This window comes from Halanaerobium sehlinense (assembly GCF_055379485.1).
Window position 1 is genome coordinate 2,018,500 of record NZ_AP042442.1, and the last position, 115,343, is coordinate 2,133,842.

Annotated in this window: 100 protein-coding genes (2 of these 100 only partly in view); 17 read left to right on the forward strand and 83 right to left on the reverse strand. The window is 33.7% G+C overall.

Translation table 11 applies throughout. The features are described from left to right. The 27 genes from ACZ446_RS09905 to ACZ446_RS10035 form a co-directional block, all read right to left on the reverse strand. Positions 1-446 carry the 5' portion of an HDIG domain-containing metalloprotein gene (locus ACZ446_RS09905; RefSeq protein ID WP_464392396.1) on the reverse strand. Its footprint begins 106 nt before the window's first position, so 446 of the gene's 552 nt are visible here — the first part of the coding sequence; it begins with the start codon at positions 444-446; its stop codon lies off the left edge, out of view. A gap of 63 nt (positions 447-509) precedes the next feature. Then, positions 510-914, reverse strand: coding sequence for a PaaI family thioesterase (locus ACZ446_RS09910; RefSeq protein ID WP_464392397.1), 405 nt, complete (start codon positions 912-914; stop codon positions 510-512). Positions 915-998: 84 nt separating this feature from the next. After that, positions 999-2,951, reverse strand: a complete 1,953-nt coding sequence (locus ACZ446_RS09915) for a sodium-translocating pyrophosphatase (protein WP_464392398.1) — start codon at positions 2,949-2,951, stop codon at positions 999-1,001. A 186-nt stretch (positions 2,952-3,137) separates the two neighbouring features. Further along, positions 3,138-3,359 carry a preprotein translocase subunit SecG gene (gene secG / locus ACZ446_RS09920; RefSeq protein WP_464392399.1) on the reverse strand — a complete coding sequence of 74 codons (222 nt, stop codon included), beginning with the start codon at positions 3,357-3,359 and terminating at the stop codon, positions 3,138-3,140. 176 nt (positions 3,360-3,535) lie between these two features. Beyond that, positions 3,536-6,595 (reverse strand): efflux RND transporter permease subunit, encoded by a 3,060-nt coding sequence (locus tag ACZ446_RS09925; RefSeq protein ID WP_464392400.1) that lies wholly within the window; start codon positions 6,593-6,595, stop codon positions 3,536-3,538. Between the two features lie 173 nt (positions 6,596-6,768). After that, positions 6,769-8,055: a phosphopyruvate hydratase gene (gene eno, locus ACZ446_RS09930; RefSeq protein WP_464392401.1), complete on the reverse strand. Its 1,287-nt coding sequence runs from the start codon at positions 8,053-8,055 to the stop codon at positions 6,769-6,771. Between the two features lie 130 nt (positions 8,056-8,185). Then, positions 8,186-9,730 (reverse strand): 2,3-bisphosphoglycerate-independent phosphoglycerate mutase, encoded by a 1,545-nt coding sequence (gene gpmI / locus ACZ446_RS09935; RefSeq protein ID WP_464392402.1) that lies wholly within the window; start codon positions 9,728-9,730, stop codon positions 8,186-8,188. Positions 9,731-9,765: 35 nt separating this feature from the next. Then, positions 9,766-10,530 (reverse strand): triose-phosphate isomerase, encoded by a 765-nt coding sequence (gene tpiA, locus ACZ446_RS09940; RefSeq protein WP_464392403.1) that lies wholly within the window; start codon positions 10,528-10,530, stop codon positions 9,766-9,768. 56 nt (positions 10,531-10,586) lie between these two features. After that, on the reverse strand, positions 10,587-11,771 hold the full coding sequence (locus tag ACZ446_RS09945) for a phosphoglycerate kinase (RefSeq protein WP_464392404.1): 1,185 nt from the start codon (positions 11,769-11,771) through the stop codon (positions 10,587-10,589). Between the two features lie 134 nt (positions 11,772-11,905). Next, positions 11,906-12,904, reverse strand: a complete 999-nt coding sequence (gap, locus tag ACZ446_RS09950) for a type I glyceraldehyde-3-phosphate dehydrogenase (RefSeq protein ID WP_464392405.1) — start codon at positions 12,902-12,904, stop codon at positions 11,906-11,908. Positions 12,905-13,010: 106 nt separating this feature from the next. Continuing rightward, the gene (locus ACZ446_RS09955; RefSeq protein WP_464392406.1) at positions 13,011-14,060 is read right to left on the reverse strand and encodes a sugar-binding transcriptional regulator; all 1,050 of its coding nucleotides are present in this window, start codon (positions 14,058-14,060) and stop codon (positions 13,011-13,013) included. A 145-nt stretch (positions 14,061-14,205) separates the two neighbouring features. Further along, positions 14,206-15,129 (reverse strand): DNA-binding protein WhiA, encoded by a 924-nt coding sequence (gene whiA / locus ACZ446_RS09960; protein ID WP_464392407.1) that lies wholly within the window; start codon positions 15,127-15,129, stop codon positions 14,206-14,208. Positions 15,130-15,190: 61 nt separating this feature from the next. Next, entirely contained in the window at positions 15,191-16,471 is a 1,281-nt protein-coding gene (locus ACZ446_RS09965; RefSeq protein ID WP_464392408.1) for a gluconeogenesis factor YvcK family protein, read from the reverse strand. A gap of 13 nt (positions 16,472-16,484) precedes the next feature. Next, complete coding sequence (gene rapZ / locus ACZ446_RS09970; RefSeq protein ID WP_464392409.1) at positions 16,485-17,333, reverse strand: RNase adapter RapZ; 849 nt, start codon at positions 17,331-17,333, stop codon at positions 16,485-16,487. A gap of 44 nt (positions 17,334-17,377) precedes the next feature. Next, positions 17,378-18,343, reverse strand: a complete 966-nt coding sequence (locus tag ACZ446_RS09975; protein ID WP_464392410.1) for a squalene/phytoene synthase family protein — start codon at positions 18,341-18,343, stop codon at positions 17,378-17,380. A gap of 24 nt (positions 18,344-18,367) precedes the next feature. Then, on the reverse strand, positions 18,368-19,291 hold the full coding sequence (locus ACZ446_RS09980; protein ID WP_464392411.1) for a glucodextranase DOMON-like domain-containing protein: 924 nt from the start codon (positions 19,289-19,291) through the stop codon (positions 18,368-18,370). A gap of 44 nt (positions 19,292-19,335) precedes the next feature. Further along, positions 19,336-20,253, reverse strand: coding sequence for an HPr(Ser) kinase/phosphatase (gene hprK, locus ACZ446_RS09985; protein ID WP_464392412.1), 918 nt, complete (start codon positions 20,251-20,253; stop codon positions 19,336-19,338). Beyond that, complete coding sequence (locus ACZ446_RS09990) at positions 20,246-21,220, reverse strand: ROK family protein (protein WP_464392413.1); 975 nt, start codon at positions 21,218-21,220, stop codon at positions 20,246-20,248. Before ACZ446_RS09990 ends, hprK begins: the two co-directional genes overlap by 8 nt. Before the next feature lie 33 nt (positions 21,221-21,253). Then, complete coding sequence (locus ACZ446_RS09995) at positions 21,254-21,916, reverse strand: YesL family protein (protein WP_464392414.1); 663 nt, start codon at positions 21,914-21,916, stop codon at positions 21,254-21,256. Positions 21,917-22,013: 97 nt separating this feature from the next. Further along, positions 22,014-22,838, reverse strand: a complete 825-nt coding sequence (locus ACZ446_RS10000; RefSeq protein ID WP_464392415.1) for a Cof-type HAD-IIB family hydrolase — start codon at positions 22,836-22,838, stop codon at positions 22,014-22,016. A 101-nt stretch (positions 22,839-22,939) separates the two neighbouring features. Next, entirely contained in the window at positions 22,940-24,169 is a 1,230-nt protein-coding gene (locus tag ACZ446_RS10005) for a serine hydroxymethyltransferase (RefSeq protein WP_464392416.1), read from the reverse strand. Positions 24,170-24,392: 223 nt separating this feature from the next. Further along, a complete protein-coding gene (locus ACZ446_RS10010) occupies positions 24,393-24,563 on the reverse strand; it encodes a DUF362 domain-containing protein (protein WP_073161013.1) in 171 nt (56 codons plus the stop codon). A gap of 102 nt (positions 24,564-24,665) precedes the next feature. Beyond that, positions 24,666-26,051 (reverse strand): DUF1302 family protein, encoded by a 1,386-nt coding sequence (locus ACZ446_RS10015; protein WP_464392417.1) that lies wholly within the window; start codon positions 26,049-26,051, stop codon positions 24,666-24,668. Between the two features lie 143 nt (positions 26,052-26,194). Beyond that, positions 26,195-27,010: an outer membrane lipoprotein-sorting protein gene (locus ACZ446_RS10020; protein ID WP_464392418.1), complete on the reverse strand. Its 816-nt coding sequence runs from the start codon at positions 27,008-27,010 to the stop codon at positions 26,195-26,197. A gap of 30 nt (positions 27,011-27,040) precedes the next feature. After that, positions 27,041-29,785: an efflux RND transporter permease subunit gene (locus ACZ446_RS10025; protein WP_464392419.1), complete on the reverse strand. Its 2,745-nt coding sequence runs from the start codon at positions 29,783-29,785 to the stop codon at positions 27,041-27,043. Between the two features lie 39 nt (positions 29,786-29,824). Next, the gene (locus tag ACZ446_RS10030) at positions 29,825-30,259 is read right to left on the reverse strand and encodes a MarR family winged helix-turn-helix transcriptional regulator (protein WP_464392420.1); all 435 of its coding nucleotides are present in this window, start codon (positions 30,257-30,259) and stop codon (positions 29,825-29,827) included. Between the two features lie 150 nt (positions 30,260-30,409). Then, positions 30,410-30,937: a tryptophan transporter gene (locus ACZ446_RS10035; protein WP_464392421.1), complete on the reverse strand. Its 528-nt coding sequence runs from the start codon at positions 30,935-30,937 to the stop codon at positions 30,410-30,412. 192 nt (positions 30,938-31,129) lie between these two features. Between ACZ446_RS10035 and ACZ446_RS10040 the strand changes: the two genes are divergently transcribed. Then, the gene (locus tag ACZ446_RS10040) at positions 31,130-31,906 is read left to right on the forward strand and encodes a glutaminyl-peptide cyclotransferase (RefSeq protein ID WP_464392422.1); all 777 of its coding nucleotides are present in this window, start codon (positions 31,130-31,132) and stop codon (positions 31,904-31,906) included. Positions 31,907-31,963: 57 nt separating this feature from the next. Here ACZ446_RS10040 and ACZ446_RS10045 read toward each other — a convergent pair whose 3' ends face one another. The 6 genes from ACZ446_RS10045 to ACZ446_RS10070 all read right to left on the reverse strand — a co-directional run bounded on the left by ACZ446_RS10045 (position 31,964) and on the right by ACZ446_RS10070 (position 39,921). Beyond that, positions 31,964-33,076: a sugar ABC transporter permease gene (locus ACZ446_RS10045; RefSeq protein WP_464392423.1), complete on the reverse strand. Its 1,113-nt coding sequence runs from the start codon at positions 33,074-33,076 to the stop codon at positions 31,964-31,966. A 2-nt stretch (positions 33,077-33,078) separates the two neighbouring features. After that, positions 33,079-34,611: a sugar ABC transporter ATP-binding protein gene (locus ACZ446_RS10050; RefSeq protein ID WP_464392424.1), complete on the reverse strand. Its 1,533-nt coding sequence runs from the start codon at positions 34,609-34,611 to the stop codon at positions 33,079-33,081. 90 nt (positions 34,612-34,701) lie between these two features. Continuing rightward, entirely contained in the window at positions 34,702-35,805 is a 1,104-nt protein-coding gene (locus tag ACZ446_RS10055) for a sugar ABC transporter substrate-binding protein (protein ID WP_464392425.1), read from the reverse strand. Between the two features lie 227 nt (positions 35,806-36,032). Beyond that, complete coding sequence (locus ACZ446_RS10060) at positions 36,033-37,181, reverse strand: response regulator (RefSeq protein WP_464392426.1); 1,149 nt, start codon at positions 37,179-37,181, stop codon at positions 36,033-36,035. 1 nt (position 37,182) lies between these two features. Continuing rightward, positions 37,183-38,934, reverse strand: a complete 1,752-nt coding sequence (locus ACZ446_RS10065; protein WP_464392427.1) for a sensor histidine kinase — start codon at positions 38,932-38,934, stop codon at positions 37,183-37,185. Positions 38,935-38,946: 12 nt separating this feature from the next. Further along, positions 38,947-39,921, reverse strand: coding sequence for a substrate-binding domain-containing protein (locus ACZ446_RS10070; protein WP_464392428.1), 975 nt, complete (start codon positions 39,919-39,921; stop codon positions 38,947-38,949). 291 nt (positions 39,922-40,212) lie between these two features. Between ACZ446_RS10070 and ACZ446_RS10075 the strand changes: the two genes are divergently transcribed. The 4 genes from ACZ446_RS10075 to gndA all read left to right on the forward strand — a co-directional run bounded on the left by ACZ446_RS10075 (position 40,213) and on the right by gndA (position 44,622). Beyond that, positions 40,213-40,848 (forward strand): lactate utilization protein, encoded by a 636-nt coding sequence (locus ACZ446_RS10075; RefSeq protein ID WP_464392429.1) that lies wholly within the window; start codon positions 40,213-40,215, stop codon positions 40,846-40,848. 68 nt (positions 40,849-40,916) lie between these two features. Beyond that, on the forward strand, positions 40,917-42,440 hold the full coding sequence (zwf, locus tag ACZ446_RS10080; RefSeq protein WP_464392430.1) for a glucose-6-phosphate dehydrogenase: 1,524 nt from the start codon (positions 40,917-40,919) through the stop codon (positions 42,438-42,440). Positions 42,441-42,511: 71 nt separating this feature from the next. Beyond that, entirely contained in the window at positions 42,512-43,168 is a 657-nt protein-coding gene (locus tag ACZ446_RS10085) for a cyclase family protein (protein ID WP_464392431.1), read from the forward strand. Positions 43,169-43,224: 56 nt separating this feature from the next. After that, the gene (gndA, locus tag ACZ446_RS10090) at positions 43,225-44,622 is read left to right on the forward strand and encodes an NADP-dependent phosphogluconate dehydrogenase (protein ID WP_464392432.1); all 1,398 of its coding nucleotides are present in this window, start codon (positions 43,225-43,227) and stop codon (positions 44,620-44,622) included. An 81-nt stretch (positions 44,623-44,703) separates the two neighbouring features. Here gndA and ACZ446_RS10095 read toward each other — a convergent pair whose 3' ends face one another. Genes ACZ446_RS10095 through ACZ446_RS10105 form a run of 3 tightly spaced genes read right to left on the reverse strand, consistent with a single transcriptional unit; the run spans position 44,704 to position 48,288 of the window. Beyond that, a complete protein-coding gene (locus tag ACZ446_RS10095; protein WP_464392433.1) occupies positions 44,704-45,678 on the reverse strand; it encodes a YbgA family protein in 975 nt (324 codons plus the stop codon). Between the two features lie 24 nt (positions 45,679-45,702). Further along, positions 45,703-46,479 carry a DUF1295 domain-containing protein gene (locus ACZ446_RS10100; RefSeq protein WP_464392434.1) on the reverse strand — a complete coding sequence of 259 codons (777 nt, stop codon included), beginning with the start codon at positions 46,477-46,479 and terminating at the stop codon, positions 45,703-45,705. A 12-nt stretch (positions 46,480-46,491) separates the two neighbouring features. Then, positions 46,492-48,288 (reverse strand): DAK2 domain-containing protein, encoded by a 1,797-nt coding sequence (locus ACZ446_RS10105; RefSeq protein ID WP_464392435.1) that lies wholly within the window; start codon positions 48,286-48,288, stop codon positions 46,492-46,494. Positions 48,289-48,457: 169 nt separating this feature from the next. On the opposite strand from ACZ446_RS10105, the gene ACZ446_RS10110 reads away from it, so the two are divergent. Continuing rightward, on the forward strand, positions 48,458-49,528 hold the full coding sequence (locus ACZ446_RS10110) for an ArsR/SmtB family transcription factor (protein WP_464392436.1): 1,071 nt from the start codon (positions 48,458-48,460) through the stop codon (positions 49,526-49,528). Between the two features lie 687 nt (positions 49,529-50,215). Here the strand turns inward: ACZ446_RS10110 and ACZ446_RS10115 are convergent. Genes ACZ446_RS10115 through ACZ446_RS10125 form a run of 3 tightly spaced genes read right to left on the reverse strand, consistent with a single transcriptional unit; the run spans position 50,216 to position 53,153 of the window. Beyond that, a complete protein-coding gene (locus ACZ446_RS10115) occupies positions 50,216-51,253 on the reverse strand; it encodes an ATP-binding cassette domain-containing protein (RefSeq protein ID WP_464392437.1) in 1,038 nt (345 codons plus the stop codon). Beyond that, positions 51,253-51,948, reverse strand: coding sequence for a GTP-binding protein (locus ACZ446_RS10120; RefSeq protein ID WP_464392438.1), 696 nt, complete (start codon positions 51,946-51,948; stop codon positions 51,253-51,255). The genes ACZ446_RS10115 and ACZ446_RS10120 overlap by 1 nt, the downstream gene beginning before the upstream one ends. Next, complete coding sequence (locus tag ACZ446_RS10125; RefSeq protein WP_464392439.1) at positions 51,945-53,153, reverse strand: ABC transporter substrate-binding protein; 1,209 nt, start codon at positions 53,151-53,153, stop codon at positions 51,945-51,947. The genes ACZ446_RS10120 and ACZ446_RS10125 overlap by 4 nt, the downstream gene beginning before the upstream one ends. A 376-nt stretch (positions 53,154-53,529) precedes the next feature. Here ACZ446_RS10125 and ACZ446_RS10130 point away from each other — a divergent pair, with 376 nt between their 5' ends. Then, entirely contained in the window at positions 53,530-54,198 is a 669-nt protein-coding gene (locus ACZ446_RS10130; protein WP_464392440.1) for a Crp/Fnr family transcriptional regulator, read from the forward strand. A 371-nt stretch (positions 54,199-54,569) separates the two neighbouring features. On the opposite strand, the gene ACZ446_RS10135 is transcribed toward ACZ446_RS10130, so the two are convergent. Continuing rightward, positions 54,570-55,061, reverse strand: a complete 492-nt coding sequence (locus tag ACZ446_RS10135) for an inorganic diphosphatase (protein ID WP_290768905.1) — start codon at positions 55,059-55,061, stop codon at positions 54,570-54,572. Between the two features lie 316 nt (positions 55,062-55,377). Between ACZ446_RS10135 and ACZ446_RS10140 the strand changes: the two genes are divergently transcribed. After that, entirely contained in the window at positions 55,378-57,150 is a 1,773-nt protein-coding gene (locus ACZ446_RS10140; RefSeq protein WP_464392441.1) for a methyl-accepting chemotaxis protein, read from the forward strand. A 104-nt stretch (positions 57,151-57,254) separates the two neighbouring features. On the opposite strand, the gene ric is transcribed toward ACZ446_RS10140, so the two are convergent. The 21 genes from ric to glgA all read right to left on the reverse strand — a co-directional run bounded on the left by ric (position 57,255) and on the right by glgA (position 78,962). Continuing rightward, positions 57,255-57,968 (reverse strand): iron-sulfur cluster repair di-iron protein, encoded by a 714-nt coding sequence (ric, locus tag ACZ446_RS10145; protein WP_464392442.1) that lies wholly within the window; start codon positions 57,966-57,968, stop codon positions 57,255-57,257. Positions 57,969-58,022: 54 nt separating this feature from the next. Continuing rightward, positions 58,023-58,793 (reverse strand): DUF438 domain-containing protein, encoded by a 771-nt coding sequence (locus ACZ446_RS10150; RefSeq protein ID WP_464392443.1) that lies wholly within the window; start codon positions 58,791-58,793, stop codon positions 58,023-58,025. Between the two features lie 243 nt (positions 58,794-59,036). Beyond that, a complete protein-coding gene (hcp, locus tag ACZ446_RS10155; RefSeq protein ID WP_464394393.1) occupies positions 59,037-60,701 on the reverse strand; it encodes a hydroxylamine reductase in 1,665 nt (554 codons plus the stop codon). A gap of 183 nt (positions 60,702-60,884) precedes the next feature. Further along, a complete protein-coding gene (locus tag ACZ446_RS10160; protein WP_464392444.1) occupies positions 60,885-61,409 on the reverse strand; it encodes a DUF2179 domain-containing protein in 525 nt (174 codons plus the stop codon). Between the two features lie 292 nt (positions 61,410-61,701). Next, positions 61,702-62,196: a ferritin-like domain-containing protein gene (locus ACZ446_RS10165; RefSeq protein WP_464392445.1), complete on the reverse strand. Its 495-nt coding sequence runs from the start codon at positions 62,194-62,196 to the stop codon at positions 61,702-61,704. 74 nt (positions 62,197-62,270) lie between these two features. Further along, positions 62,271-63,122, reverse strand: coding sequence for a thiamine pyrophosphate-dependent enzyme (locus ACZ446_RS10170; protein WP_464392446.1), 852 nt, complete (start codon positions 63,120-63,122; stop codon positions 62,271-62,273). Further along, on the reverse strand, positions 63,122-64,798 hold the full coding sequence (locus ACZ446_RS10175; protein WP_464392447.1) for a 2-oxoacid:acceptor oxidoreductase subunit alpha: 1,677 nt from the start codon (positions 64,796-64,798) through the stop codon (positions 63,122-63,124). The genes ACZ446_RS10170 and ACZ446_RS10175 overlap by 1 nt, the downstream gene beginning before the upstream one ends. Before the next feature lie 255 nt (positions 64,799-65,053). Continuing rightward, positions 65,054-66,199, reverse strand: coding sequence for a non-hydrolyzing UDP-N-acetylglucosamine 2-epimerase (wecB, locus tag ACZ446_RS10180; protein ID WP_464392448.1), 1,146 nt, complete (start codon positions 66,197-66,199; stop codon positions 65,054-65,056). A 10-nt stretch (positions 66,200-66,209) separates the two neighbouring features. Further along, positions 66,210-66,689, reverse strand: coding sequence for a DUF6530 family protein (locus ACZ446_RS10185; protein WP_464392449.1), 480 nt, complete (start codon positions 66,687-66,689; stop codon positions 66,210-66,212). A gap of 128 nt (positions 66,690-66,817) precedes the next feature. Then, positions 66,818-67,615, reverse strand: coding sequence for a TIGR03915 family putative DNA repair protein (locus tag ACZ446_RS10190; protein ID WP_464392450.1), 798 nt, complete (start codon positions 67,613-67,615; stop codon positions 66,818-66,820). A 14-nt stretch (positions 67,616-67,629) separates the two neighbouring features. Further along, entirely contained in the window at positions 67,630-68,910 is a 1,281-nt protein-coding gene (locus ACZ446_RS10195; RefSeq protein ID WP_464392451.1) for a putative DNA modification/repair radical SAM protein, read from the reverse strand. A 386-nt stretch (positions 68,911-69,296) separates the two neighbouring features. Then, complete coding sequence (locus ACZ446_RS10200) at positions 69,297-70,097, reverse strand: family 1 encapsulin nanocompartment shell protein (RefSeq protein WP_464392452.1); 801 nt, start codon at positions 70,095-70,097, stop codon at positions 69,297-69,299. Beyond that, a complete protein-coding gene (locus ACZ446_RS10205; RefSeq protein WP_464392453.1) occupies positions 70,098-70,469 on the reverse strand; it encodes an encapsulin-associated ferritin-like protein in 372 nt (123 codons plus the stop codon). A gap of 270 nt (positions 70,470-70,739) precedes the next feature. Beyond that, a complete protein-coding gene (locus ACZ446_RS10210; RefSeq protein WP_464392454.1) occupies positions 70,740-71,423 on the reverse strand; it encodes a patatin-like phospholipase family protein in 684 nt (227 codons plus the stop codon). A 133-nt stretch (positions 71,424-71,556) separates the two neighbouring features. After that, on the reverse strand, positions 71,557-72,327 hold the full coding sequence (locus ACZ446_RS10215; RefSeq protein WP_464392455.1) for an ABC transporter ATP-binding protein: 771 nt from the start codon (positions 72,325-72,327) through the stop codon (positions 71,557-71,559). Beyond that, positions 72,320-73,072, reverse strand: coding sequence for an ABC transporter permease (locus tag ACZ446_RS10220; RefSeq protein WP_464392456.1), 753 nt, complete (start codon positions 73,070-73,072; stop codon positions 72,320-72,322). Before ACZ446_RS10220 ends, ACZ446_RS10215 begins: the two co-directional genes overlap by 8 nt. Next, a complete protein-coding gene (locus ACZ446_RS10225) occupies positions 73,053-74,003 on the reverse strand; it encodes an ABC transporter substrate-binding protein (RefSeq protein WP_464392457.1) in 951 nt (316 codons plus the stop codon). The genes ACZ446_RS10220 and ACZ446_RS10225 overlap by 20 nt, the downstream gene beginning before the upstream one ends. Positions 74,004-74,112: 109 nt before the next feature. Further along, entirely contained in the window at positions 74,113-75,051 is a 939-nt protein-coding gene (locus tag ACZ446_RS10230; protein ID WP_464392458.1) for a SufB/SufD family protein, read from the reverse strand. Then, on the reverse strand, positions 75,051-75,800 hold the full coding sequence (locus tag ACZ446_RS10235) for an ATP-binding cassette domain-containing protein (RefSeq protein ID WP_464392459.1): 750 nt from the start codon (positions 75,798-75,800) through the stop codon (positions 75,051-75,053). The genes ACZ446_RS10230 and ACZ446_RS10235 overlap by 1 nt, the downstream gene beginning before the upstream one ends. A gap of 25 nt (positions 75,801-75,825) precedes the next feature. Then, on the reverse strand, positions 75,826-77,049 hold the full coding sequence (locus ACZ446_RS10240) for a fucose isomerase (protein ID WP_464392460.1): 1,224 nt from the start codon (positions 77,047-77,049) through the stop codon (positions 75,826-75,828). 164 nt (positions 77,050-77,213) lie between these two features. Then, positions 77,214-78,962, reverse strand: coding sequence for a glycogen synthase GlgA (gene glgA / locus ACZ446_RS10245; protein WP_464392461.1), 1,749 nt, complete (start codon positions 78,960-78,962; stop codon positions 77,214-77,216). 284 nt (positions 78,963-79,246) lie between these two features. Here glgA and glgB point away from each other — a divergent pair, with 284 nt between their 5' ends. From glgB to glgD, 3 genes are read left to right on the forward strand one after another with little or no spacing between them, the layout of a single operon-like run. After that, positions 79,247-81,208, forward strand: a complete 1,962-nt coding sequence (glgB, locus tag ACZ446_RS10250; RefSeq protein WP_464392462.1) for a 1,4-alpha-glucan branching protein GlgB — start codon at positions 79,247-79,249, stop codon at positions 81,206-81,208. Between the two features lie 52 nt (positions 81,209-81,260). Further along, positions 81,261-82,442: a glucose-1-phosphate adenylyltransferase gene (locus tag ACZ446_RS10255; RefSeq protein WP_464392463.1), complete on the forward strand. Its 1,182-nt coding sequence runs from the start codon at positions 81,261-81,263 to the stop codon at positions 82,440-82,442. A gap of 1 nt (position 82,443) precedes the next feature. Then, positions 82,444-83,595 carry a glucose-1-phosphate adenylyltransferase subunit GlgD gene (gene glgD, locus ACZ446_RS10260; protein WP_464392464.1) on the forward strand — a complete coding sequence of 384 codons (1,152 nt, stop codon included), beginning with the start codon at positions 82,444-82,446 and terminating at the stop codon, positions 83,593-83,595. 108 nt (positions 83,596-83,703) lie between these two features. Here the strand turns inward: glgD and ACZ446_RS10265 are convergent, their stop codons facing one another. The 3 genes from ACZ446_RS10265 to pulA form a co-directional block, all read right to left on the reverse strand. Next, positions 83,704-85,071, reverse strand: a complete 1,368-nt coding sequence (locus tag ACZ446_RS10265) for an alanine/glycine:cation symporter family protein (RefSeq protein WP_464392465.1) — start codon at positions 85,069-85,071, stop codon at positions 83,704-83,706. Positions 85,072-85,313: 242 nt separating this feature from the next. Further along, on the reverse strand, positions 85,314-87,233 hold the full coding sequence (locus ACZ446_RS10270) for a DUF4914 family protein (RefSeq protein WP_464392466.1): 1,920 nt from the start codon (positions 87,231-87,233) through the stop codon (positions 85,314-85,316). 135 nt (positions 87,234-87,368) lie between these two features. Then, positions 87,369-89,288: a type I pullulanase gene (gene pulA, locus ACZ446_RS10275; protein ID WP_464392467.1), complete on the reverse strand. Its 1,920-nt coding sequence runs from the start codon at positions 89,286-89,288 to the stop codon at positions 87,369-87,371. 212 nt (positions 89,289-89,500) lie between these two features. Between pulA and ACZ446_RS10280 the strand changes: the two genes are divergently transcribed. From ACZ446_RS10280 to glgP, 3 genes are all read left to right on the forward strand, one after another. Next, positions 89,501-90,502, forward strand: a complete 1,002-nt coding sequence (locus ACZ446_RS10280) for a carbohydrate kinase family protein (RefSeq protein WP_464392468.1) — start codon at positions 89,501-89,503, stop codon at positions 90,500-90,502. Then, positions 90,495-91,979, forward strand: a complete 1,485-nt coding sequence (locus tag ACZ446_RS10285; protein WP_464392469.1) for a glycosyltransferase — start codon at positions 90,495-90,497, stop codon at positions 91,977-91,979. Before ACZ446_RS10280 ends, ACZ446_RS10285 begins: the two co-directional genes overlap by 8 nt. Before the next feature lie 101 nt (positions 91,980-92,080). Continuing rightward, complete coding sequence (glgP, locus tag ACZ446_RS10290) at positions 92,081-93,691, forward strand: alpha-glucan family phosphorylase (protein ID WP_464392470.1); 1,611 nt, start codon at positions 92,081-92,083, stop codon at positions 93,689-93,691. A 165-nt stretch (positions 93,692-93,856) separates the two neighbouring features. Here glgP and ACZ446_RS10295 read toward each other — a convergent pair whose 3' ends face one another. The 12 genes from ACZ446_RS10295 to argC form a co-directional block, all read right to left on the reverse strand. Then, complete coding sequence (locus tag ACZ446_RS10295) at positions 93,857-94,405, reverse strand: DJ-1 family glyoxalase III (RefSeq protein ID WP_464392471.1); 549 nt, start codon at positions 94,403-94,405, stop codon at positions 93,857-93,859. A gap of 13 nt (positions 94,406-94,418) precedes the next feature. Beyond that, positions 94,419-95,789 (reverse strand): mechanosensitive ion channel family protein, encoded by a 1,371-nt coding sequence (locus ACZ446_RS10300; RefSeq protein WP_464392472.1) that lies wholly within the window; start codon positions 95,787-95,789, stop codon positions 94,419-94,421. An 86-nt stretch (positions 95,790-95,875) separates the two neighbouring features. Beyond that, positions 95,876-96,919: an inorganic phosphate transporter gene (locus ACZ446_RS10305; RefSeq protein ID WP_464392473.1), complete on the reverse strand. Its 1,044-nt coding sequence runs from the start codon at positions 96,917-96,919 to the stop codon at positions 95,876-95,878. A gap of 26 nt (positions 96,920-96,945) precedes the next feature. After that, positions 96,946-97,602, reverse strand: coding sequence for a DUF47 domain-containing protein (locus ACZ446_RS10310; protein WP_464392474.1), 657 nt, complete (start codon positions 97,600-97,602; stop codon positions 96,946-96,948). A gap of 5 nt (positions 97,603-97,607) precedes the next feature. Next, complete coding sequence (locus tag ACZ446_RS10315) at positions 97,608-98,210, reverse strand: HAD family hydrolase (RefSeq protein WP_464392475.1); 603 nt, start codon at positions 98,208-98,210, stop codon at positions 97,608-97,610. A gap of 264 nt (positions 98,211-98,474) precedes the next feature. Next, a complete protein-coding gene (locus tag ACZ446_RS10320) occupies positions 98,475-99,059 on the reverse strand; it encodes a hypothetical protein (protein WP_464392476.1) in 585 nt (194 codons plus the stop codon). A gap of 5 nt (positions 99,060-99,064) precedes the next feature. After that, complete coding sequence (locus tag ACZ446_RS10325) at positions 99,065-99,811, reverse strand: hypothetical protein (RefSeq protein WP_464392477.1); 747 nt, start codon at positions 99,809-99,811, stop codon at positions 99,065-99,067. A 189-nt stretch (positions 99,812-100,000) separates the two neighbouring features. Then, positions 100,001-100,486, reverse strand: a complete 486-nt coding sequence (locus ACZ446_RS10330) for an ECF transporter S component (RefSeq protein WP_464392478.1) — start codon at positions 100,484-100,486, stop codon at positions 100,001-100,003. A gap of 233 nt (positions 100,487-100,719) precedes the next feature. After that, positions 100,720-102,621, reverse strand: a complete 1,902-nt coding sequence (locus tag ACZ446_RS10335) for an SEC-C metal-binding domain-containing protein (RefSeq protein WP_464392479.1) — start codon at positions 102,619-102,621, stop codon at positions 100,720-100,722. Between the two features lie 158 nt (positions 102,622-102,779). Next, a complete protein-coding gene (locus tag ACZ446_RS10340) occupies positions 102,780-103,976 on the reverse strand; it encodes an acetylornithine/succinylornithine family transaminase (protein WP_464392480.1) in 1,197 nt (398 codons plus the stop codon). Positions 103,977-104,055: 79 nt separating this feature from the next. Beyond that, positions 104,056-104,925, reverse strand: coding sequence for an acetylglutamate kinase (gene argB / locus ACZ446_RS10345; RefSeq protein ID WP_464394394.1), 870 nt, complete (start codon positions 104,923-104,925; stop codon positions 104,056-104,058). A gap of 39 nt (positions 104,926-104,964) precedes the next feature. Next, complete coding sequence (argC, locus tag ACZ446_RS10350) at positions 104,965-106,068, reverse strand: N-acetyl-gamma-glutamyl-phosphate reductase (protein ID WP_464392481.1); 1,104 nt, start codon at positions 106,066-106,068, stop codon at positions 104,965-104,967. Positions 106,069-106,338: 270 nt separating this feature from the next. On the opposite strand from argC, the gene ACZ446_RS10355 reads away from it, so the two are divergent. The 3 genes from ACZ446_RS10355 to ACZ446_RS10365 all read left to right on the forward strand — a co-directional run bounded on the left by ACZ446_RS10355 (position 106,339) and on the right by ACZ446_RS10365 (position 108,769). Then, complete coding sequence (locus ACZ446_RS10355) at positions 106,339-107,538, forward strand: tetratricopeptide repeat protein (protein WP_464392482.1); 1,200 nt, start codon at positions 106,339-106,341, stop codon at positions 107,536-107,538. Between the two features lie 31 nt (positions 107,539-107,569). Then, complete coding sequence (locus ACZ446_RS10360; protein WP_464392483.1) at positions 107,570-107,851, forward strand: hypothetical protein; 282 nt, start codon at positions 107,570-107,572, stop codon at positions 107,849-107,851. A 102-nt stretch (positions 107,852-107,953) separates the two neighbouring features. Then, positions 107,954-108,769, forward strand: a complete 816-nt coding sequence (locus tag ACZ446_RS10365; RefSeq protein WP_464392484.1) for an aldo/keto reductase — start codon at positions 107,954-107,956, stop codon at positions 108,767-108,769. A 67-nt stretch (positions 108,770-108,836) separates the two neighbouring features. Here the strand turns inward: ACZ446_RS10365 and ACZ446_RS10370 are convergent, their stop codons facing one another. The 7 genes from ACZ446_RS10370 to ACZ446_RS10400 form a co-directional block, all read right to left on the reverse strand. Continuing rightward, positions 108,837-109,763 carry an ROK family protein gene (locus tag ACZ446_RS10370; RefSeq protein ID WP_464392485.1) on the reverse strand — a complete coding sequence of 309 codons (927 nt, stop codon included), beginning with the start codon at positions 109,761-109,763 and terminating at the stop codon, positions 108,837-108,839. A gap of 49 nt (positions 109,764-109,812) precedes the next feature. Then, entirely contained in the window at positions 109,813-110,514 is a 702-nt protein-coding gene (locus tag ACZ446_RS10375) for an N-acetylmannosamine-6-phosphate 2-epimerase (protein ID WP_464392486.1), read from the reverse strand. 92 nt (positions 110,515-110,606) lie between these two features. Then, the gene (locus ACZ446_RS10380; RefSeq protein WP_464392487.1) at positions 110,607-112,307 is read right to left on the reverse strand and encodes an FAD-binding protein; all 1,701 of its coding nucleotides are present in this window, start codon (positions 112,305-112,307) and stop codon (positions 110,607-110,609) included. Continuing rightward, on the reverse strand, positions 112,297-113,223 hold the full coding sequence (locus ACZ446_RS10385) for a dihydrodipicolinate synthase family protein (protein WP_464392488.1): 927 nt from the start codon (positions 113,221-113,223) through the stop codon (positions 112,297-112,299). The genes ACZ446_RS10380 and ACZ446_RS10385 overlap by 11 nt, the downstream gene beginning before the upstream one ends. A 75-nt stretch (positions 113,224-113,298) precedes the next feature. Further along, positions 113,299-114,294, reverse strand: a complete 996-nt coding sequence (locus tag ACZ446_RS10390) for an ABC transporter ATP-binding protein (RefSeq protein ID WP_464392489.1) — start codon at positions 114,292-114,294, stop codon at positions 113,299-113,301. Then, positions 114,284-115,294, reverse strand: a complete 1,011-nt coding sequence (locus tag ACZ446_RS10395) for an ABC transporter ATP-binding protein (protein WP_464392490.1) — start codon at positions 115,292-115,294, stop codon at positions 114,284-114,286. The genes ACZ446_RS10390 and ACZ446_RS10395 overlap by 11 nt, the downstream gene beginning before the upstream one ends. Before the next feature lie 10 nt (positions 115,295-115,304). Beyond that, positions 115,305-115,343, reverse strand: partial view of an ABC transporter permease gene (locus tag ACZ446_RS10400; RefSeq protein WP_464392491.1) — the 3' portion only. 885 nt of this gene lie beyond the right edge of the window; only the last 39 of its 924 coding nucleotides appear in the window; its start codon lies beyond the right edge, outside the window; the stop codon is at positions 115,305-115,307.

Sequence of the window (115,343 nt, forward strand, 5' to 3'; positions counted from 1 at the left end):
TCTGCACCTTTGGCAAAAGAGCTGTCTCCATAACGATTTAAAACAAATTCTGTATCAAGTGATTCAAGTTTTTTATCAGGATGGATTAAAGCTGAAGCAACAATTAATCCTGTTAAGGGATCGGCTGCATACAAAGCTTTAGCCATCATTGTCTTTCTGGGCAGCTCATGCATTCCATTATGTGCTCTAACAGCATCAACTATTTTAGCCTCCATTCCCATTTCAGCCAGCATATCTGCTCCAACTTGACTATGTTTTTCTGGCTGATCAGCAGTATCTTCATAATCAATGTCGTGTAACAATCCGGCTAATCTCCAGTTATGTTCATCTTTATCAAAATAATTTGCTAAATCGGCCATTACTGCTTCTACTGCCAAACAGTGTTTACGTAAATTCTTTTGTTTAATATTTTCCTGCATCAGCTCCAGCGCTTCATCTCTCTGCATAATAATTCCTCCTCGTAATATATTTAGTGATCTTATATAATTTAAAAAATATCGAAATCTACTTTAAGCCTCCATAAATTTTGCTTTTGCTTTTGCCTTTAAATTACCTTCCTCATCATAAATTTCTGCCTCAGTATAATAAACATTGGCAATAGAACTTTTTTTAGACCCTTTAAATTTTCCAATTATCTCTAATTGTTTTCCGATCTCAACTGCAGTTCTGAACCTAACATTTAGCTCTGCAGTAAATGCTTTAATTTCTTTAAAACCAATTACATAGGCCATTGCTTCATCCAGCAGTGTTGCAATCAGTCCTCCATGCATTATACCATCATATCCCTGATGATTTTTACCTGGAGTAAATTCTCCGCGAACACTATCTGAGTCAATTTCTTCAAATTTAAGCCCCAGTGATATTGGGTTTTCTTGGCCGCAGGCAAAACACATTTTATCATCGACTTCAGTCATTAAATCACTACCTTTCTATAGAAAAACCCTCCCAGCAGCATCAACTACAAGGAGGGTGGTTAATCCTTTACTACTATATTAATTTTACATGAATAAAGGAGCAAATACAAGTGAAACAATAGTCATTAATTTGATCAAAATATTTAAAGAAGGACCAGAGGTATCTTTAAATGGATCTCCTACTGTATCACCAACAACAGAAGCCGCATGGGTTTCTGTACCCTTGCCTCCAAATGCTCCTGATTCAATATATTTTTTAGCATTATCCCAGGCACCACCGGAGTTAGCCATCATAATAGCTAAAAGCACACCAGAAGAAAGAGCTCCACCTAAAAGACCACCAAGTGCCTGAACATCCCAAAGTCCTACTATAACTGGAACAACTACTGCCAAAAGACCTGGTAAGATCATTTCTTTTAAAGCAGCTGTTGTTGAGATATCAACACATTTTCTGTGATCAGGTTTCTGAGTTCCTTCCATAATACCCGGCATTTCTTTAAACTGTCTTCTCACCTCTTCGATCATTTCTCCTGCAGCCTTACCAACAGCTTCCATAGTAATTGCGGAAAATAGGAAAGGAAGCATAGCTCCCAGGAAGAGTCCAATAATTACCTGTGGATTAGTCAGTGAGATAGACTCTAAACCAACTGCCTGTGAGAAAGCTGCGAATAGTGATAATGCTGTTAAAGCAGCAGAACCAATTGCAAAACCTTTACCCATAGCAGCTGTTGTATTACCAACAGAGTCTAGTTTATCAGTAATATCTCTGACTGATGAATCAAGTTCTGCCATTTCAGCAATTCCTCCAGCATTATCAGCAATAGGGCCATATGCATCTACTGATAAAGTGATACCAGTTGTAGAGAGCATTCCTACAGCAGCCATTGCAATACCATAAAGACCGGCAAAATTATAAGCCAGATAAATAGCAATTGCAATAACTAAAATTGGAAGTGCTGTACTTCTCATACCAACAGATAATCCACTAATTATGTTAGTTGCTGTACCGGTCTGTGACTGACGAGCTATATGTTTTACCGGTCCATAGTGTTCAGAAGTATAGTATTCAGTAATTCTACCAATTAAGGTTCCTGCAATTAGACCAGCTATGATTGCTATAAAAATACCAATTTCTCCAGTTAATGCAGTAACTAAAAAGTAAGCTCCAACAATAGTAATTCCAGCTGCACTCATTGTTCCTCTTTCTAAAGCTTTTGCAGGATTTCCACCCTCTTTAGCTCTAACAAAACGAGTACCTATTATAGCAGCAATGATTCCTAAAGCAGCAATTAACATTGGTAGTAAAACATGATCCACACTTAAAGCAGCTCCTAAAGTCATAGCAGCTACAATTGAACCAACATATGATTCAAATAAATCAGCTCCCATACCTGCAACATCACCAACATTATCACCAACATTATCAGCAATAACAGCAGGGTTACGGGGATCATCTTCCGGAATTCCAGCCTCTACTTTACCAACTAAGTCAGCACCAACATCAGCAGCTTTGGTATAAATACCGCCACCAACACGGGCAAATAAAGCAATAGAACTGGCTCCAAAAGCAAAACCTCTAATAAATTCTACATTATGAGAAAAAAACATATATAAGATTCCAAGACCTAAAGTTCCTAAACCAACAACAGACATTCCCATTACAGTACCACCAGAAAACGCAACTTTTAAAGCAGCATTCAAACCAGACTGAGCTGCATTAGTTGTTCTAGCATTTGACTGAGTTGCAATCTGCATTCCAATAAATCCAGCTAAAGCAGAAAAAAGTGCACCTAAAATAAATGATGCAGCATACTGCCAACCTAGATTAGGAACAACTGCCATAATTACAGCTACTGCGGCTACAAATACAGTTAACATCTTGTATTCGCGTCCTAAAAAAGCCATAGCCCCCTCATTGATTGCATCTGATAACTCGGCCATTCTATCTGTTCCCATACTTTCTTTTTTTACTTTTCCAGCAAGTATAAAAGCAAAAATTAACGCAATTATTCCTGCTAGTGGTGTATAAAAATTCATGCACCAACCTCCTTATTAATTAATATTTTTAATTTCTTATAAATGCTGGCATTTGCCAGCATCATATTTTGGTTTACTAAATAAAATTTAAAAAATCCCCTATTATTATAATTAGATGATTTATTTTTTAATAAATCTTTAAGCTTATAAAGTAACTTTTTATTAATTATTACTTAAGTATGAAGTTTAAAATATAGCTAAGATTAAAGAATTAATCATAAATAAAATTGCAGCAACAGTTGTAGCCTTACTGATTTTATCCTCCATCTTTTTTCCTGATTTACCAAAAAAGGTTGTAGCACCACCATCTATGGCTCCAGATAAACCAGCACTTTTACCTGACTGCAGCAGAACACCTACAATTACTCCAATCGCTATAATAAAATGTAAAATTTTGAGTACAAACATTTTAATCTCACCTCCAAATAGTTAAGTAAAATATTGCTAAATATACATAATTCAACACAACTTTAATTTTAACACATAAACTACAAAAATACAATATTATATAGCCAAAAATCAGAATCAAAAGCTTTATCCTGCCTAAGATTTTAATAATTGAACAATTATATTTTTCTAGAAAACTATTTCCTGTTTGTTTTATTAATTTTTTCAATAATTATTTCTTTTAAATCTGTAATCAAAGAATAAAATATTGGAATAATAAACAAAGTTAAAAAAGTAGCAAAAGATAAACCACTAACAATTACCATTCCTATTGGCTGTGAGAGCTCTGAACCCTCTCCAATTCCTATAGTAATTGGAAGTAGAGCAAGAATTGTTGTTAAAGCGGTCATCATAATCGGTCTAAATCTGACAGTACCCGAACTAATAATTGCCTCTAGTTTACTGCTTCCCTCTCTTCTAAGGTGGTTAATATAATCAACCATTACAATCGCATTATTAACAACAATTCCGGCCAAAGTAATTAATCCGATTAAAGAAGCCACTGAAATAACATTAGAAGTTATATACATTGCGAATATCACACCAATAACTGCCAGTGGAATAGTAAACATAATAATAAACGGATGAATCAAAGATTCAAATTGTGAGGCCATCACCATATAAATCAAAATAACTGAAAGCAAAAAGGCATAGCCTAGAGCAGTAAATGATTCGTTTAAATCTTCGAATTGACCTTCATAGCTAATTTCATATCCCGCTGGAAGTTCAAAGTCTGATAGATTAGTTCTTATATCGGTCATCACACTACCTAAGTCTCTATTAAATAAATCTGCTGTAATTTCTGCATATCGCTGCTGGTTGATTCTTAAAATTTCAGCTGGGCCCTCTATCAACTCAAATTCTGCTAGACGCTGAAGTGGTATTTTTATACCCTGATTATTTATTATATTAAGATTAATCAGCTGATTTAATGAATTAAAATCTTTTTCATCAACTCTAACCCTAATATCATATTCTTCTCCTTCAACTTCATATTTGCTAACTGTGGTTCCACTAATTGCATTTCGCACAGTCGAAGCCAGCTGTCTCAAATTAACAGAAAACTCAGAAGCAATTGCCCGGTTGATTTTGACCTGCAGTTCTGGCCTTCCTGCTTCAAAACTATCTTCAATCTCCCTTAAACCCCTAACATCTTCAATTTCTTTAACAACTAAAGCACTATATTCTTTTAAAATTTCCAGATCATTTCCTTTAATTTTAATGTTCACAGGTTTTTCCTGACCGCCCATTCCACTTTGACTGGCTACAGTTAGTTGAAGATCTGGAATGTTAACTTTTTCTCTAATTTCTTCCATAACCTGGTCTATAGATCTATCGCGTTCAGATAAATCAATTAAATCAACATTAATTGAACCGCTATTACTGCTGCTTATTCCCTGCATCATATCTGGAGTACCTACAGTCGTCATAATAATACCAACTTCAGGAATTTCAGCTAATAAACTTTCTATTTCAACTGCTGCTTTATTAGATTCCGAAAGTGAAGTTCCAACTGGTAAAGTATAAGAAATAGCAAAAGACCCCTGATCAGCAGCTGGCATAAATTCAAAACCAATCTGCGGCAGCAGCAGGAAACTCCCGATTAAAGAAATAATTAAAATTAGAACTACTATCCAGCGGTGTTTTAAAGCCTTTCTTAAAAAAAATCTATATAAACTTATAATCCTGCCCTCTTTTTGCTGTCTTTTAAACTCTTTCTCGCTTATTTTTAAAATTTTTGAAGCAAGCATTGGGATCAAAGTTAAAGCAACAAGTAATGAAGCTAAAAGTGAAAAGGCAACTGTAAAAGCTAAATCTTTAAATAACCTGGCGGCAAGTCCTTCTACAAATAAAACTGGCATAAAAACTACTACTGTAGTCATCGTTGAAGCTGTTATTGCCATCCCAACTTCTGAACTTCCTTCTTTAGCAGATTCAATTCTGCCTTCTCCCATAGTTCTATAGCGGTAAATATTTTCTAAAACAACAATTGCATTATCTACAAGCATTCCAACCCCAAGAGCAAGCCCCCCCAGAGAAATAATATTCAAATTAATCTCTGCAAAATACATCAAAACAAAGGTAGCTATTATTGAAACTGGAATTGCTGTTGCTATTATAATTGTACTTCGAATATTCCTTAAAAATAGAAATAGAATAATTACAGCCAATAATCCACCTAATAAAGCATTTTGGCTTACGTTATCAATGGCATTTTGAATAAATTCAGATTGGTCCATACCAAGAAAAAAATTTAAACCAGGATAATCATTTCGAATATTTTCCATCTGATTTCTAACACTATTTGCAACTTCAACTGTGTTTGCATCAGCTTGTTTTTGAATATATAAGATAACACTGTCCTTTTGGTTAGAGCGAGAAATAGTTACTGGATCAGCAAAACCATCTCTAACTTCTCCAATTTCCCCTAACTTTAACTTACCACTGTTTCCAACCGGAATATTTATATTTCTAATATCTTCTAAACTCTCAAATTTACCAACAGCTCTTACCAATAAATCTTTATTTCCCTGTTTAATCTCTCCAGCAGAAATATTTAAATTCTCATTTAATAAAATATTATTAACTGTATTCAAATCTAAATTATAAAAATTAAGTTTTTCTCGACTGAGAGAAACAATAATTTCTCTTTCCAAACCTCCCTGAACATTAACCTGAGCAACTCCTGGAAGACGCTCTAATTCAGGTGCAATAGTATCTTCAACTTCTTTTTTGAGCTGATATAACTCCAGATTATCTGAACTTAAACCATAGATCATAATTGGAAACATTGCAGGATCAAATTTAAAAATAAGTGGACTGTCAGCAGCATCTGGTAAAACTGCACTATTTATTAAATCAGTTTGCTCTCTTAGATTTTGAACAGCAAAATCCATGTCAGTACCCCAATTAAATTCCGCAACAATTGTTGACTGCCCCATTGAGGAAACAGAATTAATGCTTTTTACACCTTCAACTGTAGCAATTGCACTTTCTAAAGGTCTTGTTAATAAATTCTCAATTTCTTCCGAACCTACTCCTTCATAAGTTGTTACAACAGCTGCTCCCGGAAATGTTATGTCTGGATAAAGATCAATTTTTAAATTTGAAAAAGCAACAAGCCCAATAATAACAATTAATAAAATTAACATTGTTGTGGTAACAGCACGTGAAATAGCAAAATTTGAAATTTTCATTTTTTTACCCTTTCAAATGACTTTACATTCCAGTATCTAAATTATAGTCCACAATTTAAATATATTCAAGCAAATATTTCAAATAATAGGTATAAAAAGTTTTTTTATCATTTAAAAAAAGACCAGGCAGAAATAAATCCACCCGGTCTTTCTATCTTTATTTAAAATTTAATCTACTTAATACTAAAGAATGCCTCTTTACCAGCATACTGTGCTGCATCGCCCAGGCTTTCTTCAATTCTAAGAAGCTGATTATACTTAGCAACACGCTCAGAACGAGCAGGTGCACCAGTTTTAATCTGACCAGTATTCATTGCCACTACAAGATCAGCAATTGTTACATCTTCTGTTTCACCAGAACGGTGAGATACAACAGAAGTAAACCCTGCTCTTGTGGCCATCTGAATTGTATCTAAAGTCTCAGTTAAAGAACCAATTTGATTAACTTTAATTAAGATTGAGTTAGCACTACCTTCTTCAATACCTCTGCTTAGTCTCTCTACATTAGTAACAAAGAGGTCATCTCCAACAATCTGCAGACGGTCACCTAAACGTTCTGTTAACTGAGCCCAACCTTCCCAGTCATCTTCATCAAGACCATCTTCAAGTGAAATAATTGGATACTTGTCAATTAACTCTGCATAGAAATCTACCATTTCTTCTGAAGTCTTTTTGACACCTTCTCCAGCTAGATCGTATTTACCATCTTTATAAATTTCAGATGCTGCTGCATCAATAGCAAGATAGAAGTCTTCTCCAGCTTCATAACCTGCTGCTTCGATAGCTTCTACAATAACCTGCAGTGCTTCTTCGTTAGAACCTAAGTCAGGTGCAAATCCACCTTCATCACCAACACCCGTTCCTAAACCCTTTTCCTGCAGTACTTTCTTTAAGTTGTGATAAACTTCTGCACCCATCTGCAGAGCTTCGCGGAAGCTTACTGCACCAACAGGCATAATCATAAACTCCTGTAAGTCAACATTGTTGTCAGCATGTTCTCCACCATTTAAAATATTCATCATTGGTACTGGAAGAGTTTTAGCATTCATTCCCCCAATATAATTATATAACTGGGTTCCTGTAGCATTAGCCGCTGCTTTAGCAACTGCCATTGATACACCTAAAATAGCATTGGCACCTAATTTACCTTTGTTAGGAGTACCATCTAATTCGCGCATTAAGTTGTCAATATCTACTTGATCGCGAACATCTAAACCAACTAACTCAGGTGCAATTACTTCATTTACATTATCAATAGCATCTAAAACACCCTTACCCATATAGCGGTCGCCACCATCTCTTAATTCTACAGCTTCGTATTCACCAGTTGAAGCTCCAGAAGGTACAGCTGCTCTACCATAAGTACCATCTTCTAATACTACTTCTACTTCTACAGTTGGGTTACCTCGTGAATCTAAAATTTCTCTTGCATAAACTTCTACTATTGTTGTGTTTAACATTATTAATTGACCTCCTTATAATTTTACAATAAAACTAATTTAGGTTTATTTTAGCAGGAACAGTAAGACTGTCCCCGCTGATTAATATTTAATATCTAGATAGATTAAACCGAAGTAATTTTATTATAAATTACTGGTTATCTATAATTAATGATTCTCCAGTCATTAATTCTGGTTTTTCAATTCCAAGAATTTCTAACATTGTTGGAGCAAGATCAGCTAATTTACCTGATGCAATACCCTTATCCCCTGGTCCACCTACATAATATAGTGGAACAATGTTTGCTGTATGGGCTGTAAATGGAGAACCATCTTTTTCCTGCATTTGTTCACCATTACCGTGATCAGAAGTTATTAAAGCCTGGCCGCCTTTTTCTAGAATAGCTGGTACCAATCTAGAAAGACATTCATCTACAGTTTCTACAGCTTTTATAGCTGCATCCATATAACCAGTATGTCCAACCATATCGATATTAGCATAGTTTAGGATTATCACATCATACTCTTCGGCTTCAATTTTTTCTAAGAGTTTATCTGTTACTTCATAAGCACTCATCTCCGGCTGCAGATCATAAGTTGCAACCTGTGGTGAAGGAATTAAAATTCTATCTTCACCTTCATTAGGCTCCTCAACTCCTCCATTAAAGAAGAAAGTTACATGAGCATATTTTTCTGTTTCAGCAATTCTGAGCTGTTTTAAACCTTCCCGACTTAAAACCTCACCCAGACCGTCTTCAATTTCTACCGGCTCAAAAGCAACTGGTAAATCAAATTCTTCATCATATTCTGTCATGGTAACATAATAAAGATCTTTTGGATGTTCTGGAGCTCGTTCAAAGCCATCAAAACCGTCAATAGTTAAGGCTTTAGTAATTTGACGCGCTCTATCAGCTCTAAAGTTAAAGAAGATTACAGAATCATGGTCCTCCATTGGACCAACTGGTTCACCATTTTCTGTGATTACTGTCGGCACAACAAACTCATCTTCTACATCTTCTGCATAAGATGCCTCTACTGCTTCTACAGCATCTTCAGCTTTATTTCCTTCACCCAGAACTAACATATCATATGATTTTTTAGTTCGCTCCCAGCGATTATCACGATCCATTGTATAATAACGGCCGCTGACAGTAGCTATCTTACCAATTCCAACTTCATCCAATTCTTCCTGAAGTTCCTTTAGATAACCGGTTCCACTGGCAGGTGGAGTATCTCTTCCATCCAGAATAGGATGAATATATACTTTTTCTAAACCAGCCCGATCAGCCATCTCAATTAAACCAAAAAGATGTTTGATATGGCTGTGCACACCTCCATCAGATAAAAGTCCGATTAAATGCAGAGCACCATCATTTTCTTTAGCATGGTCTACGGCTTTTTTCAGCACTTCATTTTCCAGTAAGTGTTTTTCTTCTACAGCTTTATTAATCCTTGTAAAATCCTGATAAACTATGCGGCCGGCACCAATATTTAGGTGTCCAACCTCAGAGTTACCCATCTGACCTTCCGGAAGGCCAACAGCCTCTCCGGATGGCTTTAAAATTGAGTGTGGATAATCTTTATCTAGTTTATCTAAGAAAGGAGTATCTGCCTGGTAGACAGCATTCCCTTCTGCATTTTCATTTATTCCCAGCCCATCAGCAATAATCAGGGCCAGTGGTTTAGGTCTTGCCATAATAATCCTCCTTATAATCTTACTTATTTACTTATTTACTTATAGATTTCGGCAGTTTTTAAGATAATCTCAGAAAAAGAGTCTGCTTCTAAGCTGGCTCCACCAACTAAAGCTCCATCAATCTCATCCTGAGCCATAATTTCTTCTACATTATGGGGCTTAACACTACCACCATACTGAATTCTAATCTTATCAGCAGCTTCAGGATATTCTTTTCTGATATTTTCTCTGATAATTCCAATTACACGGTTAGCTTCTTCAGCAGAAGCGGTCTCACCTGTACCAATTGCCCAGATTGGTTCATAAGCAATTACCACATCTTCAACTTCTTCTTCACTTAATCCTGCCAGAGCAGAATCTACCTGAAAATTAACCTTTGCTTCAATTTGATCAGCTTTTCTTTCTTCTAAAGTTTCTCCAACACAGACAATAGGCTTCACACCATGTGAAAGTGCAGATAAAACTTTTTTATTTACCTCATAGTCACTTTCACCAAAGATTTCTCGTCTTTCAGAGTGACCAACAATAGTATATTCGATATTACTGTCAGCCAGCATCTTAGCAGAGATTTCTCCGGTATAAGCTCCGGAATCTTTCCAGTAAATATTTTCAGCACCCGTAACAAGAGCACTACCCTCAGCAGCTTTTTTAACTGTAGTTAAACATAGAGCTGTAGGGCAAATACCCATTTCAACATTATCTACAGCTTTAACTTTATCTTTTAAAGCAGTTATCATTGCTTCTGCTTCTTCAACATTTTTATTCATTTTCCAATTTCCACAAATAAATGGTTTACGCATTTTAATATTCCTCCTCAAATTTTGCTTAAAAAGCAATTATCTTGATTCGACTATATTTACTCAACATCATCTAATGCAGCAACACCAGGAAGTTCTTTACCTTCAAAGAACATTAGTGAAGCTCCACCACCAGTAGAAATATGGCTCATTTTATCAGCTACACCAGCCTGATTAATAGCAGCAGCAGAATCTCCACCGCCAATTACTGAATGTGCGTTTGATTCAGCTAAAGCTTTTGCCAATTCTACAGTACCATGGGCAAACTTCTCCATCTCAAACACACCTAATGGTCCGTTCCAGATAACTGTTTTAGCATCTTTAATAATTTTCTTGTAATTTTCTAAACTCTTAGGGCCACCACAGTCAAGAACCTGCCAACCTGCAGGAATTTCGTCTGCATTTACAATCTGAGTATTTGCATCATTTGAGAAATCATCAGCAATTACGACATCAATCGGAAGTACAATTTCTACTCCTTTTTCTTCAGCTTCTTTCATTAATTCTTTAGCAAGATCAGCTTTATCAGCTTCAACTAAAGAATCTCCAACTTCATAACCTTTTGCCAGTAGGAATGTATTTGCAATTCCACCAGCAACAATTAATTTATCTACTTTGTTGATTAAGTTTTTAATTACATCAATTTTATCAGAAACCTTAGCTCCACCCATAATTGCCACAAAAGGACTTTCGGGATTTTCCATAACTTCTCCTAAGGCATTTAACTCTCTCTGCATTAAGAAACCTGCAGCAGCTGGCAAGTACTCAGTCACACCAACTGTTGTTGCATGTGCTCTATGAGCAGCACCAAAAGCATCATTTACATAAAGATCTGCAAGTGAAGCCAGTGCTTTTGCAAATTCTGGATCATTTTTCTTTTCACCAGCATGAAAACGGCTGTTTTCTAATAATAGAACTTCACCATTTTCTAAACTATCTGCTGCTTTTTTAACTTCTTCACCGATACAGTCATCAGCTTTTTTAACTTCTTTGTTTAATAAATTAGCCAGTTCTTTAGCAACTGGATCCATTCTTAAGTCATCTTTAGGCTCTCCACCTGGACGACCTAAGTGAGAAATAAGTAATACTTTTGCCTCTTCTTTAATTAGATACTCTATAGTAGGTAGGGCAGCTTTAATTCTAGTTTTATCTCCAACAACCCCATCTTTTAAAGGAACATTAAAATCCACTCTAACTAAAACTTTCTTTCCCTTAAAATTCATATCTTTCAATGTTTTTTTCATTTTTTATACCTCCGTTATGATTAGCAAAGACTAATTGAAGTTAATAAATATTGAAAAATTTAGCAAAAAAATTTATAAAGTTAAAAGTTCAGGGGCAGGCATAAGCCCGTCCCTGAATTTATTTTTTCTATTAATTATAGCTTTAATGTTAGGTCTACAACTCTATTTGTGTAACTTAACTCATTATCATACCAGGAGATAACTTTAACCATGTTGCCATTAACAACCATAGTTGACTGAGCATCAATTTTAGAAGATTCGAACTGTCCCATAATGTCTCTGGAAACTAATTCTTCTTCAGTGTATCCTAATACACCTTTCATTTCGCCTTCTGCTTTTTCTTTAAACATTGCATTTACTTCTTCAACAGTAACATCTTGACTTAAAGTGAATACTCCATCTACACATGAACCATTAGGTACTGGAACACGAATAGCCATACCATCAATCTTACCATCTAACTCAGGTAATACTTTAGTTGTTGCAATAGCAGCACCTGTAGTTGTAGGGATAATATTTTCAGCAGCTGTTCTACCTCTTCTTGTTTTGCTAGCTGGCATATCTAAGATTGCCTGACTTGTTGTATAACCGTGTACAGTTGTAATCAGACCTTTTTCGATTCCAAACTCGTCATTTAATGCTTTAGCTAAAGGAGCTAAACAGTTTGTTGTACAGGAAGCATTTGATACAATTAAGTCATCATCACTTAAGTCGTCATCATTAACACCTAATACAATAGTGTTATCAATTTCATCTTTAGCAGGTACTGTTAAAATAACTTTTTTAGCACCAGCTTCGATATGGTTCATTAACTGAGCTTTTTTACGGAATACACCTGTTGATTCGATTACAACATCGATATTGTTTTCTCCCCATGGTAATTCTGCAGGATCTTTAACAGCAGATACTTTGATCTTCTTGCCATTAACTACTAAGTCACCATCTTTAACTTCTACTGTACCATCAAAACGACCGTGTACAGAGTCATATTTAAGTAAGTAAGCTAAGTTTTCAACATTTACTAAATCATTAATTGCAACGATTTCGATTTCTTCTGTATCTCTACCTTCTACCAGTCTTAAGTATCCTCTACCAATACGTCCAAATCCATTAATTGCTACTCTTTTTGTCATTATTTTATTCCTCCTTATAATTATGTGAATCACTTACAAATTAATTTACTAAACAAAGATTTAAAAAGCTTTTGAAAGTTTAAACCTAAACTGCTGAATACTAACTTTAATCTTTCAGCCTATCTTCGGCCTCACCCCCCTTAAGAGAGATAATTTTTCGGGCTGTAATTTCATCAGTAATTAAAATATCCTGGTATTTAGAAGAAACTGCAGAAATAATAGCTTCTGCTTTGTTTTCTCCTCCTGCAACAACAATTACTTTGTTAATTGCTTCCAGATCATCTAAGTTTAAGCCAACACTTGTTGTAGAGTAGATTATCTCACCTTTTGAATTAAAATAAAAACCAAAGGCTTCTCCTACTGCACCAGCCTGAAGAAGATCTTTAATTTCTTTTTCTTCCATTCCTCTTCTAGCTGCCATATCAGCAGCTGTTCCTACTCCATGAATTAAAATATTAGCTTTTTTTAAAATTTCTAGAGTTCTTTTAATAGTTGGTTCCTTTGTAATATGATAAATATTTTCTTCAGCCACATTATCAGGAATATGCAGCAGGTGATAACTGCCTCCAAGTTTTTTAGCAATTTTAGCAGCAATAGTATTGGCCTGAATTTCAACATCTTCACTTAGACCACCTCTACCAGGGACTACAGTTACCTCTTTTGGTTCAGAACTGTATTTCATTTCAGAAGCCACCTGGGCCAGTGTAGTTCCTCCGGTTACAGCTAAAATATCACCATCTCTAATTTCCTGCTGTAAAAGCTGAGAAGCCATTCGACCAATTTCTGACCTTAAATCCCCTACTGGTACAGCTCCATTAACCAGTTTTACCGTTTCAATTCCCAGAATTTTTTCTAATTTATTTTCTAAATAACTAATGTTCCTTAGTTCCTTAATGTACTCATCTAATTCTACCAGAAATTCTTCTCCAATTCTAGTAATCTGAGTGCCGGCAGGACTGATAGTTATAAAGGATTTTTTTTCAAAAAATTCTAGATCATTACGAATTGTTCTTTCGCTTAATCCTAATATCCTGGCTAGAGCTCTTCTGCCAATCGGTTGATTATAATAAATACCACGTAAAATATTGTAACGCTGTTGAGCTGTCTTTACAATTTCAGGTACAATTTTTTGCTGAATTTTAAACAATTTATTCATGTTTAACCTCCGCGCTGGAACGTTTTTGTCCAAATGGAACAAAATTGTCCCGATGCAGCCAAAAACAAAGCTGATATTTAGTCAGCAGCAAGTTTATATTTGTTTTTTAACTTCCAAATATATTATATCATCTTTTTAGATAATTTCAAGTTAAATTTTGGGCAATTTTTTTGATTCTGCGTAAACGGTGATTAACCCCTGATTTGCTGAGATCAATTATTTCTCCCAATTCTTTTAAAGAAGCATAAGGATTTTCTCTTCTAAGTTGAGCCATTTCCCTCAATCCAGGACTTAATGAATCAAGACCTGCTTCTCGTTCAATAATATCTATATATTCAAGCTGGTCCATAGCAGCAGAGACAGATTTTTCTAGATTTGCTGTTTCAAAATTAACTCTGCGGTTGACATCATTTTTCAATTCCTTAACTATATGATCATTCTCCATTTTTAGCATTGCCTGATGAGCACCAATAATATTTAAAACTTTAACTACTTCAGCATAACTTTTAAAATAAATGACTTTATAGCCTTTATGCTCTGTTTGATGTGCTTCAAGATCAAATTTAGACAGTAATATCTTAAGATCATCAGCCAAACTTTCTCTTTCACAGCGAAATTCTAAATGATATTCACTCTGTGGACTATTAACAGATCCGCCACCTAAAAAGATACCACGAAGATATGCCTGGGCAAGTTTTCTGGAACTCAAATACTCTTGCTTAATATGAAAAACCAAGTTGTTTTCAGGAGTTAAAAAACCCAATTCTAATAAAAATTCTCGTACTCCAGGTTGAGGTGTAACAATAATATCATAGCTGTGGCTTAAATTAAATTTTCTATCCTGTCTAACTCTAATTTCCATACTGAAACCAAAGCGATCTTTTATTAAAGAGTAAATTCTTCTGGCTAAATTACCATGGTACAAAGTAACTTTAACCGCTAAATGTTTATTCGAAATTTGAATTGAGCCATCTATTCTAATTAAAGCAGATAACTCTGATAACTGTTCAGAATAACTATATTTATCTTTATGAGTTAATTCTTCTTTAACTTTATCTGTAAAAGACATTTAATCTCCTTTCAAAATAATTTTCTAATTTATAATATATTTTTGTAGTTTTTATTTAATCTTAGCTATATTTTCGATTCAGTTTATAAATAAGCTTAGCTAACTCATCGGGATCATGCCGCAAATAACTGTTCTTTTTTAAAAGATCAGCCTCAATAATTTTAATTCCCAAGTCTTTTAGACGCTGATAATCAATTTTTACTGGGTAAGCACCTTCAGCTTCATATTTTTTTTGTAATTCTTTTGTTCCCTGATTATTATTCACAATAATATAATCAAAAATTCCAGGACCACAGTGATCAACAATAGCCTTGGCATGATCTGCTGCAGTATAATTATCTGTCTCACCTGGCTGAGTCATCACATTACAGACATATAATTTTAAAGCATCTGTATTTTTAATTTCTTCAGCAATCCCTTTAACTAATAAATTAGGAAGAATGCTGGTATAAAGACTACCAGGGCCAATTATAATAACATCAGCTTTACGAATTGATTCTCTAACTTCAGGAGTTGTACTCGCATGTTCTGGGTATAAAAAGACTTTGTTGATTTCTTTATCGTAAACAGGAATAGCTGACTCTCCCATCCGTTTTTCCTGATCATGATAAACAGCTCCTAATTTAATATCTTCATTTGTTGCGGGAAGAACCTTACCTCTTATTGCCAAGATTTTACTAGAGGCTCTAACAGCTTCTTCAAAATCACCAAGAACTTCAGTCATAGCGGCAATATACAAATTACCAAAACTATGTCCTTCAAGTCCCCCTTCAGATTCAAAGCGATGTTGAAATAATTTTTCCATTAAAGGTTCTCTATCAGCCAGTGCTACCAGACAGTTTCGAATATCACCAGGAGGTAAAATCCCCATTTCATCTCTTAATCTACCGGAACTGCCTCCATCATCAGCAACTGTGACCACTGCTGTCAAATTATCACTATCTTTTTTGAGTCCTCGCAGAAGATTTGAAAGGCCTGTACCTCCTCCAAAAGCAACAATTTCAGGACCTTTATTAGACCTTCGTTTTTCATATAATAAATCTAAAATTTCAGCATGAGGTGTAATATGAGTATTTAGTTCTAACCTGATTTTCACAAGAGAATAATAAGTTAAAGAAATCCCACTTAAAATCATTAACAAAGCTGTTAATTTCAAAATCAGATCAGCCTGTTCACCAAAAAATATATTTAACATTGAAATTAGTTCATTTGTTATATAAACACTGAGATCAAAGCCAAACAAAGGGGTTATTCCTACACTAATTAATACAAAAGAAAAAATAATAACTAAAAACCATCTTTTAACTCCTAAGCCAGGGAAAAACCACTTTGGTAAATTCATAATTACACTTCCTCTATTTTTCAATATCCCTATGTTCTACATTGATACTAAAATCTTGATCAGCTAAAAATTCTGCCAGTTTAATTACAGTAGTTACTGAACGATGTTTTCCACCAGTGCAACCAATTGCTATCGAAAGATGACTTTTTCCTTCTCTTTTGTATTCTGGTAATAAAAAATTAATTAAGTCAAAAAATTTATTATAAAATTTTTCTGTAGAAGACCATTTCATTACATAATCTCTAACTTCCTTATCTTCACCTGTTTTTTCCTTTAGAGGTTCTACATAATAGGGGTTTGGCAGGAATCTAACATCCATAACTAAGTCAGCATCTCTTGGTATTCCATATTTAAATCCAAAAGAAATCAAGCTGAGATGAAGTGAATTTTTATCGCTTCCACTTAGAAAAAGCTTATTTAACTCTTCCTGCAGCTCAGAAATTTCCAATTCACCTGTATCAATAATTTTAGTGGCTCTACCTCTTAATTCTTCTAATAATGTTCTTTCCCTTTCAATTGCATCTATAATTCTACCTTCTTCATCCAGAGGATGACGCCTCCTAGTTTCCTTGTATCTTCTAATTAATACATCATCAGATGCTTCTAAAAACAAAATATTATAGTCTAGATTCATTTCTTCTATTTGTGATAATTCGTAATATAGCTCATTAAAAAATTCTCTTCCCCTTATGTCACTTACAAGAGCAATTTTTTCTAAATCAGATTGAAGACACAGTTCCGCAAATTTTGAAATTAATGCAGGGGGTAAGTTATCAACACAAAAGAAGCCTCTGTCTTCAAAATAATTTAAGGCTAAAGACTTACCTGCCCCTGACATACCTGTAATAAGTAAAAATTCCATCTAAATATTTGTCCCCTTTCAAAATGTATCTTAAAATTAAAGACTTATTTTTGGCTGCAGTAATCTAAAAATTTCTTCTCCGGTGCTCTCATAATATTTAAAAACTTTAATTTAGAAACCTTTACCGCCTTATTCCCGTAAAAAACATCTGAATTACCCTCTAATTTATCTATTGTTGCCAAACCTAAAGCATTATTAACCGCAAAAAATTTTCTGTAACCTTTAAGTTCCTGGGGCAAAGCCTGGTAATATTTCTTTAGCGCAGGAATATGGCTTTTTAAATCATTGATCATTTCTGACAAAGCTGTAAGTGCTTTTTCTTCTTTTTGAGGGTCAGCTAACTCTGTCTCACTTATTCTAAGATCTTTTAAAGGCCAAAAATGTTTGTCTCTGTTTTCTAAATCTTCCCTAATATCTCTAATTAAATTTACTTTTTGTAAGAATAAGCCTGCCTGATTAAAATTATCTAATAATATCTGTTGTTTTTTTGGGTCAATATCAAATTTATAAATAATAGTTTCAGTTAAAAAACCACCAACAGTTCCTGCTACATAATAGCAATATTCATCAAGGTCTGCAAAAGTTTTAACTTCTTTTCTTAAATATTTTTGCATCCCCTGGTTCATTTCCTGAAGCCACTTATGTGATATATTCTGAATTTCTAAATCTAGATCTTGATAACACTGGTATATCAAATCAATATTTTTAGTAAGTTCCTGCAGAGAATCAGTTTCAATCAATTCTGCCTTATCTTTAATAATCCTAAAGTCTAAACTGCGGTCATATTCATCAGTAGAAAAAATTCTGCTGACCTTGTCCATCAACTCCTGCTGCAGCTTCAGATCTGGAGGGTGAATCTCATCTTCAAAATTATCTAATATTCGGTCCTGCAGGTAAGCTAAAAGAACTTCTTCTTTTATTTCTTTGTCTAACATAGGAATTGTTAAAGCAAAACTTCTAGAGACCCTGCTTAAAATATCTTTAGCAAATTTTATGGGCTCTGTTTTCATTTTTCCACCTCATCACAATACAATTTATTTCTCATACTTAAACTTTAAAAAAACAAAAATTAATAATAACAAATATAACGTCAATATAGATAATGAAATTTTATTGATAGGCATCAAATAGTCCACAAGTGATGGTTCTATTTTAGGTTTTTCAAAATCAATCTCTAAGTAAGGAAGCTGCGGCAGCTCACCCTTTAAAATATTTTTTTGACTTGATCCACCGGGAACTAGTATATCGAGTACTCTGGTGCTCTTTAAATTAGAAGTCTTATTTTCTGAATATATCTGCCAATAACTTTTGCGGTTTGATAATGAACGAAAATGATCATAACCAAATGGATCAAAACTTCCAATTAAAATAATCAATTTGCTATTTTGAGTTAAATTTATCTTTGTTTTTGAAATTTTTAAAAAAATAGAATTACCCTCTCTATTTACTGATATGCCATCAGTTGAGCTGGGGATCATAAGAGATAGATCATTAATATTAAGTATAGTTTCTTTATGGCTGTCTGGATTAAATAATTTGACCCAGAAGCCGCTAACTTTCAAAAACTTATCCCAATAAAAATCATTATTAAAACTAACATTAGCACCATCATAAAAAAGCTGATTACTTCCTCCAGATTTAGTATCAAAATAAAGTTCTATCAAAGGCAAAGAAAAACCAAATTCTGCTCCCCAGGGATCAGTTAAGTTTGAAAAAGAAAGCCTAAACTTATAATCAGCTTTACCTTCAAAAATTGTAAGAGCTTTCAAATCAAATAAATGACCCCTGTTTTGAAAAATATGATTTTGAGGATACTGATAGTCACCCGGACCATAATCATCCCCAACTCCATCAATCTGATTAAAAATAACTTTATAGTCATCTGCATTTACAGCTGATGTTAAATAAAGAAGACACATAATTAAAATTATAATTAATTTAAAACTTTTATTTTTCATAATTTCAAGAGACATTTTTACACCTCGACTATAAATACAGAGTTTTATTTATTCATAATATTTTCTGTAAAATCAACTGCTGCATTATAACCCATGGTTTTCATTCTATAATTCATAGCAGCAACTTCCAGCACTAAAGCCAGATTCCTACCTGGTTTAACCGGAATTACAATTTCATCAATCTCTAATTCCATTATTTCCGTTGTGCGGCTGTCAATACCAAGTCTTTCATACTCTTCCCCTTCTTTCCATCTTTCTAATTTAATAGCAAGATTTATAGGAGAATCATGTTTCACAGCACCAGCTCCAAACAATGTTTTAACATTGATTATTCCAATTCCCCGCATCTCTAAAAAATAACGAGAATTATTTGGAGCAGATCCACTTAAGCGTAATTCACCAATTTTTTTAATTTCTATAATATCATCGGCAACTAACCGATGCCCTCTTTTCACAAGTTCAATAGCAGTTTCACTTTTTCCGATACCACTCTGCCCCTTGATTAAAACACCAATACCATAAATGTCAACTAATACTCCATGTATTACTTTAACCGGAGCAAGTTTTTCCTCTAGATAATTTAAAAGCATACTGCTAAATCTAGTCGTTGAGATTTTTGTTGAAAGAACTGGGATACCATTTTCATTTGCTTTATCAATTAAATAATTAGGTATAGTTTCTCCCCGAGCAACTATAATACAAACTGGATCATAACTTACATATTCATCAATTCTTTCTTTTAGAATTTCATTACCGAGACCTTTCAAAAAAGAAATTTCAGTTCTACCAATTAAATTCACTCTTTCAGGTACAAAATGTTTCCAAAAACCAGCCAGCTCTATTCCAGGTCTTTTAATATCACTAACCTGTACCTCACGTTTTATGCCAGAACGCCCGGCCTGAATTTCTAAATCAAAGCGATTAAATATATCAAGAACTAAAACCTTATCATCTTCATTCATTTTTTATCAACCTATCTTCCATTGCTACAGCAATAGCACCCATTAAACCAATATCTGATCCAAGCTCTGCTTCTGTAACAGTTACTATCTCTAAAGGGCCTGGTAAGGCTACTTCCTTCATTGTAGCTAAAGCCTGATCTAAAAAGAGATCAGAAGCCTTCATTACTCCCCCACCTAAAATTATCATTTCTGTATTAAAAATATTTACAACATTCCCCAGGCCAATTCCCAAATAATAAGCAGCCTTTTCAAAAATTTCACGAGCTGTTTGATCTCCCTGATAAGCTGCCTGAGCACATACAACTGCATCAATATCTTCAATAATATTATCTGCTAATTCAAGCATTTTTTTGCTTTTCCCAGCTGCTGCAGCTTCTCTTGCTTCTCTGCCAATTGCTGTTCCGGAAGCAAAAGATTCTAAACAACCATGATTTCCACAACCACAGAGTGGACCTTCTGGATCAATAACGGTATGTCCTATCTCACAGGCATTATCATTAACTCCCGTAAAAAGCTCTTTATTAATAACAGCACCACCACCAATACCAGTTGAAATAGTAAGATAAACCATATTATCTACTTTTCTTCCAGCTCCAAACCACTTTTCTCCCAAAGCAGCAGCATTAGCATCATTTTTTAAAATAGTTTTAATTCCCAGTGCAGACTCCAGCTTTTCCACAAGCGGTACATTTTTCCAGGGTAAATTAGAATTTTCAATAATAATACCTTTTTGAGCATCAAGAGGGCCTGGACTTCCAACCCCTAAAGTTTTAACCTGATCTTTTTTGATTCCTGCCTTCTGAATTACTGTTTCTATGGTCTCTATCATATTTGAAATTATTTTATCTTCACCAAGGTCAGCCTCTGTTTCTTTACGAGACCTTGTAATAATATTACCTTGAGCATCAGCAAGACCTGTTAAAATTTTGGTCCCACCCAGATCCAAACCTAAATAATATTCTTTCATTAATTATTCCCCTCTCAAATTACTAAATTCACTTTAATACTTAGCAAGCATTTCTCTAGTGCTCTGTATAACTAATAGTCCAATTATCCCAATGAAACCTGCCGGAAGTCCTATACCAATAACTGCTAAAATAGCGGTTAAAACAAATACTGCTAGAAATAATAGTAAAGAGAAAATTATGTTATCTAGACTTAAAAATAAAGCATTTTTTAGAATATCTTTAAATGATTTTTCTTTTTGAATAACCAGAAGACCCCAAAAATAAATTTGGTAAATAGTAAAATAAATTAAAAGGTAGGCAAACAAAAAAGCAAAGGCTAAAAACCAAATATTATCCTGACCTTTAATCAAGAAAAATCTTAAATCAACCACAAAAATTATATACAAAATCAATGAAAATAAAAAGGCGGAACAGGCACGCCAAAATTCACCTTTAAAGTAACTAAAAATTGATTTAAAAGCAATTTTTCCTTCTTCTATAATTTGATCAGCACTATAAAGTGAAGTTAAAAAAACTGGCCCTAAAAAACACAAAGGTATTAATATTAATAAATACCATCCACTATTTAGAGCAATTAAAACAAAAAATAGTAAAAAGAAACTGCTGATAAACCAGGCTGTGCTTAATAAAACAAACTTAAATAAATCTTCATAAAAACTTTTAAAAGTTGATTTTAATATTGAAAAAATTTCCAAGATTACCCCTCCAAGTTTAATCAGCACAAATCTTTGACCTACCTTTAATTATAACATAAATAGCTTAAAATTGCATAATTCTGAACGGTCAGTTTTGCTATTTCTCAGCTGGAATTTCCAAATCTAAATCAAAATGCTGTTTCAAATATCTTGCTATACCTAAATCATTATGATTAGGCGCAGTATCATCAGAGTGTTCATGCAGTTCTTCATGAGCATTCTGCATAGCAATACCTTTTCCAGCCCATTCAATCATTTTAAGGTCATTAAGCCCATCCCCAAAAGCCATAACTTCTTCCCTTTTAATATTATATTTTGCTGCAATTTCTTTTAAAGGAACTGCTTTAGAAATATCTTTTTTAGTAATTTCAATAAAAGAAGGATAGGAAGAAGAAATCTCTATTCTACCATCAAAGTTTTTTTCTAAAAAATTTCTGATTTCAACCTGGCGATCCTCGTCTTCTTCAATTATTAGCATCTTAGTTGGCTCAGCATTTAGAAACTTATCTAATCTCCCTACACAATTAGCTTCTATTCCTGAAATTTCATAATACCTATCTGTGAATTCGTTTTCTTCTGCAACATAAAGCTTATCATCAATATATAACTGTAAATGGTAATCATTTTGAACCACCATTTTTGTGATCTCATCAGCTATTTCAAAAGGGATTGGTGCATGGAAAAGTTGTTCTTCATTTTCGGGGTTTACAACTAAAGCTCCATTATATGTTATAATTGGATCAACCATTTCCAAACGGCTTGTATGTGGTTTAGCTGAACAGTACATTCTACCGGTGGCAACCATCGTTCTAATTCCTTTTTCTCTAACCTTTTTTACCGCTTCTACAGTTTTATCATGTAGTTGATGCTCAATATCTAATAAAGTTCCATCTAAATCAAACACTATTAATTTAATACTCATTTATTATCACCTTTTCTAAAATTGTTATTTTATTATTTCCTTATTCTTCTTAAAAAAATGGCCGGGTTTCCCCAGCCTATAAGTAATTAAATTGAAAAATACTACTTTATGAATTTAGCAGAAAATGCATGTACATCCTTTTTCATGTTTTTAAGTTTTTCTTCATCTTTAATATTTTTTAAAGCTTCAAAAATAAATTCTGCTATTTTCTTCATTTCTTTCTTTTTCATGCCTCTGGTTGTAACTGCAGGAGTTCCGATTCTAATTCCACTTGTAACAAAAGGACTTCTTGTTTCAAAAGGTATTGTATTTTTATTAACTGTAATCCCAACTTTATCCAAAGCTTCTTCTGCTTCTTTACCAGTTATTTTCATATTTGTTAGATCAACAAGCATCATATGATTTTCTGTTCCACCAGAAACAAGTCTCATTCCATAACTTTTTAGAGATTCTGCTAGAGTATTGGCATTATCAATAATCTGCTGTTGGTAATCCATAAATTCATCTGTTAAAGCTTCTTTGAAGCCAACTGCTTTAGCTGCAATTATATGCATCAGAGGCCCACCCTGTAAACCTGGAAAAATAGCCTTATCAATTTCTTTGGCATATTTTTCTTTACAAAGAATCATTCCACCTCTGGTTCCTCTTAAAGTTTTATGGGTTGTTGTTGTAACAAAATCAGCTGTTTCGACAGGATTAGGATGCAAGCCAGCTGCTACCAGTCCAGCTATATGAGCCATATCAACCATAAAAAGAGCTCCTACTGAATCAGCAATTTTCTTGAATGTTTTAAAATTAATTACTCTTGGATATGCACTGGCACCTGCCACAATTAAATCTGGTTTATGTTCTTCAGCTAAAGATCTAACCTGATCATAATCTATGATTTCTCTATCTCTTGTTACTCCATAATGAATAAAATTATAATACTTTCCGGACATATTGACCGGGCTGCCGTGGGTCAAGTGACCACCATGAGTTAAGTCCATTGCTAATATTGTTCCACCCTTTGGCACCTGAGAAAAATATACTGCTTGATTAGCCTGTGAACCAGAATGTGGTTGGACATTAGCATGTTCGGCTCCAAATAATTTTTTTGCTCTTGCTATTGCCAATTCTTCTGCTTTATCAATAACCTCACAACCCCCGTAATACCTTTTGCGGGGATAACCTTCAGCATATTTATTTGTCAGCACTGAACCAGCAGCCTCCATTACCGCAGAACTAACAAAGTTTTCTGATGCAATTAATTCTATATTTTGAGCCTGTCTTTTTTCTTCTTCTGCAATCACAGCTGCTATTTCCGGATCAATTTTTTTAAGTTCCTGCATTAAAAAGCTCATCTCCTTAATAATTTTTTAAGTTAAATTTTTTATTCAATTATTTTTTATTATTTCCTTGTATAAACTACTTCTCTAAAAGAGAAGTAAATCCTGCTTAAACTTCTGGCTGCTTATTTAAAATAAAATTCAAAAAATTGGATTAAAAATGAAAAAGACCGGAGTTAGCCCCCGGTTTTTTCAAAAATTTATAAATTTATAAATTTATGCCTGTTTATGCTTGACTGATAGCATCTACTGGACAAACTGCAACACAAGCTGCACAATCGATACATTCATCAGCATCAATTTCGTATTGTGTATCACCTTCACTGATACAGTCTACAGGACATTCTGGTGCACATGCACCGCACAAAATACAATCATCTGAAATTACATGAGCCATTTGTTGTTCACCTCCTGCTATTCAGCTTTATTAAATTATTTGTAAAAAGTTCACAAAACTATTATAACCATCCAGAACTAGATTGTCAACTACTTTACAAAATTAAAAGCTGTATTTTAAAGAAAAGGATGAAAAGTCATTATCTTCAAACTGACCAAAATCCGTATCTTGCTCCCCACTAAAGATTTTATGAGAAAATCCCAGTACTAAATTCTGCTTTAGCTCATATTCTACCGCTGCTTCTAAAGAATAGTCATGCTCTGTCAAATTATAAATCCAGGTTAGCTGTGGTATTATTTTCTTATTTTGATAACTATCTTCTAATTTAACTACTGCTCTATGTGTTGTATAATCGTTATCTGAATTATACTGCAGATCTAAATTACCATTGGCGTCAATCTGATCATCATCCAAAGTCTTTTCACCTGTAAATTGAATATTTAAATTTAAATTACTGATCGGTAAATCACGGTCTCCACCAATAATCCAGGCGATTTTATTATTTCTAACTGTTGGATCATCACCAGAGCTATCATCAGTATTATAATAAGCTAATTCAAAACGACTATTAATATCTGCAATCACTCGAGCCATCTCAAAACCGAAAACATCTACCTGATCATAATGTAAATCTGCAGCATCAAGCAATTCCTTAAATTCCTGCCTGTTTTCAGCAGTATTACCTGCAAAGAAATTTGATTTGGAACTAAAGACTGAGCGATCATAGCTGGGTTCTCTTAAATAACCATGGTAATAGCTGAAGCCGTAATCTGTTCCAGATCTAGTGTCAGTAAAGCGTAGACCAAACTGCTGCTCTTCTTCTTTGACTGCAGCTTCTACCTGATTAATGATTTCGGTTTCACTATAATTGGTGGCCGACTTAAGCTCAGACATTGAGATTTTATCAGCAAAGGGATTAATTATCCAGTTGCCGAGCGGGCTATCAGGATCTTCTGCCATGCGGTGCCCTTCAAAATCTGGGGTGTAGATAAACTCAAGGTTGGCATTTCCATTCCTAAAATACCTGTCTATTTTTATCATCTCTTCCCCGATTTGACGGTCCTTATAATCAGGATTATAAAAATCACTTAAATCTTCGGGATTTATATTATCTAATACATGGAGCTGATCGCCCTTACCCCAGATAACTCTGTGTTTTCCAATTAAGAAGTTATAATTTTCTCCAAAATATTGATAATTTAGTTCATTAAACTCAATTTCTTCAGCTGCACCAATCTGAAAATCAGTTATCAGCTGGAAACTGTGTCTGCTGCCTGGATAGCTGATATCCAGCTGACCACTTAAATTTTCTTCTATGTCACCATCATCAAAAACCCTAATTTCAGGCTTCGTTTCACCAATTACTGTTGCTGCTGTTTCCTCCTCTTCACCATAAAAACTGCCGCCATCAAAAGCTGCTGCTGCAGCTGTAAAAGTAAATATCATTATAAAACAGATTAATGTAATTTTTTTGATATTTTTTAGCATAATTCCACCTCTTCATTATTAAAATTGCTGTTAAAATTATTACTCATTTAGAAGCTTTTCCTCACTTCCCTCCCCCGGGATAAATTAATATATCAAATCAAAGATGAGGAAAAGCTAAAATATAAAAGGCATAGGCCTTCTTTTTATCTTCCTGTTTTTAAGAACTGCTGGGTAAACATATTGTCAGAAATATCTTTATTGTATTCTAAGAGATAATTGTTATCTCTGCTTTTTATATATAATTTTGTGCTGTGTCCGCTTTCTAAATTTTTCATTGTTGTTGAAAAAATTGTCCAGATTCCATTTACCTTTTCTATATTCTGTTCAACAGTCATTCTTTTATAAAGCTTACCAGTTTTTTTATCATACATTTCTACTTTAACTGGTATAAAATGTTCTTTGGTCACCCAAGAAACTGACTTTTGATACTGTTCATCTTCTGGATTTTTAGGTGTAGCTTCTACAACATAAGTCTCATATTTACCCAATTTTTCTTCTCTTAAGACTTGATAAGTGAAATCATCAATCTCTCTTGATTTCATATCATCATAACTGAAATCTGACCCCATAAAAGAGTCCCCACCCTGAGAGGCAGAAATACGTCTTACTCTGCCCAGTGCAGGTAGATAAATCCACTGGTCATCATCAGCTTCAGCATTCTGCACCTGTAGAAAACGGGTATTTTTTACAGATGAGGGTTCGTGAAAAACCATTACAGTTTTATCAAGATCATCAGCAGGATCACCGTATTTTTCTGACCAGACCTCAATCACTCTTGGACTGACTTCACCATTTTTATCGATTAAGTCCATTCCCATTAGTGCGTGTCTGCTCTGACCAGTATTTCTCTGATCTACCTTTTCCATTACCTCTTTACCACTCATCGCCATCACACTGACACTCAGTATAAATACAAGTATGAGAACGGTTATTAATATTTTGCTTTTAAACTTTCTCATTTTAAATTCCTCCTTTAAATTTCAGTTAAATTATAATTCTTTTGCTATAAATTTAGGCTTAAATATTTTTAACATTAGCGGTAAAATTGTCATTGCTGCAAGTGAAGATGTAAACATTGTCACAGCAATTAACAAGCCTAAATATACTAGCGGATAGAAATTTGAAAAAAGTAACACTAAAAATCCAGCAGCAACTGATAAAGCATTAAAAATTATTGCTTTACCGGTACTGATTAAAGTGTTTCTTGTTACAAGATGCAAATCATCAGTCTTTAATCTATTTTCATGATATTTATCTAGAAAATGAATTGTATAATCGACTCCAATACCTATTGCCACTGAAGCCACCATTGCTGTTCCAATATCAAGCTTAATACCTGTATATCCCATTAAAGCAAAGTTGATCAAAAGTGAAAATGCCAAAGGAATAACTCCATAAACCCCAGCAATTATTGATTTATAAGCTACAGCAACAATAATAAAGACAATTATAAAAGAAACTATAATACTGTTTATCTGACTCCCGATAATTAATTCATTGGCTGCCAGAGACATATTAGCATGACCTGCAATTGAAAGATCATATTCTTCTGGAAAGTTTTTACTGCCGTAATCCAAAATATCTTCCTTAATTCTGGCAGTTACTATATTGCTTGGATTATTTAACTGGACCAGCATTCTTGCTTTATCAGGCTCTAACTGATCATTGATCATATCATCTAAACTACCTGAATATAAGAGCAGATACTGAGAAACAAGATTTCTTAAACCCTGCCTGTCCTGAGCCGGATATTTGCTTAAGTCGTAGGGGATCTCATTATATCTGGCTCCTTTATAATTTAATTTTTTGTTTATCAATTCAACAAATTCTTCTGAACTTAAATCTAAACTTTCAGCTTCTGCTAGAGCACTGTTCAAGAGTGCCACCAGCTGATATTCACTTAATTTTTCTTCTGTATCAGGACCTTTATTTTCAATCAAAATCTGATTTTCACTTTTTGCAGACTGATTATCCTGATCCTGGCTGTAAAAACTGGAACTGGAGTTTTCAGAAGCGCTTTCTGAGCTGCTGTAAAAACTGGATGTGCCGTCTGAATTATCAGCTTCTGAATCGCTGTAAAAGCTTGAGCTGGCAGTTTCCGAATTATTATCAGTTTCATTATAAAAACTGGAGTTTGCTTCTTCTGAATCCTGACTGTTCTCTTTTTTTGATTCTACAGCTTCCTGTTTGTTTTCTTCTGTTTCAGGATAATGCATAACTCTATTCATTCTTTTGATAAATGTACTGATTGAAGAAGCCTTACCAACTTCCTGATTATTATCGACTAAATAATTCTGCATTTCTTCCATTGACTTTAAAATTTCCGGATCAGTAAGGCTCCCTTTCTCATTTCCTTCTATAAGTAATGTTAAAATTGAGGAACCAGCAAAATTGTTATTTATAAAATTATCTGCCTGACGAATTTCTGTATCCTCTTTAAACATATTTATCAAAGGACTGTCAATTATTATTCTATCCATTCCTACTAGTGAAATAATTACTACCAAAAAAATCACTAAAATAAGACTGATACTTTTTTGAGAGTAAAAATTATGAAGTTTTACAATCAGTTTTTCAAAATGATTGACTCCAGAAAAGTTCTGATCATCAAAACTTTTTCTTTTTCTATTAATTATTAATAATAACGAGGGAATCATTAAAATTGCTATCATAAAAGCCACAAATATTCCAAGAGCAGTAAATAGACCAAAATTTTTGATTGGGACTATTTTGCTTGTAGCAAGAGATCCAAAACCAGCAACAGTTGTTAAACCTGCCAGAAAGACGGGTTTACCCATACTTTCTACAGTTTTATAAACCAGTTCCTGCTTTCTTTTTAGATCAGGTTTTTCTTCTGCTGATAGATAATCATAATAGTGGCTTAAAATATGAATACCATAAGCACTACCAACTGCAAGCAGTAAAACTGGTATTACAGTAGAAACAAGTGTCATTTTAATTCCCAGCATCGCCATAAGTCCAACTGACCAGATAGTACTGATACTAACCGTCAGCATTATCAAAATAACCGGCAGTATTTTTCTAAAAAATAAAAATAAAGCAAGAAACAAAATTAGTATGATAAAAGGAATTAAATATTTAACATCTTCAATCATCTTATCTCCCAGGAGTACATTAATTGCAGTTGTACCAGCTGTATGGATTTCTAAATTATCCTTTTCATATCTTTCTGTAATCTCCTTTATATTATAATAAAGTTCAGACTCCTGCTCTGCAGAAACATCATCTTCTAAACTGACTAAAAGCTGTGTTGCCTTAAAATCCTCTGAATACAGATTTTTTTTATAAAAATTCCAGGATAACAGTTTAGATTTAAGATTTTTTATTTCAGATTCTGTTTCTGGAACTTTTTTAACCAGTTCTTCTACAATCATCCCCTCAGAAGTTCCCTCAATATAGTCAGAATTGGTAAAAGAAGTTACTTCATCTACATTTTCTACTGCCTCTAATTCTTCCGTCATTCGAGCAATTAATTTAATATTTTCTGATCTGAAAATATTGCCCTTCTTAGCTTTAACAGCTACTATCATATTATCACTTGAGCCAAAAATAGATTCCATTTTATTATTGACGACAACTGACTTATTATCATCAGGTAAAAAAGTCATTATATCATTGTCAATCTCTATTTTAGGCATTTGAAAAGCAAAAAATAAGGTTATGATTGCAATTATTATAATTATTACTCTGTCATATTTTAATATTTTTTTCATTCTCTAACCTCCTGTACAGATAGTAGAAATAATTTTTTATTAATTATTTCTACTTTTAATAATTTGGTACATTTTTTTTATAGTCTTCAAAACTCGATTAGCCTCCTCTTCTCCGATTTCTTTAATAAATATCTGAAACCACTGCTGATAAATATCAGTTATTTCTTTCTGAATATTTTTAGCTTTATCAGTTAAATAGATTAAATTAACTCGACCATCTCTAGGAGATTTTCTCTTCGTTAAATAGTCTTTATCAATTAAAGAATATATTGCTCTAGAAATTGTTGCTTTGTCTACTGCCAAATTTTCTTTAAGCTTATTTTGACTGATTCCATCTCCATCCTTGTATAAATAAACGAGCAAATTCGCTTCACTGTGATTTAGGTTGTAATCTTCTAGTAAATTATCAACAAATTGATCATGATCTTTATATAACTTTGCTATCCATTTCCCTATTGGAGCATCTACTCTCATATCTTCACCTCTTTTAAATTTAGTTGCAATCTCAACTATCTTTAAAATGTATTATATCAGAATTTAGTTGCAGGTGCAACTTTTATGCAAAAAAATAACCTCTCAAATAAATGAGAGGTTTAATAAAAATTAAATTTTTAAACTTTAAAGCTATAAGGCTTCTTTTTTGGCACCCTCTACTTCTACATCCATTGCAAAATCAACTACACTGAATACTATTACTGCAGTAATAGTATTAACAACTGCTGCTGGAATTACTACTGTAGAAAATAAAACAGCAAATGGACCTGGTAAACCAACTAATAAAGCAGCTGTACCAAGGAAAATCCCCCCACTTAGCATTGTTCCAAATGCAGTTATAATTCCTGTAGATAATTTTCTCGACGGCAGTTTAACTATAATTGGAATTAAAGGATAAACTACTAAAAAAGTTAATAATTTATCTACCATATTTGCCACCTGTCCTCCAGGGAAGCCTGTAGTTAAGGCTGTAAAAATCCCAGTAGATACTGCAACTAAAAAGCCTAGTTTAAAATCCTGCTTGATAATCAATAAAATAAACATCATTGCTAAAGCAAAATCAGGTTTCATCCCCATTACAATTGGAGGAAAAAATGCATGTAAAATAAATCCTATCGCTACCAACAAAGCCGCCTGTGCTAAATCTTTTGTTCTCATCTCAACTCATCTCTCCTTTTTTGTTTTTACTAATCTCAACTAAATTTAAGCTAATCTCTATTAGCTTTCTAATTGTTTAATATTATACATCAGATATTATAAATTGTCAAAATATTGTTTTTGAAAAAAGGTTTTAAATAAATTATATAGAATTATTGATAAAGGAATCAATTAATGAAAGAGGTGGATTTAATGAAACGAAAAATTAAATATCTAGTTCTATTATTGCTCGTCTTTTTAATAACTCCTAAACTTTATGCTTTTAACTTTGAAAAAATAACAAGTTTAGAATATGATATTTTAGCAGAATATCCACATGACACAAAAGCTTTTACCCAGGGATTAGAAATTTATAATAATTATCTATTTGAAGGAACAGGTCTTTATGGAAAATCCTCTTTGAGAAAAGTTGAGATTCAGAGTGGTAAAGTGTTAAGAAAAATAAATTTAAATAAAAAGTATTTTGGGGAAGGAATTACTATTTTAGATGATAAAATCTATCAGTTAAGCTGGAAAGAAAACACAGCTTTTGTTTATGATCTTAATTTCAACCTGTTAAATACATTTAAATATCAAGGTGAAGGCTGGGGCCTGACAAATGATGGCCAACAGCTAATTATGAGTAATGGAAGTGAGTATATTTATTTTAGAGATCCTGCAACATTTCAGATCAACAAAAAAATAAAGGTTGAAATTAATGATCAAAACTTAAAAAACATAAATGAATTAGAATATTTAAATGGCTTTATCTATGCTAATATCTGGCAGAATGATCATATTATTAAAATTGATGCTGAAAATGGAGTAGTTAAAGCCTATTTAGATTTAAGCAATATCTTAGACCAAAAATATAAAAACAATGTTGATGTTCTTAATGGTATTGCTTATGACCCAAAAACTGAAAGTTTTTTAGTCACCGGAAAATTATGGCCAAAAATTTACAGAATAAAATTAAAAAATAATATGTAGCTTAAAAAGACAGCTGATATCAGCTGTCTTTTTAACTTATTTGTTTAACTTTTTATATTAAGCTGTATCTCTTCTATTTAATACATCAATCATCACAGCAAGAATAATAATAAATCCTTTAACTATCATCTGGTAAAAGGAATTAATCCCCAGCAGACTCATTCCATTATTAATTACACCAATGATAATCGCACCTATAACAGTACCTGTTATAGTTCCTACACCACCCATAAAACTTGTTCCACCGATAATTACTGAAGCAATTGCATCAAGCTCAAAACCGTCTCCCAGATTAGGAGAGGCTCCATTTAACCGTGATGCCAGTAAAATACCAGAGGCTGCACTTAAAACTCCAGTAATCACAAATACCATAGTTTTAGATTTTAAAATATTAATACCGGATAACCAGGCAACCTTTTCATTACCACCAATAGCATATAATTTTCGTCCAAAACGTGTCTTACGCAATGTATATATTCCAATCATTACGATTACCGCAAAAATTGCTACAGGAATGGGAATTCCTTGATAACCAATAAAAATTAAAAACCCGGCCAAAAATCCTGCAACTGTTAAAATTATTCCCCCTGTTAATTTAGCCTTATTTCTAACCTTTTCTCCATTTTTAATTTCCATACTTGTTCTAAATACGGCAATTAAACCTAAAATTAAAGCAATAACTAAAATTATTAAAGAAGGGATTTTTGGAATATAGCCACTTCCAATTTCAGCAAAGGTTCTATTAGTTACAGGCACTGAAACTCCCTGAGTTAAAACTAAACTCAAACCTCTTGCAATTGTCATAACACCCAAAGTAATAATAAAAGGATGGATATCAAATTTAGCACTCATAAATCCATTGAAAAACCCTAAAACTCCTCCAACTCCAACTAAAGTAATTAAGATTGCAAGCCACATACCAATTCCTGCCTGCATCAGTAAGGTTACAACTACAGCAGAGAGTCCAACTACAGAACCAACCGAAAGATCAATACCGGCCAGTAAAATTACCATTGTCATTCCAACAGCAATAATCCCATTGATTGTTACCTGTCTAACTAAGTTTGTTAAGTTTCTTGAACTTAAGAATGATGGTGATAAAAAACTCAAAATAATTATTAAGAAAATTAATGCTATAAATGTTCCATTATTTTTGATAAATTTCTTCAAATTTATTCAGCTCCTTTATTACCAGTAGCATATTTCATTATTGTTTCCTGATCAGCCTCAGATTTTTCTAATTCAGCTGTTTTTTTACCTTCAGACATTACAATTATTCGATCACTCATCCCCATTATTTCAGGTAACTCTGAAGAGATCATGATAACTGTAACTCCACTCTCAACCAACTGGTTCATTAATCTATAAACTTCAGTTTTGGCGCCAACATCTATACCTCGGGTAGGCTCATCTAAAATTAAGACATCTGAATCAGTAATTAACCATTTACCAATTACTACTTTTTGCTGATTTCCTCCACTTAGTTTTTCTACAAAAACATCTAAACTTGGAGTTTTTATATTTAATTCATTAACATATTTTTCGGCAATAGTTTTTTCTTTGTGAGTATCCATGGCAAGTTTAGAACTAAAAGTCTTAATTGATGGAAGAGTCATATTCATAACCAGATCCTTATCTAAAAGCAGTCCTAATTCTTTTCTATCCTCAGTTACTAAAGCAATTCCACTGTCAATTGCATCAGCTGGTGATTTAATATCTAATTTTTTACCGTTAAGAAATATCTCACCTTCGCGCTTTTTACCATAGACACCAAAAATTGCATTAACCAGTTCAGTCCGGCCGGCCCCCATCAAACCTGATATCCCGAGAATTTCTCCTTTATAAGCTGTAAAAGAAACATCATCAACTAGCTTCTTATCCGAATTAAAGGGGTCAGGAACTGAAATATTTTTGACTTCCAGGGTTTTTTCCTGACGTTCAAAGTCAACAGTCGGAAATAAATCTTCTATGTCTCTTCCAACCATCCGGTTAATAATTTCATCTAAAGTAACTTCTGAAATGTTAATTTTCTCTCCTATTGTAGCTCCATCTCTTAAAACAACTACCGAATTTGCTAATTCTTCAATTTCTTCCATCTTATGAGAAATATAGATAATTGAAACACCACTTGCCCTTAATTCATTGATTACTGTAAATAATTCCTTAATTTCAGATTCAGTTAAGGCAGAAGTTGGCTCATCAAAAACTAAGATTCTAGTATCTAAGGAAAGAGCCTTTGCAATCTCAACCATCTGCTGTTTACCAACAGTTAAATCACCAAGATCTGTTCTTGGATCAATATCCATATTTAACCGTGACAAAACTTTTTCGGCATTATGATATAATTCTTCCCATTTTATTCCACCAAATTTATTTAACGGTTGTCTATCCAAAAATATATTTTCAGCAACAGATAGGTCAGGCAGCAAATTTAACTCCTGATGAATAATTCCAATTCCAGCCTCTTCTGCTTCTCTTGTATTTTCGAAGCGGACTAATTCATCATCAAGATAGATATCACCTTCATAAGTAGGATAGGGCCAAACACCACTCAGAACTTTCATCAAAGTTGATTTTCCTGCACCATTTTCTCCAACCAGGGCTAAAATTTCTCCTTTTTCAAGAGTGAAATTAACATGGTCTAAGGCTCTCACCCCGGGGAAATCTTTAATAATATTTTTCATTTCTAGAATTTCTTCACCCATAATTTTACCTCCAGAATTGATTGTTTATAAAGCAGTCCCACCTACTGTAGATGGGACTGCATAAGTTATCTAATTCTTATTAGCTTATATTTATTCTTGATCAAAAATTTCTTCAGCTTCATGATATCCATCTGCAACAACAGTATCCATAATATTATCTTCATTAACAACTACAATTTCTGTAACTACTGTTGGAACTTCAATTTGACCATTATCTACATAGCGATCAATTTCTATAATTTCATCAATTGGTCTATCTGGATTTTTGGCGAGAGCCACAGCAGTTTCAGCAGCTGCATAAGCCAAAGGTTTAACTTTTTTGAAAATCTCAATAGACTGTTTTCCTTGTGCAATATATCTAATATTCAATAGATCTGCATCAGATCCAGCAACAAAAACTTTGTCTGTATCTGCCATGTTTTGTGCTTCTAAAGCTCTAACAGCACCAGAGGCAAGTCCACTATTATTTGCTACTACTGCGTCAATTTCGTTATCATAACTGGTTAAGGCATTTTCAGTTGTTTCCATTGCCAGATTTGGAGACCAGCCTTCATGGCTCTGGTCTACAACTAAGTTTAGACCCTCATATTCAGCAACTGTATCTAAAACTCCCTGAGAAAATGCATTAGCATTTGAATCTCCAGGCTGTCCTCTTAAAAGAACTACATTACCTTTTACTTCTCCGCGATTTTCTTTAAACCACTCAACCATAGCTTCACCCTGTAATTCTCCAACTGCCCAGCTATCCTGAGTTAAAAATACGTCTACATTACTGTTCATAATTAGAGAATCATAGTTAATTACAGCAACTCCAGATTCGTGTGCCATTCTTACCATATTGCTTGCTGTACCAGTATTTACAGGCTGTAATACAATTACATCTGCTCCTTGAGTCAGCATATTTTCGAATTTAGAAAGCTGTTCATTTTCATCGTTATTTGCAGAGTCAAAAATTACTTCATCAGCACCTTCTGCTTCAGCTTTTTCTATAAAAGCATCTCTATCTTTAATATATCTTTCTTCCTGCATTGTTTTTAAAAGAAATCCAACTTTGATTTCTCCATCATCTTCTCTTGCACCATCATTATCGCCTAACAGATTGCTCAACCAACCTCCATCATCCTGAGCAAAAGCTGCCATTGAGATTGAGGAAACTAATAAAATTACTACCAACAAAATACTTAATTTTTTCATGATTTACCCCCTAATAGTTTTCTCAATGTGAATCATTATCAACTTATAATCACTTATAATTCTCAAAGAGTTGTTTGATTTGTCTTAATTGTATATAATTATCTGGATATTAACCATGGAATATTTTTTTAAACCCTTGAATATTTTTGCAAGAAAAAAGCCTCAGCTCTAATTTTTAAGCTGAGGCATCTAAATTTATTTAATTTTTATTTAATAGCAATTGGTTTTTAAAGCAGATTAATATTATCACGATATGTTGTTGGTGAAGCACCAACTAATTTTTTAAACCAGGAACTAAAGTAATAGGCATCATTAAAACCAAGCTGATCTGCAATCTGGTATATTTTATCATCGGTAGTTTTTAAAAGTTCTTTAGCTTTATTTAGTCTAATCATATTTAGATAATCACTAAAGCTTTCACCTGTTTCTTCGTGGAAAAGATTGCTTAAATGACCGCTGCTTAAATTAAATTTTCTGGCCAACTCACTTAAAGTTATACCATCCTGATAATTATCAGCTATATATTCTTTCATTTCTTTAATTATTTTCTGATTTTTATCATTAGGATTAAAAGAAATTAGATCATGTAATCTAAGCAAAAACTCTTTTAAAATAATTTCTATCTCCTTTAAGTTATTAGAATCAATTTTTTCAATTCTATCTTTATTTATAATTTCGAGCAAATCTTCAACCCTATAATCTAGATCTTTAATAATTTTAAAACTCTCCAGGATCAAATTATTTAGAACTACATAGAGTTTCTCCCGATTTAAATCAGCATTATTTAATTCATCAATTATCTTATTAACAGTTTTTAGAACATCCTCTCTGCTGCCTCTTTTTAAAACAGCATTTAAATCAATTCTGTCCATAATCAAAGATTGATGCTGAAAAAATTGATCATCAATTAACCAGTTGTAGATTGAGCTTAGCTTGTTCTCATTAATATAACTTGACATTTCAGCCCGTAATGAAGCCAAACGCTGTTCATTATTTTTTTCTTTGATTAATTCATCCCTGGCCTTATTTACAACTTCCAACAGTTTTTTAGATCTAAAGGGTTTTAATAAATACTCATTAACTCCAAAACGAATTGATTTCTGTGCATATTCAAACTCTGCAAAGCCTGAAATAACGATCACCTTAAGCTGACTACTGCTTTCTCTAGCCTTTTCAATCAAATTCATTCCACTCAATTTGGGCATCTGAATATCAGTAACTAGAATATCTATTCCTTTGGTTTTTATAATTTTTAAAGCCTCTGCTCCATCTGCAGCAGCAAATACTTGATAATCATTTCCAGTCCAATCCGTGTTATTTATTAGTTTTTCTCTGATTGGTTTTTCATCATCTACCAGCAGTAAATTATAGACCAAATCATTTACCTCCTCGTTGATCAATTCTTATTGTTACCATAGTTTTTTCGTTTTCGGTACTTTCAACTTGAAGCCCGGAGCTTCCACCATACATTAACTTCAATCTCTGATTTACATTCCGAAGTCCAAAATACTTCTGCTGATCATCTATTTTGAGTTCTCCTGTTAATATTTTATTTATTTCTTCAACTTTTTTAGGAGCAATTCCTACTCCATTATCTACAATTTTAAAATAAATATTTTTATTCTCCCTTAAACCTTTTATGATAACTAAGCCTTTTTTATCAGCTGGAAGCAGCCCGTGATAAATTGAATTCTCAACTATTGGCTGTAATATCAGTTTAGGAATATGTTTGTCCATAATCTCTGGATCCTCTATATCAATAATATATTCATATTCTTCACCATGCCTAAACTGCTGAATAAAGAGATAGTTTTTGACATGTTTAATTTCATTTCTAATTAAAACCATTTCTTTCCCGTGGCTTAAACTGAGTCGGAAAAATTTACCTAAAGCCTCAACCATATGTGTTGCTCGATCAAAATCTTTATTTTCTAATAGCCCAATAATCAAATCAAGAGTGTTATAAATAAAATGTGGTTTTATTTGATTATCTAGACTCTCCATCTCTAACTGTCGTAAAAGTTTTTGTTCCCGCACGTTTTGTTCCATTAACTTATTAATTCTCCGAATCATCTTGTTAAAACTTTGTCCTAACTCTGCAATTTCATCATCTCCACTGATTTCAATCTTTACTGAAAGATCATTTTCTGAAGCACGATGTGTCAGCTCCTGCAGCTTTTGAATAGGTTTAGATAATGATGAAGATAAATAAAGAGTCAGCAAAATAATTAAAATCAAAACAATAATTGTCATGTAAACTGTAAGATTAGTGATGTAATTTAATTCAGCCTCAACTTCATCAGCGGAAGCCATACTGATAATATACCAGCCGGTTACTTCAGAATAAGTAGAAGTTAATAAGTACTGTTCGCCCTCCAAAGTTACTTTTCTATCTGGAAAACCATCACTATAATAAAAGCTTCTTTCCCCAATTCTAGCTTTTTCTGGATGATAAATAATATCCCCATTTTGATCAGCAATTAAAAAATAACTCTTTTCACCAAGGTTAAAATCTGTAAGATCTGCCAGCACATCTAAATCAATATCTGCAGAAATTAAAACATTTTCTTCTGCAATTTCAGGATAATAATACCGAGCTACAGTCACTACTTCCTCTTGAAAATAGTTTATATAGGGCTGAGTAAAAAATGTCTCATCACTTTCGGCAGCATAAAGAGCTTCTTTAAAAGTATCAATTTCAATATTATAAGTTCCATAGCTGCTGATTCTTCTACCATCCTGGAAAGTTATAGCTACATCTTCTAACCCAGGTCGAAGCTGTTTGACATTATTGAAATCCTCCCAAATTCTAAAAGCATACTTTCTACTGTTGCGAAAATCATTAGCCTGAGTTAATTTTATAAATTGATTAATATAAAAATCCTTTTCTTTGCTTAAAAATCTTTCAACCTCAGTAATATAATCTTCTAAATCTCTTTCCATTCTATTTACCATTTCTTGAGAATAATTATTAATCCGATCATTAATGGCGCCACTGTATACATTAAAAGATAAAAAACCAAATAATAAAATCGGCAAAAGCCCAATTATTAAAAATGAGATAATCAATTTAGTTCTAATCGTATGAATTTCTATTCCATTTGCAATTTTTTTAATAAAGTTAAACATCGAATTACCGCCTTATTTAACACGCCATGGTTGATGAATTTTTAGTAATCTGTCTAAGTTTTCCTGATTTGAAATTTCGAGACCAGTTTTAATATATTCGGGAGGTTTAACTCCATATTTTATATAATTATATAAAGTGGATAAACCTTTAGAACCCATAGTAGCCATATCCTGTCCAACTAAATAATGAATTAATCCCCTGTCCTGCAGTACAAGAGCATCATAAAAAATGTCAATCCCCACAGCTACTCCACCATTTTGAGCCCAATGTTGAAAATTTGGTAAAGCCTCTGCCGGAACATAAAAAGGCCAGCCACCCACGAAAAAAATTATATCTATATCTGGATTCTTCTGCACATACTGCTCCAATAATTCTACTGCTAAATTGACATTATCCTGATTTTCTACAATATCTTCAATCACAATATTGGTATCTGAGACAGTGTCCAAAAAAGCATTGATTCGTTTTTCTAAATTCAAGGCACCTTTAACACCAGTCATAATCATTGTTCTCAGTTCTTGATTAGGATCATTATAGTCAATATTTTTCTGATCCAAAACCTGAAGCAGACCTTCCGCCGTTACTTTTCCTGCCTCATAATTATCAATACCAATATTAAAAATACGGTTACTGTTAGGAGCATCTGCATCAAAAGTAGCAACAGCAATCCCAGCTTCCATAGCTCTATTAATTATTCTGTCATATTTAGGAGTGTCATTAACACTGATAATCATCCCATCTACTTTTCGTTCAATTAAACTATCAATAATTTTAATTTGATCTTCAGAATCAAAGCTAAATGACCCCAACCATTCTAAATTAATACCCAAATCTACGGCCTTTTTTTGGGAGTGTTCAAAGGCATCTAAAAAAATTGGGTTTTCTAAAGAACGGGGAACAAAAGCAATTGTCATTTTATCAGAATCTGCTGTTTTTTTGGAGCTGATCTCAGCGCCAGCAGCAGCAGAAAAAATAATGATCATCATAAACAATAACGCAAATACAAGAAATTTATTTGCCTTATTTTTGCGACTATAAAGGTTGAACAACTTTAATCACCTCAGATTAATATTTTATCTAAAAAATCTAAAAATTAAATCAGCAGTTAAACAAAACCTGAGCAATCTTCTCAGCTCTAACTTAACACGCTTTTAATGATAGCAGATTTCACAGTTTTTTTCCACTTTTTTAATTATTTATTTGTTCAAGGCAGGTAATCACAGTACTTTTGTCCAATAATTATTAATAACAGAAAAAAATTTGAAAGGGGAATTCTAATGACAGATAAAAAAGAGTTTTACAAAGTAAAGGCAGAAAATGTAATTAAGTATTTTAAGAAGAGAAATATTGACGGCTACTATGTTGAAAACAAAGAACAAGCTCGAGAAAAAGTACTGGAATTAATTGAAGAAAATGCTTCTGTTTCCTGGGGTGGTTCCATGACCTTAAAAGAGATTGGAATATTTGATGATTTGAAATCAGGCAGCTATAAATTATTAGACAGATCTAAGGCCAGGAATTCTGAAGAAAAAGAAGAAATTTATCATCAGGCACTCAGCGCTGACTACTATCTTATGAGTTCTAATGCAATTACTCAAACCGGAAAACTAATAAATATCGATGGAACAGGCAATCGAATTGCTGCTCTTATCTATGGACCTAAACATGTAATTATTGTTGCTGGAATGAATAAAATAGCAAGTGATGAAGAAAGTGCCCTCAAACGTGTTAATGACACAGCTGGACCAGCAAATGCAATTCGATTAAACAAGGATACTCCTTGTACAAGAGTTGGTTACTGTACCAGCTGCCATGTTGATGATACAATCTGCTGTCATACTGTAACTACTAGATATTCTCATCCAGATGGAAGACTAAAAGTTATTTTAGTTGGTGAAGAGCTTGGTTATTAATGTTAATCCATTTACAGTAATACCTGAGTAATTGTGTTAACTTTAATGTAGTTATGGAGGTGTTTTAAGTGAATGAAACAATAGATGAACTATATAATAATCCTGATAATAAAAGCATTGAAGAAAATTTTCAGTTTATTTTATTTGGAGGAACTGGAGATTTGGCTCACAACAAAATTATCCCTGCTTTTTACAATTTAGCAGCCAAGGATATTTTACCTGATCAATATACAATAATAGCTACCGGAAGGCGCTATGATAATGAAAAAGATTATCTGGATGCTTTATATAATTCACTTATAAGTAAAAAAGGGAAAGTTGATAATCGTATTTGGCAGCTGCTGGCTGATCATATTGATTATTTTCAACTCTCTTTTAAAGATGATAATGATTTTAAACGTCTAAAAAAGACTTTAGAAATTAAAGCAAAAAAAGAAAAAGTCTCTGATCGAATTTTTTATCTGGCTACAGCACCTAATTTTTTTGCTGAAATTGCTGAAAAATTAAAGAGCTTTGGCCTGCTGAATCTAGCTTTAGAAAAAGATAAAGCTCGTTTAGTAATTGAAAAACCATTTGGGCACGATTTTAAATCAGCAAAAAGATTAAATGACACTTTAAACAATATTTTTTCTGAAAAAAATATTTTTAGAATAGATCATTATTTAGGTAAAGAAATGATCCAAAATATAATGGTAATTCGATTAAGCAACCCGATTTTCAGAGCTCTCTGGAATAAAGACCACATTGATAATATACAGATTTATTTAAATGAATCTGAAGGAGTTAAAGATCGAGGAAAATATTATGATGATGCAGGAGTAATTAAAGATATGTTTCAGAACCATATTCTTCAAGTCTTATCTCTAATTGCTATGGAAGAACCTGAAAATTTAACAGCTAAAGAAATTTCTAATAAAAAGGTAGAGGTTTTTAAGGAATTGGCTGATAATGATTTAAGTAATATTGACCGCCATATTGTTAGAGGTCAGTATGATTCCAGTTTTGTGAATGGAGAAAAAATTAATTCTTATCGAGAAGAAAAAGGAATTGATCCTCAATCAGAAACTGCTACCTTCCTTGCCCTTAAACTATTTTTAAATAATGAGCGCTGGCAGGGAGTTCCAATTTATCTCAAATCGGGAAAGAGATTAAATAAAAAAGAAGCTGCAATTGCAGTTGAATTTAAAGATGATTTTCATTCAGCTTATTTAGATCAAAAAAATATAGACAATAATTTATTATTAATAAAAATTCAGCCTGAAGAAGGAGTTTCTCTTAGATTTAATACCCGTAAACCCGCCAGCAGCAATAAAATTATTCCAGTGGAGATGGAATTCTGTCAGAGCTGTCAGCAGTTCTTTAACTCACCGGAAAATTATGAAGTCCTAATTTATGATATGATTGCTGGCGACAAAACTTTATTTACCAGCTGGGAGGAAGTTTCTTATTCCTGGAAATTCATTGATAAAATACAGGCTAAGTGTGCAGATGAAAATATAGAGCTGCATAAATATCCAGCTCTATCACAGGGGCCAACAGCAGCTGATGAACTTTTAGAGACTGATGACAGAAGTTGGTTAGATAACAATTAAAAACTAGTTCTTTGATTAATCCTACTAGAGTAATAATACTCAGCTCATTTTGTGTCCAAGGAGGGGAATTTATGTTTGATATTTCAATGACAATTAGAAAAGAGATGTTAGTTTATAAAGGTAAAGATGAGATCAGACCGCGATTAACAACCGTCAGAGATTTCAGCCAGGGTGATGCTCATGAATCAGAACTTCAGATGAATGTTCATACAGGTACTCATGTTGATGCACCACTGCATATGCTCGAAGACGGTGAAAACGCTAATTTATTTTTTGCAGAAAATCCATTTTACAAGTCCAAATTACTGGATCTAACTGGGCTTGAAGAAAAAATAACTGCAGCTGATTTAAAAGAATTTGATATTGAAAAAAATTCTTTTATAATTTTAAAAACAAAAAACTCTAAGCCTGGATTTTTAGAAAAAACTCCGGAAAAATTTATTTATTTAGCAGAAAGTGGTGCAGATTATTTAATTGGTAAAAGTATTAAGGGTGTAGGAATAGATACAAATGGAATTGAAAGATCTCAGTCAGAACATCCGACTCACAAAAAGCTGCTGTCTGAAAAAATCATGATTCTTGAGGGCCTAAGATTAAATAAGGTCCCAGCTGGAGATTATATAATGCTGCTTTCTCTGCTTAAAATTGCAGATAGCGATGGTCTACCTGGTAGAGCTTATCTATTTGAAAACGGAGAAATCGAAACCATGCTTAAATTATTTAAATAATGTGGTTAAATTTTCATTGGATTCTTTGCTGAATTGTTTTTAGGAGGTAATTAAAAATGGGAAATTATGAAATTGGTTTAGTCGGACTTTCCGTAATGGGACAAAATCTGGCTCTTAATATTGCTAGGAATCATTCGATTGCTGTTTATAACCGAACTACCAGTAAAACAAAAGATTTTATAAATAAGAAAGTTGAAAACCAGCAAATTAAAGGGGCCTATGATTTAGAGGAATTTATCTCTTCTCTGACTAAACCTCGTAAAATTATGCTGATGATCAAAGCAGGTAAACCAGTTGATTTAGTTATTGACAGTCTTTTACCCTATTTAGATGAGGGCGATATTATTATTGATGGTGGAAACTCTCATTTTGGAGACACCAATAGAAGGCAAAAAAATCTTGCAGTAAAAGGGATTCGCTATCTTGGAGTCGGTATCAGTGGGGGAGAATATGGTGCTTTACACGGGCCTTCAATTATGCCAGGCGGAACTAAAGATGCATATGCTGAAGTTTCTGAGATTTTAGAGGATGCGGCTGCTAAAACTGAAAAAGGCGCCTGTGTCAGCTATTTAGGTCCAAAGTCTGCAGGTCACTATGTAAAAATGATCCACAATGGAATTGAATATGGGATTATGGAAGTTCTGGCAGAAATTTACGACTTTATGAGAAAGATTTTAAAACTAGAGGCTGAAGAAATTGGAAATATTTTCGCTGACTGGAACAATGATTTTGATTCTTATCTGTTAGAAATCTCTGCTAAAATTATGAAAAAAGAAGACCCTAAGAGTAATCAGAAATTAATAAATATGATTCTTGATAAAGCCAAGCATAAAGGTACAGGTAAATGGAGTGTGCAGAGTGCTCTGGACCTTGGTACCGCTATTCCAACAATCAATGCTGGAGTCAACGCTCGACTAATGTCAGCAATCAAAACAGAAAGAGTTAAAAATTCTGCTCAGTTTGAAAAAAATGAACATCCAGAACTAAACAAAGAAAAAATGATAGCAAAACTCAAATCAGCTCTGTATTTTGCCTCAGTTATTGCCTATGCAGAAGGGTTTAAGCTCTTAAAAACTGCTTCTGAAGAATATAATTATAATTTAAATTATAAAGAAATTGCCCGTATTTGGGAAGATGGATGCATTATTCGTTCTGGATTATTAGAACCTATTCAAAAAGCATTTGCATCTGAAATGCAGCTTGATACATTAATTACCACAGATCAATTTAAAACTAAACTGACTAGTTCTGCAGCAGACCTGAAAGAAATTATAAATAAAGCTGCTGATTCAGAACTTCCGTTAACCGCTATTCATGCTGCAGTAGATTACTTTAACAGCCTTAAATCAGAAAAAATGCCAGCTAATTTAATCCAGGCGCAAAGAGATTTCTTTGGGGCACATACCTATCAACGCCTCGATGAAGAAGGTACTTTTCACACTGAATGGGAATAAAAATTTAAAACTAAGAAATATAAATAATGTAAGTTTAAGAAAGCTGCGGTAATTACCGCAGCTTTAATTTTTTCAGTTCAACTACAATCTACCATTACCAGAATCACTTAGATCAATTAATCCTTCAGGGTATGGTTTGAAAATTGTTTGAGAAATTAAATAATCGACATTAAATCTAATTACCCATGACCTCAATAAAGCCAACGGCAGTGAAAAAGGAACTTTATCATTTCTAAAATCAGTTAGGGTTTCCAAAAAATATTCTCTTTCATCTTTACTAATTTCAGAAGACACATAACCAAATATATGCTGCAGCATATTAATCCGCCTGCCGGTATCAGGAATTACATTTAATGTTTTAGCAAGCTGCTCTCGATAAGAAGCTGCTGTCTCTTCAAACTTTCCCTTTTTATATGCTGCAATTATTCTTCCCAGTTTATTTAAACCATCCTGATTGTAGGACATTATTAAATATTTATTGTTGCTGTGAAAATCGATTAATTCCTTTATTTTTCCACCTTCAATTACATTTCTTAAATCTGCCAGCATAAAAATTTTAATTAAAAAATTTTCTCTTAATTTAAAGTTTTTAAGTCTTCCCTCATTTTCAATGACTAATGATGGGAACTTCTCAGATAAATTCTTAGTAAAATATCCCGCTCTTTTTTCTCCTAAAGCAGGTACTTTACCTGCTTTAGCATAGACTTTAGAATCATGGCTGGCACAGGATGGAGAACGATTTTTCGCAATAAAACCTTCTACCTCTTCTTCTTTTAATTTATAACTTAGCTCTTCAATATACTCATCCATTTCAGCAGTGTGATCTTCTCCTGTCATCGAATCCACTAAATGATAATCACCATCTCGTTTTATCAGGCGAATTGAGTTTCGAGGAACCCCCAATCCTATTTCTACTTCCGGACAAATTTTTATATAATTTACATGCTCTTCTAATTTACGGACAAACTTATCAGGAATCTTATCCCCATTGTAACGACAATTACAGTATTCCAAACATTTACTTAAGATTAAATTTGGCTGCTTAAATTCTCTCAAATTAAAATCCTCCTGTCTTAAAGTTTATTTTTTAGGAAACCAGGGAAAAAATATATTAGTTTTTTTAGCATATTTTTGATATTCTTCATCATCTGCATATCTTTTCTCAAGTAGAGGTACTCCAGAAACAAAACGCAGCAAATAGGTCATTAAAATAGGACTAAATATAAATTTCCAGCCACCACTTACTGCTAAAGCTATTGTATAAAAGCCCCACCAGACTAAAGCGTCTCCAAAATAATTAGGGTGTCTGGTATACCTCCAGACTCCTTTTTTCATTACATGACCATCTTTTTTAGAATCAGGTAGAGATTTAAACTCACGCAGTTGTTTATCTCCCAAAGCTTCAAAAGCAAAACCAATTCCCCAAATGAAAAGGCCAATAAAATCAATAATTTTTAAATTCTGGTAAGGAGAAGCAATAATCTTAATTATTGGAGTTGATATTATAAATAATAAAACGCCCTGAAGCATAAAGATTCTGAAAAAAGATTTCAAGTAAAAGTTATCCCAGCTTTCTCTCCATTTAGCATAACGATAATCTTCACCTTTGCCTAAATTTCTTTTGAAAATATGATAACTTAATCTTAATCCCCAGATAGTTACGATAAAAGTGATAATAAATGATCTTAAATTATAATTATTTGTTAAATATAGTGCCATATTTGCCGTATAGACATAACCCAATCCCCAACCAATATCCACAATAGAATTATCTTTTTTTAAAACAGCTATCAAAAAAAACAAAGAAAAATAAAGCAGAACTAATAAAAATAGTTGAAAGTAGATTGAAGCAAACATTTTAACAACCCCTTAATTTTCTTCCATTAATGCAACAGCTGTACTACCTCTGCCAGCATTCATTGCAACTATTGGTGAAATAGATTCTAGAAAATCAGCCTCTATATTTAATAATTCGCTAAAAGAATTTTTATACCTTTTTGCTCTTATTAAATCATCACCATGGACAACTGCAAAACGTTTTACCCCACCTGTCTGCTGATGCTTCTTTAAAATTGAATTTATTTTTTTATAATTTCCTTTTTTGCTAAAAGCTGTTGCAAAAGCTATTCCTTTACCTTCTCCGTCAATTGAAATAATTGGCTTTAAATTAAAAAACCCAGCTAATTTCCCTTTTAAGGGACTAACTCGTCCCCCTCGAACCATATATTTAAAGTCACTGACACTAACATAGATATATAAATTTTTTCTAATTGATTTTAAATATTCAACAATCTCTGAAAAACTTTTATCAGTTTCCAGCTGTTCAGCAGCTTCCATGACCAGCAAACCTTCAGCTCCCGAATTTGTTTTAGAATCAATAACTTCTATTTTTAAATCTTTATTATCCGCCAAAATATTTTCAGCTGCCTTTTTTAAATTATCATAAGTGCCACTCATTCTTGAAGAAACAGTAATTGCAATAATCGAATCATAATTTTCTGCAAGGTAATTAAGTTTATCTTCAATTTTTTTTACTGAAGGCTGAGCTGAAGTTGGAAATTCCTCCGCTTGGTCAAGAATTTCGAAAAAATTTTGACTATCAATAGTTAATTTATCTAAATAATTTACACCATCAACTAAAATATTTAGAGGCAGTAGATGAATTTGATGTTGATCTCTAAATTCAGCCGGGAAATCAGCAATCGAATCACATAAAATAGCAGTTTTTGATTTTCTGCGATATTTAACTGCCTGCTGCAGCAGCATATCATCAGCTTTTTGATCAATTAGCTCTGCATACTTATTTAATCTAATAAATAATTCAGGCGGATTATTAGTATGGATATGAACCCTCAGTTTATTTTTGTCACCAGCAGCAATAATTGAATCCCCTAAATCAGAAATTTTTCCTTTTAATTCTGACATATCTATTTTTAAATTTCCAAGATAGGCCTCAGTACAGTAGCGAAATTCTATTTTTTCTTCTTTACCTATATTTTCTTCAGCCAAACTTTCAATTTTAACTGTCTCTTTGATTTTTAGATCTTTAAGATTGCCTTTTTTTATAAATTTAACAATTCCTTCTAAAAAAATCACAAAAGCTTGAGCACCAGAGTCAACCACATCTGCTTCCCTCAGTACTTCAATTTGGTCTTTTGTTCTTTTAAGTGAATTAAAGGCACTTTCAAGCGATTTCTCCATTATTTCTGCAAAATCATTGCTCTTTCTCGTCAAGTTTTTGATAGCTGATGCCCAATCTTTCATTACAGTTAAGATTGTACCTTCTACCGGATTATTTATACCCTGATAAGTGTACTCAACTGCATTTTCTACTACCTGAGCGAATTTATTAACATTAATGCTTTCGTAATGTTCAACATTAATTTTCAAACCATTGATGAACTGAGCAAAAATTATTCCTGAATTTCCAATTGCTCCTTTAAGAGCCGCTTCCCCCATTGAATTAAGAGTAATAGTTAATGAATTATCTTTAACTGCTTCATTTTTTACTATACTCAAAGTCCTTGTAAGATTACTTCCAGTGTCTCCATCAGCAACTGGAAAAAGATTGATTCTATTCAATTCTTTTTTATTAGCTATAACTTCTTTTGCTCCTGATAAAAAAGCATAATAAAGTCTTTTGCCATCAAGGTAAGTTATTTTCATTATTTCTCCTCCTGCCTGAATAAATAATGAGAATCTTTATTAATAACTTTATTATACCTTTTATAGTAGAAAATTAAAAGTTTTTCAAAAATTTATTTAATTTTATTTGACTTTAGATGATTATCTAACTATAATAAATTTAGAAGTTTATAAAAAAGGAGATGTTTTTATGACCGACAAAAATTATCAGTTAGACAGTTCTTTAATATATGAGTTTCTTTTAAGCATTTTTAGATTAGAAAATAATGATATTATTAAAGCTGAATGTTCAGAATTTGAAAAAGATATAAAGATTAATAAAGAAATTAATAACTGGGCAAAAAAAACACTTAAAACTATCCCCAAAAACCAAAAATTAATTATGAATAAATATTTTAATCAGGATAGTTATTTTGCTCTCTGCTTAATTTCAGAAATACCTTATCTTAAGTTAGAAAGTATCCAAGAATATTTAAATTACTTAAAAGAAAAAGAAGAAGCTTCTTTTTTAAAAAAATTTACTGAATCAGGTTATGGAGTTAATCTGTCAGAAAGATTAAAATTAGAAAATGTTAAAGGTTTAATTGCAAATGAGAAGAATGCGGCAAATTTTGTTGATGAAAAAATAAATTTAGCCGCGGAACAAAAATGGAATTTACTGCAGTTTTATTTTAATCCAAAAAAAATGAAGTTAGAATTCTTAGAATTTCTTGAATGGTATTACGAAAATATTTTTAAAAAAAATTCAAATTGGATCAATGAAAAACTGACAAAAATAAATGAAAATTATGCAGAAAATCTTAAACGTTATGGTAAAAAATATATTGAAAGTATTTTAGGAAAAGTAATAGATAATCCTTTAGATGCTGAAAATAATTATTTGGTTTTTTCCTATTTTTATGAAATTTCTTTTTTGAATAGTATTTCTGAGAATGGAGATAATTTTTATCTGATTGGATTTCGTTTCCCAGAAGTTTTTGCAGGCAGTAAGGAAGGACTCTTAGGCAGCTTAGAAATATTTAAGGTTTTAGCAGATGAAACAAGACTAAATATTATTTCACTTTTAGCAGATAAAACTATGTATGGTAATGAGCTAGCGGAAAAATTAAATTTAACTAATGCTACTATTTCACATCATATGAGCAAATTATTGATGTATGATATTATTAAAGCTAATAAAGAGAATAACAAGCTGTATTTTAAACTTAATAAAAAATCTTTTAAAAAAATAATCTCAAATTCAGTTGAAAATTTATTGTAATTTTTTTAAGTCTTATTTAGATAGCTATCTAAAATTGATATTTTATAAGATTATTTAAAAACGGGAGGGTCAAAATGTTAAGCAAAAAAATTAAATTGTCCTTAAATTATTATGGTTTTGTTCTATTAAATATTTCTCTCTATATTTTTTTGAGTGCTGTTATTTATTATTTACTTAACCTTAATCTCCATCTGCTTAAATTATCAATAATCATAACTAGCTTTATACTTTGTTATTATCTAAGTGCTAAAAATCTTGATTGGGTTCTCAATAAGTTCAAACTAAAAAACATACTTATTAGCACTAAATTTCTGCTGGCTTTAAACTCTGCTTTAACATCTATTTTAATCTTTAATAAAATTGGCTTAAATATTCCAATATTATATTCACTAATTTTAGTATCTGCTTTCTTGTCCGGAATTTTAGCAAAAGCATACAGCAGTTGTTGTAAGAAAAGACAGGAAAAACAGGAAGTGATTTATCACCAAAATTTAGAAAAAATAGTTATTTCTATTATTATATTCACAACAGCACTAATTATAAATGTCGAGCTAATTCCTTTAATCCTGTTTAGTACCTCAATTTATTATTTGATATCTGCATATTTAAGTACATTTTAATATTTACAGATTTATTACAAAAAATGACATCCTTTTGAAGGATGTCATTTTATCTCTTTAAAAATTTTTAGGTATTTTTAACAGCAGCTAATTCATCGCTAATTCTTGATAAATTTTTTCCGTAACGCAGATCTTCTCGTAGATCAGTCATTACTTTATCCAAAACCTTGAGTTCCTGCATTAATTCTTTTTCTTCTGCGGTGGTCTTAATTATATCTTTTATTCCACCATTATTAATGATAATTCTCTTATCTCCCATTAATGCTAAAATCGGATCGTGAGTAGCCATTAAAACTACTTTTTCCTCTCCAACTAGAAGCTCTAAAGCTTTTTCACGGTTGATTCCGGCATTTTCTATTTCATCAATTAAGATAATTGGAGAAGAACTTAAAATAGCTGTGTCTGCAATCATTAAAGCTCGGGACTGTCCACCACTCAAACTGGTAATCTGAGCATCACGGCTGAACTGCTCACCTGCCAGCTGATTTGCTTCTGCAAAGATTCTTTCTACAACTTCTTCCTGGTTATCTATCAAACGACTTTCAGCATGTAAATTTAAAAATTCAATTACTGAAAGATCCATAACAAAGTTCATATTTTGAGAAAGCTGGGCTACTAACTTTTTTCCTCCAGTAAAGCGCCACTTTTTATCAGGGACTTCATCATTAATCAAAATTTGTCTTTCAGTTGGAGTATCTCCCTGAGCTGTCCATTCTATATCTGCCAGCAGTCTACTTTTACCAGAACCAGTTGGGCCAACTATAGAGATAATTTCTCCACTTTTAATGTCCAGTTTATCATAATTTTCTCGTTCTCCATCTTTATCCTTACCTGCAAGAATAGAAAGAGTTCCAACAACCGAATCATTTTCACCAAGAAATTCCTGCATATTTCTAATATGAGAAATCAAACTGTCTGCAAATTGATCTACATCAAAAACTACATCTTCCATTTCTTCCACTGTTAAGTCTGCAAAAATTTCTCTTAAGCTTTTATCTCCATCATCAACGGCTAATTTTTGACCATCGAAAAAGCTTTCAGTATATGGATATTTTTCTATAATTTCATTTACTGTTGAATTTTTTAATTCTTCTTTTTTTATCATTACTCATCACCCAGTTCTATTTTTCTAACATTACCTAATTGGTGTTCTTCTCCAATTCTTGTTTCACCAAGACAGTAGGAGCACATAGCTGAAGGCATAGAAAATCTAAGTTTCTTACCAGTAACTGTATCAATATGGTCTTCTTCATCATAGAGCAGAGTTGAAAACTCAAATGCACCCTGACCTGTTAATCCATTAACATTCATTACCATTGCATCTGGGTTAACAGTGCTAACTCTAGAGGCAAAAACTTCTCTTTCAGCCTGAGAAACAATGTCGCCTTTGGTAATAACTACAATATCTGCAGTTTTCAGCATTGGTCCAATTTTTTTCGGAGTATTAATTCCACTTAAATTATCAATTACACAAATTGCTTTGATGTCTTTGATATAGGGAGAACAGCGATTACATAAACCCGCACTTTCAGTGATTAAAAGGTCTAACTCCCTTTCTCTTCCCCACTGTACAACCTCTTCAATATTGCTAACAAAATAATGGTCAGGGCAGAGTGAACCAGATAAACCTTTTTTGACAGGCACTCCAGCTTTTGCATAGAGTTCATCATCATCTGTATATAAACAGTCAAATTTTACTACTCCAACTTTAAGCCCCCGCTGCTGAATTGCTTCAATAGTTTTCAAAATTACAGCAGTTTTACCTGAAGAAGGAGGTCCGGAAAAAGTTACTAAATTCATACTGCAGCCACCTCCACTGCTTTATTAAATTCTGCTTCTAAGTCTCTTAAAAGTTCGCCAGGGTTTTCTCCTCTTAAGAAATCCCAACCCGGCCACATAAACTTTGCGTTTTCTGGCAGCCCATTGTCAACTTCTGGCAGCACACTTGGAAACAAACCTTGTTCGGCTAGAATTTTACCCATTTTTTCAGATGCCATTAAATCAATTAAAGGCTGCATCTTTTCATTTTTAGACTTTTTAGTTAACATAAAGATTGGAGAAACAATTGCTCCATCTTCAGGCCAAACAAATTCCATATGAGGAAAACGCTTTGCCATTCTAGTAAAGAAGTAAGGCATAATTGTAATTGCTGGCTGATCATCAGCTTTACGGCCTCCATCTTTAACCATTTGAGATGGGTGAAGAGCTTTTTTCATGGAACGCCCAAGTTTTTGGACTCCTTCTCTACCATAACTCTTATAAATATTTAACAAGATTGCATTAAAAAGATCAAAATCACTAACAGGTAAACTTACACTGTTTTCAAATTTTTGACTCAAAATCTCTTCCCAACTTCTGGGTACTTCGCGGCCATCTAACTCTTCCTTATTAACTAGGAATACTGCTGGAACTATACTGAGAACTGAATAGTCATCTTCCGGATCTAAAAGATCAACACCTGCTTCAGAAAAGTCCTTGTTTAATTTCTTAATTCCTGTCGCATCTTTAAAAACATCCTGGCGGCGGAATCTATCCATCAAATCCTTATCAAAGAAAAGATCAAAACCTGCAGAAATAAAGATATCAGATAATTCATCTTCACTTTGAATCTCATCAAATCCATCCTGCAGCCATTCAAGACCCTGAGATGCTGATTTAAGATCAAGTTCTACCTCATATTCCATTTCAGCAGATTTTTTTTCTAATTCCTCAGTCATTGGTATTTTCACTGGACAGGGTAAAGAACCTGAAATTTTAATTTTTTCTCCACTGCTATTTTTGACAGATTTTTTAACTATCTCTGTTTCCATTAATTCAATTAATTTTTCTAAATCTAAATTTTTGAGTCCTGCTGCCTGCTTTAATGTCACCTGCTTACCAAAACTCTTTCTCTTAGCTTCATCATCTAACTGACTAAATCCTTTATTAACAAGTACAGAAATAACTGCCGGATATTCTTCAGTTATTTTAAATAAATTTTTATTAACATCAATTTTTCTTTCCATTTTATATGCACTCCTTTTCTTTAGCTTAATTTTTTTATTGATTTGAATCAGGCACAAATGAAATAATCACCGAGCATTATTTTTATTAAAATATTTATTGACTATTTAAAGTTTAGCATTTTACTCAAGTTTATTCTGTGACATAACTCACTCAAAGATATTTTATTTAAAATTTTATTAAATAATTATTCAGAACATCTTCAGAACATCTAAAGTATAACATCAGCAAAAATTTTGTTCTGCGTATTACGTCACATAATAAATTGTCCATCTATTATTAAAAGCTAATTTTTATTTCAAAGTTGAGTAATCAACTTGATTTTTTAGCTTTTATTGCTTATTATAGAATTAGAAAATAAATATGAGGTGGATATTAATGAGTGTAGTTAAAGAAATTCCTTTTTTCAGTTTACTGACTGAGGCTGAACTAAAATTAATTGATGATATTGCCACAAATAAGAGATTCAAAAAAGGTGAATACATATTTTTTGAAGGTGAAGCTGGAGAAAAGTTTTATATTATAAAAGATGGCCAGGTTAAATTAACTAAAATGATTAAAAACGGTGATGAACAAATACTAAATATTTTCAGTGATCATGATATAATTGCTGAAATTGTTGCCTTTGATAAAGGTAATTATCCAGCATCAGCCATTACTATGACAGATACTGATGTTATTGTTTTTGATCAGTCTGAACTGGAAAATTTAATTTTAAAGTACCCTTCAATTGGACTAAAACTGCTGCGTGAAATGAGTAATAGACTGAGGAGAGCTCAGCAAAATGTTAGGGATTTAGCCTTAAAAGATAGCTCTGCCAGAGTTGCAGGTTTATTAATCTTTTTAGCTGAAAAATACGGAAAAAAGAAAAAAGATAAAGTGATCCTAGATATTTCTCTTACTCAACAGGAACTGGCAAGTATGATCGGAAGCAGTCGTGAAACTGTCTCCAGAGTCTTAGGGCAGTTTGAAACTGAGGATTTAATTAAAACTTCTCGAAAAAAAATAATAATTTATAAAAAGGACAAAATAAAAGCTTATACTTAAAAAATGTTAAATATTTAACTTTATTATATATAATAATACCATATAATAGCATAACCTTATATAAGATAATAAGGAAATAATTAGGAGGTTAAATAATGATCAAAGGATTAGTTTTATTATTTATTTTAGGAATAGTAGCATCTCCACAAATAATTGAATTCTATCGTTTAATAAGGAAATAACTCAAAAGTCTTGAGCATAGAAATTGCTCAAGACTTTTTTTGTTTTATTTTATTTTAAAACCTATTAAGTTTCTTTAACCTAAGTCATATCTAACAATAAACCCTGCCTCTTTTTAACTCCAAAGTTTCACTCATCAGCACTTAAGCTAAATAAATTTTCATTGAAATAAAAAGCATCCGTATTATTTTTTAATTATTTTCTTGATATGCTTTTTTGGATTCTTCAATAACTTCGAAAGCTTCTTCAATTCCAGCCCAACCAATTATATCGACCTTTTTCTCCTCTAAATTTTTATAGACAGAGAAAAAGTGTTCATATTCTTTTAAAAGATGCTCTTCCAAATCATAAAGAGTATTTGTATTTCTAAACCTGGGATCATGTTCAGGTACAGAAAATATTTTTTCATCTCTTCCTTTTTCATCTTCCATGATAAACATTCCAATCACTTTAGCTGTAATAATACAGCCTGGAAAAGTGGGGAAAGTTGTTAAAACCATTGCATCAAGAGGGTCACCGTCATCAGCTAAAGTTTCTTCTAAATATCCATAATCTGCTGGATAATAAACAGGAGAATACATTACTCTATCAAGTCTAAACTTTCCTTTTTCTTTATCATATTCGTATTTGTTATTACTGCCCTTAGGAATTTCTACAAAAACGTCAATTAAATTATTACTCATTTTTATCCCTCCAGTTTATAAGTTTTATTTTACAAAAAATATATTAGGACTTCAGAAACATTACATTTATTAGCATCTCAATTAGTTATTCATAATTATAGTTGCTTTGCTAATAATTATTTCTTGATAAATAGTCCTTTTCCTGCAATTATCTTCAGCAATTATAAATTCTTTTGAAAAGTAAAATCTACAATATTTATAATTAATAATATTTATCAACATTACTTTTAATTTAAAACTATTATGATATAATTAGCTAAAGATTTACTTTTTTCAACAATTTTCGCACTATTAATCAAAAGCTGGAGGTAGTTATATGTTTTTTAAAAATTTAAATATTGCTAAAAAAATATTTTTAGTAATTGGGCTAAGTTTTTTAGTTTTAGTATTGATTATGGGATTTTTTTTCAATCATCAGTTTAATAATTTACGTGAGGAAAACTCTGAAACAGTCAGCAGATATCTGCTTGAGTTAGAAAAAGAAAGGATAAAAAATGCTACAGAAACAGCTTCACAGTTCTTAGGAGAATTGAGTCTTTCAAACAGTGATTTAAGTGAAGAAGAATTAAAACAAATCATCAAAGAGTATAATAAAAATATAGGTTTTGGTGAAATTGGTTATTTCTTCATCTATAACAATAATGGAAACACTGTTTCACTACCTCCTTCTCCAGAAGTAGAAGGTACTGACAGATGGGATCTTCAGGATTCTAATGGTAAATATATAGTTCGCTCACTAGCAGAAGTGGCTGCTGATGGGGGTGGATTTGTCGAATATATTTATCCCAATCCAGATACCGGTGAACCAGAAAATAAGATCAGTTATGCCGCTGCAATCGAAGGAACAGATTATTTTATTGGTGCCGGAACTTATGAAGGAATAATTAACGGTCAGGTAAGTGCTGTCCGCTCTGAACTGGAAACAATAATTGGTGAAATTTCTACAGCCTTAATTATTTTCTTATTTGCTGCTGCAGTTATTTTTACCCTGATAATTATCTTTATCTCTCGTTACATATCAAAAAATATAAATAAAGTTTTAATTGGTATGAATAAAATGGCAGACGGAGACCTAACTTACAGAATGGACATGGAAAGTGAAGATGAAATTGGGAAGCTGGCTCAAGCATATAATAAAACTGCTAAATCACAAAAAGAAATGATTGCTGAGATTCAAATCGAAATTAGTGAGTTAAGTGCCCAAAGTGAGGAGCTAGCCGCCTCTGGCCAGGAAGTAGAAAGAGCTGCAGAACAGGTTGGAGGAGCAATTGAAAATGTTGCCTCTGGAGCAGAAGAGCAGTCAGCCCAAATATCTGAGACCAGCCGAAACTTAAATCAGTTGATTTCTCAAATTGATACAACAAGAAAGAAATCAAAAGATATGGATCAGTCTTCAAATCAAGTTATTAAAAATGTTAAAACTGGTACTGAATCAATGGAGAGCTCAATTAAACAGGTTAATAAAGTTAAAGACAATTCAGCAGAAATAGGAGTCACTATTAATAATCTGGGAGATCTATCAGAAGAAATTGGAAACATCGTTCAATTAATCAATAATATATCACAGCAGACAAACTTACTGGCACTAAATGCAGCCATTGAAGCTGCTAGAGCCGGTGAAGCGGGACGAGGATTTTCTGTTGTTGCTGATGAAATTAGACAGCTGGCTGAAGAATCTGCTGAAGCTACAGATAATATTTCTAAGTTGATTGATAAAATACAGGCCGGAGTAAATAATGCAGTTCAGAAGATGGATGGAACTGAATCTGCTGTCAACAGCAGTGTAGAAGTAATTGAAAATACTGGTGAGGTGTTTAATAATATTGAAAAAGCTGTTGCTAATTTAAGCAGTTTAATTACTGAAATTGACACTGAAACTCGTCAAATGGCTGCTGTCAGTGATGATGTAAATAATATGATTAATAATGTAGCTGCAGTAAGTGATGAAGCAGCCAGCAATGCAGAAGAAGTCGCTGCCTCCAGTGAAGAACAGATCGCTTCTACTGAAGAAATTGTCTCCGCTGCCCATAGACTATCTAAAATGTCAGATAACCTGAAAAATATGATTGCTAACTTTAAAATAGAATAAAGGCTTAGTTACTCTAATTTAATAATTAAATCAATTATCCCCCTGCACTGGAGCAATTCTCCAGACAGGGGGATAATATTAAGTTCTACTATTTTGATTAAATTTTAATTTTTATTTTTTTCCAGACGGGCAAATAAAATATTGTTCTCCAGATGGATATGCTGAAAAAGATCAGATTCTAAATCCTCAAACAAACTGTAGCATAGTTTAAAAGAGTTACAGGCATTTTCGGGTAGACTATAATCTGCTGTAACTTCTCTCAATTCTTTGATTATCTCACCTGCTGTATCATGTTCAGTTTCTAATTCAAGAATTCCTTTTAAGGTCTCCTCATTTTCATCACCATTTTCAGACTGTGAATACTTTATAATTAGAGGAAAAATATCCTCTTCTTCTTTGATTAAATGTTCTTCTAACTCCATTCTTAAAGTATTAAATAGATTGTGAACCTTTTTCAAAGTTTGACCATGTTTTTCTCGATGTGCACGCAGAATCTTTTTTGTCAGCTCTGAAAGCCGAGGCAGCGTCTGCTGTAAAAATCCGTGATGTTTATCTATTATATAATCTATCAGCTGTGATTGAGACAAATTTTTCGGATCTTCAATTTCCTGATAATAATCATTTTTTTCAGAGTAATTTTGATTTATGGTCTTAAGTATTTCTTCCGCCTTAAAATCATCATTTAAATCTTCTTTAACAGCCAGCATTAATTCTCGATCTCCACCACAGCAAAAATCAATCTTATTTTCCTTTAATATTTCTGCAGCACCCGGAAATTCTGTTACAATATTTCCGACTTTATCATTTAATTTAAACATTTTTTCACCTCTTTTTTTAAAATTATGTGCTTTTAATTTATCAGCCTAAAAAGTTTAGTTAGCTGCAAGTTCCTCTTCCGGTGTAAAGCTGCAGTAACCAATCTGATCACTCTGAGACTTTATTTCTTCCCATTTTTCTTCTGCAATTATATCTTTAGCTGTTGGATATAGAATATTATTTTCTTTAAAAATATGGTCTCTTAAAGTAATTACAACATATTCTGAATGCATCTTTAATTCTTCTTTAAACCTATCAAAATTCATCTCGGCAGCATTTTCTGCCAGCTTCATTATTTCTTCCTTGTGGGGCCAAAGATCATCGTGCTCCATCCGCATAATTCTGGTTGGACCTGTTACTCCACTTTTATCCACCTCAGGGAAAAGAGTTTCTTCTTCTCTTGTATGGTGTTTTTCTGTATCCAGCAATTTAGTTCCGATGTCTTTTAATTCTTCAAATAGAGGGTTTTCTGCCTCAAATTCATTCAGCTTTTGAATTTCAGCATTTACTTCATCCAGACGATCTAATATTTTAAGAATTTCTTCATGTTCAGAGATTAAAGTACTTAATGGGTGGCCAACTGGAACATTAGCCTTCAATGCCTTTAATTCCTCTGCCATCGCTTCAATATGAGCAGTACAGAGGTGTCTTAATTCAGTTTCTTCTAAACCATCATTAATTAATTCCTGTTCAGCTTCAGATAATTCTTTAGCACTGATGCTATTTATTAACTCCTGTGCCTCTTTTTTTACTTTTTCAGTTTCCTCACCACTATTTAATCTTTCTAAAAGATTCTTAAGTTCTTCTTTTCTTGTTTCTGCAGTCATTGTACTGCCTCCTTATATTAATTATATTTTAATCTTGAGTAATTTACTATGTTTTAATTATGACATTAATTTTTTTACATTACTATGACATATATCACATAAGTTAGATTATTTAAAAATAAAAAAAAGACCTGCCCGCATCTGCAGACAGATCTTAATTTAAATATATATCACAACTTTAAGTTATTTATACTACTCAAAGCATTTATTTATTTTCCAAATATCTAATACTATCTAGAAATTTTACTCTCCAGCCATAATAGCTGCAACATCTTCTTTAACATCACCAGTTGGCTTAATATCAAACTTATCAACTAATACATTAAGCACATTTTCGGAAACAAATGCTGGTAGTGTGGGTCCAAGACGGATTCCTTTGACTCCTAAGGATAGAAGAGCAAGCAATACTGCTACAGCTTTTTGCTCATACCAGGCGATATCATAAGAAATTGGTAGATCATTAATATCATCTACACCCATAGCTTCTTTTAACTGTAGAGCAATATAAGCTAAGGAATAAGAGTCATTACACTGACCTGCATCCAGTACTCTTGGGATTCCACCGATATCTCCCAGATCAAGCTTGTTGTAGCGGTATTTAGCACATCCAGCTGTCAGGATTACTGCATCTTCTGGTAATTCTTTAGCTACATCTGTAAAATACTCTCTATTCTTAAAGCGGCCATCACAACCACCCATTACTACAAAACGGCCGATATCTCCATTTTCTACAGCTTCAATGACCTTATCAGCAACACTCATAACTGTGTTACGAGCATAACCACCAGGGATTGTTCCTTCTTCTAACTGTACTGGAGAATCACAGGTTTTAGCTAATTCGATCAGTTCAGAGAAATCTTTGCTTGCTCCTTCTTTACGGTCAGGAATATGAGTAACCTCAGGATATCCTGCCATACCTGTTGTAAAGATACGATCTTTATATGAATCTTTAACAGGTGTGATACAGTTAGTAGTCATTAGAATTGGACCATTGAATGATTCAAATTCCTTATCCTGATGCCACCATGAGTTACCATAGTTACCAACAAAATGGTCATACTTTTTGAATGCTGGGTATGAGTTAGCAGGTAACATTTCACTGTGAGTATAAACATCTACTCCAGTACCTTCTGTCTGCTCTAATAATTCTTCCATATCTTTTAGGTCATGACCACTAATTAGAATACCAGGGTTATTACGAACACCAATATTTACATCAGTTGGTTCTGGGTGACCATAAGTAGAAGTATTGGCTTCATCTAAAAGAGCCATTGTTTCTACAGCCATTTCACCAGTTTCCATAACAAGACCTACAAGCTCATCAACACTCATATTATCATCTGTTGTAGCAGCAAGACATTTTTGAGTAAATCTATCAATTTCTTCTTTGTGTTTTCCTAAAACTCTAGCATGGTCACCATAAGCTGCAATACCTTTAAGACCATATGTAGCAAGCTCACGTAAAGATCTTACATCAACATCTTCTGTTTCTAGAACACCCACATCAGTACCTTTATCATAATAATCGCTTACATCGTCGCTATACCAGGTAGCATGTTCAGGAAGATCTCCATCAAATTCTTCACCATGATTTTCTTTATATGCTTTTTCAAATTCAGCCTTAACTTCATCTCTTAAAGCAAAAGCATCGTCAATTAAATCTTCAAATCTGTCAGCATCAAAGTTAGCATTAGTAATTGTTGCAAAAAGACCTTCCATAATAAATGGTGCAGTCTTATCCGACAGGTCAACACCCTCAGCCTTAGCTTTTTCTGCATAAACAGAAATACCTTTGAGAACAAACACTAGTAAATCCTGTAGATTGGCAACATCTGCATCTTTTCCACAGACACCTTTAATTGTACAACCTTCATTTTTCGCTGTTTCCTGACACTGATAACAAAACATAGACATAATTTATTCCTCCTTTTGAAATAAGTAAAGTACTGCAGTCAATTTAATATGTAACTACAGTTTAAATTTTCAATCACAAGTTCTTAACTCAAGTATAATTATATACTTTCTATTATTTTCTTCTATGATTTATATCACATAAGAAATTATATTGAGTAATAATCATGAAAGATATAATTATTTCCGCTTATTTCTTCTAATATATCCACCTCTAGTAAAGCGAGAATCTAGGATGTTGACAAAAGAATCAGGCTCATATTGATCAACAACCTCAAAAAGATGCTTTAAACATTTTCTTTCCATAGTCACAAATAGTATTTTCTTTTTGCCTTTGCGTCCTTCACCGTCAAGAACTGTGACTCCATATCCTTCACTTCTTAAATGCTTAATTAATTCAGTGCTATCATTAGAGCTAATTATATTGACAGTTACCTGACCAATTGCTACTTTCTCTTCCACAAAAGAACCAACATAATTTCCTGCAGCAAAACCACAGGCATAGAAAATCAAATAAAATGGATTTTCCAACGTATTAACAACTCTGGAAAGAGCCAAAACATAAATTGATACTTCAAAAAAACCAATTAAGGCAGCATATAATCTACGCCCTTTGAAAATCATCAAAACTCGGATTGTTCCCATTGATACATCTGTAACTCGGGCTAAGAATATAAAGAGCCCTCCTAAAACAACATCTAACATAAAATTTCCTCCTATGAATAACTATTTAATATCATATCCATAGTAGTTTAGCAGAAAATAATAGTTAAAGCAATAGACATTTAAAAACATCTGCAGTCGAAGATTAATTGATTTTACGCTTACAAACTCTATATCTTTTAGAAATCATTAGAGTCCTTCAACTTTACACATTCAATTAACAAATATATAGTTCAGTAAACTAAACTCATATTTATAATAAATTTCGACTGCAGATGTTGTTGATATTATTTTACTTAATTATAAGATTCATATTCAATTTACTTTATTGGATTTAATAATCTTCTAGATGGTACCATTCAGCATCTTCAAGCCAGGTGTTTGGACGATTTACCAGTTCAATTATATTACCTATAATTCTCTCGTGCTTTTTCTCTTCTTCTGCCAAACGTTTAAAGGCTTTTTTAACTTCTTCAGAATCACTTGCTTCGGCTTTTTCTTCATAAAACTCATAACTTTTCGCTTCAATATCTATAGCCTTTTTGTAAACATCAACCTGCTCATCTACAAAAACACCTTCAGAACCTTCTGGTAAATCATTAGCTATTTTTTCTAGTACTTTTTTTGCTTTTGGAAGAATACCAGCTTCTACATTATCAGCTTTTTTATTTTCTTTTAGCTGCCGCACAATATTTTCATGCTTTTTTTCTTCCTCAGCCAATTCTAGAAATACGCCTTTTAAATCTTCATTACCTGTTTTTTCAGCAAATTCTTCATATAATTTGCGGTTTTCAATCTCAAAATCAATGGCAAAATCAAAAATGTTCATTATTATAAGCCTCCTTAGATTAAATTCGTTTTTTAAAATATTGCAAATTAGAATATTAACTAAATACTATCCTTTTATTTAAATTCTTTAATTAAATATTCCATGTCCTCTACTTTTACATCACGATCAACCAGAGCTTTATCCTTCAGATAAGGAATTCTATCTCTAAAGGTTGGTTTATCTTGCCTATAAATAATTCCAATTGGAATCTCATCTCCAAATTCATCTGCAACTTTCATTGCTGCAGCATGATCAGTTGGATCATGATCTTCTAATTTATAAACCCGCTTATTATACCACTGATAAGTATTAATTTTGTTAAAAGAAACACAGGGCTGGAAAATATCAATCAAAGCATAACCTTTGTGCTTTTTAGCTTCTTTAATCATTTCTTTAAGGTGTTCACGATCACCAACAGTACTTCTAGCAACAAAACTGGCCTTCATGCCAACAGCAAAACGAACTGGGTTAAAGGGTTCAGCATTAACTCCATGAGTTTGAACAGGAGTAATTAATTCTTCCATACTTGTCGGAGAAGCCTGTCCTTTAGTTAAACCATAAATTTGGTTATCATGAACAAGGTGAATAATATCTAGATTACGTCTTATATTGTGCAGAATATGGTTTCCACCTTCACCATAAGTACAGCCATCACCTGACTCGACAATAACTGTCATTTTAGGATTAGCAACTCTCATTGCTATTGCAGGTGGGATTGAGCGTCCATGTAGACCATTAAAACCATTTACTTTAATATAATGCGGCATTTTTGCTGCCTGTCCAATTCCAGTAAACATAGTTACTTCTTCTGGTTTCAAATCCATTTCAGATAAAGCTTCTGCAAGAGCAGTTCTTAAAGGAAAATTACCACACCCTGGACACCAGGCAGTTTCTCGATCAGCCTGATAAACACTTTTATCTACCATTATTTGCTCACCTCTTCTTTAAATCTTCTATAGATTTCTCGGCCAGAGAACGGACGGCCATCATCTTTTAAGATATTGTAGTCTGCTTTAATACCAGTCTCACTTCTGACTAATCTGTCAAATTGTGCTCCAGCATTGTTTTCTACATAAACTAACTTTGCTCCAGATGCTGCTTTTGCCTCAATTGTTTTTGTTGGCAGCGGCCAGACATCATTAAATGCTAAATGACCAACTTCATATTCATCAGCAAGAAGTTTTCTGGCTTCTGTTAATGGACCAGCAGTAGAACCCCAGCCAACTAAAATATAATCTGGATCCTCCGGGCCATAGTAATCAGGCTCAAGTAGATCTTCTTTTTGTAATTTGGCCATTTTTTTGCTTCTTTTTGCAACCATTTTATTTCTAGTTTCTGCATCTTCAACAATGTGAGCGAATTCATCATGTTCATCACTGTCTGATAAAACAATGTTACCTTCCAGTTGGCCTGGATAAGCACGAGGAGAAATTCCATCTTCAGTGTATTTATATCTTTTATATTCTCCTTCTACTTCATTAGGATCAATTAAATGTCTTTCAATTTTCATATCAGTTGTATCTATTTCTTTGATAGTCTTAGAACCATCACCGATGAATTGATCAGATAAAATTATAACCGGCAGCTGATACTTATCAGCCAGGTTAAATGCCCTAAATGTTTGGTAAACAGCATCTTCCTGATCTTTTGGAGCTAAAACCATTAATGGGAATTCATCCTGAGCAATATTAACTGCAAATAACAAATCTCCCTGTCCTGTTCTAGTAGGTAAACCTGTAGCCGGACCTGGACGCTGTACATCTGCAATAACAATTGGTGTTTCAGCAACTCCAGCCAGGCCAATGCCTTCTGCCATTAATGCTAATCCACCACCTGAGGTACCTGTCATTGAACGGAGACCGCTGTATGTACCACCAAGTGCCATGTTAATAGCAGCAATTTCGTCCTCTGCCTGCTCAACAACAATTCCTAACTCTTCTTGCTTGGAAGCTACATAATGTAAAATACCTGTGGAAGGTGACATTGGATAAGCAGCATAATAACTTAAACCAGATAATAATGCTCCTAAACCTACAGCACTATTTCCATCAATCACCATTCTGTCATCTTTTTTACCGAGGTCTTTAAGATTATAAAGCTGTTCAACAGCCTCATATCCTTCTTTTAATAAGGTTAAATTATCTTCAATCACTGATTCTTTTTCTGCAAAATGTTCTTTGACCGCCTCTTCAGCTTCCTTAGTTGGTAGGCCCATAATTTTAAAGGCAGCTCCAACAAAGACAGTGTTTACTGCTCGGGGGTTGACATCCTTAGCTAATCCCTTAGCATCAATGTATACCATATCATCTTCCTCTGATTCTACTTCAGATAACATTGTACCATCTTCATTCATTTCTGAGCGGTGTATCTCTACACTTTCTTCATTTAAAGCTAGTAATAAATCTATCCCCTCATCTGGCCCTTCAAGCTTTTGATCACTTATCCGAATCTGCATAAAATTATGTCCACCTCTAACTCGTGACATATAATCTTTTGTGCTGAATAAGTAATAACCATGACGAGAAAAAGTTTTAGTCAGCATTGCTTCTACTGTTTTTAAGCCCTGACCTGCTTCTCCAGCAATTACAATATTAAAATCCAATCTTATTACCTCCTTTTTCAAAATGAAAACTTATTTGTCTCTTAAATTTGAGTAATTATCTTACTCTACTATATATTATTCAATATAGAGCTGGTAAATCCTGCTTCAGATTGGAAAAATTTTGACCCGGTTATTAAAAGATTTCGATTAATCTAATACTAAGATTGATTATTATTAACAAAAAAACAGCTCTCAGAGATAATTATATGAACTGAAAGCTATCTGTAATTTCATTATTTAATTTGATTAAATTATTTAATTAAAATCTAATGGTCTATCCTGACTCAAATCAAAGTGATAATCCAGAGCTCCAATAATTCTCATCACAGCCTGGCCATCACCATATGGATTTACAGCTTCAGCATATTTGCTGTACTCTTTTTTATCAGTTAACAATTTAAGTGACTGCTGATAAATCTTATCGGCTTCAGTCCCAACTCTAATCACTGTGCCAGCTTCAACTGCTTCCGGTCTCTCAGTGGTATCTCTAAGAACCAAAACTGGTTTCCCTAGCGAAGGCGCTTCCTCCTGAATTCCACCCGAATCAGTCAGCACTAAATCAACCTCTGCCATTAAATTGGCAAAGGGTAGATAATCTAGAGGCTCTATTAAATGAACCTTTTTATTATCCGCCAGCATTTTTTGGCTCAGCTCTCTAATAACCGGATTCAAATGGACTGGAAAAATAACTTCTAAATCATCCAGTTCAGCAGTTAAGCGGCTAACTGCTTTAAATATATTTTCCATTGGCTTTCCCAAATTTTCTCTACGGTGAGCTGTCAATAAAATAACTTTTCTATTTTTAAAATCCAAACTCTGCAGCAGCTGATTTTTGAATTGATAATCAGACTTTACTACAGAAAGTAGAGCATCAATAACCGTATTACCTGTTACAAATATTTTGCTTTCTGGAGTATTTTCCAGAATTAAATTATCTTTTGCCTTCTTAGTTGGAGCAAAATTAAGGTCTGACAACACTCCTGTCAGCTGTCTATTCATCTCCTCCGGAAAGGGAGAATATTTATTATGTGTTCTTAAACCTGCTTCAACGTGAGCAATATCAATTTGATTATAAAATGCAGTTAGTGCCCCAATAAAGGTAGAAGATGTGTCTCCATGAACGAGCAAAAGATCTGGTTTTTCTGCAGCTATTATTCCGTCCAATTTTTTAATTATCCTGGCCGAAAGTTCACTTAAGGTCTGCCTATCCTGCATAATATCTAGATCATAATCAGCTTCAAGCTGAAATAGTTCCATTACCTGATCAAGCATTTCCCGATGTTGAGCTGTTACAGTAATTATCAAATTATAATTCTCATTCTGACGTAGAGCTTTTAAAAGTGGGGCCATCTTTATTGCTTCCGGTCTGGTTCCAAAAACAGCCATTATTCTTTTCTGCATCTTTTACCTCCTAATAACCCATTTCTTTTAATATCCGTGCCAATACTGCGAGTCTTTCTCCTATAAGTTCACCATCATTTTTTAGTGCATCATCAAAAAGTTTAATATCTTCTTTGAGGTTTTCATTATCTTCGGCGACTGCAAGAGTCATTGCATCACCCTGCAGTCCAACTCTGTCCAGCTGAGGATTTTCTTGATCATATAGATTATCATAACGATAAGCTTCTCTAAAATGCTTGGAAGTCCTAGCAACTAAAATTGCCAGGTCAAGCACCCTGTGCAGAGGCAGCTCTTCTGACTGTCTTGACCACTTATTTCCCGTATGCCTCCAAACTTTAGCTGAGATATCTACTTTGCCCCGGTCATTCCACTGGGCTAAACCTAAGGATAGGCCTTTGGCATCAGAATCATAGGCCTTTCTGCCGTCAACATTTTCATAATTTTCACATACTATTACAGGTTTGTGTTTTAATTTTGTCGGTATTTTCATTTTAACCTCCATTTTTATTTACTAGTTTAGTAAATTACTAAATTGCTAATTAATTGTACTCCTTGATTATATTTTTGTCAATAATTTTTTAAAATAAAAAGCAGCCTTGCAACTGCAGAGAATCAAAATTATTCGATTTTAAATTTTCTGCTGCTTCCTGGATTTTCTATCAGATGCTTCCAGTATTTTTTGGGCATAAACTGCTGTTGAAGTTTATAGTTTTTTCTATTTTGAATACTCACTGAACTAAAAAATGAACACCAAAGATCCTGAATCTGCTTTTCTTTTTTAGAAAAACTGGGTTTAAAGTCTTTTTTTAAATCAATTAACAGCCACTCTTTAGCGGAGGCTGAAAATATAATTGCTTCTTCTCTTTTTAGGTCATGAATTATCCAATCCATTATTGGAAATCTACTTTTAAAATGAGAAGCCAGTAATATTAATACTCGATAGTCTGGTTCTACAGCCGCATAATATTTACCCTCAGCAGTTTCCTGCAGTCTTATTAAACCTTTAAGGCGGTGGCTTTCCCTTCCAACTTTTTTACACATTTCCTGCACTTTTAAAACATAGTCTTTTGTTAAAAATCCATCAATACTTTTTCCAACTTTAAATCCTGTGAATAAATATCTAAAAATATAAAGTTCAATTTTCTCAACTTCAGAAAGATAGGCCCTAAAAATATTGTACAATGCTTTTTTAGAAATATGATTTTTAATCTGTTCACTTAAAAACTCTGCCTTTTCACTGTCTGTTTTTATCTTCCGTTTTTGATAAAAAAGATCATCTTTAAATTTTGGCTCTGCAACTATATTAATTGGAATCTCTTTCAGCTTAAAACTCCAATATAAAGCAGTTAATAGCCCCTGATAACTTCCATCATAAACATATATTTTTTTTGAGTCTCGATTTAGCTTTGAATTCATAATCATTTACCTCTTTAATTTCTCAATTTTACTGCTTCTAAATCCCATTCCTGTTCAGAACCTGCAGAATCTTTAAATAATGATAACTGCTGACTTTCTTTTTCTGCCAGTCTTCTGTAAATTATTTCGCTCTCAAAAGGAACTGCTGCAGCATATTTCCCACTACAGGTAATAAAAAAATTGGCTCTTTTTAAACTAATTCTCATTTTTTTCAGATTATAATGGTTTAAGTTTTTTTCTTTTCTTGCCTTAACTATTTTAGCTGCCGAAACCGGTCCAATTCCAGGAACCCGGAGCAGCATCTCATAATCTGCAGTATTAATTTCTACTGGAAACTTATCTAAGTTATTAAGAGCCCAATCGGCTTTGGGATCAATTTTTAAATCAAAATTTTCCCTGCCGGGAGTTAACAACTCTCCTGCTTTAAACCCATAAAATCGGAGCAACCAGTCTGCTTGATAAAGACGATGTTCGCGTTTTAAGGGTGGACCGGGTACAGCAGGCAATAGGGCAGAATTACCTACAGGCAAATAAGCCGAATAATAGACTCTTTTCAAGTTAAAATGATCATATAACCCTTCTGAAAGTGATAGTATCTGACGATCTGATTCAGGACTGGCCCCAATAATCAACTGAGTTGACTGTCCTGCAGGAACAAATTTCTCTTTCTGCTTATATTTTTTCCTTTCAATCAAATTATTTTCTATCCCTTTCCCAATTCCCTTCATTGGAGCTAAAATTCCTGCTTTTTTCTTCTGGGGAGCCAGCTTTTCCAGACTGCTTTCACTGGGGAGCTCAATATTGATACTCATTCTATCTACCAGTAAGCCCGCCTGATAAATCAACTTGAAATCTGAACCTGGAATTGCTTTTAGGTGAATATATCCCTGATAATTATGCTTATTTCTCAGCAGCTGGGCAGTTTTCAGCAGCTGTTCCATTGTCCAGTCAGGATCTCGATTAACTGCAGAGCTCAGGAACAAACCTTCTATGTAATTTCTTTTATAAAAATCAACAGTGAGCTGGGCCACTTCTTCTGGTGTGAAAGTAGCTCGCGGACGGTCATTACTGATCCTATTGACACAATACTGACAGTCATAAATACAGTAATTTGTAAAAAGAATTTTAAGCAGAGACACACAGCGTCCATCATCAGTCCAACTGTGACAAATTCCGCTGTTTTTTGTATTCCCTAAACTGCTGCTGTTACCACGACCACTGCTTCCGCTCGAGGAACAGGAAACATCATATTTAGCTGCATCACTTAAAATTTCAAGTTTTTTCTGGAGATCCATCTTTTTTCCTTTCTAAGTCTGATTCATTTCTCAATTTAATATCCTGTCAAAAAAATATATCAATTATCAGTATGTTTACTCCTGTTTTAGATCTCTTAACCCAATAATTAATTACTTCGATAGAAACGATTCAATCGAAATAGTATTAAATTAAATTTTGAGGTTTAAAGCTTTCCCCTGTTTGACTGAAAGGAGTTAGGAAAGCTGCTCATAAATTTAATTTAATACGTTTAATGAAGATTGTGTTTCTATCGAAGTGATTAATTACATTATACTACAGAAAAAAATTTATTTCAAACAAATGTTTGTTAGGTGGGTAAAAAAAGACCGCCTGCTCAAATAATATTCTCAGCAGACGGTATTTATAATTCAATTTATTTATAGTCTTATTTCAAAACAACAGCAGCTTCTGGTCCATTTACTCTAAAAGTAAATGTCTCTAAGAAGAATAATTTTACTTCATCACCATTTCTCTCTTCAAAACCAAGAGAAATATCCTGACCAATAGTTAATTCAAAATCTCCACCGCGCTCGGAAATTAAAAGGCCTCTATTCCCAAGATCAGGTACTAACATAGTACCACTATCAACCATTTCTTCAACCTTACGCTTTAATGGATAACCCTTATCATCTAATTCGTAGAGTAGAGAATAAAGCTCAGGACCTAAAAGTAAACGCTTAGTACCACCAACACTATTTTCTTCAAATAAATTAAGTGCTTTTAGAAGCCCAGAAATTAATTCTTTTTCTCCAGCAGAAACACTAACTTCTTCATATTCTGAAGCCTCAACAATACCTTCAATATTAACTTCGTCAAGGCCATAAAATACGGCTTTATTTTCAGCTTTCGCTAACTTAGAAGCAGCTTCAATTAATTCATCTGTATCAACATCTTCTGCTCCCCTAGCTAAAGCTTCTATTTCACTTAACTTCATTGTAAAAGGTACTTTAATCTCTACTAAAGGAAGTACCTCTCTAGTAGAATAAGTTACACCTTCAACATCCTCTATCCCTACAGGGCTAAAACGACCTGTATTAATTGAAGATAACTCTAAACCTTTAGGGCCTAAAAAATCTACCTCTTTACGTGCTTTTAATTTTTGACTTAAAACATCAGTTGCCTCTTCATCTAGGAAATTCCAAGCCTCTTCAGAAAATGGTGCTAAAGAACGTTTTAAAATATCCATTTATTCTCCTCCTCTCATATTACCCAAACCAAGAGATCCTGTGGAAGCTGGCGCCTCTTCTGCCTCGCCTTCTCCACCTTCACCCTCTTCTTCAACTTCAGTGATTTTTGCTGTTGTAAAAAGGAAAGTTCTTAACATTTCATCCCAGACAGGATTATTACGGCGCAGCCATTCTAGCCCCATACAGGCATGCTCAATCTCTTCGTCACGATTATGTTCTACAATTGCCTTAATATCAGGATCATTTGTAGCAGCTGCTCTTTGATTGTACCAATCAACTGCCTCTAACTCCTCCATTACACTCTTAATAATTCGATGGTACTCCATTGCTTCTTCCGTTAATTTTTCTTCTGGTTCATGATATTCGCTCATAAATCTGACCTCCCTTTAATTTTGAATTCCTTATATTTAATCAAAATCTTTTATCACTCTCATTTAATATTATATAATTGTTCTTTCACAAAGTCAAATTTTTACTTTTAAAATCAATACTCTATAAAGCCTGTCATGATAGGGATTTTAAAATGATATTAAAGATCTGCTCCTTTAGTTTCAAGCAGTAAAATCAAGTGTGAAACAGGCCTATTTCAAGCTTAAAGAAGCTTCATATATAACTTCTACAGTAATAAAATACATACAAGCTTAGATTTCTATGTCTAGATTTTTACAGTAATTATAACCAAGCTCAAAAAGTTCCTGACTATATTTAGTGTTTAAAATATTATACTTTTCAATACCTGGGGGTTCAATAAAAATATCAGCCTTTGCTTTTAATTCTTCAGCATTCACAATTGTTTTTAGCTGAAAAGTCCTGACAGCAATATCGGTGATACTTTCCAATTTTTCAGTTAGATTAACGGGCATAACATTAACAGCAATTAAGACATCACATTTATCAAGAAGTGGATTTACAGGCAGATTTTCAAATAAACCTCCATCAACATAAAGCTCGCCTTTAATTTTAACCGGTGAAAACAAAACCGGAATAGATGATGAAGCCTGAATAATTTTAATTAAGTCTCCCTGACAAAAATATTCCATTTTAGCTTTTTCTATATTAGCTGCTCCAACATAAAAAGGAATCTTTAATTGCTCAAAACTTTTAATCCCCAGTGATTTTTCAAGATTCTTAGTCATATTATCTAATGTAAAAATACCTCGATCAGGCAAACTCAGTTTAGCAAAATCGAAGAAATCACTTTCGTTAATTAAATCCATTACTTCTTCCGGCTTTTTTCCAGCGGCAATAAAAGAACCAACAATTGCACCTGCACTGACTCCAGCAAGTATATCTGCTTCAATACCTTTTTCCTCTAAAGCTTTCAATACTCCTAAATGAGCAAACCCTTTAACTCCTCCCCCGGAAAGAGCAATACCTATCTTTGAGCCCATATAATCATCCTTTCATCTCAATCCAATCAGCTTATATATATTGGAAGATAAAATTTTAATTTAAAAATTAAAATAATCTTTTTATCTCTTCTCCAGCATCTTCTAAATCAGAAACCAAATCACTAAAAATATCCATTATATTTTCTAAATGCTGATAAAGTTCTGGATCAGAAATTTTTCTTTTTTCTCTGAACTTTTCAATTTTGATTTCCTTAATAATCCCCTTCTTTTCTGCTGCCATAATGTAGATTCTATCAGCTAATAAAAGCGCTTCTTCCGGATCATGAGTTATTAAAAACAATGTAATACCAGTCTCAGCCTGAATAAGGGTAATTAGTTTTCGTAAATTCATCCTCGTTTTCATATCAAGCGACTTAAAAGGTTCATCTAAAAATACTAAATCAGGTTTGACTGCAAAAGCCCTTATTAATTCCAATCTCTGCTGCATACCACCTGACAGTTCATCTGGATATGCTTTTTTGAAATTTTCTAACTTTGCCAGTCGGAAAAGTAGATTTCTCAAATCCCTCTCAGCTTCTAAACCATAATTCTTTTGCACAAAAATCAAATTTTCTTCAGCATTTTTCCAGGGGAGAAGTCTTGGAGATTGAAAAACATAAGCAAAACGGGGTTCATTATTTTTAATTACTTCACCAGAATCAGCCTTTTCTAAGCCGGCTGCTATTCTAAAAAGTGTTGTTTTACCACTACCAGATGGTCCAAGCAGACAGCATATTTCTCCATGGTTGATTTCTAAATCTAAATTCTGCAGTACTGTTAAGTCCTGAAATGACTTATTAATATTTTTAAGTCTTAATATTTTTTTCTCTTCAATCATTTTTCCACCTGCTGACATGCTTTTTTAATTTTTCTAGTAAATAATATTCAACAAACAGCATGAAAATTATTAAAACTATAGTCCAGGCAAAAAGTCGATCAGTTGCCATCATTGAGTTAGCTCGACTCAACTGGTAGCCAATACCGCTCGAGGAAGCAATGAATTCTGCGAAAACTGATGATTTCCAGGCAAAGGCAAAGGCTATACTTAGAGCAGAAACCAAGGCTGGTAATAATGATGGGAAATATATTTCTTTTAATATTCTATGTTTTGGTGTAGAATAGGCCCGGGCCATCTCTACTAATTCTAGATTCATATCTTCTAACCCCTGAAAAATATTAACAAAAATCACAGGTAAAGACACTATAAAAATCAAAAATATTGGTGTCAAATCATCTGCAACACCAAACCAGACAACTGCCAAAGAAACCCAAACTACTGGCGGAGTAGCCTGAATCACAGTAATCAAAGGTCTAAATGTTCTCTGCAGCAGCTTGAACCGATAAAGAAGCAGTGCAATAATAATCCCTAAAATCACAGCAAGTCCATAAGCAATTAGAGTTCTTCTTAAAGTTATTATAAAACTTTCAAATAAAATCCCTGAAAGAGCAATTGCTTTTAAAGCCTGATAACTTTCTCCAATTGAGGGCAGAATGAGGCTATTTAAACCAGCCGCACTCCTCTCCCAGATTAGAAAAATAAAGAATAGTAAAATCCAAAATGGTTTAATAATAAAATTCTTCATCAGGTAAAGATCCACCTAAAAGTTCTGGATACATTTTTAACATTTCTCCAAAATAAAATTCAGTTAATTTCCTGCTCTCCTGCTTAGAATAAATGTTCAAATTAACCCTATTTAGAGATTTTTTAAAAATAGGAGCCGGCATTTCAAAATGTTCAGCAGCAAGTTCAGCTGCTGCAGCTGGATTATTATTTACCCAATCAACACCTTTAGCATAATAAGCATTTATAATATCTGTAAACTGAGGGTGGCTGCTGCTGAATTCTCCGTTAACAAAAAGAGCTACAAATGGAATTCTATTGTCTCCATTCAGCTTGGCCCATTCTTCCTGTAAATCCATTGACAATAAAGCTTCTTTACGATTGGCAAGGCTGATTGTAACTAATGGCTCAGGTAAAATAATAGCATCTAATTTACCTGCCATAAATAATTGAGCTCCACCAGGTAAAGCTCTATATACTAAATTTAAATCTTCTTCTGGATCAAGACCGTTTTTCTGAGCTAAATACCTTGCCAAAAAGTCCAGTGGTCCACCCTGCAGTGGTAAAGCTAAATCTTTTCCTTTAAGGTCAGACCAAGATTCTGCTTTAAAATCATTTGTCAGCAAATAATCAATTCCCCATGTATTAACATTTAGCAGCTTGAGATTGACACCACGATTATATGCATTAGCACCAACATTAGAACCAGTAATTAAAAAGTCAATATCTTTTTGGGCAAGTAAAGACATTCCTCGCTGATGATCTGAAGATAATCTAAGATTAATATCAAGTGCAGCTGGCAGCTCAATTTTTTCCTGCATCCACAAAAATGGTAATGCCCCCGGCACAGTTGGTGCCTGAACATTAATTTCAATTGCTAAAACAGGTGCAGCTGCTGTAATCAAAAAAACAGCTAGAAAAATTAATATAAAAAATTTATTTTTATTAAACATAAAAATTCCTCCTTTATTTACAGCTACCGTTTACCGAACTAATTTTATCCAATGCTTACTTTTTGTTTGGTAATTATTGGTTCGGTAAACGGTAGCTGCAGTTTAAAAATTAATCGTTAAGCAGACCCTGAATAATTACTTCTGAAGCTTCTTCTTCATCAAGACCGCGGGCCATCAAAGTCTGCAGCTGGGTGCTGTCAACACTACCAATTGCTGCCTCGTGAGTTACTTTGGCCTCTGGATGACGAACATCTACAATCGGAATTGCACGCGCTATAGCCTGATCTTTAATGATTTCAGTACAATCAACATGCCCCATTGCTTCAGCAGCATCTGCAGTTAATTCATTATAAATTTCTGCCTCGGCCTGATCTTTTAAAGCAATTTTAGAATCTAATATCCCTCTAGCTGATTTACCATTTAAATGTGCAGCCTCTCTGATTTTAATTAAATCACTCTTTTGACCACTGATTCGAGCCAGCATTTCTACTGTACCATGTTCAGCAATATTAGCTTCGTAATCAAAATCAATTTTACCAACTCGACCCTTCAAAAGATCAAATTTAGTTACTAATTTACCATTTGCTTCTACATTAATATCTGATTTAGCAATTACCTCTACCCCACCATTATCGCCATGAAAGTGGTGTTCTTTATATGTATAACTGCCTCCGTCAGCAATATTAATTACAGCATCCATGATATGCTCTACTTTAACTGCATTAGGAAAAACACAATCGGCAATAACTTCAACTTTGGCATTTTTTTGCACTTCAACATTCATATCAATTTTTTGGCGGCCTTCTTTTGGCAAAACTCCAAAACACATATGAACTGGATTTTTAATTTGATAACCCTCTTTAATCAGTACCTTAACTTTAACCGTATCTTCACTAATTTTATCAGCTTCAACTTCTAAACCTTCAACAGCATGCATACCCAAAATTTTATCTCTTTCTAAAACTAGATGAGCTACTTCACTATCAGCAAAAATATCATCCCCACCAGCATCTTTATAGGCATCAACCATCATTTCATAATCATTCATTAACTGGCCACCTCCGTCTCACATTCTTCTTCCTTTGCACATGGATAGCAGAAAGATTTAAAGTATTCACTAATATCTGCTGGATTACCCTGACGTATAATTTCTCCTTCACAAACCAGAGCCGCCTGATCAGCATATTTAAGCATTTCTTCTGAATGAGTAATCAATAAAATACCACTGCCGGATTCTTTAAAATAATTAATCATATCTGCAATATTGTTTAGGGCAACTACATCTACTCCAGAGTCTGGTTCATCTAAAATTATTAATTCTGGGTGCATCAAGATTAGAGATGCAAGCTCAATTCTTTTTCTTTCACCACCACTTAAACTTTTATCTACAAAACGATTAAGATATTGGTAAGGATTAATAGCCACCTTATTTAAAGCATCTCTCAACTTTTCTTCAGTCACTTCTTCGCCTTTGCTTTTAAGACCTAAAGCTAAAAATTCTCTAACAGTTATCCCTTGATAACGAGCAGGTTCCTGCCAGGCTAAGGTTATACCCTTTTTAGCCCTTTCATTGATTTTCAGATCATTAATTTTTTCACCTTTAAAATTCATCTCACCTTTTTGAGGATGGTAATTATTAATTCCCATTAAAGTATAGGCTAAAGTTGATTTTCCACAACCATTTGGCCCAATTAATGCAAAAACCTCCCCTTTTTCTAAGGAAAATTCCATCCCTTTTAAAATTTCTGCATCTTCTATTTTTAGATGCAGATCTTTAACTTCTAATAATTTTGACATTATATTCCTCCTGTGATTTTTTGATCTATTCCATACCTAGAAATTCATTAATTATATCTGCATGATAACCAGGTATAATTATGTGATGATTACCAATACTATCATTTAAAAAGTAGTCTGAACTCTGTGGCAAAGAGATCTTAAGCTGAGTTCGACAGGCATTAGGAGAATCCAAATTCTCGATAATTTCACCTTCAGCCACAAAATACTGTTCTAAACCAGCACCCCCAATTTTAAAAACAGTTACCGGTCCTGCTTCTAATATACCCTGAATTCCAACACCTATACCTGTTTCAAAATGTGAACGAATAATATAATCTTCACTGATATCTGTTGCAACTGTACAGTGGGCAAATAATATTTCATCATTCTTTTTATCTATAGCAGCAGGATTTGCCATAAAAGGCATAACTCCTGTAAGCTGATAGGCCAAGAACATTGTGAAAGCAGCTGGAACATCACCTTCACAACCTGCAATCAGACCTTCATTATTTAAAAGTGAAAGAGCCAGACAGCCAGTAGTATTTAATTTCTTAACAATATCAAAGCAGCGAATTGTGATCACATCTAAATTATTTTTAGCAATAACATCTTTTAATGCAAAATAAATTTTTGCTGCTTCAACCAGATCAGCTTTGCTGCTTTCTACTATATTAGAAGCATTTTCTAAAAAATCAACTGCTATTCTTTTAGCTTTTGCAGTATCAACATGCTCAAGCGCCTGATACACCTGATCAAGCTCAACATCTACAAATTCACTGCCCCAGTGATGAGCTGCGTGTTCATAATCAATCTTACTTCCAATAAGCCAATCTGATGGTTGGCCAATAATTCCAAATTTAGCAGCTGCTATTTTATCTCGCACTCTTTTGTAAGCTGCCAGTTCTTCAATCTCTGATACAACTTCTTTCATATCTCCATGCAGTATTTTCCCAGAAAGATCTTCAGCATTTAAAAAACTCAAAATTTCTAAAGCTGCTGGTAAAGAATTATTAAGTTCTGTTGCCAGAAGATATACTGGTTGAGGCAAATATTCTACATTCTCAGCAAAAGTAGCCTCTGAACCCCCTGTCTTAATGAAATTAATTGTTAAATCATATTCATTAAAATCGGTAAAAGGAATCTCATCTGCCGAAATTTTTTCGACTTCAAAATTTTCCTCTAAAATTTTGATTTTAGCTTTTAAATTTTGATTAACCTTTTTCTCGTCATGCACTTCAGATACAATAGAAACTAACGCTATTTTCATTATCTAACCTCCATTTTTTCTTTCTATTTCTATTATATTTAATCTACCTCATATTAGCAAACAAAAGTGTATTTTATTTTTTTGTGATATTTTTATCAATAATAACAAGTAAAAGACCGCCAATTAAGACGGTCTAAAACTCAATTATAAAATAGACATATTTATTATAGTGTAAGCAGTTTTGAAATTTTTTGGTATTTCTTCTTACCGATACCTTTAACTTTAGTTAAATCTGATTTTTTAGTAAAATCACCATTCTGCTCTCTATAACTTACTATTCTTTCTGCATATGCATTTCCAATACCAGGTAATTCAGCTAATTTAGAAACTGATGCCTTGTTAATACTAATTTTTTTAGATAATTTAGCTTTCTTCTGTTTGGCAGCAGACTTTTGTTTTGGATCAGGTTGATAAACCTTAATTTTAACTTCTGATTCATCACCTTTTTGTAAAAGCTGCTGTTTGGCACCTTCAGTTAGCTGATGATAGAGTGCTGAATATTTTTTAGCCGAATTATGCCAACTGTAATCAAGATTCATAACTCTATTAACCAGTTTATTCCAGATTCCTTTTTGATTATAGAATGAAACAGCTCTTTCAATTGTATGCAGCATGTCATGGGCATTATAATCAGCAAAACTAAAGCCAGTACCCTCACCTGTTTCTTCATTATAAGCAACAACAGTATCGTTTAAGCCACCGGTTTCTCTAACTACCGGAATAGTTCCATAGCGGAAACTGATCAGCTGACTTAAACCACAGGGTTCAAAACGAGAAGGCATTAAAAACATGTCACTTCCAGCATAAATCTGGTCAGCCAGCTGAGCATCATATTTAATATTAACTGACAGATTATCTGGATATTCATGCTGTTTTGACTTAAAGAATTCTTCATATTCTCTTTGACCAGTACCTAAAATTAAAAACTGAGCTCCGGTTGCCATAATTTCATCAAAAACAGCTTTTACCAGATCCAAACCTTTCTGTTCAACCATCCTAGAGATAAAACCAATCAATGGTTTATCTCCATTTACTTCCAGACCCATTTTTTGCTGAATATGAACCTTATTTGCAATTTTTTTATCAATTTCTCCTTTTGAGAAGCGGACAGCAAGATTTTTATTAGTTTCTGGATCAAATTTTTCATAACTTATACCATTTAAAATACCACTTAAATCATCAGCCCTTAATCTGAGAGCATAATCCAGCCCCTCGCCAAAATAGGAAGTCTGAATTTCATTTGCATAACTTTCGCTTACAGTAGTTATATGATCAGCATACATAATTCCTGTTTTCATATAATTAAGTAAGCCATTGTGCCTGATATTACCACTTGCCCAGTGATGAGGAGCTACACCTAAAACATCTCCAGCAGAATGTCCAGCAAACTGTCCCTGATATTTAAGATTATGAATGGTGAAAACAGTTTTTATGTCCTGGTAATAACTCTGCTGACGATACCGGTCTGCAAAAAGCAGAGGTAAAGGTCCTGTCTGCCAATCATTTGCATGAATAACATCTGGTTTAAATCCGATCACAGGCAGCATATCTAATACAGCCTGAGAAAAGAAAGCAAACTGTTCGTGCTTATCTTTATTTTCATAAATTGAGTCACGATCAAAATAATATTGGTTGTCTATAAAATAAACTGGAACTCCGTCTTCCACTAATTTATTTACACCTAAATATGTATCTCGCCAGGCTAGTTTTGTTCTAAAATGGCAAACCGCTTCCATTCTTTCCTTATATTTTTCTGGAATCTGTCTGTACTGTGGAATCACCAATCTTACATCATGACCTTCTTCAATTAGAGCCTGTGGTAATGAACCAGCTACATCAGCTAATCCTCCCGTTTTAATAAATGGATCCGCCTCTGAAGCTACAAATAAAATTTTCTTTTTCCCTTTTTCCATGGAGCCACCTCCTATAATTATACGCTCAATCTTTATCTACTACCTACTAATTTACAAAATCAACTAAATTTTTATGATCTATATGTTTAGTTTATTAAAATTGCCGTTCAATGTCAACTAATTCTACTTTTTAGACAGCTACTGCAGAAATCTTATCTTAACTGATTAATTAAAGGAAAATTAAAGTAAATAGAGAATATATAATACAACATCAGATTTTCTGTTAATTCTGTTCATTCTTTTCATTTAAATAAATTTTGAATCAAGATTTAGGAGGGAGTTTAATGACAAATAAAAATTATCCTGGTGACTATGACCGTTATCTTTTTCATCAAGGAAGACACTATGAAAGTTATAACTTTCTAGGAGCACATCTTACTGAAGAAAATGAAGAAAACGGGGTTCGCTTTACCGTCTGGGCTCCAAACGCTGAAGAAATTAGTGTGATTGGTGACTTTAATGACTGGAATAAGAGTAAAAATCCAATGCATAAAATTAAAGAATCCGGAATTTGGACCACCTTTGTTGAAGGTGCAGAAAATAAAATGCATTACAAATATTGGATCAGAGGCTATAGAGGTGTAATTAGAGTTAAAACAGATCCCTATGCCCGCAGACAGGAAAAAGCCCCAAAAACTGCCTCGCAAATTTATGAAGCAAAAGAATACAGCTGGGGTGATAAAAAATGGCTTAAAAAAAGAAAAAAATCTAATCATCTCAGAGAACCCTTAAGTATTTATGAAATGCATCTTGGTTCTTGGAAACAGAATGATGGAGAATTAATGAATTTTAAGGAAATCGCAGATGAACTTGTACCATATATAAATAAGATGGGCTTTACACACGTTGAGTTAATGCCTTTAACAGAATATCCGTTCCCTGGTTCCTGGGGTTACCAAACTACAGGTTATTTTGCCCTAACTTCTCGTTACGGCACTCCAGAAGATTTTATGTATTTTGTGGATCAGCTCCATCAGAATAATATAGGAGTTATTATGGACTGGGTGCCAAGTCATTTCTGTAAAGATGACCATGGTTTAAGATTATTTGACGGTTCTCAACTTTATGAAAGTTCTGATCCCAGACGGGCAGAAAACATTCAGTGGGATACTTTGAATTTTGATTTTGCCCAAAACGAAGTTTGGAGTTTTTTAATTTCAAGTGCTAATTACTGGATTGAGAAGTTTCACATAGATGGTTTAAGAGTTGATGCAGTCAGTAATATGCTTTATTTAAATTATGAAAAAGAAGATGGGCAGTGGGCTGCAAATGAATACGGAGGTTTTGAAAATCTAGAAGCAATTGAGTTTATTAAGGAATTAAATACTGAGATGTTTGACCGCTATCCCGGAATTCTCATGATAGCAGAAGAGTCAAGTGCCTGGCCGCTGGTAACTGCACCTGCTCATGAAGGAGGGTTGGGCTTTAACTTTAAGTGGAATATGGGCTGGATGAATGATACTCTTGATTACATGGAAAAAGACCCAGTTTATAGAAAGTGGGAACATAACAAACTAACATTTTCTAGTATGTACAGTCAAAGTGAAAATTATGTGCTGCCTCTTTCTCATGATGAGGTTGTTCACGGTAAAAAATCTCTTGTTGATAAGATGCCGGGAGATTACTGGCGCAAATTCGCCAATTTAAGACTTCTTTTCAGCTATATGTATGCTCATCCAGGCAAGAAACTACTTTTTATGGGCGGAGAGTTTGGTCAATTTATCGAGTGGAATTATAAACAGAGTCTGGACTGGCTGTTACTTGACTATGATAAACATCAGCTCACCCAAGACTTCGTGCAGGAATTAAATCAGGTTTATCTAAAAGAAAAGGCTCTTTGGGAATTGGATCATGAAAATGAAGGTTTTCGCTGGATTGAAGCTGATGATAATGAACAAAGTGTGATCAGTTTTATTAGAAGTTCTGAAAATGGGTCGCAAAAACTAATTATCCTGCTAAATTTTACTCCTATCCCGAGAGATAATTATCGAGTTGGAGTTCCAGGGCCAGGAAACTATGAGTTGATTTTAAATACTGATCAAAAGGTATTTGGAGGATCTAACTATGAAACTGCTGCTAGAGTAAAAGCAGAAGCAAAAGCTTTCCATGGCTTTGATTATTCTATCAGCATTAATCTCCCGCCACTTGCCGGGATTTATCTTAAATATAAGCCGGCTAAAAAAGAAAAAAACCCTGCTGAGACTGAAGAAAAGAAAAAAAACAAGGCAGACAAAAACAAAAAATAGTAATTTAAATTTAATCTTATATTGTCTATCTGACTTTAAAGGAGGTATTAAAATGCCGAAAGAAGAAATGTTAGCCATGCTGCTTGCTGGTGGTAAAGGTACCAGACTTGGAGTCTTAACCAGAGATATTGCTAAACCAGCAGTTCCATTTGGAGCTGAATATCGTTTAATTGATTTTCCATTAAGCAACTGTTCAAACTCAGGTATTACTACTGTGGGAGTTTTAACCCAGTATAAACCTTTAATTCTAAACAGCTACATTGGCAGCGGAAGCTCCTGGGACCTAGACCGACACAATGGGGGTGTCACTGTACTTCCTCCTTATGTTAAGGAAGGAGGAGGTTCCTGGTATAAAGGAACTGCTGATGCAATTTATCAAAATATAGAATTTATTGATATCCATGACCCAGAATATGTGCTGGTTCTATCAGGTGATCACATCTATAAAATGGATTACTCAGAAATGTTAAATTACCATAAAGCTAAAAATGCAGATGTTACAATTGGAGTTTTGGAAGTTCCCTGGGAAGAAACACACCGCTTTGGAATAATGAACACCAATAAGGATCAAAAAATTATTGAGTTTCAGGAAAAACCAGAAAATGCAAAAAACAATCTAGCTTCAATGGGAATTTATATCTTCAACTGGGAATATCTTAAAAAATATTTAAAAGCTGAAGCTGAAGCAAATGATGATTCAGCAGGTGATTTTGGCCACGATATTATTCCACAAATGATGTCCGATCAACTTAATTTTTATGCTTATACTTTTAAAGATTACTGGAAGGATGTTGGTACAGTTGAAAGTTACTGGCAGGCCCATATGGATCTTTTAGGAGAAAAGCCTGAATTAGATCTGCAGGATAGGAATTGGATTATTTATAGTGTTAATCCAAACCGACCACCTCAATATCTTTCGGAAGATGCGGTAGTAGATAATTCAATGATTAATAAAGGAACTCAAATTATGGGTACTGTTAAGAATTCTGTCCTCTTCTTTGGGGTCAAAGTTGCCCGTAATGCTGTTATTGAAGATTCAGTTATCCTGCCAAACACCCGTATTAGCAGTGGTGCAAAAATTAAAAATTCAATTGTCGGCAGAAATGTAATTATTGAAAAAGACTCACATATTGGAGTAGACAATGAAGATCAAGATTTAAAAATAACCGTAATCGGTGATGATGAAGTAATACCAGAATCTTCAAATATTAAAGCAGGAATGGTGGTGGGATAAAATGATGACACCTATCTATAAAAAGGGTGGAGCAAGTATGAACAATGTAATGGCTATCATAAATAATGCTCTTGATGAATCATTTTTAGATAAGCTGACTGGACATCGTTCTTTGGCCTCTGTTCCCTTTGGAGCTCGTTATCGCTTGATTGATTTTCCGTTATCTAATCTTGTTAACTCAGGTATCACAAATGTTGGTCTCTTACTTCAAACCAAGTATAGATCACTAATGGATCATATTGGTTTTGGTAAAGCATGGGATTTAGACCGAAAGCGAAATGGACTTTTTATTCTACCTCCCGCCCATATTTATCAGGCAAATAGAGCCTATAAAGGCGATCTACAGAACTTTGCCAGTAATATAGACTATATTAAAAGAAGCACCCAGGAATACGTAATCATCTGCAGCCCAAATGTGGTAGCAAATATTGATTACAGAGATGCCTTTAAGTACCATTTAGAAAATAAAAATGACATTACAATAATCTATCGAGAGCTTGATGTCTTCCGTCGAGATACAACTTACACATTAATGAATACTGATGATAATGATCGTATTATTGATATGAAAGTTAATCCAAAAAAGAATTATTATAAAAAGATTTCTATGCAGAAGTATATAATGAAAAAAGAACTACTTTTAGATATAATTGATGACTGTATTTCAAAAGGCGAATGGGATTTTGTTAAAAATGCAATTATTGGTAATCTGGATAATTTAAAAATTTATGGTTACCCCTTCCGATCTTATGCAGCAGTAATTAACTCAATCAACGGTTATTATAAAAGCAATCTTGAGCTCTTAAAACCAAATGTCTGGCAGGATCTATTTTTAAAGAATGGTCCTATCTATACTAAACCAAAAGATGAGGCACCCACAGCTTATAAAAATGGAGTCAATGCTAAAAATATTCTAGCTGCTAATGGATGTTCAATTAAAGGTGAGGTAAAAAATAGTGTACTTTTTAGAGGTGTAAAAGTTCATCCAGGGGCAACAATCAAAAATTCTATTATTATGCAGAAATCAGTAATTGGAGAAAATGCCTATCTAGAAAATGTAATTTTAGATAAGGGAGTTCAAATTACTGCTGACAAATCTTTAAAAGGAGATACTAATCTGCCAATGATTATTGCCAAAAATACAATAGTATAATAAATTCTAAAAAAGGCATGCAGATTTTCTAAATCTGCATGCCTTTATTAATTAGATAAGATAATCAAATTACCATTTATAGAAAATTAAAAAACTAAATTATAATAACTAAGCACTTTTATCATCTTTTAATTCTAATAAATATTTGTCTTTTTCTTTAACAGCTGCTCCAGCCAGTACAACTAAAGCAATCAAGTTTGGAGCTGCCATTAAGCCATTTAAAGTATCAGCCAAAAGCCAGATTGGTTCTAAAGCACCAATTGCCCCTACAAAGAGTAAAATCACAAAAACAACCCGATATGGTTTTACAATTTTTTTACCAAATAAATATTTCCAGCTCTCTTCTCCATAAAAACTCCAGGTCAACATAGTTGTATATGCAAAAATAATTATACTAATATTAATAATATAACCACCAGGGCCAGGTAAACCTCTAGTAAAGCCTTCAGCTGCCAGAACCGCTCCAGTTTCTCCAGTTCCTAAAGCTCCGGTTAAAAGAACAACTAAAGCCGTAATAGTACCAACAACTATTGTATCAATAAAAACTTCCCAAATTCCCCACATACCTTGACGGGTTGGCTTGTTTCTTGCCTGAGCATGAACTATAGAAGCTGCTCCTAAACCTGCCTCATTTGAGAAAACTCCACGAGCAATACCAAAACGAACTGCCATTCTTACAGAAGCACCTGCAAAACCACCAAAAGCTGCAGCTGGATTAAAGGCACTGCTAAATATTGTGGCCATAACAGCTGGTATTTCAGAGTAATGAGAAACTATTATTACTGCCCCACCAATAAAATAAAAGGCTGCCATTAAAGGAACTAATTTTTCTGCTACCTTACCAATTCTTTTAATTCCTCCTAAAACAACCAAACCGACTAATAACGAAACTACTATTCCTGTAATCCAGCTGGGCACTGCAAAACCATCTTCCGCAGCATGAGCCAGAGTATTTGACTGCACCATATTTCCAATACCAAAGGCTGCAATTCCAGCAAAAAATGCATATAAAGAAGCAAGCCACTTCCAATTGCCTCCCATACCATTTTCAATATAATACATTACTCCTCCACTATACTCGTCTTCTCCGGTTTTTTCTCTAAACTTTACTCCTAACTGTGCTTCGGCAAATTTTGTTGCCATCCCAACCAGAGCAGAAACCCACATCCAGAAAACAGCTCCCGGACCACCAAGTGATAAAGCTGTACTAACTCCGGCAATATTACCCACTCCTAGAGTAGCTGCCATTGCCGAACTTATAGCCTGAAAAGATGACAAAACTCCTTCTTCATTCTCAGCATCTCGTTTAAAATAACGTCCAAAACTTTTATCCCAGGATAACTTAAAATATTTAAACTGTAAAAAATCTAGTCTAATAGTAAGATAAAGTCCGGTTCCAACCAGCAAAAATAAAAATGGTGGTCCCCAGACAACTGAGTTTACTGCACTATTTACTGTTAAAAATAAGTCTAGCATTGATCTCCTCCTTGTGTTAATTTATTTTTGTTATGAAAAAAATTATATCATAAATAAAATAAAATTAAATGATTATCCATGTATACATTAACTTTTAAAATAAAATTCTTATTTCTTATATTAGATTATCTTTTAAAAAGGAGAAGGACATTAATGCCCTTCTCCAAGTTCTTAAATATAGTTATATATTATTCAAAGAATAATTTTATCATTTTGATAAAATCAACCTAATTCAATTCTGCTTATATCTCTCTAATTATTGGCTCACCTTCAATTAAATCACTATAATCGTCTACATTTCCATCATTAAGAGCTGTTTCAATAATTTTACGTCCCACAGGATGCAGCCCTGGTTCTAAATAGTCTCTTAAACATTTTTTAAAGAAGTCAGAAAGAATCTTTCCACCAATATCATAGGCTTTTTCTCCTACTTCTGCCTGACGGTGAACCTGTAAAAATTCTCTTTCAATATTTTGTCCTTCCACCAGCAATTCCTGAAGAGAATATCCAAGCAGAGGCATCCGAGCAGGTCGAAGCTGATTTTCTGTAAACCAGGCTCCACCTCGACGGGCCAAATACTCTCTTGTTATCCATTCTGGCATAAAACCTACCTTCCAGGCACCAATATGCTGATTTGGAATTAAAATATATTTCACTTTGGGAGTTTCCATTATTTGTTCTAATAACAAGTTAGCTTGATCAACCTTTTTTCCTGTTGCAAAAGGCCAGTAAGAGCCAACTCCTTCAGAACTCATTCCATCACCTGTAATAATACTTGGATTTCCATGTCCACGTGGTGCAACTAAACGCCAGAGCCAGGCCAGCGCAGGTGGTAAAACATGAAATAATCCTAAAATTCCATAAGTCGGATTTTCTTTAGTACAGGGGGGAACTCTCACACCAAAACTGCGAACATCAATTGACAACGGATCTTTTAAAACATCCGGTATTATATCTCTAGGAATAGTGACTCTGGGGTTAGGACATGGTTTGCCCGGTTCATCTTCGATATGCTCCCAGATTAAAGCAGTACTATTTGGGGCAGCATCAATATTTAAAAATAATAATGGTTTCTCTGGGTCAGCTGTTATAGACTCAAGATTTGGCTCAGTACCATATTTATTGATGTGATCAACCCTTACAAACCAAGAATTCTCAGCATCCATTAAAGTTAGTTTACCATTGTTTTTCTGAAGTGAATTATGACAAATTGCCATATCATCAGTCATTGGACGTAAACCACAACCCTGTGGTAAGGTTATATGAAACTTTTCATCTGTCATTAAATTTCTTCCAAAAAGCAGACGACCACTTCGTTCACGATGCATATCCTCTAACATCTCACTTTTACCACCACCACTGGCTCCTTCATGTGAGATATTAACCGTATTCCCGTAAGGAGTTACAACCTGAACAGCTGAGCAGTGCAAAGTTACCCATTCTTCTTTTTCTCCTTGATTAATCAGCATCCCATAAACTCCCTTTTTCGCACTAGGACCAGGATATAAATTATAAGCAAACATTTCATATTTATTATCCAGCCGACGGTGAACTACAACCTGCTTACCATTAAAATGAGTATGGCGAAAAGGGGGTGCAATATAAATGTGAGATGTAGGTTTAAATACTTCTTCCATTTCACGAGTATCAATAATACCCTGCAGTAATGAAAGACCAAAAGCAAAAAATGCTGCATTTGCTGGTACAACAGCCAGTGCTTTAACACCTAAACCCTTTGGTCCAGTTTCAAAAAAGAAAAGTGCAAGTTCCTGATCTTTTAGCCACTCAAAGGTTTCTCCCCTAACTCTATCTTCAAATCTTTCACCAAAACGATTTTCATATCTTTCCTTATCAGTAGCCTTCTCATCTGCAATCAACATACAGTTGGGATCTCTTCGCCTCATATATGCTTCAGGATAATTGGCAGAAATTCCATTTCTCACTTTACAGACGACTGCCTCAACTACATCTCCTCGTCCAGTTATATTATATTTTACTTCCTGACACCCATTTTTAGCATCTCTTACAGATAGGTCTACCAGCTGCTGTTCATTATGAGCAACAGTATATTTAGGACAGGCATCAAGTAATTCTTCAACCTCTTCCGGCAGTTCAACATTTTTTAAATCTTTATCTTTTTCTAAACTTTTAACTTTAACCATAAGCTGCTATCTTCTCCCTTCTTAATCTTATCTCAAAAATAAATGAAAATTTTCAAAATTAAAAATAAATAAAAATACTCACTGCTCAGATACTTGTTATTTATTTTATCATAAGCGCAGAAAAGCTACAAGCTTTTAATAGCCTGTAACTAAATCTGCTGCATAAATTACCATGCCGGTAATTGGAGGAACTAAAACTTCATTTGAATGAAAAAATCGAATTGGCTCAGTTCCAGCCTCCTGATCATCAACCACTATAGCCCAGGTCCTATTTTCTGGAAGATAAAACTGTTTCCACTCTTTAGAAGGATTTAACAAAACTAAGATTGTGCTCCAGGAATCTTCATTTGCATTATTAAAAATACCATAGCCTACAGTCCCAAATGGAGAATTTATAAAATGTAAATTTTCTTTAATATCTGCTCTTTTTCTCATTCTAAAAGCTGGATGATGACTGCGGAGATTGATTAAACCCTTGACATAATTAAAATGATCTCGATAAGTGGTTTTCCGTTCCCATTTTAACTCATTAACAGAAATATCGGAGGAAAAACTATTTTTATCCCCAAATTTAGTTCTTAAAAATTCTGTTCCAGCCAGCATAAAAGGAACCCCCTGAGAGGTAAATAAAATTGTCTGGGCCAGCTTATGCATCTTCTTCCGCTGCTCTTCATCAGCTCCAGGACAGGAACGCGCCAGCTTATCCCAAAGCGTTAAATTGTCATGTGCTTCAAAATAATTAATACTCTCTCCAGGATGAAGGGTAAAACCATATAGACGTCTTTCTTCAAGTCCAATAGAGCCAATTACACCTTCATCAATTTCTCTTTCTAAACCAATTTTCCCCTGAATAAATCCTTTTTCGGTTCCATCACTGTTTCCTTTAAGGGCATTTCGAAAATTATCATTAAAAACAGAAATCCCGGTTCCTTTCTGATCACTTTTTTTAATCTGCTGATAGCGGTGCAGCTGTGGCTCAATTGCTGTCCAGGGCTCACCATAAACTAAAACTGAAGGATTTTCTTTGCGCAGCTTATGTTCAGCTAACAGCATGGTTTCTCTATCAATAGCTGACATTAAGTCAAATCTAAAACCATCAATATGATATTCTCTACTCCAATACAGCAGAGAATCAACAATATATTTACGCATCATCTCCCGCTCAGTTGCAATCTCATTTCCACAGCCCGATGCATTAGCAAATTTTCCATCTTCAGTAAAGCGATAAAAATAATTGGGGAAAATCTTCTGAAAGGGTGAATTCTGAGTATGATAAGTATGATTATAGACTACATCCATAATCACTCCAATTCCATAAGAGTGAAGAATTTTTACCATTTTTTTAAACTCATAAATTCTACTTTCATTAGCCGGATTGGAGGCATAAGAACCTTCTGGAACCATATAGTATAAAGGGTCATATCCCCAGTTATAATCATCAGGATTGGTGTCATCAACAGAGGCAAAATCATAAACAGGAAGTAAATGAACATGAGTTATCCCCAATTCTTTAAGGTGGGCAATTCCAGTCAACATCCCCTCTTTATTTACACTATGCCTTTCAGTAAAGGCACTATATTTACCTTTATGTCTTATTCCACTTTCTTTTGAAGCAGAAAAATCTTTAACATGTAGTTCATAAATCACAGCGTCAACAGGATCATTAAGTTCTACTTTCTGGTCATGAGTCCAGGTTGGTGGATACACTCGAGCTGGATCAATAATCAAACCACAGCTGCTATTTGTACCAACAGCCTTTGCCCAGGGATCAACGAATACATACTCTTTTCGAGGCAGCTTTAATCTTAGTCGATAATACTCTCCATAATATTCTTTTGAAAACTCAACCTGCCAGGTATCACTTATTGAAGAATCCAACTCGAATTCATTCAATTTTTTATAACCCTGATCATCAGCAAAAATTTCAATAACTGCTGCCTGTGCAGGAGGTGACCAAATTTTATACTGTATTTTATCTTCAGAAAATGTTAAGCCTAAATCATCACCTGCATAATATAATTTTGCCGGGTTGGTATTTAGCTTTGTTTCGAACATAAAATCATCTCCACAACTAATGCAATTTTATTAAAATTAGTATTGTTTTTTAGAAATTTCTAATTGTAATTTACTGTCTATATTATTATTTATTCTTTATCCTATCAACTATTCCTGCCAGTTTTTTAGATTAATTATTTTAAAAAACAGGTTATTTAAAATTTATGTAGAAATAATATATTTAAGAGCAGCTAAAAAAATTAAAATGTGAGGTGAGGCTATTGTTAACAATTCATGACAGTTTGACTTTCGAAAAAAATGATTTCGATATAACTGCTTATGGAGAAGTTTTGCTAGATATGATTTCTAGGGAAGAATCTCCACTTAAAGAATGTGCTAATTTCACCCGCTATTTTGGTGGTTCTCCAGCCAATGTTTTAGTCAATATGCAGCGCTTAGAAAATAAAACAGCCTTTATTAGTCGAGTAGGCAAAGATGAATTTGGGGAGTATTTGACAGAAACTTTAGAAAAAGAAGGTGTAAACCTCGACTGTCTGCAGCAGGACCTGGAAGAAGGGACACCAATTATTTTTGTTAACAAAAGTAAGAAAACCCCTTCCTGGCTTGCTTACCGAGGAGCAGATATTAATATAAAAATAACCGATGAAATATACAATAAAATAGATAATTCTTCAGTTTTTTTCACCGGAAGTTTCATACTTTCCAAAAACCCTGCAAGAGCCACTGCTATCAAAGCTATAGATTATGCAGTTAAAAAAAATAAAATTTTTGCTTTTGATCCAAGCTTTAGAGCTATTCTCTGGCCGGAAGGCAATAAAGGGAGTAAAATAATACGAGAACTTTTAGCTCAGGCAGATTTTATTAAACCCTCTTTAGATGATGCCTATCACCTCTATGGCCAGGATCATCCAGAAAATTACCTAAAAAAATATCATAATGATGGTGCTAAGATTGTGATTTTAACCCTGGGTAAAGATGGAGTTTTGCTTTCAGATGGGAAAAATGATCCAGTTCACATTCCTGTTTTTTCAGAAAAAGTTGTTGATGTAACTGGTGCTGGTGACTCTTTTTGGTCCGGATTTTTGACTGGAATCTTGAAAGGACTGCCAATTATTGAAGCTGCAAAGTTAGGAAACGCAGTTGCAGCTTTTAAAATTCAAGGTGTTGGAGCCCTATCTTCTGTTCCACCGTTAATGGAAATTATATCTTATTATGATATTCAGCCAATTAAGGGAGGTAATTTTAATGAGTGAAATTAAACATGTAGCATTTTTAAATCCACAGGGAAACTTTGATCCTAAAGACAGCTATTGGACTGAACATCCAGATTTTGGAGGCCAGCTGGTTTATGTTAAAGAAGTCAGTAAGGCTCTAGCTGAAATGGGAATTAAAGTTGACATAATTACAAGGCAGATAAATGATCCTGAATGGCCTGAATTCAGCAGCCTATATGACAGCTATCCAAATTGTGATAATTTAAGAATAATTCGTTTACCTTTTGGTGGAGATCAATTTTTAGCTAAAGAAAAATTGTGGCCTCACCTGAAAGAATATGTTGATGCAATAGCAGAATTTTATGATGAGGAAGGTGCTTTTCCAGATTTCTTTACCACTCATTATGGTGACGGAGGTCTAGCAGGTGTACTATTAAAAGAAAAGATGGAAACTCCCTTTTCTTTTACAGGTCATTCACTTGGAGCCCAGAAAATGGATAAATTAAATTTTTCTAAAACTAATTTTGATCAGTTGATAGAGAGATTTAAATTTCACAGCCGCATCATAGCAGAAAGATTAACAATGAAGTTTTCTAATCAGATTATTGTCAGTACTACTCAGGAAAGAATGGAGCAATATTCACATCCATATTATGAAGAAGCCGTGGATGTAGACAATGATAAAAAGTTCTCTGTTATCCCACCTGGAGTAAACACTGATGTCTTTGACGGAAATTATTCTAAGGCAACTGCGAAAATGATTGAGCAATATTTAAATAGAGATTTAAGTACAGAACGGATAGAAAAACCAGCTATTATCTGTGCCAGCCGCCTTGACCAAAAGAAAAATCACTTAGCATTAGTTAAAGCTTTTGCTGAAGATTCAGAGCTGCAGCAAAAAGCAAATTTAGTAATCACTCTCCGAGGTATTGAAAATCCGTTTGAAGATTACAGTTCAGCTGCCGGGGAAGAAAAAGAAATTTTAGATCAAATAATGGAAGTTATTGATGAATATGATTTAAAAGGCAAAGTTTCTATGTTCCCCTTAAGCAGTCAAAAAGAACTGGCTGAATGCTATGGTTATCTGGCTAATCGAGAATCAGTCTTTTCATTAACTTCATTTTATGAACCATTTGGACTGGCACCTGTAGAAGCAATGGCAGCTGGTTTACCGGCAGTTGTGACTAAAAATGGTGGTCAAAGTGAGATTATGGCTGATGATGAATTTGGAATTTTAATTGACCCCGAAGATCCTGCTGATATAGCAAGAGGACTCAAAAAAATTGTAGGTAAAAGTTCAATTTGGAGGGATTATCAATTAAAAGCTAAAGAACGAGTAGAAAGTAAATATACATGGGAGCAGACTGCCAGGCGCTATCTTAAAGCTATGGCAAAAGGCTTGAGTTTTGAAATACCAGTGATTCACAGCGAAATTCCAGCCTATTATTTCCTGCCTGATAGCGATAATGAGCATAAATTGTTAGAAAGATTTAAAGAAAATGTTTTTAAAAAATAGACATTTGCTAATAATTTGATATAATAAATAGATAGGAATAACTATTATTAGAAAAAACAGAAAATTTTTAGTTAGTTAATATTATAGGGAGTGATTTGTAAATGAACAATAATAAGCCACATACAGCTTATTTCTGCATGGAATATGGATTAGATGAAGATATGCGTATCTATGCAGGTGGATTAGGTATTTTAGCAGGAGATATTCTTAAAGCGGCAAAAGAATTTTCGTATCCTGTAACAGGAATTGGACTTTTATGGCGCAAAGGTTACTCAAAACAGGTGATTAATGCTGAAGGTCGACCTGAAGACCAGCATCCTGTCAATAAAGAAATTTATGAGCATGCAGTAGACACTGGAGAAACAGTATCTGTCACAATTAGGGAGCAGGAAGTTACACTTAAAATTTGGAAGTTAGATAAATTTAATAATGCTACCTTATATCTTTTAGATGCTAACCTTCCAGAAAACAGAAAGTATCAAACTATAACTGACGGTCTTTATGACGGGTTTAATGAAAAAAGAATTGCTCAGGAAATTGCTTTAGGAATCGGGGGAGTTAAGGCTATACGCAAACTAGGACTCAACATCGATATCTATCATTTCAATGAAGGACATGCTGCTCTAGCGGGAACTGAATTGATCAGAGAAAAAATGGAAACTGGCATGGACTTCCATACAGCCTGGGATGATGTTAAAGATGATATTGTATTTACTACTCATACACCTGTTAAAGAAGGAAATGAATCTCACAGTTTAGATAGCCTCAAAAAAATGAGTGCTTTTAATACTTTAACCAGACAGCAAATGAAAGAGATTGGTGACAGTCCTTTCAGTATGACTGTTGCAGGCTTACGTCTTTCCAGAATATCTAATGGTGTTGCTAAATTACACGGACAAACTTCACGCGAAATGTGGAAAAATGTTGCCGGTAAATCTCCAATTATCTCAATTACCAATGGTGTTCATAGAGGCACCTGGGTTGATGATAGAATTGTAGAAAATATGGGTAACACTGAAGCTATTTATAAAACACATCAGACAATGAAAAAAGAGTTAGTCGATTTTATTAAAGAAAGAAACGGAGCTGAGCTCAATCCAGATAAGTTAATTATTGGTTTTGCTAGAAGAGCTACTGCTTACAAACGTCCTAATTTAATCTTTAAAAAATCAGATCTAATTGATCCTTATTTAGAATCTGGTGATATTCAGCTAGTCTTTTCAGGTAAAGCCCATCCAACAGATGATAATGGAAAACAAATAGTAGCAAACCTTGTCAAAAAAGCGAAAGAATTTCCAAACAGTGTAGTTTTCTTAGAAGATTACAATATGGAAATTGCCCGCTACATGACCCGCGGTGTTGATATTTGGTTAAACAATCCCCGCAAACCACTTGAAGCCAGTGGTACTTCAGGTATGAAAGCAGCTATGAACGGCGGCCTGAACTTGAGTATTCTTGATGGCTGGTGGGTTGAAGGCTGTGAGCACGGAATTAATGGCTGGCAGTTTGGCGATGGTTATGTAGGTGAAGGTCAGGATGAAAGTGATCTTTACGCACTCTACAGAGTCTTATTAAATGAAGTTGTTCCTACTTTCTACGGCAATAAAGATCGCTGGAAAGATATGATGACCGAAAGTATTGCTACAACTTACGAAAGATTCTCTGCTAAAAAAATGCTAGAAAGATATTATGCGGAAATGTATAATAAATAAAAGAATAAAGATATTTAGCATAGTCTCCACGACGACTACAGCTAAATAAAATTAAGGCCTACCCGAATCTGTCTGACGGACTCGATTTCCTAATGCTGAGCTGACTATTCGTTATAAAATGAAAGCTCAGTGAGTCAGACAACGGGTAGGCTTTTCTTGATTTTATTAGTTTTTCACTAGCATCGATTTCTGCAATTCTATTCTTGTTTCTTCATCAATTAAATATTCTACTATAGTCATTGCAAATTCCATGGCAACTCCTGGTCCTCTTCCGGTAATCAAATTACCATCAATTACTACTCTCTCTTCCTGATAATTACAGGAAGGCATATCTTTATCAAAACCAGGATAACTGGTTGCCTTTTTGCCGTCTAAGATTCCTGCTGCCTCTAAAACAATTGGAGCAGCACAGACTGCTGCACATAATTTATTTTCTTCGTTTAATTGTTTTATAATATTACGCAGTTCATTGCTGTCACGCAAATTAGCAGCTCCGGGCATGCCACCAGGTAAAACAACTGCTTCTAAATCAGCAGCATCAATTTCATTTATTTCAGTATCAGTTTCAATCTTTATACCGTGGTCACCCTCTATCTTTTTACTGCCTATACCTGCAGTTATAACATCAAGTCCAGCTCGTCTTAGAACATCAATGTTGGTAACTGCCTCAATTTCTTCAAAACCTTCAGCCAACGGAATTAAAATCTTCGCCATAAATTAGCCTCCTTTAATTCTCCTGCAAATCTTCTTTTTCTTTTTTACTTTCTTTATTTTGTTTAGTTTGTTTAGTTTGTTTAGTTTGACTTAAATAATTATTCAAATCATCTGGTAAAGATTTTAAATGGTAATCTCTTTGAGGAAATGGTATTTCAATCTCATTTTCTTTAAAATGATCCCAAATAGACAATAAAACCTGACTTCTAATATTTTGTATACCATTCCTAGGATCACTAATCCAAAAACGAACCTCAAAATTAACTGAATTATCACCAAAACCCATTAAAAGCACATTAGGTTCGGGTTTTGTTAAGATTCTATCTTTTTCTTCAATAGCTTTCATCATTAATTCCTGGACCAGCCTTAAATCACTATTATAAGAAACACCAACCTCAGCATCTACTCTTACTAATTCATCACTGTAAGACCAATTTATTACCTCTTTAGTAATAAAATCTTCATTTGGAATTAAAAATTCTTTACCAGAACGGGTAACAACTGAAACAAAACGGGTATCTAATTTTTTTACCCAGCCATAAACATTTCCAATTTCAACCACATCACCAGGTTTGATTGATTTATCAGCTAAAATTATAATTCCACTGATGAAATTTGAAACTATTTTCTGCAGACCAAAACCTAAGCCAACACCAATAGCTCCACCAAGGAATGCAAAGGCACTGAGATCAATTCCAACTGCACTAAGGGTAAATAAAATTGCTGAAGTAAAGATTAAAAACTTAGCTATTTTATTTAATAATACCTTAATTGATGGAGTTAAATCATCACTTTTATCTATCCTTCCAGTTACCAAACGGCTTATCTTACCTGCCAGCCAGAATAGAATACTAAAAATGATGACTGCCTTCATAATTAATAATAAAGAAATACGCAGATTGCCGCTGTTAAACGCTAAACTATCTAAGAAATTTATTGTTTCCTGATAAATATTTAAAATTCTTAGAGCAGCAATTATCCAAATTAAAGCTGATAAAAACCTGAACATCTTGTTTCTTGGAAAAAACAAAGTAATAGTTTTTACTATCAGCCAGGCTGAAACTAAGTTGCCAAAAATACTTATAACCACTGCAGGCAGCCCAAAAGCTGCTGCAGTAACATAATAAACTCCAATTAAAATTATCAAAATCAATGGAAACAATAATCTATCAATAATTCTAATCTTTTTTCTTTCTCTTAAAGCTTTAATTTTCCCCAATAGCTCATCAACATGTTTATATAAAATTTTGGAAAGAAAATATGAAGCAGCAACAAGTACAGCAAAAATAATCAGCTCAATTAAATTACTCCAGACAAAAAGATTATTTTCGATTCTTTCAATAATTAACTGTAAATATTCTGCTATTTGTATATCTTCGAGCATTAAATCACCTCATTAGATTCTAATATCACCATTATATTTATATTTAAATCTTTAGCATTTAAATAAAAGTTGTCGTTTCTGATTTTTTAAATAACTGAACGAATAAAAACATTTTGCATGAAAAAAAGCAAAATAAATGAAATCAAAGCTGCTGTGATTGGTGTCAGCACCCAACCAACTCCAATTTTACCCAACAATCTAAAATTAATATTCCTACCACCTTTGGCAAGCCCCAAACCTAAAACTGCCCCCACGACTGCTTGAGAACTAGAAACTGGAACCAAAGGTAATGACGGTAGATTGAGCATTACTAAAAAATCCTTTAAAGTCGAAGAAGCAAAAACAAAAAGTGTTGTTGAACTTGCTAGAACAACAATAAAAGCTCCAATTGGTGAAATATCCATTATGCTTGATCCAACTGTCAGCATAACCTTCTTTGAATAAGTTACAACTCCAACCGAAATAGCGATTCCACCCAATAAAAATAGCTGCTGAGCTCCTGTAAAAGTAAATAAACCTAAATTATAATTTGGCACCTCCATGATTCCCGTGAAAACTCCCATTACATTTGCAATATTATTAGCTCCTAATGAATAAGCACCAAATGCACCAACAATTAAAAGTCCCCAGCGTGTATAAAAATCAAGATGAAGTAAATGTATCTTAGCTTTATTTAATCTTTGCTTAAAAATAAAATATAAGATTACTGCAAAAAAGCCTGATAAAACTGGCGAAAATATCCAGGCACCAACAATCTCTCTTAAAACCGCTAAATCTGTTGCAAAACCTGAATAAAGATTCCAGCCAATAATACCTCCGACAATTGAATGTGATGTAGAAACTGGCAGGCTTAATTTAGTCATCCAGGAAACAGCAACTGCTGCTGAAAATGCAACCACAAAGGCAGCTGGAAGAGTTCCTACTCGACCTAAAGCTCCAAGAGTATGTGAGGCTCCAGCTCCACTGACTACGGCTCCTAAAATCACAAAAATAGTCATAATCAATGCTGCAGTAGAAAATTTAACCATCCTGCTTCCAACAGCTGTACCAAATATATTTGCTGCATCATTTGCTCCCAGTGACCAGCCCAAAAAAAGACCGCTGGAGAGATAAATCATTATCTCAATCATTTCCCACATCACCATCCAATCTTAGTTTAAATTCTTCTTTTAATCGCTGCTACAGAAACGTCTTCACTAACACTTTCAGCCTGATCAGATAAAGCTGCAATCTCTTCAATAAAATATCGCAGCTGTATTTTGCGGGCTATCTCAATTTCTTCATACTTTTCAGAAAATATTTTCCTTTTTAATCTTTCTTCATTTTTATCTGCCTGATGTTCAAAAAAATGAACTTTATTTACATAATCATTGACCTGAGAAATTTCTTCAAAAAAAGCTCTAACCGCTTTAACTAACATATCTACAGCTTCAGTACTGTTTTCAACTAATTCTAAAAAATCACTTTCTAATTCTTCTGGAATCAGCGGCTTTTCTATTGAAATTTCATAAATAACCTCTTTTGCTAAATCAGTAATGGTATCAATTTCTTCAATTATTCCCAAAACATCAGCTCTGGATTCAGGTATCAGCATATATTTATAGAGCTTATATTTTATATCCTTTTGATGTTCATCAGCATTATTTTCTATTTCTTTAATATCTGTCAATGATTCTTCAAAAAGCTGAAAGTTCTTCTTGATATATCTGTTTAAATCTCGTTTAAAAGTTAAAGAACCCCGATTAACAAGATCCAGATATTCTGTAATCTCTATTTCCAATTCTTTTGAACGACCAAATAATATATGTGGCATCAAAATCACTTCCCTAGATATAGTTTTAACTCTTCTGCTAAAGATTCAGCATCTTTAAAATGAATAACTCTTATTCCTTTTGCTAAGGCTGCCTCAATATTTTTTTTAGAATCATCAATAAATACTGATTCTTCAGCTTTTAAATTAAACTTTTCAAGTAAGTAATCATAAATTTCTGTTTCTGGTTTGATCATTTTTACATCAGCAGAAATAACTCGTCCATCAAAATAATCAAAAAAATCATAGCTGCTGTTGACATAATTAAAAGCTTTTTTATGAAAATTAGATAGAATGTACAAATTATAGTCTTTGGCAGCAAGAGATTTTAAAATTTCAAGGCTTTCATTTTTTACTTTCAATATTTTTTCCCATTCAGCCATTACATCTGAAATCTCAGCTTTTAAATCAGGATTCCTCTGCTGCCAGATCTTAACTGCTTTTTCCTGGCTAATAGTTCCACGGTCCAGCATTAACCATTCTTCAGTTTCAAAAATTTCAGATTTTAATCTTTCTTTTATTTCTCCCTGATAGTTTAAATCAATTAAATATTGGTCAGGATCAAAATCTAAAAGTACATTTCCCAGATCAAATATTATATTTCTAATCATTATTATCCTCCATCCTAATGACACCAAATATTTATAAGTTTTTTACAGCTAAATTTATTTGAAACATGATGATTGTTTACAATTGTTCATAACCATACAGTATCTATTATATACTATTCTCGCTTAATCAAATTTTTCCTTTTTATTTTGCTTGTTAAAGCAAAAAATCCGACACAAAATGGTCGGATTTAAATCTTAAAATCATAAATATTATTTTTTGTTTTCTAAAATAATGTGTACTATATTAATTTGAATAATTATTGCTTATTCAATTTCAGCTTTCATTTTCTCTATTAGTTGATTAAATCGCTTATTATAGCCTTCCTGAAACTCTGATACTTTCTGGGCCAGCTGCTGCCTCATTTGAGCATTCATTCCATTTTGACCGTCAGCATTTCCATTTTGAGCAGCAGCTAAAGGATTCTGGCCCTGTGCCTGAGACTGTGCCTGTTCTAAATGCTGCTGCACCTGTTGATCAAGCTGTTTCTTCTGAGTTTGATACTGCTGCTGCAGGCTCTGTGCCTGAGTAAATTGTTTTTCAAAAAAGGTGCTGTTTCCACTTTCCTTAAGTGATTCAACAGCCACAACTGCTTCTTTTCGTCTTTTAATTTGTTCCGAAGAATTGCGAAGTCCAATTGATTCAATTAACATCAGCTGAGCTTCTTTTAAATAAGCTTCATCTTTATCTTCTAATTCATGCCACAAAGCCTCAGCGTCCATCTCTTCTTTAAAAAATGGTGCCATAATTTCCTTTAAATTTTCTCTAATCTCTAAAGAATTGACATTATCAGCCTTAGCTCCATAAACTTTGTCTGCTCTTTCCATTGCCTTTTCATAAGCACTTTTCATAATTATCAGTCCTCCCTAAACAGATCAAAAAATCTATCTTGATATGCATTAAAAACTCCCCAGCGATCAAGCTCCTTTTTTAACTTTGAAGGATCTTCATCACCATTTTTAACCATTTCAAACATTTTTTCGATCTCTTCACTGGCTGCAATTGGCAGCCCTTCGAGATTTCTGGTAACCACTGAATATCCCTGATCATCAGTACTTAGAAATCCTTTTTCCTCGTAATCAGGAAGCTGTGATTTATAGGCACTTTTTAAAACCAGTTTCTGAATAAACTTCATTAAAGAAACATCCCAAAGTTCATCTACACCCTTAATAATCACAGTCAAATTTTCATTATTTTCATCATTTTCATCAATTTCATCTCTTATTTCAGCTTCTGCATTCTCAATTTCTCGGCTGATTGTAAAAGTTCTGATCGACTCTTTGCGATAATTCATTTTATAAAGTAATCCAGCAAGATCAGGATTTTCACGTGCAATCATCTGCATTGCTTTTTTTGCTTCACCACTAAATCCACTCATGTTTATCATATAATCCGGAGTTAATAATTTAGGCTTTTCCCAGGTTATTTTACCTTCTCTAATCTTAGTTTCGGGCCCCTCATCCGGAAATTCCTCTAAATAATATGGCTTGCTGAGTACATAATAGTGGAGAGTTGTATCATGTTCAGTAGAAATTAAATCATCTGGTTCAAGCAAAATTTCTGTATTTTCCAGCACTTCTTTAATTCTCTGCTTATCTTTCATTTTAACTCCTCCTCTCAAGCCCAAATGGAGTTTATCAATTTTATCTATATATTATATTATACATTAAAAATAGAGGCTAAGTCAAAAGCCTATATGAAGCAACTAATTCGTTGATCTTGTTTGAAATAAATGCTCGAGAATCTGAAAAAAACACTGAAATTAAAATTAATTAACTCCAGTGTTTATAGGCTAATTATTCTGTTGGAATTTAATTAAAGCTTTACCGATAATTAAAGAAAATACTGCAGCGACAATTATTTCTGGAATACCATTTGTTGCTGCTACTGCAAGAGCTGCACTTAAAGGAAGATATCCTCTTAAAACAGCTAAAGTTAAAACTCCTGCTGTATTAACTATAGTTCCTACTGCTCCTGCTAAAACTAGAGAAGTACTCTGATTAATATTTTTAGTAGATCGGTAAACATAATAAGCAGCTACACCAATAAAAAGTCTCGGCAAAATCGCTATAATTGGGTCAGCAAAAATTGGGTTTGTTGCCCTCAAAAAACTAAAAACCCCAAATATTAATCCAATTAATAGACCAACTATTGGTCCTTCAATAATTCCCCCTAAAATAGCTGGAAGATGCATTATTGTTGCATGTCCAGCTGCACTCGGCCAGGGTATTAACCCTAAACCAGTAGCACCTAAAATGATAGATATAGCCCCCAACATACCAGCAATTACAATCTGTCTTGTTTTGAGTTTTATTTTCTTTTCCTCCCATCCCAGTCCATTGATCCAGGTGGACTAAACTTATTGTATTTAACAGTTTTAATAATGGGTACAGCTCTCAAAAAAAGTTTCTGTCCCAACTGTTATAGCTATATTATAATAATTATCAGCTTCAATGACAAGGAATTTAGGAAAATTTTCTTAAATTATTTTTTTAATCAGTAAAAATTAAACTATCTTCTTTCAGACAGTTTCTTTAAATAGTTAATTATTACCTCATCTACCTCCATCGCTCTAAAGTGCTCAATTAAACTCTCCTGCTTGAAGTAACGCAGCAGTCTAACTAAATAACTCATAACCTTATTTTTTTTACTTTCCTTTAAAAGCTGACGGTGGAAAAGCTCAGTTCCCATTTCGTAATAATTTAATTTTAAAGCTGCCACCAATCTGTAAAAATCTAAATACTCATCATCTAAAAACTTTCCATGCGGAATTTCTGTTAAAATAGGTGCTGGATCATCAAATCTTAGAATGGTTTCATAATAGGCAACCGTATCAAAATAACTCTCAACAGCTGATTCTTTAACATCATCTAGTAATTTTTCTTTTTGATCTACTTCCAGGTTAGATTGATATTTTAAAAGTCTTAACTTAGCATAACTTAGAGCTGGACTGTTAACAGCTGCAGCTTCTACTTCAGCAATAACTTCTTTTAATTCCTGAGTTGTAATATCTCTTCCTTTGTCATAGATTGTTTCTTCTCCATCAAGGGCAGATAAACTAATAAATAGTCGATTATTATAAATATCTTTTTTCTTGATCTTATCAATTAAATTAGCTTCAACCAGCTCCAGCAGTCGTTCTAAAAGTTTTTTCTGGTGATTTCGTGCTTCTTCATTTTCTATTAACATCATTAAACTAGCGAGGAGGTTATCATCTTCTCCCAACAGATTTGCAAAATCTTCAACAAACTTTGCTAATTCCTGATTCTCTCCATATTCTACTAAAAACCTCAAGTAATCAGAAGCTACCTGCCAGTTATGAAAATGTCCATCTTTTCTATTTTTTTCAATAGTAAAAGCAGTTTTAATTTTTTCTTCAGCTTTATTTAAATTACCCTGCTGATAATCTGCTAAAAATAAGAGCCTCAAGAAATCTGGATTTCTTAGATGCTTTGCTTCCAGTTCTTCGGCAAAATTACTGAAATCTTCATATAATTCAGCTGCTAAATAGCGGGCAAGAATATCAAGAGCAATCTGAGAGTTTCTAGGAGGTAAATCTTTTATTTCATTCAATAATTTTCTACCTTCAACCTCAGCGGAACTCATTTTAAGGTTATCAAGCCGCTGAAAAACATTGAATATTTCTGCAGCCTGAGCTAAAGCCTCTTTTTGCTTGAGTTCCTTATTTTCTTTTAGGTTAAACCTTTCTTTTATAAAATCATCTAAAAATGAAATTACCCGCATTTGCTTATATTCTTTTAGCTGCTCATAATATTTTTTAAATAGGCTGAGCGCACTTACAACATCATCTAAATCCATTAAAGTTTCCAGACGGAAAATAATTAGCTGTAAATTGTCAGCGTTAATCTGCATTGCCCGGTCAATTATATCATTAACACGCTGAAAGTTCTGGCCTTTTTTATAAACTTCAGCTAAAGCAATTAAGAGAGCTATATTTTCTCCTTTAGCTTCCAAAGCTTCCCTGACAATTGCCTCAGCTTCATCAATTTCTTCCTGTTCCAGCATGATATTAACTAGGGGAGAAATAAAGGCCTCATCTAAGTCAGTTCCCATCAACTGCCAGGCATGTTTTAAGTATTTTCCAGCCTGCTGATAATCATTACTCTGCAGAGTATAAACTATTAAAGGTAATAGGAATCTATGTTCCAGAGGATAATTTTTAACCGCTTCTTCTAATAAATCAACTACTTCCTCTTCTCTCTCTGCTTTTTTAACTGCCTCAAAATATTCTTCAATACTTTTATCTGGATTATTGCGGGCACAGCATTTTTTGAATTTTTTGCCACTGCCGCAGGGACAGGATTCGTTCCTGCCTATACTGTAAGAACGAACTGTATCTTTTTCTCTTCTTTTTGCTACACTATCTTTTAAACCTTTTAATCTCTTATTCATCTTTTTACCCAACCTTTCTTTATTAAACTAGAAATATGCAATAATAAAGCTCCATTAAGCTAAAAAGCTTCTGGAGCTCAATCATTTTCTATTTAAATTTAGTTTTATCTCTTTTTAATTATAGCAGAATAAACAAGTTATTTAAAGTTAATTTAAAGCTACTCAACTGTGATTATTTCTTTAATATTTTCAATCAAAAGATCCATGTCTTCCTTTTCTACTACTAAAGGTGGTAAAAACCTTAAGGTGTGTTCCTTAACAGCATTAACTAAAAAACCTCTTTCGAAAAGTTCATCAGTTATTTCCTTTGCAGATAAATCACTACTTAGCTCTAAGGCCAGCATTAAACCCATTCCTCTTGTTTCTATTATATTATCATTTTCAGCCACAAGTTTATCAAGTTCAGTTCTTAAATAAGCTCCCTTTTTCTTTACAGAATCCAAAAAGGATGGTTCCAGCATAATATCAATTACTTCCGAAGCAGCTCTGGTTGCCAGAGGGTTGCCACCAAAGGTTGTCCCATGATCTCCAGGCTCAAAAGCAGAAGCGACCTCTTCCTTAGCCATAAAAGCCCCAATGGGAACTCCGCCACCTAAAGCTTTTGCTAGAGTAATTATATCTGCTTCAATTCCATAGTTTTGGTAGGCAAAAAGTTCACCTGTTCTACCCATCCCACATTGAACCTCATCAAAAATTAAAAGAATATCTTTTTGATCACAGAGCTCGCGCACCCCTTCTAAATAATCCTGGTCAGCCGGATAGATTCCACCTTCTCCCTGGATAGGCTCCAGCATAATAGCTGCTGTGTTATCAGTCACCGCCTCTTTTAAAGCTTTCAGATCATTAAAAGGTACTGTAGAAAAACCTTCTGGCAAAGGAGTAAATGGTTCCTTGTATTTATTTTGACCTGTTGCAGTTACAGTTGTCATTGTCCGTCCGTGAAAAGACTTATCAGCTGTTATAGTTTCAAACTTATTGCTTCCCCTTTTCTTGAAATACTTGCGGGCCAACTTTAAAGCACCTTCATTTGCTTCTGAACCGCTGTTGGCAAAAAATATGCGGTCATAACATGAATTTTGACATAATTTTTTTTCAAGCTCAGCCTGTGGTTCTATGTAATAAAGATTTGAACAATGAATAATCTTATCGATCTGATCTTTTAAAGCCTCCTTAAAACGCTGATTGCTGTAACCTAATGAGTTAACTCCAATTCCGGCTAAAAAATCTCGATATATTTTACCATCTTTGCTGTATATTTTAATTCCTTCAGCTTTTTCCACATAAAGAGGGTATCTACCGCTGTAAACATTCATAAAATGTTTTTTATCCATTTCTACAATTTCATTTATTTCCATCTTCTATCTGCTCCCTTCTACTTTTTGATTTATTAAATAGTCAATATTTAATTAAATTTAACTTGGATTAATTTATAAATTAATCTTTTAAAATCATTGTTCCTACACCCTGATCAGTAAAAATCTCTAAGAGCAGAGGGTGAGCAACCAACCCATTTAAAATATGAGTTCTAATAACACCACTTTCTACTGCCTGCATACAGCCTTCAACCTTAGGCAGCATACCTCCTTTAATTTTGCCATCTTTGATCCACTTTTTGATTTCACTGAAAGTCAGCTGAGAAACTCTGGTGCTTTCATCTTCTGCATCATAACGGATTCCATCTACATCAGTTAGATAAATTAATTTTTCTGCTTTTAATGCTGCTGCTAATTCGCCGGCAACACTATCAGCATTAATGTTTAAAGTTTCTCCTTCTTCATTAACTCCCACCGGAGCAATTACAGGAATATAACCATCTTCAATTAATTTTTCTACTAATTCAGGATTAATCTGATCAACTTCCCCTACAAAACCTAAATCCTTTGCTGGGTCACTAAATTCTTTCTTTTTGGCTCTAATCAAACTGCCATCCTTGCCCGAAATACCAACTGCCTTAGCCTGCATTTTATTCATCAGAGCAACAATTTCTTTGTTAATCTGGGCTGAAAGTACCATCTCAACAATTTCCATCGTATCTTTATCTGTAACTCTGAGTCCATCAATAAAGTTAGCCTCAATATTTAAACGGTCCAGCGTTTTATTAATTGCCGGGCCACCACCATGGACAACCACCGGATTGATTCCTACATATTTAAGCAGGGTAATATCTTCAATTAATTTTTCTTTCAATTCAGCATCAGCCATAATACTGCCGCCGTATTTGATCACAAAAGTCTTACCAAAAAAGTCTTTAAAATAGGGTAAAGCTTCAATTAAAACATTTGCTTTTTCAATTAATTTCTCTATTTTACTCTCCTCCTCACTACTTAGAAAATAATATTTATTTTAGGGAAATAAAGCTGTTGCTTTAAGGCCTGTGTTTTCTGGATAACCAAAAATCAGGTTCATATTCTGTACCGCCTGACCTGCTGCTCCCTTGAGCATATTATCAATAACAGAAACAATAATTAGCCTTTCGGTACGCTGATCATATTTAAAACCAATTTGAGCAAAGTTTGAACCGGCAACATTTTTAATTTCTGGCAGCTGATCTGCCAGCACCTGGACAAATTCTTCTTTATTATAAGTCTTCTGGAAAAGACCTAAGATCTCTGCCTCAGAACTTGTCTCTTTCAAATTAAGATAAATAGTTGCTAAAATACCTCTTTTAATCGGCACTAAATGAGGTGTAAATAAAATTTGAGCTTTGTCTGCATCGACTGAAGAGCTAAAATCAGCTGACTTAAAAGGCTTTAAATCAGAATCATACTCTCCCTTTAAAATCTGATTTGCTATATATTCGATCTCTGAGCTGTGTCGATGTACAGCAGGACTATAAGCCTTCATACTGTTATGGGTTTCTGTAAACAGCAAATTTTCTTTTAAACTTCGGCCAGCACCACTGACACCTGATTTAGCATCAATAATTACCGAGCTTAAATCTGCTTTAGCAAAACTCAGCATTGGTAAAATCCCCAGCAGTGATGCAGTTACATAACAGCCAGGATTGGCCACTAGATCTGCCGTCTTAATCTTTTCACGGTTTAATTCTACCAGACCATAAGCAGCTTTTGCTGCCAGTTCAGGGTGTTTGTGCTCAACTCCATACCACTTTTCATAAATATCTAAATCATGGTAGCGAAAATCTCCACTCAAATCAATTATTTTTGTGCCTTTACCATAAAGCTCTCCTACAATGTTCTGTGAAACTCCATGGGGCAGAGCTGTGAAAATCAAATCACTCTCTTCAACTTTAAACTCTTCCATCGCCTTTAGCTGATAACTTTTTAGTTTTGAACCTCTAAACTGTGGGTAAATATCTGTTAATCTCTGACCTGCACTGCTTTTAGAAACTAAATCCTTAATTTCTACTTCCGGGTGCTCGTGCAGCAGCCGCATCAATTCTATCCCCACATACCCTGTAGCTCCTATTATACTTACCTTTTTCATCTGCTCACTCCTCTAATTCTCATAATTCTCATTTAAGCTTAGAAAACCCCTATTTTCAAACTCACTTATAAGTTATGTACAAATTATATCTTTGGCTTATTTTATCGCATTAAAGTATTTGAATCAAGCTATTTACTAAATTTAATTGGTTAAAGCAAATAATAATTGTTAAACAATTTATATTAATCCTGATCTAGATGTTTTAGAATTACTAACAGATAAGATCGGAAAATTAAAAAGAATTAATGAATACCTTTAGGAGGCGAAATTATGCTTAAAAAGCTTAGCTATTTAATTTTGATCAGTCTTCTTATATTTTCAAGTTCGCCTATAATTTTAGCCCAAAATGATCAGGTCGTTAATAAATCTGCAGAAGAGCTTTTTTCTACAGCACTGGAAGAGTACAATAATCAAAATTATAAATCAGCAGCTGAAACACTAGATAACTTACTGAATAGAAATGATTTAAATGATGATCTTAAGTTTAACGTTTTATATTATTCTACTATGACTGCAATTAAGAGATATCAGACCACTAAAGCAATTAACCTTTTAGAGCAATTTAATCAGGCTGGATTTCAAAATGCAACTTTAAACTGGAGAATAGGAGAATTATTTTTAAACAAAGATGGTCAATTTGGTAGTGCTAATTTTGATAAAGCCCTTAACTACCTTAGAGAAGCTGAATCAATGGGGCTTGAAAAAATTCAATTCAAAAGAGATCTTGCCTATACACATCTAGAATCCCAGAATCTTGAAAAAGCTGAAAAATTGTATAATGAAGTGATCAATCAGAATGCAGTAAGTTCTGATTATATGAATTTAGCAAGAATCAAAGAAAAACATAATCAGTTGCAGGAAGCTGTAAAATATTACGAATCTGCTAGGGATACAGCAGGAAATAAATCCGGTCTTTATTTGAACCTTGGTAATATATATCAAAAACTAGATAATCATGATTCTGCAGTCGCTATTTATGAAGAAGGAATTGAAATGAGAAATAACTTTGCACCTTTATACATTGGTCTTGGTGAAAGTTATATTAAACTTGAAGAATATTTAGAAGCTGAAAATGCTTTAGAAAAAGCTGTTGAAATCAATGATAATTCTTATTATGGTTACTATCTGCTTGGAAACCTAGAAAAGCAAAAAGGAAATAACAGTCAGGCTTTCAACTATTATGATAAATCACTTAAATATAACTCTAATTATGTTAATGCATATATAGCAAAAGGTCAGCTTTATATAGAAATAGAAGAATATCAAAATGCTATTTCTAGTCTTTCGCTGGCTGTGGAAAAAAATCCAGATTACGCAGAAAGTCGCTATTATTTAGGAAAAGCATATTATAATGCTGGAATGCTGGAGGCAGCAGCAGCCGAATTTAGACAAACTGTGCATATTAATGATAGATTTCCAGAAGCTAAAGAATTATTAGAAAAAATCGAAAATGAGTTAAGCAATAATTAAAATATAGAGTTCAGAGGAAAGGAGATATAATATGAGAGTACTAATGACAGTTATCATTGTGCTTGCAATTTTATTGACTGCAACAGTTACCAATCCAAGCCGCGAAGAATTTATTAACTGGGGAATTGCAGAAATTCGAGGCCAGGCTGATAATGACATAGAGCGAATATTTGGTGGTGCAGTAGCAGCCCCAATGCTTGAAGTTCAAACTGCAATGAAAGATTATGTATTCTTTACAGTCTTCACTGTTCAAAAAGCTGAAGAAGAATATAGATATCTGGGTGTATTCAATACTTTCTTTAATATAAATTAATATTTTCAATTCATTAAGGTCTTCTATCATCAGGTTAGTCAAAGCAATTAATTTTAATTGTAATAATAAATAGCTCCTTAATCATTAGAAAGGGTGAGATTTATGAAAGAATTTGAGCTCAAAAATGGTAATTATATTCCCGCTCTGGGACTAGGAACTTCTGGACTGCGCGGTGAGCAGTGTACTGAAGTAGTTAAAAAAGCTGTGGAACTTGGCTACAGACATATTGATACTGCTGATATGTATCAAAATCACCTTGCTATTGCAGCGGCTCTAAAACAGACAGAGATAAAAAGAGATAAGCTATTTATAACTTCCAAAATCCAGAGTGAAGATTTAGAATATAAACAGCTGAAAAAAACTGCAGATAGACTGCTTTCTGAACTGGAGCTTGAATATTTCGATTTGCTTTTAATTCACTGGCCCAGTCCAAAGATACCAGTTGAAGAGTCTTTAAAAGCAATGAAGGAACTAAAGGAAGCTGGTAAGACAAAGAATGTTGGAGTCAGCAATTTTACGGTCCCTCTTCTGAAAGAGGCTCTGGAATCTTATCCAGATTTGATTACAGTCAATCAGGTAGAATTTCATCCAACACTTTATCAGAAAGAACTATTAGATTTTGCCTTTAAAAATGATATTATACTTACAGCCTACAGTCCACTGGCCCAGGGGGAAGTATTTAAAAACAGTGTTTTAGAGTCACTTGGAGAAAAATATGATAAGACACCTGCTCAGCTGGCTTTAAGATGGTTGATTGAAAAAAATATTGTTGCTATACCCAAGGCAAGTTCTGAAGCCCATCTTAAAAATAATCTGGATGTCTTTGACTGGGATTTCCCTGTCGATGCAGCCCGTGAGATGGAACTTTTAGATCAGAATAATCGTCTAATTGATCCTGGTTATCCTGATTTTGATTAAACTTGCTTTTACTAAAGTTTAAACCCAGCTCTATTTATAGGGCTGGGCTTAAATAATTAATATTAAATTAATTCTGCTGGGCAATAAAATTTTTAACTGCTCCAATCATACCAGCATCATTCGACAGCTTAGCTGTTTTAAGCACAAAATTTTCCGTATAAGCAGGCATCGCTTTGGCTCTCACAATTTTCTCCAGAGGTTTAAGCAGCAGCTCTTTTTGTGCAGATACTCCTCCACCAATAATTACTGCTTCTGGATTAAAAATATGTAATAAAGAAATTATAGCTGTAGCATGGTAATCCAAAAATTGATCTACAACTTTTTTGAGCTCCTGATTTCCTGCTTTAAGCTCTCTAAAAATGTATCTACCATCAATTTCCTGGTCGAGCTTTAGCTCTTTTTTTACATCTCTAACTAAAGCTGTCATGGAGGCATACTGTTCAAAACAGCCTCGATTACCGCAGCTGCATTTTCGACCTTGATGTTCAATGATCATATGGCCAATTTCACCGCCGATTCCCCGACTGCCGTTGAAAATTTGATTGTCAATAATTATTCCAGCACCAATTCCAGTACCGATGGTATAAATAATACTATCATTATAATCTCTGGCATTACCAATCCACTTTTCTGCAATCGCAGCACAGTTGGCATCATTTTCAACTTCAGTTTTAAGATTAGTAACTTCTTCAATTTCTGTCTTAAGATTTGTACCTTTCCAGTCAGGTATATGACCATTATCACCAATAATCATTCCCTTACTGCTGTCTATCTGACCAGCTGCAGAAACTCCAACTCCTTGAATTTCAAATTCTTTTTTTTGGGCAGCTGTTTTGATCTCTGAGACTGCCTTTTTTACCCTATCTAAAAGTGGTAACTGATAATTATTTATATTAGCAGATAAAGATCTTTTTTCAATGACCTCTCCATTTTCTGTTATAATCCCCGCTTTAACAGCGGTACCTCCAATATCAATTCCTAAATAATATTTCATAAGCTATAACCTCTCCTGCTGCTGAAATTGTTTTAGCACTTTAAGATTTCTAACTGTCTTTGATCCCTGAAACAAAGCTGGCAATTATCTGCTGAGGTCTGGTAATAGCTCCACCAACAACTACTGCAAAAGCTCCCAATTCTAGAGCTTTTTTAGCTTCTGCAGGAGTATGGATTCTGCCCTCTGCGATAACTGGTTTTTCCAATTCTGCTGCCAATTTTTTAATTAATTCAAAATCAGCTCCATCTGTTTTTTCAGTATAATCTGTGTAACCACTCATCGTTGTGCCGACAAAATCAACTCCAGCTTCAGCTGCATTAACTCCTTCTTCAAAATTTGAAATGTCAGCCATCAGAAGCTGTTCCGGATATTTCTCTTTGATTTGGGCAACAAATTCCTTAACAGTTAAGCCATCCGGTCGTTCTCTTAAAGTACAGTCTAAAGCAATAATATCTGTCCCAATTTCAACTAAAGCCTCAATTTCCTTCATAGAAACTGTTATATGCTGCTTAAAACCAGGGTACTGTTTCTTGATAATTCCGATAATCGGCAGCTCAACTTCTGCTTTAATTTCCTTAATGTCTCGAACACTATTGGCTCTGATTCCAACAGCTCCATTTTCTTCAGCAGCTGCAGCCATCCTGGGCATTATTCCACCTTCTTCTGCATAAAGCGGTTCTCCAGGCAGTGCCTGACAGGAAACAATTAAACCACCCTTTAGCTGACCCATAATTTTATCTTTCTTAGACATCATTGAACCTCCTTCTAAAAATCATTTAATTATTTATTAAGTTTATTAATTGAATTTAAGTTTATTTATTTTTAGATTAAATTTAAAAAGAGCTATTTCCCAGCGTTTAAAGCAGTCCATTCAGTCTTTAACTGATCATTCTCTCTGCTGAGCACAATATTTTTCTTATATTTTTCCTTTGCTGATGGATAATCTTCTCTATAATGAGAACCACGACTTTCCTTTCTTAAAAGCATCGCTCTAATTAAAGCTTCAGCTAAACTTAGATAATTTTTAAGCTTAATTTTAGTTCTTAAATCAGCCGCTGTAATTCCCAGATTAAAACCTGAGCTTTTCTTTGTTTTATACTCTGCATTTAGATTTTCTATTTTAGTTAAAATTTCATTTAAGGATTTTTCTGATCTAAGTATTGAAGCATTTTCCCAGATTATTTTTCTGAGTTCAGAAATTTTCTTTTTCGAAGCTTTTATATCAAAATTAAACTGTTTTAAATATGCTTCTATTTCAACTTCAAATTCTGACTCTGTAATTTCCTCTGCATCAGAACTTGATTCAGCTGCATAAGCTGCTGCACTTTCTCCAGCTATTTTACCAAAAACTAGTGAATTTGCTGTAGCTAGACCACCTATTCTGTCAGCCCCATGCATCCCACCAGTTACCTCTCCAGCAGCAAATATTCCACCAACTCCAGTTTGTGCTTGCTGGTCAATCAAAATCCCACCATTAGATGCGTGTTCAAAAGGAACAATGCTGATTGGATCAGCTGCAGTTATTCCTTTATCTTTTTCCAGCCAGTCAAAATATTCTTTAATCATTAAGGAGTCACTTTCTTTGATTTCTTCTTTATAGCTTAGATTATAAAAATCTTCCTGTTTGTTTTTTAAGTATTCCTTAAAAAGGGCCAGATCAACATATTTAGTCTTCAGACGGCTGCTGAAAGGTCCATGTGCTGCCCGTTTTTCCAGTATTTTATCTTTATCCAATTCGACCGGCAGATATTTATCTAAAATATCATTACCTTCTTGATCAGTTAGCTCAGCATAGGCAAAAGTTCTTTCATTAAAAATTGTCTTATAGTTAGGCTTTAAATAACCTGGTATAAACTGAATAAATTCTATATTTGCCAGCTTACAGCCTGCCTCTAAGGCCATTACCTGTCCATAACCATTTAGGTCAGAAGTATTTAAACTGTGCTGATAAAGACCTCCAATTCCACCGCTCGCCAAAATTACTGCCTCAGCTTTAATTAAGATTAGATTATTATCCCCATCAAGAGCCAGAGCAGCTTCAAATTTATTATTTTTTACAATTAGCTTAATGACTTCTGTTTTTTCTAAAACATCAATTCCCAGCTCTTTAATTTTTTGCTTAAATGCCGGGCGGGCGCTTTTAAAAGTATAGCCAAACCATTTACGGTGCTTATTATCAAAACAGGGGATAAGGCTGTTATCTGCTTCTAAATTATTTGGCTTTTTAAACTCAACCCCCAGCTCTTCCAGTTCAGCTATTCTAGCCCCAATCTTATCAACTAAAACTTCTGCGAGACTTAAATCTGCTATCCCAGAACCAACTCGATCTATACTATGCAGCAGATCAGTTTTATCATTCTGATCAAGGGGAGCAATCATTCCCAGGCCCCAGGTGCCGGGATAAAAACTTGAGCCAGAACAAAAATGAGCTGCAGTAGAAATTGTTACCTCACTTCCCTGTTCTGCAGCTTCAATCCCTGCTGAAATACCGGCCAGACCTGCTCCAACAACCAGTATTTGAGTTTTATATTCTTTAAATTGCATCTAAGAAATCAATTCCTTCAATCTTATATTTATCTCTTAATTTTTTGAATTCAGATTTGAATTCTGCTTCTTTTTCAGGTCCATAATTTTTGAATGGTCTTCTGGAATAGCCTGCATTTACATCTAACCAACCTAGCGCGATTCTCATTAAAGAATAAAAATCATACTGGACTGAATATTTAATAATTCTAACTGCATTCTGCTGTTTTATTCTGGCAGTTTTTAAATCATTATTCTCAACCGCTTCATAAATATCCATAAATAGTTCCGGCATTAGATTATAAAAAGAACCAATAAGTCCATCTGCACCGTTGAAGAGGCCAGAACTTGCCATCTCATCTGCACCAGAATAAACTAAAAAGTCCTCTCCCACTTCATCTTTGATTGAAGCTATTTCAAAATGAGAGGTAGCTGTATATTTAACTCCTTTAACATTTTCAATAGAAGCTAACTTTTTAATACTGTCATAAGCAATAGTTCCTGCCAGTTTGATATTATAAACAATCATCGGCAGTGGAGTTGCTTCGGCAATATCTTTGTAATAATTGTAAATATGTTCTTCGTCAAAATTCCAGTAAAAAGGAGGAACCGAAGATACAGCATCTGCCCCTGTTTGATATGCATGCTCAGCCAGTTTAATAGAATTTTTAGTGCCAATAGTACCTACATGAACCATTATTGGTACCCTGCCTGCAGCCTCATCAATTACAATTTCTACTACCCTTTTTCTTTCTTCCATTGACATCAGAAATCCTTCACCAGTACTACCTGTTAAATAAAGTCCATTCACCTCTTTTTTTATTAAGTAGTCAACTAATTCTCTCATTCCAGCTTCATCGATTGTTTCATCCTCTGCGAAAACGGTCATTAAAGCTGGAATTACACCCTTCATCTCTTGTACATCAAATTTAGACATTATATTTCCTCCAATTAATATATTTTATTATAAGCTTACATTTTTTATTAAAAACAATTTACTTTAAAAACAAGATTAATCCAGCAGATGACAGGCTGCATAATGTTCCCTACCATCTATTTCATATTTTTTTAATTCAGGTACTACCCTGCTGCATTTGTCTATCTTTTTCGGACAGCGTGGGTGGAATGGACAACCTGGTGGTGGATCAACAGGAGATGGTACATTACCTTCCAAAACTATTCTATCTGATTTATGATCAAGGTCAGCCACTGGGATAGCAGATAGAAGTGCCTCTGTATATGGATGTAATGTATTATTATATAGATCATCAGAATCAGCAAGTTCAACAATTTTACCTAAATACATAACAGCGATTCGGTCACTAATATATTCTACTACACTTAGATCGTGGGTAATAAAAAGATAAGTTAAGTCTCTTTCATCTTTTAAATCCTGCAGAAGCTTTAAAACCTGAGCCTGAATTGAAACATCCAAAGCACTAACTGCCTCATCACAGACAATTAATTCTGGTTCTACACTTAAGGCTCTAGCAATACCAATCCTCTGCCGCTGGCCTCCAGAAAATTCATGGGGATAGCGGTTCATATATTCTCTTCTTAGATTAACTGCCTCCAGCAGATCGCCAATTATTTTTTTTCGCTCTGCTTTAGATTTAACTCCAAACTGTTTTAAAGGATCCTGAAGAGAGCCAAAAATTGTAAAAGCAGGATTTAAAGAAGAATGCGGATCCTGAAAAACAATCTGCAGCTGTTTTCTAGCCTTCATCATTTCTTTATCTGATAATTTATTTAAGTCCTTTTTCTCACCGCTGAAATCATAGATAACTTCACCAGAGGTAGCTTTTACAAGCTGCAAGATTGTTTTACCAAGAGTTGTCTTTCCACAGCCGCTTTCTCCAACTAAACCTAAGGTTTCACCCTTATAAATCTTAATACTTACTCCATCAACAGCTTTAACATGGGCTACTGTTCGCTTAAATACCCCCTTCTGTACAGGGAAATATGTTTTTAAATCTTTCAACTCTAATAATACTTCTTTATTCTTCATCACTTAACACCTTCTCATAATGCCAGCATTTAGTATAATGTTCTCCTTCAACAGTAAAGACTTCCGGATCTTTATAACATTTTTCTGTCATATAATCACAGCGGGGATTAAACTGACAGCCCTGAGGTCGATCAAAGGGATCAGGAGTATTACCACGAATTGGCTCAAGTTCCTGATTACGTCCCTTACCTAGAACAGGTATTGATTTTAAAAGTGCCTTTGTGTAGGGATGGGCAGGATTTCTTAAAACATCCTCAACTGTACCACTTTCTACAATATTTCCCATATACATTACCGCTACATCATCAGCCAGCTCAGCCACAACTCCCATATCATGAGTAATCATCATAATTGCTGTGTTGTAATCTTCTTTCAATTCATTCATCAGGTCAAAAATTTGAGCCTGAATTGTAACATCAAGCGCAGTTGTTGGCTCATCAGCAAGCAGTACCTTTGGATTACAGGCCATCGCCATTGCAATCATAGCTCTCTGCCTCATTCCTCCAGAAAATTGATGGATATACTCATTAACCCTCTGCTCTGGCAGTGGAATCCCCATATTGTCCAGGAGCTCAACAGCTTTTTTGTGAGCCTCTTCCTTAGTCAGCTCAGTGTGATATTTCAAGTTTTCCTTAATCTGAAAACCAACAGTATAAACCGGATTTAATGCTGTCATTGGATCCTGAAAAATCATTGCAATATCATGACCCCTTAAAGCTCTCATTTTAGATCCATTAGGGTTTAACTGGTCAATTCTAATTGGACCCTGATCACTGTAATAGGTTATTTCTCCTTCTTCAATCCGTGATAATTTTGGTAAAAGCCTCATTATAGAAGTAGCAGTTACTGTTTTACCACAGCCGCTTTCTCCAACCACACAAAGGGTCCTACCTTTGCGAATTTTAAAAGAAACTCCATTTACAGCCTTATTACATCTTTCATTTGTATAAAAATAAGTTTTTAAATTATCAACTGAAATAATTGTATCATTATTATTCATCTATATCACCCTAACCCTGCTGTGATGGATCAGTTGAATCTCTTAATCC

Coding starts and splice junctions, on each gene's coding strand:
- ACZ446_RS10320 (WP_464392476.1), bottom strand. CDS start 99,059: ATGAAAAGTGCTTATGAAAAGGCAATGGAAAGAGCAGACAAAGTTTAT.
- rapZ (WP_464392409.1), bottom strand. CDS start 17,333: ATGGAATTTTTACTTATTACAGGTATGTCAGGGGCAGGTAAGTCTTTA.
- ACZ446_RS10130 (WP_464392440.1), top strand. CDS start 53,530: ATGAGTGTAGTTAAAGAAATTCCTTTTTTCAGTTTACTGACTGAGGCT.
- ACZ446_RS10105 (WP_464392435.1), bottom strand. CDS start 48,288: ATGAAAATAACTTACCTTGATGGCAAAAGACTTTATTATGCTTTTTTA.
- eno (WP_464392401.1), bottom strand. CDS start 8,055: ATGTTAAACACAACAATAGTAGAAGTTTATGCAAGAGAAATTTTAGAT.
- ACZ446_RS10205 (WP_464392453.1), bottom strand. CDS start 70,469: ATGAGCGAATATCATGAACCAGAAGAAAAATTAACGGAAGAAGCAATG.
- ACZ446_RS09990 (WP_464392413.1), bottom strand. CDS start 21,220: ATGAAAGAATATTATTTAGGTTTGGATCTGGGTGGGACCAAAATTTTA.
- ACZ446_RS10360 (WP_464392483.1), top strand. CDS start 107,570: ATGAGAGTACTAATGACAGTTATCATTGTGCTTGCAATTTTATTGACT.
- ACZ446_RS10330 (WP_464392478.1), bottom strand. CDS start 100,486: ATGTTGGGGGCTATATCTATCATTTTAGGTGCTACTGGTTTAGGGTTA.
- glgP (WP_464392470.1), top strand. CDS start 92,081: ATGAACAATAATAAGCCACATACAGCTTATTTCTGCATGGAATATGGA.
- wecB (WP_464392448.1), bottom strand. CDS start 66,199: ATGCAGAAAAGAATAATGGCTGTTTTTGGAACCAGACCGGAAGCAATA.
- ACZ446_RS09965 (WP_464392408.1), bottom strand. CDS start 16,471: ATGAATTTACCAAAGTGGTTTTTCCCTGGCTTAGGAGTTAAAAGATGG.
- ACZ446_RS10375 (WP_464392486.1), bottom strand. CDS start 110,514: ATGTCTAAGAAAGATAAAATTATGGGTCAGCTAAAGGGTGGTTTAATT.
- ACZ446_RS10125 (WP_464392439.1), bottom strand. CDS start 53,153: ATGGAAAGAAAAATTGATGTTAATAAAAATTTATTTAAAATAACTGAA.
- ACZ446_RS10115 (WP_464392437.1), bottom strand. CDS start 51,253: ATGATAAAAAAAGAAGAATTAAAAAATTCAACAGTAAATGAAATTATA.
- ACZ446_RS10085 (WP_464392431.1), top strand. CDS start 42,512: ATGTTTGATATTTCAATGACAATTAGAAAAGAGATGTTAGTTTATAAA.
- ACZ446_RS10190 (WP_464392450.1), bottom strand. CDS start 67,615: ATGAATTCAAAGCTAAATCGAGACTCAAAAAAAATATATGTTTATGAT.
- ACZ446_RS09945 (WP_464392404.1), bottom strand. CDS start 11,771: ATGAAAAAAACATTGAAAGATATGAATTTTAAGGGAAAGAAAGTTTTA.
- ACZ446_RS10025 (WP_464392419.1), bottom strand. CDS start 29,785: ATGAAAAAAATATTAAAATATGACAGAGTAATAATTATAATAATTGCA.
- ACZ446_RS10215 (WP_464392455.1), bottom strand. CDS start 72,327: ATGATTGAAGAGAAAAAAATATTAAGACTTAAAAATATTAATAAGTCA.
- ACZ446_RS10380 (WP_464392487.1), bottom strand. CDS start 112,307: ATGCAATTTAAAGAATATAAAACTCAAATACTGGTTGTTGGAGCAGGT.
- ACZ446_RS10390 (WP_464392489.1), bottom strand. CDS start 114,294: ATGAAGAATAAAGAAGTATTATTAGAGTTGAAAGATTTAAAAACATAT.
- ACZ446_RS10185 (WP_464392449.1), bottom strand. CDS start 66,689: ATGAAAATACCGACAAAATTAAAACACAAACCTGTAATAGTATGTGAA.
- ACZ446_RS10110 (WP_464392436.1), top strand. CDS start 48,458: ATGACCGACAAAAATTATCAGTTAGACAGTTCTTTAATATATGAGTTT.
- ACZ446_RS10285 (WP_464392469.1), top strand. CDS start 90,495: ATGAGTGAAATTAAACATGTAGCATTTTTAAATCCACAGGGAAACTTT.
- ACZ446_RS10300 (WP_464392472.1), bottom strand. CDS start 95,789: ATGCTCGAAGATATACAAATAGCAGAATATTTACAGTTAATTATTGAA.
- whiA (WP_464392407.1), bottom strand. CDS start 15,129: ATGTCTTTTACAGATAAAGTTAAAGAAGAATTAACTCATAAAGATAAA.
- tpiA (WP_464392403.1), bottom strand. CDS start 10,530: ATGCGTAAACCATTTATTTGTGGAAATTGGAAAATGAATAAAAATGTT.
- glgD (WP_464392464.1), top strand. CDS start 82,444: ATGATGACACCTATCTATAAAAAGGGTGGAGCAAGTATGAACAATGTA.
- ACZ446_RS10340 (WP_464392480.1), bottom strand. CDS start 103,976: ATGGAAATAAATGAAATTGTAGAAATGGATAAAAAACATTTTATGAAT.
- secG (WP_464392399.1), bottom strand. CDS start 3,359: ATGTTTGTACTCAAAATTTTACATTTTATTATAGCGATTGGAGTAATT.
- gndA (WP_464392432.1), top strand. CDS start 43,225: ATGGGAAATTATGAAATTGGTTTAGTCGGACTTTCCGTAATGGGACAA.
- ACZ446_RS10140 (WP_464392441.1), top strand. CDS start 55,378: ATGTTTTTTAAAAATTTAAATATTGCTAAAAAAATATTTTTAGTAATT.
- ACZ446_RS10225 (WP_464392457.1), bottom strand. CDS start 74,003: ATGTTTAATAAAAATAAATTTTTTATATTAATTTTTCTAGCTGTTTTT.
- ACZ446_RS10050 (WP_464392424.1), bottom strand. CDS start 34,611: ATGGGTGAAGAAATTCTAGAAATGAAAAATATTATTAAAGATTTCCCC.
- ACZ446_RS10065 (WP_464392427.1), bottom strand. CDS start 38,934: ATGTTTAACTTTATTAAAAAAATTGCAAATGGAATAGAAATTCATACG.
- ACZ446_RS10070 (WP_464392428.1), bottom strand. CDS start 39,921: ATGATGATCATTATTTTTTCTGCTGCTGCTGGCGCTGAGATCAGCTCC.
- ACZ446_RS10170 (WP_464392446.1), bottom strand. CDS start 63,122: ATGGTAGATAAAAGTGTTTATCAGGCTGATCGAGAAACTGCCTGGTGT.
- ACZ446_RS10160 (WP_464392444.1), bottom strand. CDS start 61,409: ATGTTAGATGTTGTTTTAGGAGGGCTCTTTATATTCTTAGCCCGAGTT.
- pulA (WP_464392467.1), bottom strand. CDS start 89,288: ATGTTCGAAACAAAGCTAAATACCAACCCGGCAAAATTATATTATGCA.
- ACZ446_RS10305 (WP_464392473.1), bottom strand. CDS start 96,919: ATGATTGAGATAATGATTTATCTCTCCAGCGGTCTTTTTTTGGGCTGG.
- ACZ446_RS10265 (WP_464392465.1), bottom strand. CDS start 85,071: ATGCTAGACTTATTTTTAACAGTAAATAGTGCAGTAAACTCAGTTGTC.
- ACZ446_RS10035 (WP_464392421.1), bottom strand. CDS start 30,937: ATGAGAACAAAAGATTTAGCACAGGCGGCTTTGTTGGTAGCGATAGGA.
- ACZ446_RS10120 (WP_464392438.1), bottom strand. CDS start 51,948: ATGAATTTAGTAACTTTTTCCGGACCTCCTTCTTCAGGTAAAACTGCT.
- ACZ446_RS10335 (WP_464392479.1), bottom strand. CDS start 102,621: ATGAATAAGAGATTAAAAGGTTTAAAAGATAGTGTAGCAAAAAGAAGA.
- hprK (WP_464392412.1), bottom strand. CDS start 20,253: ATGAATGAAGATGATAAGGTTTTAGTTCTTGATATATTTAATCGCTTT.
- ACZ446_RS10195 (WP_464392451.1), bottom strand. CDS start 68,910: ATGGATCTCCAGAAAAAACTTGAAATTTTAAGTGATGCAGCTAAATAT.
- ACZ446_RS10150 (WP_464392443.1), bottom strand. CDS start 58,793: ATGACTGCAGAAACAAGAAAAGAAGAACTTAAGAATCTTTTAGAAAGA.
- ACZ446_RS10230 (WP_464392458.1), bottom strand. CDS start 75,051: ATGAATGATTATGAAATGATGGTTGATGCCTATAAAGATGCTGGTGGG.
- ACZ446_RS10295 (WP_464392471.1), bottom strand. CDS start 94,405: ATGGCGAAGATTTTAATTCCGTTGGCTGAAGGTTTTGAAGAAATTGAG.
- argC (WP_464392481.1), bottom strand. CDS start 106,068: ATGAAAAAGGTAAGTATAATAGGAGCTACAGGGTATGTGGGGATAGAA.
- ACZ446_RS10100 (WP_464392434.1), bottom strand. CDS start 46,479: ATGTTTGCTTCAATCTACTTTCAACTATTTTTATTAGTTCTGCTTTAT.
- ACZ446_RS10000 (WP_464392415.1), bottom strand. CDS start 22,838: ATGAGTATTAAATTAATAGTGTTTGATTTAGATGGAACTTTATTAGAT.
- ACZ446_RS10135 (WP_290768905.1), bottom strand. CDS start 55,061: ATGAGTAATAATTTAATTGACGTTTTTGTAGAAATTCCTAAGGGCAGT.
- ACZ446_RS10395 (WP_464392490.1), bottom strand. CDS start 115,294: ATGAATAATAATGATACAATTATTTCAGTTGATAATTTAAAAACTTAT.
- ACZ446_RS09915 (WP_464392398.1), bottom strand. CDS start 2,951: ATGAATTTTTATACACCACTAGCAGGAATAATTGCGTTAATTTTTGCT.
- ACZ446_RS10235 (WP_464392459.1), bottom strand. CDS start 75,800: ATGTCAAAATTATTAGAAGTTAAAGATCTGCATCTAAAAATAGAAGAT.
- gpmI (WP_464392402.1), bottom strand. CDS start 9,730: ATGGCAAGACCTAAACCACTGGCCCTGATTATTGCTGATGGGCTGGGA.
- ACZ446_RS10385 (WP_464392488.1), bottom strand. CDS start 113,223: ATGTCTAAATTTGATGTACAAGAGATGAAGGGTGTAATTCCAGCTTTA.
- ACZ446_RS10055 (WP_464392425.1), bottom strand. CDS start 35,805: ATGAAAAAATTAAGTATTTTGTTGGTAGTAATTTTATTAGTTTCCTCA.
- ACZ446_RS10165 (WP_464392445.1), bottom strand. CDS start 62,196: ATGAACATTTTTGATTTTGCCATTGATTTTGAGATTGAAAACCGCAAA.
- ACZ446_RS09975 (WP_464392410.1), bottom strand. CDS start 18,343: ATGAAAACAGAGCCCATAAAATTTGCTAAAGATATTTTAAGCAGGGTC.
- ACZ446_RS10310 (WP_464392474.1), bottom strand. CDS start 97,602: ATGCCACATATATTATTTGGTCGTTCAAAAGAATTGGAAATAGAGATT.
- ACZ446_RS10030 (WP_464392420.1), bottom strand. CDS start 30,259: ATGAGAGTAGATGCTCCAATAGGGAAATGGATAGCAAAGTTATATAAA.
- ACZ446_RS10355 (WP_464392482.1), top strand. CDS start 106,339: ATGCTTAAAAAGCTTAGCTATTTAATTTTGATCAGTCTTCTTATATTT.
- gap (WP_464392405.1), bottom strand. CDS start 12,904: ATGACAAAAAGAGTAGCAATTAATGGATTTGGACGTATTGGTAGAGGA.
- hcp (WP_464394393.1), bottom strand. CDS start 60,701: ATGTTTTGTTATCAGTGTCAGGAAACAGCGAAAAATGAAGGTTGTACA.
- ACZ446_RS10040 (WP_464392422.1), top strand. CDS start 31,130: ATGAAACGAAAAATTAAATATCTAGTTCTATTATTGCTCGTCTTTTTA.
- ACZ446_RS10020 (WP_464392418.1), bottom strand. CDS start 27,010: ATGAGAAAGTTTAAAAGCAAAATATTAATAACCGTTCTCATACTTGTA.
- ACZ446_RS10240 (WP_464392460.1), bottom strand. CDS start 77,049: ATGAAAATAGCGTTAGTTTCTATTGTATCTGAAGTGCATGACGAGAAA.
- ACZ446_RS09980 (WP_464392411.1), bottom strand. CDS start 19,291: ATGAAAAATAAAAGTTTTAAATTAATTATAATTTTAATTATGTGTCTT.
- ACZ446_RS10005 (WP_464392416.1), bottom strand. CDS start 24,169: ATGCAGGAACTTAAAAAAATTGATCCGGAAATAGCAGCTGTGATTGCA.
- ACZ446_RS10325 (WP_464392477.1), bottom strand. CDS start 99,811: ATGAAAGATAAGCAGAGAATTAAAGAAGTGCTGGAAAATACAGAAATT.
- ACZ446_RS10365 (WP_464392484.1), top strand. CDS start 107,954: ATGAAAGAATTTGAGCTCAAAAATGGTAATTATATTCCCGCTCTGGGA.
- glgA (WP_464392461.1), bottom strand. CDS start 78,962: ATGGAAAAAGGGAAAAAGAAAATTTTATTTGTAGCTTCAGAGGCGGAT.
- ACZ446_RS10220 (WP_464392456.1), bottom strand. CDS start 73,072: ATGAAGAATTTTATTATTAAACCATTTTGGATTTTACTATTCTTTATT.
- ACZ446_RS09925 (WP_464392400.1), bottom strand. CDS start 6,595: ATGAAAATTTCAAATTTTGCTATTTCACGTGCTGTTACCACAACAATG.
- ric (WP_464392442.1), bottom strand. CDS start 57,968: ATGTTTAAATTAAATGATAAAGTCGGAAATATTGTAACAGAATTTCCG.
- ACZ446_RS10270 (WP_464392466.1), bottom strand. CDS start 87,233: ATGGTTAAAGTTAAAAGTTTAGAAAAAGATAAAGATTTAAAAAATGTT.
- ACZ446_RS09955 (WP_464392406.1), bottom strand. CDS start 14,060: ATGAATAAATTGTTTAAAATTCAGCAAAAAATTGTACCTGAAATTGTA.
- ACZ446_RS10015 (WP_464392417.1), bottom strand. CDS start 26,051: ATGCTAAAAAATATCAAAAAAATTACATTAATCTGTTTTATAATGATA.
- ACZ446_RS10010 (WP_073161013.1), bottom strand. CDS start 24,563: ATGGCTCATGTAATTTCAGATGATTGTATTTTGTGCGGTGCATGTGCA.
- ACZ446_RS10255 (WP_464392463.1), top strand. CDS start 81,261: ATGCCGAAAGAAGAAATGTTAGCCATGCTGCTTGCTGGTGGTAAAGGT.
- glgB (WP_464392462.1), top strand. CDS start 79,247: ATGACAAATAAAAATTATCCTGGTGACTATGACCGTTATCTTTTTCAT.
- ACZ446_RS10200 (WP_464392452.1), bottom strand. CDS start 70,097: ATGGATATTTTAAAACGTTCTTTAGCACCATTTTCTGAAGAGGCTTGG.
- ACZ446_RS10315 (WP_464392475.1), bottom strand. CDS start 98,210: ATGATTAGAAATATAATATTTGATCTGGGAAATGTACTTTTAGATTTT.
- ACZ446_RS09910 (WP_464392397.1), bottom strand. CDS start 914: ATGACTGAAGTCGATGATAAAATGTGTTTTGCCTGCGGCCAAGAAAAC.
- ACZ446_RS10370 (WP_464392485.1), bottom strand. CDS start 109,763: ATGAAATATTATTTAGGAATTGATATTGGAGGTACCGCTGTTAAAGCG.
- ACZ446_RS10075 (WP_464392429.1), top strand. CDS start 40,213: ATGACAGATAAAAAAGAGTTTTACAAAGTAAAGGCAGAAAATGTAATT.